Below are 115,343 nucleotides of genomic sequence, written 5' to 3'. Positions count from 1 at the left end.
TCCGGGCGCGGCGTGGGCCGTGCTGTCGGGTCATCAGGCGATGGCAGGGCGCTGGCGGGTGAGCCGGGCGAGGTGGGTCTCGCGGAGTTCCTCCCACGGCGTGCAGTTGTCCACCGGGGGCAGGCCGTTGGCGGCGATGTCTTCGAGGACGGCGGCGAGCTGGTCGGCGTTCTCGCGGGTCTTGGCCGCGTAGGCGCGGACCGCGTCGGCGGCCGCGGGCTCCAGCTGCTGCCGAGCCGTGTCCGTGGTGGCCGGCTGTTCGCTCATCGAGGACTCCAGGGCGCGTGACTGGCGTGTCTCACCACGGTATCGCCGGGCGCAAGGGGCAGGGGCCACTCCGCCCAAAGCCGTTTCCGGGTCCACCGCATGGCCTGCTGGCGGCGCTGGATCCTCGTACGGCTCACGCTGTTCCATGGCCTGAAGACCGACAAGCAGGGAAGTGACCCGATCCAGGAGTCGGGTCACTGTGTGCCCCAGTCCGCCGGCATTTTTGACGTCGTCGTCCCACCCAGCGGGGCTGGCGTAGAGCGTCGTCCTGACGTGCAGAGAGGCGCCGCCTGTGCTCGAACAGCACAGGCGGCGCCTCATCGAGGGCCGTTGAACGGTCAACTGGAGACGATCACCAGGGTGTAGCGGCTTGAGGACCGCTTCGGATGGGGAGACCGACTCCCCATCTCCCGCTCCCTCAGCGCGCCCGAAATCTTAGGATTCGTCACCCGAGGCCGCACACAGCCCGCAGTTCGGCCATACGGTCGAGGCCGAGTCGCACTTCGAACTCAACCAGACCTCCCGTTTCCGAGAATCCGAATACCGCTTCCTCGTCACCGACTGATCGTGACGTCCGCTCCTGCCTGAACCGGACGCGCAGCCCGTCCGAGTGAAGGTGGACTCCGCTCACCGAGTCGTCTTGAGTGGACTCATCGTACGACAGCAGTGGAATACCAGATTCCACGGTGCCGGTAACGAGCAGCGGGGTATCGCTGCTTTCCAAGCGGCCCATGTCGACCAGTACGAGTTCCACCACCTCACCGCTGTCGCGGTCCGTCTTGACTTCGACCAAGGACGCCCCCACGTCGAGGACGACGGTCTGCGGCGTCTGCCGAAGGCGTGCGTATCCTGGCCACTGAATGGTCAGAGGGACGTACTCGTCGATCTCAACGGTGTGTCCTCCATGCGGTCGAGCGCCGTGGATCGTGAACGACACCGGCCCTCACCCAAGCCTTCGTGCATGCTTCAGCACTGGGTTCTCCGTCAGATTTCTGGGTTTGGCGATGATCAGTTCCCAACCGTGACTCAACACCCTCTGACCGTACTGGACCCCCTGCAGGGTGGCTGCATCGACCGCTCGGGTGAGGCCGAACAGCATCTCCTCGGTCTTGAAGCTCTTGGAGAAGCCGTTGTGCATGATCTCCTCGGCAATGTGCTTCGTTGCGTTGGGGTGCACCCAGATCTGGCGGCCGCTTGAGGTGAGCAGATTGAAGGACTTGGGCAGCACGGTTCCGGCATAGACGGGCTGAGTCGCCACGATCCGCGTCCATACGGAAGCAGTGGCATGCTCGATCCCCTCCGCAGCCAGATGCCGGCTTCCCGAGGTGGGGAAGGGCGCCAACAGCAGGCTGCCGAACAGTCCGACGTTATATGCCGGCGGGCAGACTATTTGGGCTCCGGTGAGATGGCTGAAACTGCCGAGGGTGACGCCGTCGAGGAAGCCGAGGCTCGCCTGTCCAGTGACCTCGATGGCTTCGTTGGTGACCTTGTCGGAGAGTTCCTTGGCGGACTGGGCCGCGGGTGGGAGGGTTGCGGTTTCGCGGTCTTCCTTCTCACAGTCGCTGTCCCACCAGTTGCCTGAGAACAGGTCCTTCAGTTGCGTAGTGACACTGCACATGCCGCTAGGGTCGACGCGGCTGGTCGGCATGTTCTCCACGTAGGCGTAAGGCTGCGTGAAGGGCGTATCCGGGTCGGGTGTGTACGGGTCGGGGCGGGTGAAGCGACCGGTGATGGTGTCGTACTGGCGGGCGCGGAGGTCGAGGTACCCGGTTGTGGGGTCCTGGTAGGCGCCGGTGTAGGACGGTGCGATAGTGCTTCCGGTCCCGGTGCTCAGCTCCCGGTTGCCGAAGGGGTCATAGGCCATGCTGTGGTCGACTGTGCCGGTGCTGTCGGTGACGTCCAAGGGCGAGCCCAGGGTGTCGTGAGTGTAGGAGAGTACGTCTCCGTTGCTGGCCTTCACGGCGGCGACCTGACCGAGCGGGTCGTAACGGTGGGACTTTACCGTTGTCAGGCCGGTGGTCTCAGTGGCGAGAAGGGGCAGCGGGGCGTTGGGGTCCCACGTGAGGCTCTTGGGGAGACTGCCTCCGATGCCTACTAGGTTGCCTTCGGAGTCGTGGCGGAAGGTTTGGCGTAGGCCGTCGTCCTTGGTGACTTCTGAGATTTGGCCGGCCAGGTCGTAGGTGTAGGTGTTGGCTCCGGCCTTGGTCTGGTTGCCCTCGTCGTCGTAGTCGTAGTTGGTGGTGGTGGAGCCTGTGGTGGACGAGGTGAGTTGGTGGGCGTCGTCGTAGGTGTAGCTGGTGGCCGTCGTCCCCAGTGTCGACGTGAGGCGGTTGCCCGCCTTGTCGTAGGTGTAGCTGGTGGTGCGGGAGGCGGCGCAGCCGCTGACCTGCGGTTGCGGGGCGCAGCCGGCGGTGATACGCCCGGCCTTGTCGTAGGTCAGGTCGTAGCCGCCTGCGGCGACCCCTGCCCGGGTGGTGTCGATGCGGGTGGGCTGGCCGGCGGGGGAGAGGGCGAGCGCGGTCTTGGTGACCACCGCTCCCGCCTTCGTGGCGTTGACGGACGTCAGTCGCGCCGCGGCGTCGTAGGTCCGTTCCTCGACCAGAGTGTTGGGCAACGTGGTACGGGTGAGGTTCGCTTCGGCGTCGTAGGTGTATTTGGTGGTGGTGGAGTCGGCGGCCATGGTGGCGGTGCGGCCGTCGGCGTCGTAGGTGTAGGTGATGGTGGTGCCGTCGGCGTACTTGCGGGTCAGCATCTGGCCTGCGGCGTCGTAGGTGTAGGCGAAGCCGCGGGTCTTGGTGAGGCGTCCGGCCTTGTCGTAGACGAAGTCCTCGGAGAGGGCTGCGTTCTCACGCAGGGTCATCTGTCCGGCGGCGTCGTACTGGTAGGTGACGTCTGGCGTGGTGTCGGAGTAGTCCACCTTGGTCAGCAGGCCGCGTGCGTCCCAGTTCTGGGTGGTGGTGCCCCGGGGCGTGGTCTTGGTGGTGAGGTTGCCGTCCGCGTCGTAGGCGTAGGAGGTCTTGCGGTCGAGCGGGTCGGTGACGGAGGTAAGTCGCTGTGCTGGGTCGTATCCGTAGGTGGTGACGTGCCCTGTCGGGTCGGTGCGCCGGATGCGGTTGCCGGCCTTGTCGTAGGCGTAGGCCGTCTTGCCGGCGTCGGGTGCGGTGACCGAGGTCAGGCGGCCGAGGGCGTCGTATCCGTAGGCGGTGGTGCGCTGGGCTGGATCGGTGACGGACGTGACGTTCCCGGAAGCGTCGTAGCTTCTCTTTGCGACGTTGCCCAGCGGGTCGGTCAGGCTGACTGGTTTGCCTGCGGCGTCGTAGTCGGTGGTCCAGGTGTATTTCGCTGGGGTGGCGCCGGAGGCGTTTCCGCGGGCGCTGACCATCCGTATCTGACGGTCGTCATCGTCGTAGGCGTAGGTGGTCTTGTGGCCGAGCGGCGTGGTGACGGACGTGCGGTTGCCGGCGACGTCGTACCCGTAGGTGGTGACTTTGCCCAGCGGGTCGGTCACGGTCGCGAGGAGGTCGGCGGCCGTGTAGGTGTACTTGGTGACCTTGCCTAGCGGGTCGGTGACCTGGGTGACGTTGCCGTTGCCGTCGTAGGCTGTGGTCGTGGTGCGGCCCAGCGGGTCGGTGACCTTGGTGGGCCGGTTGAGGGCGTCGTAGACGGTGCTGGTCACCGCGCCCGTCGGGGCGACGGTCTTGGTGAGGTTGCCGGCGCGGTCGTAGGCGTACGTGGTCGTGTACTTCGTCCGGTCCGCGCCGGAGGCGTTGCCGTTGGGCGGGGTAACTGAGACGAGGCGGCCTGCCTTGTCGTAGCTGTACGTCGTCTTCCCGCCCGCCGCGTCGGTCTCGGCGGTGACGTTGCCGTTCGCGTCGTAGGCCGTGGTTTCGACGGAGCCGTCGGGAGCGGTTACCGAGGTGACGCGGTTGAACTTGTCGTAGCCGAAGGTGGTGACATTACCGGCCGCGTCGGTCGCCTTGGTTTGGTTGCCGTTCGCGTCGTAGTCGTAGGTGGTGGCGTTCCCGGCTGGGGCCGTGGTCTTCGCCAGCCGCCCGGCGGTGTCATAGGCGTACGTGGTGGTGTACTTAGCCGCGTCCGCGCCGGAGACGTTGCCGCGCGGGTCGGTGTTGGTGAGCAGGCGCCCTGCCGCGTCGTAGGTATAGGTGGTCTTGGCGCCGGACGGCGAGGTGCGCGAGGTCAGGTTGCCGTTGTCGTCGTAGCCGAGCGAGGTGACCTTGCCTCGGGGAGAGGTGGTCGTGGCCACCTGCCCCAGGGTGTTGTACGTGAAGGAGGTCTTGCCCACCGGGCCGACGATGGAGGTCAGCCGCCGCGTCGTGTCGTAGTTGTACGTCGTCTTGGCGCCTCGCCCGTCCGTGTGGGTCGAGACGTTGCGGGCGGAGTCGTACGTCCATGACTCGGTTACGCCTGCGCTGGTGCGGCTCAGCAGGCCACCGGCGGAGTCGTAGGTCATGGTCGTGCGCCGTCCCGCCGGGTCGGTTACGGCCGTCAGGCGCAGCTTCGTGTCGTACTGGTACGACGTGACGTTGCCGAGCGGGTCGATGCGGTTGCGCAGCACGCTGCCGTGGTAGACGTCGGTCCAGATGCCGCCGGCCGGATCCTGGTAGTCGGTCTCCAGCGTCGCTCGGGAGAACGTGGCCTTCTTGCCGTCGGCGTCGGTGTGCTCGGTGACGCGGCCGCTGCTGTCGTACTTGGCCTGCATCGTCGTGCGGCCGGCCGGGTCCGTGACGCGGGCGAGCAAGTCGTCGGCGTCATAGGCGTAGACAGTGGTTCCGCCGTCGGTTCCCTTCACGGAGGTGAGGAGTCCGTCGGTGTAGCCGTAGTCGACGCTCTGGCCGCCGGGGAGCTCGACTGCTTCCAGCAGGTGGGTGGCCGGATCGACGGTCAGTTTCACCACTCGGCCGCCGGCGTCCTTTACCGACGCCAGGTCTGTGCCCGAGTACGTGAAGGTCAGGCCGACTCCGCTGGCGTCCCGCCATCCGGTGAGCCGGCCGGTGCCGTTGAAGGTGAGCTTTTCCCGTGTGCCGCTGGTCAGTGTGAACCCGCTGCTCGCCGAGCCGGTCAGGGTTGCGGTGACGCCGAGCGAGGAGGCCGTGTAGGCACCAGAGGTGGCGTTCTTGGTGAAGGTGATGCGTGCACCGCTGTCGGCGGAGTAGACCACCTTGGTGTCCGACACCTGGAGGCGTACGTCGTAGGCGAAGGACCAGCCCTTGCCCAGGACGCCGGATGACGTGTTGTTGGACGAGTACGTTCGCCGCAGCGCGAACGGGACCCCAGGAGCGTACAGCTGGGCGTCGACGGCGGCTTCTGTCTGGGCGCCGGTGGCGGTGTTGACCGGGTCGCCGATGTAGCCCTGGAAGGGCAGTCGGCCGGTGGTGTCCAGGCAACCGCACCCGTACGTCTCCGCGAGGGGGACGGACACCGGCCGGCCCTGGGCCTCGATGTTCGGGCCCTTTGCTTCGGCGCTCCAGCCGGTGGCGCAGCCCTTGCCCAGGGGGTCGGAGTGCGTTCCCCGGTCGGCCGAGACGGCGATCTTGTAGTAGTACTCGACGCCCTGGGTCAGGATCGTCGGGTCGGAGACGCCCCAGTTGAACGTCTTTCCGGAGTAGTCGGTCGAGCCGTCCGGGTCCGAGTCGCACCACTGCTTGATCAGCTTGTTGTCCGACGCCCGGTAGAGGGCCTTGTAGATCGACTCGGTACCGACCGGGGTGTCGAACTTGGTGTTGCCCCACTCCACATCGAAGCCGAACCACTTATGCGGGGCGACCCGCAGATTCGTCGGAGGGCTCAAAGCCGCAGCTGCGGCGGGCGCTCGGTCCTGCTTGGCACCCTTGGCGTCGGGTGCTGCGGCGTCGCTTTCGAGCGTCCTGTTGCCCGGGAGGCTGATGCTCGCACCCGGCTCCTTAGGCTCGCGCAGGTCGGCGACTTGGGCGCGTCTTTCTTTGAGCGTCATGGGGCGCTCAGGTTTCAGCGGCTTCGCGGATCTACCCGCGGGCACCTCCTTCACCACGCCGGCCCGGCCTGCTGCGGCAGCCACGCCCCCCACTGTCACGACGCTCCCGCCCAGCAACGCCAGGAGCGTCGAGAAAATTGCCAACAATCGTGCGGTACGCACCGTTTCTCCTCCCCTGCCTTCACACCGAAGACACAAGATCCACAAAGAGGAGACACGTATCACGCGTATGCATGTGCACGCCAACGATCGTGTGACGGATGTCCGTAAATGAATAAGCAGAGGGGTGAGCACCCCGCACCGCAAGAGGACTCCGACCGACAGCAGCGCTCGACGCAATAATGCTGCTGATACGGCCAATGCCCATGAAGACCACAGCCCGAACAGAGGCGCGGCCACCCGAACTGTGGTCGCCTCTTCGCCCGCTGGGCAGTCCGGGGAGAACGGCTCAAACTCATCGCCGAGGCAAGCAGGGCAGAAGCCTGCCCGCCTGCGAAGCGTTGGGTGCGGTCTGACAGCGCGCAATGTTTGCGGTACCCCGTTGAGCTCCGATTTCGGCGGGCCCGTGCACTGCGAATCGCACCCACTACGACGGGAGACTGTGGAGGCGTTCTCGGAGGCCGAGAACATCGGCACCTGCCGTTTCCGGGCCGCTGGACGGCGTCCTGGAGACGGCAGGGGGAACCAGGGCGGGGGTCCGGGCCGTGCGCAGCGGGGGGGGGCATGCGGTCGCTGTCGTCTTGGCCGAGTTTCGGACGGCCGGCGGGTACCGGCGCGCGCGGCATCGCCGCACGGCTCGCGCGCGAGTACGGCGGCGTGGCAGCGAACACGCGCCTGGCCGCGCGCCATGGCAGAGGTTCGCACCCAGTACGAGCGCGAGGAGGCCGCTGCGGGTAGGTGACGGGGCCTTCGGGCGAGGAAGAGCGGGTTGGTGCTCACCGCAGCGGTCGTCGTCGCGGGTGTGTTCCAGTGCCGTGGTTGTGTGTCAGCGGCTGGAGACGGCGCGGGCGGTGACGTCCGCCAGCTCTGTGGCCGAGGCGGGTGTCAGACGGTAGAAGCCCTGGAGGCTGACCGAGTTCTCGAGACGGCCGTCCACTACATACTTCAGGTTGCGGGTCTGGCCCCGGCGGTTGCGCCAGGTGAGCTGGGCCAGCAGGTCGCCAGGGATCGGCGTATCGAAGCGTACGGGTGTGGCGTCCACGTGCACCGCGTCGGCGCCGCAGCCCTCGGCGCCGAGCATCGACCAGTCGTCGTGCCCGGGATAGGCGGGGTCCTCCCATGTTGCGGGGGCCGTGCCGCAGCAGCCGTGACGCTCGCGGTCGATGATCCGCATCCGGCTCACCACGAACACCTCACGCCGGTTGACATGCAGCGCGTACACCTCGTCCCCCGCCTGGGCGCCCGTCCACGCGGGCAGGGAAGAATGAACGCCGCTGAACGCGACCGGCGGCCGCTCCCCCACACGGCCGGCCCTGCGCAGCGCACGGCATGTGTCGTGGGTCCACAAGACGGTGAAGGCATCAGACATACCGTGATCCTATGAACGAGCACTGACATGCTCCCCCTCTCTCGACGTCTGGCCCTGACTCGTGAGCACGGCCCCGCGGCCACCAGGGTTCTTCGAGCGCCCGTGTCCTGCGGGAGCGGAGCGCGGAGGGTCGCCGACGCGCAACCCAGCCAGGAGTCGGCCCTGCCCCCGGCCGCACACCGCACCGCCGCCCACCCGTCCCCTTCCCCTTTCTCTCTTTTCGGTCCGGGACCGGGACTGTCAAACGAGCGGGTCTGTTCCGTAGTCGGTGGTGACGGAGGGTGTGGTCAACCCAGGAGGATGCGGTGGCGGAGGAGAGGGAAGCTCGCGCGGCCGTACATCTGGCGCTTGATCAGCTTGGTTTTGTTGTTGACGCCTTCGGTGCCGCCGTTGTGGTGCGGCAGGGTGATGGCGGCGTCGACTGCGGCGCGGTCCTTCTCGAGGCCCCGGGTGAAGGCATGCAGGTGGGGCAGGTCCTCGGCCTGGGCCGAGGTGATCCAGGTGCTCAGCAGGGCGGCATTGCCGTCGGCGGGATCCAGCAGCACGGCGAAGCGGTGGATGAGGTCGGCCAGAGCGGTCATTTCGTGGCAGGCAGTGCGGGCGGCCTCGATACGTTCCCGCTGGTGGTCCTTGAGGCGGTCGGGACGGGTGAGCAGGTAGCGGGCCAGGCGACGGGGCGAGAGGGCGGGCCGGTCGGCCTCGACACGGCCCTGGTTGACGCAGCGAACCAGCAGGTTCGAGCTGCCGGTGTAGCCCAGGTCCCTGATCTCCTGGAGGAGATGGGTGACGGGGACGGCCGGGTTCTCCAGTCGGCGCTTGCGCAGGTGATCGCGGTAGGGATCCACAAGGGTGGGCCGGTATTTGGGGGCGCGGATGAGGCGCTCGGGCTCGGTGACGCGGTCATAGCGCTTGACGGTGTTCATGGCGAGGTTCAGGCGCCGTGCGCACTCCAGAAGTCCGACTCCGCGCTCGCGCAGGGCGTGGACCTGTTGCCAGCGCTCGCGGGTGGTGGCGGCCTGTCTCCCCTCAGCCGGGGGCGGGCCCTCTTTCGCCCAGCAGGTGCTGTGCGTGGCGACTTCTTTGCGGACGGCCTCGGTGAGGTTGTGCCACAGGTGCCAGCGGTCGCTGATCTGGACCGCGTCGGGCAGGGCTCGGCGGACCGCCTCGGCGTAGGTGGCCGATCCGTCCCGGCACACGGCCTCGATGCCCGGATGTCCGCACAGCCAGGCTTCCAGAGTGGCGGCTTCGCGGCCGGGCAGTACCTCGATTCGCTCACCGGTCTCGGCGTTGATGATGATCGTGGCGTAGCTCTGCCGGCGCCGCAGGGCGAAGTCGTCGACCCCGATCACCCGCGGGATCCGCACCTCCGGCACGGGCACCCGCCGCAGCAGCCGCAGGGCAGAGGCGTACGACACGGGCACGGCCAGCGATCGGGCGAGTCGGGCGGACGCCCGGCCGCATAACTCCTTGACCAGCTCAGAGAGCTGGCCGGTCAGACGTGTGGTGCGGCGCTGATGGCGCTCCAGAAGCCCGGGGACCTGCTCTCGGAAGGTCTGCCGCCTGCAGCCCAGGACCGGACAGACCAGCCGTCGTATCCTCACCCGGACCACGACCTGTCGGCCGTCGACCGGCACATCCCGCACCGTCCGGCCGTGATACCCGTGGACCCTCCCCGTCTCGACACCGCCCATCGGACAGGGAACGGGAACATCCCGGGTCCGGGCCGCAACCCGGACTATCTCGCCACCGTTCGCCACATCCTCGATGACCAACGCCGACAACCCTGAAAACACCGTTGCTACAAGCGTGTTCACATCATGCACGCTCAATGATCACAGGCGGGCACTCACCGTTACCACCGACTACGGAACAGACCCGAACGATTTACAGTCCCGAACAGGACACCCGCAGCCGCTGGTGTGGCCTGGTCGTCGCCCGGCAGGCGCATTTGCGCGCCGGGCGTTAACCAAGAAGGGGGGCCGTTTCCCGCGGGAAACGGCCCTGAGACGGCGTGGGTCAGGTGGGGTTCAGCGGAGTGATGCCGGTACCCGCGTACAACTCGGGTTCCAGCGACAGGACCGTGAGCGGCTCGCCCGCCTTGACCGCGTGCCAGGCGATCGCAGCAGCGTGGGCCACCGGCCAGTCCACGTTTGTCCAGTCCATCGCGTCCACTGCGTGCGCTGCGGTGAACGGAACGTTCTCCGCGAACCGCAGGGATGCCGCGTGCTTGCCAGCGCCCGCAACCTGCCGTTCGGCAGCGAGCACGGAGAGGGAGGGGATGATGACACGGCCGGTGCCGCGCGATGCCTCGATGTAGAGGCCCGTGAAGAAGGAGTCCGCGCGGTACAGGGCTGCCAGAGCCGTGTGGTCCAGGACGGCCGTCAGGTTCATGCGGCGGCGCCGCCCTGATGGGCGCGGATCTTCGCCCAGGCGTCCTGGCCGACCTGCTGGACCTGCTCGGTGTACTCAATGCCGAGCTCTCGGGCCGCCTCGACCGCACGCTGCTCCCGCTCGGCTTCCGTGAGCTCACGCGTCGCGAGCTCCTCCAGCAGCTCCGTGATGGTGGTGCCGCGCTCCTCGGCGAGGACACGCAGCCGATCGCGCACTTCCTCGCTGGTCTTGATACTCGTCGGCTTGCTCATACCAGCGATTCTACCGCCGGTAGAGCTCTCGAGAGAAGGGTCATCCGACAATGGACTGGCATGCAATTTGGTCCCCCGTCCATGGGCGAACGACGCATCACGGCAGCGCGAAGCTGGCCAGGTTCTTATGTCGATCGACACGGAAGCTCAGCGCTCCAACCCGTCTGGCTGGGTATCCCCACTGCTCCCGCTCCGAGTCCGCGAGCGACACCCATCAGCAGTGTCCACCGCCTCCTGATCGTTCACGCGACGCAACTAACGCAATCCGACCGAGCGCCCGAAGGAAGCATCCTGGTGCTGTGACTCCCTGTTCTACCCCTTCTCGCCACCAATCAAGAAGACGACTACTGGTATTTCATTTCGTTAGCCTCTGCAAGAAGTCTAGCGGAACAGATGTATCGCCCTATACGACTGAATGGCAGCAGGCCACAGTTAAGATCACTAAGCAAGCGCGTCACAGCAACTGCGGCTCCCCTAGTCATGAAAATCCCCCGTTGTCACATCCCACCTGAATTCATACCAGAAAGATCCCTCGCGATACGCGCTCGGGTCGATCTCGCGAATGACATCTTCTACTCTTTGTGCGGCTTCTTCCCATTCGTCGGCATCGCTGTCTTCAGCATAGAACGGGAACATTTCACTCAACCGGAGGACGCACTGAGTAAAATGCGGGAATGAAGTGTTGACGATATTGACGTCTCCGGGGTTCAGTCCGTACAGAACCTCCTGCGAGTCTTGGTCGAGGTACACGGAGACACTCAGGCCAAACACGCCGAAACGAATCAGCGCCTTCCCGGAATCCGACTCAACCGCTTCGAGTGAATCAAGCGACCGATAGGAGAAAAATTCATGCGGAACGATCAACTCTGCCCCACCGTGCACGATACCAAGGTTGACGAGATCAATATTCATGGAATGTTCTCCGAATTTTCAGCAAAAAGGTACTGGTGGAGCTCGAGTCTGACCCAGCCCCACCAGTACAGCACACTCGGCTCGCTACCCCTTGAAGAGCTTTGAGATTGCAGCGTTGAGGTCCTTGTTCGTCTTCGCCCTGCCGGCGTCGCCGATCCCGTTCCACGGGAATGACCAACTCACGTTTTTCACCCCAGCGTTCTTCAACTGGGACTCGCAATTGTGTCCAGTGGCGCAGGGTTCACGTTCCGAGTATGCTGCCACGATTTTCCTCTTCCCGGCCCGCTGTAGCAGGTACTCCTCAGAGTGGAAGGACGAGTCGGAGTGGGCCACCAGCGTGGTTCCATCATCTAGCAGAGCGGAAGCGTAGTTTCCATTCCTCTTCTTGTCAATCAAGCGCTGCAATTGCACTGCTTTGCCGAGATGCCCTTCGCCATAGGGCACCTGGCCTACCAAATCAATGGCTTCCTCGATTATCTCGGCAGCCTTCTTGGCGTCTTGTCCCTCATCAAGAAGCTTCCCGAGCTTCTTCAGTTTCCCTGCCGGCAAGAAACCGGCGACGAGCATGCTACATGCGAGCTTGTCAAACTGGGAGCAGGCTTCGGCATCCTCTGTATCAGGCATGAGAACGGTTTTCCAGGCCTGATAATTTTCATTGAGTCCGCACTTGACGTCCCAGAATCCACACTCGCTGTGGAAGAACTGCTTCAATCCGCACTTGACGTCCCAGAAACCACATCCAGGATCTTGTGGCGCAGGGTACTCAACGCTGCCGCCGCTGCCGGTTGACGCTGTCCCGCCTGTTGATGGCGAACCGCTATCGCTGTTGCCGCTGTCGACAACTGGCCCGCTGTCGCTGATTCCGCCGTTTCCACCAGGTCCGCATTCGTTCCATCCACCGTCACAATCGGCAAGCCTGGTACCGGTGGGATCGGAAAAAGTCGTGGGGTTGTTTGCGGCGTAACTGTATCCGTTGAGGGTCTGAGGTTTTTCGGATTCGAGTAGTGGGTCGACGCTGATGAATTGACCAAGAGTGGGGTCGTATTCGCGCGCCCCGATGTGGGTGAGGCCGGTGGTTGTGTCTCGTGTCTTGCCAAGGAAGCCCCTGTCGTCGGGCCAGGGGCCGTACTGGGGTTTGCCCCGGTCTTCGCCGAAGGGGGTGGTGTAGCGCTTGGTGTATTTCTGGTCGAGGCGGTCGATGGCCAGGCTGGAGGTGCCGTGGTGGTCGCTGACGAGGAAGGTGACCTTGTTGGTGCCGGTCTGGTTGGAGCGCAGGGCGGCGGTGATGCCGTCTGCTGCGTAGTAGCGCTGGGCCCAGGTGGTGCCGTCGGCGCGGAGGTGTAGTTCGGTACTGCCGGCGTAGAGGACGCGTTCGCCGTTTTCGGTGGCGCGGATGAGGAGGGTTCCGTCGGCGCCGTATAGGTAGTCGGTGGACTGGTTGTCTTCGGTGAGGCGGGTGAGTTTGCCTTCCTCGGACCAGGCCAGGTTCTGCGTGGTGTTGTCGGCTACGCCGGGGCGCTTGGTGGTGTTGCCGGTGGTGTCGTAGGTGTAGGTATGTTCGGGGCTGGTGCAGTCGGTTTTGGTGGTGGTGCCGGTCAGGGTGTGGGGCTGGTCGGTGTTGGTGTAGCAGTAGGTGGTTTTGGTCGTGGCGGCGCTGGTGTGCTGGGTTTCGGTGGTGCGCTGGCCTGCGGTGTTGTAGGTGTAGCTGGTCCAGTAGGGGGCTGGGCCGGATAGCGAGGTGGCGCTGCGGGGGTCGGTGCACTTCTGGGAGGTGGGGGTCCAGGCTTCGGTGAGCCGCTGGTGGGCGTCGTAGGTGAAGCACTGGGTTTCGGCGCTGCTGGTGCCGCCGAGGGTGGTGGGGTCGCTGATGGAGGTGACGTTGCCAGCCTGGTCGTAACTGTAGTTCAGGTCCTGCAGGTGGTAGGGGTGGGTGAGGTCCTGGGTGAAGGTGCGGGTGAGGCGGCCGGTGCCTTCTTCGAAGCGGTTGGCGACGTAGACCTGGTCTTCGCCGGTGCCCATGGTGAGCATCTGCGGTTCGGTCAGGGCCGAGTAGTCGATCTCGGGCAGGTACGTGCCGATGGCGGTGAGGTTGCCCAGGTCGTCGTGCTCATAGCCGACGATTTCGGAGGGCAGGCCGCCCAGTGCTGGGTCCTTGGTCTGCTGCACCGCCCCGGGGGTGTTGTAGTGCGTCTCGAACGCCATCGTGGCCGGCTGGCCGGCCTTGACGAACGGGTCGCTGGCAGGCAGTTGCAGTTCGGTGTGGGTGGCCCGGCCCATGCTGTCGTAGGCGGTGACAGCCTGGGTGTAGGCAACGCCGCTCTTGCCGCCGAGGTAGCGGGTGGAGGAGGTCGGCTGGCCCTTGAGGAGGGTGTCGTAGGTGTAGCCGGTGAGCTGGTTCGCGTCTGTCTTCGATCCGGCCCAGGTGCCGGTGGGGCGGCCAAGCTCGTCGTAGGCGCTCAGGATGGACTTGCCGCGAGAGTCGGTGGTCTTGGTGATCTGGTCGAGGGCGTTGTACTGGGTGGTTGCCTTGCCCTTGTCGGGGTCGTCGGCGCTGGTCTGGCGGCCGAACAGGTCGTAGCCGTAGGACCAGGTGGCCCCGTCCGGGCCGGTGATCGTCTTCTGTTGGCCGTCGAGAGCGTAGGTGAATTTGGTCGACGTGTAGCTGGCGCCGGGGCCGGTGCCGAAGGCGGCATCGGCGGGGTTTTCGCCGGCGTAGGAGCGGGTTTCGGTGGTGCGGCCGCGGATGTCGGTGATGGTGCGCTGTGCGGAGCCGCCGTCGAGGGCGGTGGTGGCGGTGGAGTCGCCGGTGTAGCTGGTGGTGGTGGCCCACTTCTTGACGCCGCCGACGAGCAGGGTGCTGGTGGTGGGCCGGCCGGCGCCGTCGAAGACGGTCTCCGTCTGGGTGGGGGCGGCGCCGTATTCGGCTCGGGTGTAGGTGCCGTTGGGGGTGGTGGTGTTGTCGAAGATGTCGGCGAACGTTGCGTAGGCCAGGCCGCGGGTGTCGTAGTGGGTGTCGGTCAGCAGCCGGCCTCCCTGCGGGGTCGGTGCCTGGGTCTGCAGGGGCCGCAAGAGGGAGTCAAAGAGGGCGTAGTTGGTGATGTAGGTGTCTTTGTTGGTCAGGGTGGCGGTCGATACCGAGGACGGCTTGGTGTTGTCGAGGTGGTAGGTGAACTTGACGTTCGGGATCTGGCTGCCGCTGGAGCGGTTGGGCAGCCACACGTCGGTGACCCGGCCGAGCGCGTCGTAGTGCTGTTCGGTCTTCTTGGAGTTGATGTCGTAACTGCGCAGTGCCAAGCCGCGACGGGGGTCGAGATAGCTGGCCGAGGTGTAGCCCTTGGGGTCGGTCGAGAGCGTTCTCGTAAGGGGACCGGCGTCGGCGGGTGTGTAGGCGGTGGAGGTGGTGCGTCCTGCGGTGTCGGTGACGGCCAGCGGGCGGCCCAGGGTGTCGTAGGTGGTGGTGGCGGTGGTCTGCCAGCCGGACGGCAGCCGTTGCCCGTCGCTGCCGGCGGTAGCCGTGTAGCCGGTAGCCCGGCCGGTCCAAGAGGGCGGCTCCCGCGATCGCCGCGTTGCCGACGCCGCCGCAGCCGATGACGGCGACCGAGTCGCCGCGGCCCACGTTGCCCGTGTTGACGGCGGCGCCGTAACCGGCCATCACCCCGCAGCCGATCAGGCCGGCCGCCTCGGGGCGCGCGGCCGGGTCGACCCTCACCGCCTGGCCCGCCGCGACCAGCGTCTTCTCGGCGAAGGCACCGATACCGAGGGCGCTGGTCAGCGGCGTGCCGTCCAGCAGGGTCATCGGCTGGGCGGCGTTGCGGGAGTCGAAGCAGTACCAGGGGCGACCGCGTCGGCAGGAACGGCAGCCGCCGCAGGGCGCCCGCCAGGCCAGGACCACGTAGTCGCCCTGCTGAAGATCGGTGACCCCCTCGCCGACCGCCTCGACCGTGCCGGCCGCCTCATGGCCGAGCAGGAAGGGGAAGTCGTCCGTGATCGCGCCCTCCCGGTAGTGCAGGTCCGTGTGGCAGACCCCGCAGGCCTGTACCGCGACGAGAACCTCGCCGGGTCCCGGGTCCGGCACGACGACCGTCTGCACCTCGACCGGTGCGCCCTTCTTCACAGCGACTACGGCACGGACCTCGTGTGGCACGGCAAGCTCCTCTGCTGTTGCGCATGGCACGATGGGTTGCGCTATGGGGAACATAGTGGGAATGCGCCCAGCGGGCCGCCGACGACGCCCGACGCACCGCCCGCACACTGCGCGCCGAGCGCTCCGAGATCGCCGGCGCCCCCGACGACGTACCGCAGGACGCGCCGGACGACGGCACGAGCGCGCCGAAGACGTCCCTGCCCGCCCTCCGCGAGGCCTACCGTGCGGCCTCCCAGCTCTACGAGAAGGTCGGCGTCGGCGCCGACCTGCGGGCCGAACAGGCCCGCGCGGAGAGCGACGAGAGCGCGGCCCGCGCCGAACTGGACCGGCTCAGCAACAAGGTGCGCACCAGGGCCGGGCAACTGCTGGAGTCGCCCGACGGCTCCGACGGACCGTCCCGGCAGGCCGCCGCCGCCCGCGCCGAGGAACTGGTGCAGCTCCTGGAGACCCGCATGTCGAGCGCGAGCGAACAGCTCGGCCGGCTGCGCGGCGAGGCCGAACGGCTCGCGCCCGAGGACGGCGACGCCCACACCGAACTCCCCGAGGAGCTCCTCCCGCGCGACGCCGAACACGCCCAGACCCTGCTGCGCACGGCGACCGCCGAACTCGCCGCCCGCAACGAGGCACTGAGGCAGGCCCGCGAGGCCCACGCCGAACTGCTCGACGCGCACCGGGCCGCCGAGGACGCGGCCGGCGGGTTCGACGAGGTCGCCGCCATGCTCCGCGACCTGCTGCGCGAGCAAGCGCCCGACGAGGAGCGGGAGGAGTCCGAGCCCTATCCGGGCGGTCTGGAGGAGGCCCGGTCGGCCTCGTCACCCCGGCCGGCATCGGGGTGGAGTCGAGCTGGGCGACGGTTCGCTCAGGGCGCTCCACGGCCGCCTTCGACCCTGTGCTGGAGTCGAACCCGGTGAGGATCTCGTGCCGCGTTCCCGGGTTCGACGCCGATGCCCTGCTGGGGGCCAGGCGTGCCCTGCGCCTGGACCCGTTCGTACAGTTCGCCCTGGTCGCCGCTCGTGAGGCGCTGGCCGATGCCGGGCTGGACCGGGAGACCTGGGACGGCGCGCGCGTCGGCGTGGTCCTGGGCAACGGCGACGGAGGGCCCACCACGGTCGAGGCCCAGCACCGGGTGCTGCTGTCGGCGGGTGCGGGCAAGGTGTCCCCGCTGCTGCTGCCGATGCAGCTACCCAACATGCTGGCGGGCCAGACGGCCATCGAGTTCGGAGCGGCCGGCCCCAACCTGGTGGTGTCCACGGCGTGCGCCTCGGGCACGACCGCCGTGGGCGTCGCCCGGGACCTGCTGCTTCTCGACCGCTGCGACGTGGTCCTGACCGGGGGCAGCGAAGCCCTGATCACGCCGCTGGCGATGGCGGGCTTCGCGCAGATGGGCGCCCTGTCCCGGCGTGAGGACGACCCCGCCGCCGCCTCGCGGCCCTTCGACGCGGACCGGGACGGGTTCGTCGCCGGGGAGGGTGCCGGCATCCTCGTCCTCGAGCGGCCGGCGGACGCCCGCGCCCGCGGTGCCCGGGTCCGGGCCCGGGTCGCGGGTTACGGGGCGTCCGCCGACGCCCACCACATGACGTCTCCCCATCCGACGGGCGCCGGTATCGAGTCGGCCGTACGCGACGCCCTGCGCGACGCGGACGCCGGACCGGGCGACGTGAGACACGTCAACGCGCACGGCACGTCGACGCCCCTGAACGACCTGGCCGAGGCCACCATGCTGAAGCGGGTACTGACCGGCGACCCACTGGTCACCTCCACCAAGGGCGTGACCGGGCACCTGCTGGGCGCCGCGGGAGCCGTGGAAGCGGTCTTCACGGTGCTCTCGGTGGAACAGTCGATCGTGCCGCCCACCGCCAACCTCACCCACCCGGATCCCCGCATCGACATCAAGGTCGCCTCGACGCAGACGTCGCTCCCCGTCGACCTGGCGCTGAGCAACTCCTGCGGCTTCGGCGGGCAGAACGCGGTTCTCGCCGTGGCCGCGGCCTGAGCGTCACTGCCGTTCCGGGGCAGCCGATCCGACACCGGGTCGGCTGCCCCTGTTCGTACCCCCGCCGTGCGCCCGGGCCGGCACGTCCGCGCACCGTCCGGGCCGCACCGGAACGCAAGGAGACTGCCGTGCACGACGTACGCGAACTCATCGAGTCGGGACCCGAGGCCGTACGGCGACTGGCGCGACGCGACCACCCCCTCGATCTCGACGCCCTGGAGGCGGCCTCCCGCAGGCGGACCGCCGCCGAGGACCAGGTGAGCCGGCTGCGGGCACGGCTGAAGGCCGCGGCGCGCCGTGACACCCGCGACGCGGTCCCGGACGAGGAGGAGCGTGCGGCGGCACGCGCCTTGCGGGACCGTGTGCAGGAGGCCGAGACGCAGGCGCGCGCCGCGACCGCCGAGCTGACGCGGCGCCTGCGGACCATCCCCAACCTTCCGCTGGACCAGGTGCCGGACGGCCGGTCCGAGAAGGAGGCCGTGGAGATACGCCGGGGCGGGCCCCCGGTCGAGGCCGGCGAGGCAGGGGCGGCGCACCACGCCGATATCGGTGAGCGCCTGGGACTCTTCGACAGCGCCCGCGCCACCCGTCTGTCGGGGGCCCGGTTCCAGGTCGGCCGCGGGCCGGGAGCACGTCTGGAACGGGCGCTCGGCGACTTCCTGCTCGATCTGCACACCGCGCGGCACGGCTACACCGAGTACACGGTTCCCTTCCTCGTCAACCGGGAGACCATGATGGGCACCGGTCAGCTCCCGAAGTTCGAGGAGGACCTCTTCGCCACCCGGGTCGGCGACCGCGAGCTCTTCCTGATCCCCACCGCCGAGGTGCCCCTGACGAACCTGGTCGCCGGACGGACGCTCACCGACGCGGAACTGCCGCTCGCCTTCACCGCCCGCACCCCGTGCTTCCGCTCCGAGGCCGGTTCCTACGGGCGGGACACCCGGGGGCTGCTGCGGCTGCACCAGTTCGAGAAGGTGGAGCTGGTGCGGGTGTGCGCGCCGGCGGACGCCCCGTCGCAGTTCGAGCTGATGACAGGGCACGTCGAGGAGTGTCTGCGGCGGCTGGAACTGTCGTACCGCGTGGTCCTGCTTCCTGCCGGCGACATGGGCTTCTCCGCGCGGATGACCTACGACGTCGAGGTGTGGCTGCCGGGCAGCGGCGCCTTCCGGGAGATCTCCTCGGTCTCGGACTGCGGTACCTTCCAGGCCCGGCGGGCGGGAATCCGCCACCGCGACGCCACCGGTCGCAAGGGTTTCGCCGCGACGCTCAACGGGTCGGCGCTGCCGATCGGCCGCACGGTGGCGGCTCTCCTCGAACAGGGCTGCCGGCCCGACGGCAGCGTGGTCCTGCCGGAGGTCCTCGTCCCCTACACCGGATTCCGGAGGCTCCTGCCCGGGGGCCGTACCGCCTGAGCCACGAAAACCGGGCCCGTCCGCCGGTCCCCCGGCGGACGGGCCCGCTCACCTGTCCGAAGCCGCGGACGTCGCGGACGGTCCGCGTCCGAACGGTGTCACGGTGCGGGTTGCGTCACGCGGACCGGCAGAGCGTGGGGGCACTGGTCAGGGTGAGGGACGGATCGTGGGAGAGGATCGCGTGTTCCACGCTTCGCAGTGACGGGGAGGGGAGCACCCCGATCTCCTCGGAGAGGCGCTTCCACATGTGGCGATACGTGTCCAGCGCATCGGTCTGCCGGCCGGAGCGGTACAGGGCGATCATGAGCTGTTCGCAGAACCGCTCGCGCAGCGGGTTGCTGATGTGGGCGTCGCGGAGTTCGGCGAGGATGCTCGCGTGGCGGCCGGCGCTGAGCTCGGCGTCGAACAGCAACTCACTGGCGCGCAGGCGGTGTTCGTCGTACAGGGCGCTGGCCAGGCGGCACACCGACCCGCCGGGCAGGGGCCCGAAGACCGGGCCTCGCCACATGGACAGGGCGGAGCGCAGGAGACCGACGGCCTCGGCCGGGCGCGTGGCGACGATACCCTCGGCCCGGTGGACCTTCCCGAGGAACTGGGCGGCGTCGATCTCGGACTCGTCCACGGCCAGCCGGTAGCCGGACGGGTGGACGGTCAGGCGTGACGTATGCCGGTCGGGCTCCAGGGATTTCAGTCGTCGCCGCATTCGGCTGATGTGTGCCTGGAGAGCGTTCACCTGGTTGTCTGGCGTCGATTCCCCCCACATCTCTTCGACGAGCGTTTCCCCTGACACTGCCTGCCCCTCGCTGACCAGCAGTACCTGTAATAAAGTGCGTTGCAGATCGCCCGGTATGTCGACCTGCCCTGTTCTGGTGTGGACCTCTAGCGCCCCGAGAATCGAAAAGCTCAGCACATCGTCCTCCGTTGCCGTCTATTCGGTACACGTCAAGACGAACGCGATTCCGCCGTGCGGCTGACCGGTGCGGGAGTGCCGGACTGGCTGACGTCACCTGTCACGATGAATGGCCGGCGCACTCCCCTCCCCCGATCAGCCAGATGGCTCAATTTCGACGGTTAACGCGCGTTGCCATCTCAACGAACAGCCCAGTGCTTTAGTTCGATTCTGACACACGAGAAATGCATGATGAACGTTTTTTTATCAACGTTTACCATAGATCTCGGACACAGGGACGGCCGGGAAGCGGCTAACTGGTCCACCGGTGTGCCTACGGACCGGTCTGTGTGCCTTTTCGGGATCGCAGCGTGGCCGCATGTCCCGGAATGTGTTCCTTGGCGCGTACTCGAATCAGATCCCCCCACTTGAGGTCCTGGTCGAAGACCACGGCGCCCTCACGGTTGACGAGGCGGGCCCGGACGGTCGCGTCCGCCGCCTCGTCGGGGGTGAGGGCCAGCAGGTCGACGAGTTCCATCGCGTTCCGGCGGACCAGCTCCGCCCGCTCCGCGTGGGTGGTCGAGCGGAGGATCCGGCCGATCTCGGACTTCGACATGGCCTGGGTGTTGTCCAGGCGGGCCTCCCGGCCGGCGATGACGGCGCGTCCCGCGTCGGCCAGGGCCCGGTCGCTCAGGGCGATGTGCGCCAGGATCCAGTCGATCTGGGTACGGTCGGACTCGGCGAGAGGTGGGGCGTCGGTGATGAGCTCGGCCTCGGCCAGCAGTTCCTGGTAGGCGTGCAGGAGTTCCTTGGTGTCCACGGCGGCTCCGTAATGCTTGTGCGTGATGGTCGGGTCACACAGAGGCGGCACGGGAGGCGTCGGCGGGTCCCGGGGTCGGATCTGCGGCGGCGGCCCTGGCCTCGGCCATCTTCTTGCGGCTGGGCAGGATCACCAGCGCCAGCAGGCCCCCGATGATGGTGCCGACGGCGGCCGCCGTGAAGCCGATCTGGAGTCCGTCGGTGAAGATCGGAGCCACGGCGTCGCGCACCGGCTGCCGCGCCTGCTCCGGCAGCCCGGCGATGGCGCTCAGGTCGCCCGAGGACAGCAGACCGGTCGCCTCGCCGCGCGCCGCCGGATCCAACCGCACGTTCTTCATCGCGCCGGGGACCGCGTCGTGCAGGTGCTGGATCAGCAGGGTGCCCGTCAGGGCCACGCCGAACACGCTGCCGACCTGCCGGAACGTGTTGGAGACACCCGATGCGGTCCCGGCCTGCTCCGGGCGGACTGAGGCGAGCAGCGCGACGGTCGCCGGCGCTCCGACGAGGGAGACACCGGCGCCGAGCAGCGCCATCGCCCACCAGTAGGAGCCGAATCCGCTGCCCGGCTCCAACTGGGCCAGTGCGAAGAGGCCGACAGCGCTCGCCAGCGAGCCGATCAGGATCGGAACCTTCGGGCCGAACTTGGCGGCGGCCACACTCGCGACGTACGAGAACACCATGATCGACACGTTCAGGGCGAGGAACCGGACGCCGGCCTCGGTGGTCGACAGGCCGTTGACCTCCTGCAGATAGAAGGTCAGCAGGAAGATGCTGCCGTACAGGCCGAACAGGCCGAGGAAGTTGACGGCGCCGGCCACGACGAGGACGGGGCTGCGGAAGAGGTTCATCGGCAGCATCGGGTCCTCGCTGCGCAGCTCCCACGCGATGAAGGCGGCCAGGGCGACGGCGGCGACGACGAAGGAACCGAGGATGACCGGGTCGCTCCACCCCCGGGCGCTGGCTTCGATCAGCCCGTACACGAGGGTGGCCATGGCCACGACGAAGAGGACCTGCCCGGTGATGTCGGCGCGGCGGCGGTTCGGTGCCTTGCTTTCGGCGAGCTTGCCGGCCAGGACGGCCAGCGCGGCCAGGCCGAAGGGCAGATTGACCCAGAAGATCGACTGCCAGCCGAAGGCGTCCACGAGGACGCCGCCGAGCACCGGACCCGCGGCGAGGGCGAGTCCGCCGATGCCGGCCCAGATACCGATGGCACGGGCCCTCGCGGCGGGCTGCGGGTAGGTGGTGGAGACGAGGGCCAGTGAGACCGGGATCATGATGGATCCCGCGGCACCCTGCAGCACACGGGCGACCAGCAGGAACTCGTAGTTCGGCGCGAGCGCGCAGAGGGCCGACGCGGCGAGGAATCCCACCAGACCGCCGAGGAAGATGCGCTTGCGTCCGAAGATGTCGCCGAGCGTCCCCGCCGTGAGCAGGAGACAGGCGACGACGAGCGCGTAGGCGTTGATGACCCACTGGAGCTGGGTCAGGTCTGCCGACAGGTCCTGCTGGATCTCCGGCAGGGCCACGTTCACGATGGTGGAGTCGAGGTACACCATGAAGATGCCGACGCAGATGAAGGTCAGCAACAGACCTTTTCCGCGGGTGGCGTCCGGGGTCGCAGTTGTCATGCCTGCCTCACGTTCACACGAGTTCGAGGCCTTCTGCCTGCATGCGACAGGGGGCCATGGGAAGACCAAGCGTGAGAAACGCTAACTGACCGACGGTCGGTCCGACAAGGGACCGGCGGTCGGTCATGTAGCCTCGAACGCATACTCCCCGAGCAAGGAGGGCTGCAGTGATGGCTCAGACCGCGACCCCGAGGAAGCGCAAGCGCGTCGTCAAGACCCCCGAGGCGCGCAGGGCCGACATCCTGAGGGCCAGCCGTGAGGTGTTCGGCACGGAGGGCTTCGCCGACGCCACCATCGCGGACATCGCCACGGCCGCGGGCATGGGCAAGGGCAGCTTCTACATGTACTTCGAGACCAAGGACCACGTCCTGGCCGCCCTCTGGGAGCAGTACGTCAACGCGTTCTACGACACCACCCAGGAGATCCTGGGCAAGGGGCAGGCGTGGTGGCCCACCATGGACGAGCTGCTGTGCAGGCTCCTGGAGCACGCCATCGACAACGCCGAGCTGCACCGGCTGGTCTACGGATCGGCGAACGCGAAGGCGCTGGAGATGTGCAAGGAGTCCAACGCCCGCGTGGTGGACTCGATCTGTGACTTCGTCCGGCGCGGCGCGGTCGCCGGCGCCTTTCGCAGCGCCAACCCCGAATGGGCGTTCCGCATGGTCTACCACGCTGCCGACGGCCTGCTGGACGACCTGATCGCCGACGGGACGCCGATCGACGCCGAGGCGGTCCGCCGCAGCGTGCTGGAGATGGCCCACCGGACGCTCGGGGACCCGGACCTGACACCGGCCGGCCGGTGACGTGCCCCCCCGGCCCGCCGCGGGTCGGCACGTACGCGGCCCGCTCGGAAACCTGTCGGCAGGTCTTCCCGGGCGGGCCGCTTCTCCGAGGAGCGGGGGCTTTGGAGATCATGCGAGAAAACGGCGGAGAGGGCAGGATTCGAACCTGCGTGGGCCCGTAGGACCCGACCGTCGAGCCGAAGCTCAGGCCCCCGATAAACCACTCCGGGCACCTCTCCCAAACCCGCTCCGATAAACCGGCGGGACTGCGGAGAGGGCAGGATTCGAACCTGCGTGGGCCCATAGGACCCGACCGTCGAGCCGAAGCTCAGGCCCCCGATAAACCACTCCGGGCACCTCTCCAGGAGCTGACCGGCGTTTGCCGGGCCGTTCCTGTGAACAACACTGACAGACGTCGCTGATACGAGTCTGACATGTGGCTGACGTACCTCCGACGCCTCCGGGGAACACTCTTCCGGCGCCGAGCCGTTCGATGCTCTAATTCCCTCGGTTCAGTCCCACCGAGAGGGAGCGTGAGCGTGTCCGCGACGGAAATCGAGAGTCCGGCCTTCCTGGCCGTGCAGAAGTACAATCCCGCCGACAACTCCAGTTCATTTCTCGCGGTGAACGAGGGAAACGAAACGTTCGGCGTCCCCGGGCTGAACGGGGTGATCTCGTTCCGGAGGACGGGACGGTACGCCGTGCAGTTCGGCGGCCCCTTCGCCGACAGGGCATCGTACGACGCACTCCTCGAGCGCTTTGTCACCCACGTCCGTGACAGGGACCTCACCCTCGTCGCCGTGCAGCTCCAGCGCGAGGACACCGACGCCTACGTGCGTCAGGGCTTCACGGTCAATCAGATCGGGGCCTCCTGGGCGGTGCGCGTCCCGGACCTCACGCTGCGGGGCACCCGGTTCATGCAGCTACGCAATAAGGTGTCCCGAGCGCACCGCAACGGTCTGAAGATCCAGGAGGTCCAGGCGGCGGAGTGGCAGGACGGTCTGGCGGTCGTCGACCGCGCGTGGCTCGGTTCGAAGGGCGAGGGCGCCCGCCCCCTGGAGTTCCTGGTGGGCCAGATCGGCGGCCCGATGCAGGCGCACCGCCGGCTCTTCGTCGGCACCATAGACGACGCCCCGGTCGCGTACATCTCCTACTCCCCGGTCTACGGATCCCGCGCCGGCTGGATGCACGACCTGAGCCGGCGCATTCCGGACGGCTCGCCCGGGCTGATGGAGGCCATCAACGCCCACGCGCTGGAGGTGTTCCGTGGCGAGGGGGTGGAGTGGCTGCACTTCGGCTTCACGCCCTTCACGGGTCTGGACGCGAGCCACGAGGTCCCGGGCCACAGCCCCGCGTTCCAGTGGCTGATGCACTTCCTGTGGGACCAGGGCGCCGCTCTCTACCCCGCGCAGACGCAGCTTGCCTACAAGAAGAAGTGGGCCGCCGATGTCCTCATCCCCGAGTACGTCGCGTTCGAGAACCAGGCCTCGCTCGCCGGCTTCGCCCACATCTTCCGGGCAAGCAACGCCTTCTGAGGCTCCGTAGCAAGGAACCACTTCTCCGTTCCAGCCATGAAGGGAAGACCGTGTCCTACGCGTCTCTCAGTACCGACGAGCTCCGGCAGTCGATGGTCGAGCACCTCATGCGGATCATGGGGTGCCCCGACGACACGGCGCTGGCGCGCGACGCCGACGCCGTCCTGCTCACCCTGGACCGGCGTCTGGCCGAAGAGGCGTCAGCGGCCTGACCCGCGCCGCGCCGCGCCGCCCCGGTCAGTCCAGTGTCAGAACCGCATCAGCCCGGTAGGCGAGGCTGGGCAGCACGTCGGCTCGGAACCAGACGCGACGCACCGTAGTGCCGCGGCTCACGCGCGGGCGAGGCCACGATGCCACCCCGTGGCTCCCGCCTCTCCCCCGCACGCCCTCCTGATCCCGGCACGGCTGCCTTGCCACCGCCTCGCTACTGGACAGATCAACCCAAGGAGTGCACCGTATGTCATCACCGCACATCCCCTCCCAGAACAGCGTGGCCGAGTCCCTCGACGCACGCCGCGCGTCTCCGGCTCCGCAGCCCGTGGGCGCCTCCGCAACGTTCGCCGAGCTTTTGAAGCGGGTGAAGGCCGAGGGCCTGCTGGATTTCGACCCGCGCTACTACATAGGCCGCCTGGCGCTCAACACGCTTCTCTTGGCGGCCGGTTTCACGGCGTTCTTCCTGCTCGGCGACTCCTGGTGGCAGCTCGTCGTGGCCGTGTGGATGGGCCTGTGCGGGACACAGTGCGCTTACATGTTCCATGACGCCGGCCACAAGGCGATGTTCCGCGACAAGCGGCTCGCCACCGCCGTCGGCTACATTCACGCCAACCTGATCAACGGGTCGAGCTACGGCTGGTGGGTCAACCACCACAACCGGCACCACAGCAACCCCAACCACCTGGACATGGACCCGGACATCGGCCGTCGTACAGCGATCTTCGATCTCAAGCAGTACCCCAGCCGGCACGGGATCAAGCGGTTCATCGTCCGGTACCAGAGCGTCCTGTTCTTTGTCCTGCTGGTCCTCGAAGCCCTCAAGATGAGCAAGACCGCGATCAAGGTGATCGCCCGGGGCCAGACCAAGCGCCCGGTGCTCGAAGGCGCGCTGATCCTGCTGCGCGCGGCCATCTACCTGACGCTGACCTTCACCGTGCTCTCCCCGCTGCTCGCCGTGGCCTTCATCGTCGTGCAGCAGTTCGCCCAGGGCCTCTACTTCGGCATGATCTTCGCCCCGAACCACAAGGGCATGGAGGTCCGCGACGGTGACGAGGAGACCTTGGACTGGCTGGAGCGCCAGGTGCTCACCTCGCGCAACATCCGCCCTTCGCGTCTCGTCGACTTCTTGTACGGCGGCCTCAACTACCAGGTCGAGCATCACCTGTTCCCCTCCATGGCGCAGAAGAACCTGCCCCGTGCCCGGGAACTGACCCGCGAGTACTGCGCGGAGCGCGGCGTTCCTTACCACGAGGTCGGCTTCTGGGCCTCGTACCGGGAGGTGGCCGGTTTTCTCCACGAGGTGAGCGCACCCGTGCGACGGAACGAGGTCGAGCAGGCGCTCGCGCGGCGTGCCGCCTGAGGCACGCCACCGAGCACGCCGGCCCCGGACGGGCCCCCGACGGCGGACCGGCCGGCGAGCCCCAGACCGGTCGGCGATCACGGCCCGGACCGGGCGGGTCGCGGACCTGCCGACGTCGGGACACGGCACAAGAGGCGAGAAGAAGCGACAGGCGAGACGAGGAGCCGTACCACTGATGCCCAGGACCGCCGTACCCCGGGAGAGCGGCGCGGACGGAGCCGCCGCCGCGGCGTCGATCGGCGACCGGCTGGACAGGATGCCGATCACTTCCACCCACCGGCAGCTCACCGCGGTGGTGGGCATCGGCCTGCTCTTCGACACCTTCGAGAACAACCTCGCCGGCACCATCTCCAAAGTCCTCCAGGACGACTTCGCCTTCGACGGTACGACGCTGAAACTGGTCCTGGCCTCCGCCTTCGTCGGCCAGTTCATCGGCTCGCTGGCCCTGGGCAAGGTCGCGGACAGGTTCGGCCGACGCCGCGCCTTCCTCGTCAACCTGGCGCTCTACTCCGGCTTCTCGCTGCTCGCGGCCTTCTCTCCCAACGCGGTGTGGCTGATCGTGATGCGGTTTTTGGCGGGCATCGGCATCGGAGCCGAACAGGCCCTCTCCGACTGCTACCTCGCGGACATGCTCCCGGCGTCGAAGCGGGGACGGTACACGGCGTGGGCCTACACACTCGCCTTCTGCGGGGTTCCCGCCGTCGGCTTCGCCGCGATGTGGCTCGTGCCGCTGAGCCCGCTGGGCATCGACGGCTGGCGCTGGCTGTTCGTCATCGGCTCGCTCGGCTCCGTCGTCGTCTGGTTCCTGCGCCGCCGGCTGATCGAGTCACCGCGGTGGCTCGCCGCCAACGGGCGCGTGCAGGAGGCGGAGCACCTGGTCGCGAGCATGGAGTCCAAGATGCCCCTCGGCCGGCGCCCTCTCGCCGGCCCGGCACCGCGCCCGCACGGTCCCGCCTTAGCCCGCTCCGAGCGCGGGCCGCGGCTGCGGACCGTCTTCAGCAGGCACTACCGCCGACGTACGACGATGCTGTGGACCTTCAGCGTCCTCTCCGTCTTCGGCTACTACGGCTTCGGCGCGCTGGCACCACAGATCCTGGCGGCCAAGGGCTACGACGTGGTGTCCGGGCTCGGCTTCATCGCGCTGTCCTTCCTGGGCTACCCCATCGGCTCCGCGCTCTCGCTCCCCATCATCGACCGGTACGAGCGCAAGACGCTGGTGGGTGTCGTCGCCGCGGCCATGGTGGCGACGGGCACCGGATTCGCCTACGCGGACTCCGCGGCGCTCGTCGTCGCGTTCGGATTCTGCTACACCCTCTGCAGCAACATCTTCTCCAACGTGTCCCACGTGTACCTGGCCGAGCAGTACCCCACGGCCTTCCGGGCGACGGCCTCGGGCGCGGCGTACTCCTTGTCGAAGCTCAGCGCTGCCGCGCTCCCCTTCATCCTGCTCCCGGTCCTGGACGCCCACGGCCCCGGCATGCTCTTCCTGGTCATCGGCGCGGCCATGGCACTGCTCGCGGCGACGGTACTGCTGCTCGGGGACCGGACCACCGGCACCCCCGTGGACGGGGACCGTACGGGCACTGCGGACGCCGCGGACCGTGCGGACACCGCCCGTCTTCCGTGACGAAGCCGCCCGGCCGGGCGGCGGATTGGTAGGGCCATGAGCGGCATACTCGACGGCAAGCGCATCCTCGTCACCGGCATGCTGACAGAGCGGTCCATCGCCTTCCACGCGGCCAAGGTCGCCCAGGAGGAGGGCGCGGAGGTCGTTCTCACCGGGTTCGGACGGATCTCACTGGTGGAACGCACCGCCCAGCAGCTACCCAAGCCCGCCCCGGTCATCGAACTGGACGTGACGTCACCGGAGCAACTGGACGGTCTCGCCGCCAGGATCGGCGACCACGTCACCACCCTCGACGGCATCGTGCACTCGGTCGCCTTCGGCCCCAGAGACGTCTTCGACTTCCTCGCCGCGGACTGGGACGACGTGGCGACCGCCGTGCAGGTGTCGGCGTTCTCCTACAAGGCCCTCGTCATGGCCTGTCTGCCGCTCATGCCCCGGGGAGGCTCGGTGGTCGGCCTGACCTTCGACGCCAGTCTGACCTGGCCCCACTACGACTGGATGGGCGTCGCCAAGGCCGCGCTGGAATCCACCAACCGCTACCTCGCCCGCGACCTGGGTGACCGGGACATCCGCTGCAACCTCGTCGCCGCCGGCCCGATCCTGTCCATGGCGGCCAAGTCCATCCCGGGCTTCGGCGACCTCGCCGAGGCGTGGGAGAAGCGCTCCGCCCTGTCCTGGAACCTGAAGGACGCGGAACCGGCCGGCCGCGGCGTTGTCGGCCTGCTGTCCGACTTCTTCCCGAAGACCACCGGCGAGATCGTCCATGTCGACGGGGGCGTGCACATGGTCGGCGCCTGACATCCTCAGCCGGGCGGCAGACGACGCCGCGCTGATCACCTTCCACTCCGACAGGGACCAGGCCGCACCCGCCTACAAAGACGGCTTCGGCTTCCACCCCTGCTGTGATTCCCCGCCGATACCGGCGAGTGCCTGTCCGGACGCCTTCGTCCCGGGAGCGCCGGAGCCGATACCGCCCCGGATAGCCGACGTGAGTCTCATCCGTTGCCGGTCGCGACACCTGAGGTCCCGTAGAGCTCACGGTGCCGCCGAGGCGCCCCGCAGGTTCAGGGACTCCGCAGGAGGCTTCCGCTTGGGGGTACCTCTCTGTCTTGCGGCCCGATGCTCTTACTCGGAGTACGTCTGCGCGGAGGGGCCTGGCGTACCCAGAGCATCGGGGACGCCAGGCCATGTCAGCTCCGGACGGAATGGAGGCGACGTGGTGGAGGTCGGCCCGCGTCACGGTGGCGCGATGGATCTTGGCGTGCACTCAGGGTCCGTTGCACGGGCCACCCCGGTTTCGAAGTCCGCGGCGAGTCACTGTTCCATGGCGCGGATCAGGCTCTTGGGGCGCATGTCAGTCCAGTTCTCCTCGATGTAGTCGAGGCAGGACTGCCGGTCCGCCTCACCATGCACGACGTTCCACCCCTGCGGGACGTCGGCGAATGTCGGCCACAGGGAGTGCTGTCCCTCGTCATTGACCAGAACGTAGAAGGTGCCGTCCGGGTCGTCGAACGGATTCGTCATCATGGGCTCCTTGATCTCTTCTCAGTTGTCTTCTTGCTCGGTCGCCATTCGCACCGACAGGGCCGTCGAGCGCGGGTCGGTGGTCTGCAGGCAAACGTCCCGGTGCAGCGTCAGCCGCGGCGCGACCCGGAACAGGGCCGCCAGTGCGACTTCGGCCATGGTCCGGGCGAGGGCGGCGCCCAGGCAGTAGTGGATCCCGTGGCCGAAGGCCAGGTGCGCCTTGTCCGGCCGGGCCGGGTCGATGGCGTCGGGGTCCGTGAACCGGCGACGGTCGCGGTTGCCGCTCGCCAGAACCACCTGCACCAGGTCTCCGCGCTCGATGGTCGCCCCGGCCAACTCGACCGGTTCCCGGGCGAAGCGCAGGGTGCCGATCTCGGCGGGCCCGTGACGGCGCAGGGTCTCCTCCACCAGGTCCGGGATCCCCGCCGCACCGGGTCGCAGCGCTCCGGTGAGCACGAGGACGGCCATGGTCCTGACCAGAAGCGCGGTGGTGCGGTGTCCGGCGAGCAGGATGCCGAGCGCGGTCGAGACGAGTTCGTCCTCGGTGAGCCGGTCACCGGCGTCCCGGGCCCGTACCAATGCCGTCAGCAGGTCATCGGCCGCGTACTGCGGGTCGCGGCGCTCGGCGATCGCCTTGCGCATGTATGCGATGAGGTTCCGGGCGTCGGTGGTGACCCTGTCCGGATCACCGCTGGTGAGTCCCTCTGCGGAGGTACGCCACTGTTGCTGGTCCTCGGGCGGCAGTCCGAGCAGTTCACCGATGACCAGGACGGGCAACTGGTGGGCGAAGTGCTCCATCAGGTCCACGGTGCCGGCGGCGTCCGCGTGGGCGGGCAGGTCCGCGAGCAGGGCGTCCACGATGTGCTCGACGCGCGGCCGCAGCCGCTGCACCCGACGGGCGGTGAACGCGTGGGACACCAGTCGGCGCAGTCTGGTGTGGTCGGGCGGGTCGTACGCGGCGAGTGTCGAGGTCAACGCGGTGCGCAAGTCGTCCGGCAGCCCCGCGCCGGGCAGCGGAATCCGGTCCTGCCCGGTCAGATCGCTGCTGAAGCGGACGTCGTTGAGCACCGTGACGATCTCGTCGTGGCCGGTGATCAGCCAGACCTCGACATCGCCGGCGTACCTGCCGCGGGTCACGGGCGTTCGTGCCGCAAGCTCGCCGTACCGGGTGTCCCGGTCGGCGGAGGCGAGGATCTCTCCGAGTCGTGGCTCGGCGTCCGTGGGGGACGTGGGCATCTCGGCCTTTCCTGTCATGAGCGCGGTCCCGTGGGCGCGAGGACCTCGGCGGTGTGCTCGCCGAGTGCGGGTGCGGGTGCACGGTGGGAGTCCAGTCCCGCGTCGAACAGCACCGGAAAGCGGACCTGGTGCCACCGCTGTTCGTCGGGGCCGCCCGGCACGGTCGCGACGAGGTTCCTGGCCCGGACATGGGGGTCGTCGACGATGTCCTGCGGCGTCTCGTAGACGGGCGCCCAGGGCACGTCCAGCTCGCCTAGCACCTTGGCCCACCAGGTGAGGTCCCGGGCGGCGAAGACCTCGGCGAGCAGGGCGGACACCGCGTCCTTGTGCCGGGTGCGGTCGGCGCGGCGGTCATAGGCATCGGTGGTCAGCGCCGGGAACTCGTCCGCCAGTCGGTCGCGGAAGGCGCGCCAGAACTTGTCCTCGAACGTGGCGAAGGACAGTCGGCTGCCGTCGCGCGTGGTGAACACGTCGTTGTCGCCGGTCAGTACGGGGCTGTCGGCCGGGTCGTCGAGGTTGAGCGCCGGCAGCGCGAGCGGTCCGGCCCAGGCCGCGGCCGCCTCGTGCAGGGAGACGTCGACGTGCTGGCCGACTCCGGTGACGGACGCGTGCTGCGCGGCGACCACGACGCAGAGCGCGGCGTACATCGAGCCTGCCAGGTCGCCGACGCGCACGCCGGGCCGGTCGACGCGGCCTCCCGGCCGGTTGGGCACCGCGAAGAATCCGGACAGCGCGAGGAAGTTCACGTCGTGACCGGGACGCCCGGCGTAGGGGCCGGACTGGCCGAAGCCCGACAGCGAGCAGAGCACCGTTCGCGGGTTGGCACGGCGCAGCTCGGTGAAGCCCAGGCCGAGGCGGTCCAGCACACCGGGCCGGTAGCTCTCGACCACCACGTCGTACTCGGGCAGCAGGTCCAGCAGGGCGCTTCGTCCCTCGGGCCGGACGATGTCCAGCACCGCCGACCGCTTGTTGCGGTTCAGCGCCGCGAACGTCTCGGGCGCGGCCCCGCGCAGCGGATCCCCGCCGGAGGGCTCGATCTTGACCACGTCCGCGCCCAGATCGGCCAGGACCTGGGTGGCGAAGCCACCCGGCAGCAGCCGGGTCAGGTCCAGGACGCGCAGCCATCCCAACGGCGGCCATGAGCCATGTGCCCGGGCGGTCACTTCGCGCCCCCGCCCGGCAGACCGGTCGTCCCGGGCTCGGCGGCGTTGACCAGCACGGCCATGTTGCCCGGCGGATGGGCGTTGTCGTACATGAGCTGGTGCAGTTCGGCGATGTCCGTGAAGGGCGCGGTCCGGCTCAGACAGGGGTCGAGCCGGCCGGCCGCGACCAGTTCGGTGACCGCACGGAACTCCTGCGTGTTGGCGCAGTGCGAACCCTGCAGCCGTTTCTGGAACATCCACAGATAGCGCAGGTCCACATCGCCGTTGTAGCCGCTGGTTCCCGCGCAGGTGACCACCATCCCGCCGTTGTCGCAGAGGTACAGCGAGGTGGGGAGCGTGTCCTGGCCCGGGTGTTCCAGCACGATGCGGGGCGAGCGGCGCTCGCCGAGCGCGTCCCAGAAGCTGCGGCCGAAAGCGCGTACACCGTCGAGCCAGTCGTTGTATGCGGTGGTGTCGGTGCAGTCCGGCAGTCTGCCCCAGTGGTCGAACTCGCTGCGGTTGATCACGCCCCGGGCCCCCAGCCTCCGGCAGTGCTCGGCCTTCTCCTGGCTGGACACCACCGCGATCGGCACACCGCCGAACTGGTGGACGATCTGGATCGCCATCGATCCGAGGCTGCCGGAACCGCCCCACACCAGCACCGGGTCGCCGGGCTGCACGGTGTGCGGCGCCCAGCCGCGCAGCTGGCGGTAGGCGGTGCCGCCGCCGGCGAGGAAGCAGCCGGCCTCCTCCCAGGTGAGCCGTTCCGGCTTGGGGTGCAGTTGGTACTCGTCGACGACGGTGAACTGGGCGAAGGTGCCGAAGTTGAGTTCATAGCCCCAGGCGGCCTGGGACTTCGAGGTGGTCGGATCGGCGCCGAGCCGTATGTCGTCGGCCTGTTCGTCCCATTTCAGCCCGCCGAAGACGACGTGCTCGCCCACCTGGAACCGGGTGGCGCCCTCGCCGGTTGCCCAGACCACGCCCGACCCCTCCGAACCGGCGATGTGGAAGTCGTGGGGGTCGCCCTTGCGCTGTCGTGCGGCGATCACGTCCACCGGTGTGCCGAGGCCGGCCCAGATGCCGTTGTAGTTGATGCCGGCCGCCATCACCAGGACCAGGACCTGGCCGGGGCCGAGCGGGGGCACGTCCACGACTTCGACCTTGATCGCGTTCTGCGGCATCCCGTATCGCTCCTGACGGATCAGGGCGGCGTACATCTGGCGCGGCACCTCCCCCGGCGGGGGGAGCTCGCCTAGCTCGTAGAGGTCTCGTGTCATGGTGATCCATCTCCGGTAGTGACGAGGTGGCGCAGGGCGCGGCCGGCGGCCTCCGGGTGTTCCAGCAGGTAGAAGTGGCCTCCGGGGAAGCCCCTCAGGCGGGGTGGTCGGGGCAGGTCGGCGATCCACCGCCGGGCCTCGTGGACGGAGGCCTCCTCGTCGTCGGCTCCGTACCAGACGTGGTAGGCCGCGCCGGTGTCCGGCGCATGGTCGGCCGGGACGGACGTGGTCGCGCGGTAGGTGTCGACCAACTGCAGGTCCTGGCCGAGGGCGGTCACGGCCAGGTTCAGCATGTGCGGATCGACGAAGACCTCGGGCGGGCAGCCGCCGTAGCGGTCGAGATCCCGGATCAGCTCGGCCCGCGACCGGTTGGTGAACGGCGCCTGGGGGTGCGAGGCGATCCGGCTCGTCGTGACGGGCGAGCGGGACCCGGACAGGACGACGTCGCGCAGCAGGCTGCGGCGTTCCGCCGACAGCCCCATGACGAGCGCGTGGGCGAGCAGCGCCCCCAAGCTGTGGCCGAAGACGGTCGTCGGCCGGTCCACCAGCGCCTCGAAGTCCGGTCTGAGCCGGTTCACCGCCTCGGTGAAGGAGTTCGCCGGTGCCTCTCGGTCATTGGCCTCCAGCAGTGCGACGGCACAGCCGTCCGACAGGGGCCTGGCCAGCGGCAGCAACGACGCGGCCGACCCGCCCGCGTAGTGCAGGAACAGCACCCGGTGCGGTGCGTCGGCGGGCCCGAGCATCACATGCGCGGACAGTGCTCGGCTCGTCATGCGCTCGCTCCGGTGTCGTCGACGAACTCGCGCAGGACGCTGCCGATGTCGCGCAGCGGTGCCACGTCGAGCATCTGGTGGTGTTCGCAGTCGATCGGACGGGTGGTGATCGTGCCGGTGACATACGGGCGCCAGCGCTCCTCGGTCAGGGGGCCCTCGGCGCGGCCGCGGGCCGCGGGCAGGAAGACCATGTCGCCGTCGAAGGTGCCCGGTGTGTGGGTGGCCGAGAGTTCGGTGAAGTGCCGTGCGATCTCCACCAGGCGCGACGAGCGCTCGCCCAGCAGGGCGACCATGGGGTTGTCGTGCTCGCGCAGCAGCGCTTCGGCGCTCTGCGCTGTCAGCCCGTCAGGCAGCCGCTCGGGCGGGCCGTCGACCGATTCGAGCAGCGAGCGCAGGATCGTCGCACGGTCGGGGACACGGGTCACCACGCCGCCTGCCGGTGCGGTGTCGAGCAGGGCGAGGAACGTGACCTTGCCGCCCGTGTCACGCAGCATCCTCGCGACCTCGTGGGCGACCAGTCCGCCGAAGGACCAGCCGAGCAGCCGGTACGGGCCCGGCGACAGCTCTGCGATCCGCGCCGCGTAGTCCGCGGCGATCTCGGACACGGTGCCCGGCAGCGGTCCCCCGTCGACGTATCCGCGGGCCTGCAGGGCGTAGATCGGTACGCCGCGCGGGAGTTCCCGGATCAGTCCCGAGTACCGCCAGCCCAGCCCGCTCGCAGGGGGGAAACAGAACACCGGGGCCTCGGTGCCGTCGGCGCGCAGCGGCAGCACGGTGTCGAACGCCGTGTCACGCGCGATCGCGCCACCCGTGATGTGGCGCGCGGCGAGGCCGGCGACCGTGGGGCTTCGGAAGAGGTCCCTGATGGTGGTTTGCCCGCCCAGTCGGTGTCGGATCCGGCCGATCAGCCGCATCGCGAGCAGGGAGTCGCCGCCCAGGTCGAAGAAGTCGTCGTCGGTGCCGACCTCGGCCACGTCGAGCACCTCGCGGTACAGCGCGCAGAGGGCTTCCTCGACCTGGTTGGCCGGGGCGACGACACAACGGCGTCCGGAGGTCGCTGCGCCGAGGGCTGCCCGGTCGACCTTTCCGTTGGGCGTCACCGGCAGGGAGTCCCGGATCCAGACGACCGCCGGCACCTGGTAGGCGGGCAGCAGGCCCTCGGCGTACCGAATCAGCTCGGCCTCCTCGGGCAGTTGTCCCGCTGCCGGGACGACGTGCGCCGTCAGACGTGCGCGCGCCGGTTCGCCGGACGCCACCACGACGCAGTGCGCGACCCCCGGGTGGGTGGTCAACGCCGTCTCGGTCTCGCCCGGTTCGACCCGGAACCCCCGGATCTTGAGCTGCGCGTCCACCCGGCCGACGTAGTCGAGCCGGCCGTCCGGGCCGAGCCGTGCGAGATCGCCGGTGCGGTACATCCGCCGACCCGAACCGTTCGTCTCGGCGACGTACCGCGCCGCGGTGAGCCGGGGCTGTGCGATGTAGCCACGGCCGACCCCGTCGCCCGCGATGTAGACCTCGCCGACGGAGCCGTCGGGAACCGGGCGCAGCGAGTCGTCGAGCAGACGGACGCGGGTGCCGGGCAGCGGCTGCCCGATCGGGACGGTCCCGCCGACGGCGTCGGCGGCGGGTATCCGGTGGGCCGTGGCGAACACGGTGGTCTCGGTCGGGCCGTATCCGTTCATCAGGGTCAGTCCGGGGTGCCGGCGCAGGAGGTCCTTCGCGGTCGCGGGCGGCACGACGTCCCCGCCGGTCCACACCTCGCGCATGTCCGCGAAGCACGAGGGCTCGTCCTCGACGAGGATCCGGAACAGACCGGCGGTGAGCCAGGCCCGGGTGACCCGTTCTGCCCGGATGACGCGGGCGAGCTCGGCGGTGTCCGGGTCGCCGCCGGGCGCGAGCACCGCGCAGCCGCCGTTGAGCAGGGTGCACCAGATCTCCAGGGTGGAGGCGTCGAAGGCGAGCGGGCTGTGCACGAGGACCCGTCGCGGCGTGCGGAACGCGTCCTGTCCCGTGAGCCAGGCGATCTCGCGCCGGGACACCGCCACGCCCTTGGGGCGCCCGCTCGATCCGGAGGTGTACATGACGTAGGCCAGGGCCCGTGCCGGTACCGGCCGCAGCTCGACGTCGGCGCGGTCGCCGTCGCCGGGCGGTTCGGCCGGATCCGGGACGATGACCGGGATCGCGAGGTCCGCGGGAACATCGCCGTCGGCCAGCAGCACGGTGGCCGACGACTCGGTGATGATGTCGTGCATGCGCCGGGTGGGGAATCGCCGGTCGAGCGGCACGTATCCGGCGCCCGCCTTCAGCACCCCGAGCAGGGCGGCGATCATCGCAGGCGTGCGGTCGAGGAGCAGGGCGACCGTGCTCTCCGGCCCGGCCCCGGCCGCGGCGAGAGTGCGGGCCAGCCGATCGGACCAGGCGTCGAGTTCCGCGTAGGTCACGGTGTGGTCCTGGCCGACGACGGCCGGGTGGTCCGGTGTCTCGGCCACTCGATCGGCGAAGACCGCGATGGGGTCGCGGTCCGGCGTCGGACCGGCCGGACCGATGGCTGACGCCGTGCCGACCGGCCGGCCGGCGACCCGCTCGACGGGCTGGCCGGGGTCGGCCGCCAGCGACTCCAGTACGTCGCACAGCCAGGTCATGACCTGCTCGGCCCGGTCCGGTGGGATCAGGTCCGCTCGGTGGATCAGCCGCAGCCCGAGCCCGTCGGGAGCGGCGGCGGCCACCAGGCCCAGCGGATAGTGCATCCCGTCCCTGGCCTGCTCCAGGCGTACGGCCTCCTCGCCCGCTCCGGTCCGGACGGCGCCCCCGTCGACCGGATAGTTCTCGAAGGCCACCAGGGTGTCGAACAGTTCACCGACACCGGCCAGGCGGTGCGCGGCGGCGAGCGTGAGGTGATGCGCCTCGCCCAGGGCCGCTTGTTCGGTCTGGAGACGCCGCAGCAGCTTTGCGGCACTCTCCCCCGGCCGCGGTCGCAGCCGGACGGGAACCGTGTTGATGAGGCAGCCGATCATCGACTCGATGCCGGGTACGGCCGGGGGCCTGCCGGACACCACGCTGCCGAAGACCACGTCCCACCGTCCGGTGAGCCGTCCGAGTACCAGCCCCCACGCGGTGTGCACCATGGTGCTGGTGGTGACCCCGAGGGTCCGGCCGGTGTCCCGAAGACGTGCGGCAACCCGCTCGGGCAACCGTCGGTGCAGCTCCCGCCGAGGTCCCGTGGTGCGGCCCGCGCCCGGGACGACGAGGCAGCCGTCCACCCCCGACAGTGCTGCCTGCCAGATGCGTTCGGCGGCCTGAACGTCCTGCTGTGCCAGCCATGACGCGTACGCCCGGTAGGGAGTCGGCGCCGGCAGTCCGTCGCCGTCGCGACCCTCGTCGGCGCCGGGACGGCAGGCGGCGAAGATCTCGCGCAGCAGCAACGGCAGCGACCAGCCGTCCAGCAGCATGTGATGGTTGGTCACGACGAGCCGGTGCCCGGCGGATCGCTCGGACGCCGCGTGACCGTCGTCGGGCATCTGCACCAGCAGGAAGCGGGCCAGGGGCGGGTCGGACGGGTCGAATCCCTCGCGTCGTTCCGCCGCGGCGAGCGCGGCCAGTTCAGCCTGGTCTGCCGCGGTGCGCACCCGCCACGGCGCTCTGACCTTCTCTGGAATCACCTGCACCCAGGGGCCGTCCGGCGGCTGGACGAACGCCGCGCGCAGGGCGTCGTGCCGGTCGAGGACCGTCTGCACCGCACGCTCCAACGTGTTCGGACTCGGACTGCCGGGCACGGCGAGGATGGTCTGCACCACATAGGGATCGTCCCCATCGGGCTCGTCCCCGTAGGGGTCGCCGGAGTCCGAGCGTCCTCGCAGCAGTGCGTGGAAGAGCATGCCCTCCTGCAGCGGTGCGAGCGGCAGCACGTCGGCCGGTGCCGGCCAGGTCTGCTCGATCCAGTCCACCTGTTTCTGGTCCAGGTCGACGAGCGGAAAGTCGGAGGGCGTGCGGCCGCCGGCCGTACGGCGCGCGTGGTCGACGATGCCGGCCAACGCCTCGAACCACAGGTCGGCCAGCTCCGCCATGTCTCGTTCGGCCAGCAGATCGCTCGGCCATGTCCAGTTGGCGACCAGCCGCGGTCCCTGCGGGGTGTCTCTGACGAGGGTGTCGAGCGCCACCGCGTGTGCCAGCGCCCGGGTGGCGGTCTCCCGGGGCAGGGCGGCCGCGACGTCGGTTTCGGGTGAACCACTCAGCCGGCCGAGGTAGTTCACACAGATCTGCGGTGCGCCCGCCCGTGCCAGTGCGGACATCGTCTGCGGGTTGAGGTAGCGCAGCAGTCCGAATCCGATGCCGCTGTCAGGGACCGACCGCAACTGCTCCTTGACGCGCTTCACGGCCGCGCCGATGCCGTCGTCCCCGCGGCGGACCTCGGCCCAGTCCAGTGCCCCGGGGTCGAGCGCCACCGGGTGCAGCGTGGTGAACCAGCCGACGGTCCGGGTGAGATCCATGCCATCGTGCTCGACCCGGCCATGTCCCTCGACATCAACCAGGACCGCGCTCGTGGCCGGGATGTCCCGCCGCGTCCGCCACTCGTCCACGGCCAGGGCCAGCGCGGTGAGCAGGGCGTCGGTGACCCTGCCGTGGAACGCCGCGGGAACTTCGGTGAGCAGTGCGGCCGTCGTCCCGTTCGGCGCCGTCCGCCGGAGGGACCGGGCGGTGGCGACCGTGTCCGTTTCGGGATCGAGGGCGCGCTCGCCCAGCAGGGGGTCGGGGGTGCGCAGCACCGTCGCCCAGTAGCGGGTTTCGGCCAGCCGGGTGCGGTTTCCGCAGGAGGCGACCAGCTCTTGCGCCCAGCGCTTGAACGACGTGCCGACGGGCGCCAGTTCGATGGGCCGGCCCGCCGTCAGGTCGGCGAAGGCCGCCGCCAGATCGGCGGCCAGGATGCGCCAGGACACCGCGTCGATCACCAGGTGATGTGCGGTGAGGGCCAGCCGGCTGGTGGCGCCGGGGCCACTCGACAGCCACGCCGCTTCGAGCATGACGCCGTTGTCCGGGTCCAGGCGGGCCCGGGCCTCCGCCACTGACCGGGCCGTCAGCCGGCTCAGATCCTCGCCGGACAAAGTGGACGCGTCCACGCAGACCAGCAGGTCGTGGGCGGTGACGGCCCCCGGCTCGGGTATGTCCAGCGCCCACAGTTCCGTGTCGTGGTCGCGGGACAGCCGCATCCGCAGCGCGTCGTGGTGGTCCACAACGGACTGGAGCGCGAGGCTCACCTGCTCCTGACCGAGGCCCGGCGGAACGGGAACGACGACGGACTGCTGGAAGTCCGCCACGTCGTCGCCGAGTTCGCGAAGCCAGTGCATGATCGGCGTCAGCGGGACGGACCCCACCCCCCGCTCGGACACCACCGCCGATGTACGGCGACCGGACCGAGCTACGGCGGCGAGTTCCGCGATCACCGGGTGAGCGAATACGTCGCGTGTGGTCAGCGAGAGGCCTTCCCTGCCCGCCCGGCTGACCAGTTGGATGGCCAGGATGCTGTCGCCGCCGAGTTCGAAGAAGTGGCCGTCGACCGGGGGGGCCGGCTGCCCCAGCAGGTCTGCGATCAGGCGGCACAGAATGCGCTCGTCCTCGGTGCCTGAAGCGGCGTCCGACACTCGACCGGCACCCTTGTCCGTATGGGTGAGGGGAGCAGGCAGTCTTGTCCGGTCCACCTTGCCGTGGGCGGTGAACGGCAGGCTGTCCACCGGGACCAGCGCGGTCGGCACGAGGTGGTCGGGGACCCGCTCGGCAAGCCACCCGCGCAGCTCGGGGAGGTTGACGCCGCCGGGTTCGGCGACTACGTAACCAGCCAGCCGTTCCCCGGTCGGCGTGGTGAAAGCAGCCGCCGCGGCGGCGCGCACGCAGGGGTGGCCGAGAAGGTTCTGCTCGACCTCGCCCAGTTCCACGCGATGACCGCGAATCTTCACCTGCCCGTCTGCCCGACCGATGAACTCGAGGTTGCCGTCCCGGCGCCGCCGCACCAGGTCTCCCGTGCGGTACATGCGCGCACCCCGGGCGCCGTACGGATCAGCGACGAACCGGCCGGCGGTCGCGGCCGGTTCCCCTCGATAGCCCCGGGCCAGTCCGGGACCTGACAGGTAGAGTTCCCCGACCATTCCGGGCAGCACCGGGCGCAGAGCGTGGTCGAGCACGTACGCCCTGGTGTTGGCAAGCGGCCGGCCGAGGGGCGGGGTACCACCATCGGTCAACGCCCCCGTGATGGTCGACGCCACCGTGCATTCAGTCGGGCCGTAGACATTCAGGACTCGGCAGGTCGAAGCCCATCGGTTGACGAGCGAACCGGGCACCGTCTCGCTGCCCAGTGCGAGCACGAAGCCGTCCGGCAGGGCACCGGGCTGGATGGCTGCGGCAACGGTCGGGGTCAGCGTCGTGTGCGTGACGCCGTGACGCGCCATCAGTTCAGCCAGGTTCGCCGCAGCAGTGACCCGGTCGCTATCGGGCAGCACCACGGCTGCACCTGATGACAGCGTGAACAGAAGGTCCCCGGTCGCCACGTCGAAGCCGGGTGAGGCGAACTCCAGAACACGGCTGTCTGGTGTGACTTGGTAGGCATCCGCGAGGCTGCGGGCCAGGCCCGGAAGTCCGCGGTGGGTCACCAGGACGCCCCGGGGTGTGCCGGTCGACCCGGAGGTGTGGATCAGGTAGGCCGGGTGGTCAGGCGTCCAGGGGACCAGCCGATCGGCGTCGGTCGGGTCGTGCGTGGGCAGGTTCGGCAGGTGTTGCGCCGGGTCCAGGACGGGTGCGGTCGTCGGTCCTACGTCGCCCTTGGCGAGAACCAGTGTGGGAGCGGCGCGGTCGAACAGCAGGCGCACTCGCTCGGGCGGGTAGTCGGGGTCCACTGGCAGATACGCTGCGCCGGATTTCAGCACCGCCAGCAGAGCGACGACCAGATCGATGGATTGTGGCAGGTGGAGCGCGACGATCTGTTCGGCACCGATCCCCCGCGCGATGAGCCGGTGAGCCAGCCGGTTGGCCCTCTCGTTCAGCTCCTGATAGCTGATCCGGTCCTCGCCGCACACGACGGCGTCGCGGTCGCGGTGGTGTCGGACCTGCCGTTCGAAGGCCGCCAGCGCGTGCTCGACGGGGACGGTGCGGTCCGTGTCGTTCCATGGGAACTGGTCGGTGGCCGGCTCCAGGCGTGCCGCACCGATCCGTAGTGTGGGATCGGCCGCGACCTGATCCAGGAAGAGAACCAGGCGTTCGGCGAGCTCCTCTCCTGTCCGTCGGTCGAACAGCTCCGTGGCGATCTCCAAGGCCCCGGTGAGGCCCAGGAGTTCCCCGTCGGGTCCGCGGCGCTCGGCGACGTTGACCGCGAGGTCGTACTTGGCCGCGGCGTAGCCGGTGGGGTGGGATCGCACGCCGACCCCGTCGAGGTCCAGCGCGGCCTCACGGTGCTGGTCGAACGCCAGCATCACCTGCACCAAGGGGTTTCGGGCCAACGACCGTTCGACGCCGAGGACGTCGACGAGCCGTTCGAAGGGCACGTCCTGGTGGGAGTACGCGGCGAGGTCGGTGCGCCGGACCCGGTCCAGCAGGGTGACGAAGTCCGGATCGCCACTGGTGTCGGTGCGCAGTACCAGAGTGTTGGCGAAGAAGCCGATCAGCGGTTCCAGCACACTGTCGCCGCGGCCGGCCACCGGTGTGCCGATCGGCACATCGGTGCCGGCGCCGTGCCGGGTGAGCACGGCGGCCAGGGCCGCGTGCAGCACCATGAACAGCGTCACGCCGTGGCGTTCGGCGAGTTCGGCGAGCGACCGGTGGGTCTCGGGCGAGACGGCGTACTCGACCACCGCGCCCTCGTGCCCGGCGACCGCGGGGCGCGGGCGGTCGGCGGGCAGCGCAAGCTCGTCGGGCATCCCGTCCAGCGCGCCGGTCCAGTAACGGATCTGCTGGGCCAGCACACTGTCGGGATCGTCCTCGTCGCCGAGCGTGGCGCGCTGCCACAGCGTGTGGTCCGCGTACTGCACGGCCAGCGGTTCCCAGTCAGGTGCGGTGCCTCGCCTGCGGGCGGCGTAGGCGGTCGACAGGTCCGCGCCGAGCGGGCCCAGCGACGCGCCGTCGGCGGCGATGTGGTGCACCACGAGCGACAGCACGTGGTCCTCGGGCGCGAGCCGGAACAGCGTCGCCCGCAGCGGTGCTTCGGTGGCGAGGTCGAACGGGTGGGACGACGCCGCAGCCAGCTCGGCGGGAAGCTCCTCGGTCCGCACGTCGCGCACCGGCATGCCGGGTGGGACGTCCTCGACGGACCGGACCCGCTGGTGGGGGACGCCCGCCTCGCTGCCGAACGTGGTGCGCAGCACCTCGTGCCGGTCCACCACATCCCGCAGCGCGTCCCGCAGCGCCGCGTCGTCCAGCGGGCCGGTCAGCCGCAGCGCGAACGGGATGTTGTACGTGGCCGACGGCCCCTCCACCTGGTGGAGCACCCACAGCCGTAGCTGCGCGAAGGACAGCGGGATCCGTGCGGGCCGGGACATGGCCACCACCGCGGGACGGCCGGCGCCGTGTTCGTCGAGTACGGCGTCGAGCCCGTGCACCGTCGGCACCTCGAACAGCCGGCGGATGGGGAGTTCCACCCCGAGCGTCTCGCGGACCCGGCTGACCAGGCGCGTGGCCAGCAAGGAGTGTCCGCCGAGCGCGAAGAAGTCGTCGTGCACGCCCACCGCGGGCTTGCCGAGCACATCGGCGAAGAGCCCGCACAGGATCTCCTGCCGCGGCGTGGCCGGCGGCGTCCGCTCACCGACCCACGGCGTCGGGTCCGCACCGGCGGCGGTGACCTCGTCGGTGCCGGTGAGGACGGTGTACGAGGCCGGCACCAGGTGCTCGGGCAGCCACTGCAGGGCGAAGGCGCGCAACCGGTCGGCGTCGCAGGCGACGTCCTGCGAGGTCACCACGTGGACGGCGACCGAACGCTCCGACGGCTGTGCGGCGTCGCGCAGTACGGCGGCGACCTCCCGTACGCCGTCGAACTGGGCGAGCACCTCCTCGATCCGGGCCAGGTCAATCTCCCGGTCCGCCGGCACCGGCCGCAGCCGGTGGTCGAGTGCGTCTCCCCCGGACAGGTCCACAGCGCCGATCGGCAGTGCCGGGTCGGCCGCGACGGCCGTCAACAGCCGCCGCAACCGGTCGGTGATCCGCTCCACGGTGTCCCGGTCGAACAGGTCCGACCGGTACTCCACCATGCCGGCCACGCCGCCGGGGCGGCCTGCCACCGGTTCCCGTTCGGCGAGGTTGAAGCCCAGGTCGAAGTTGACCGCGCCGACGTCCAGTGGCTCGCCGGTGATGCGCACGCCGGGCAGCGTGACGTCCGTCCGCGGCGCGTTCTGCAGCACCAGCATCACCTGGAACAGCGGATGACGGGCGAGGGACCGCTGCGGGTTGAGTGCCTCGACGAGGTACTCGAACGGCAGCTCCTGGTTGTCGTACGCCGCCAGGTCGACCTGCCGGGCCCGGTCCAGCAGTTCGCCGAACGACGGGTCGCCGGAGGTGTCGAGGCGCAGCACCAACGTGTTGACGAAGAAGCCCACGAGGTTCTCGACCGCCGCCTCGGTCCGGCCGGCGATGGCGCCGCCGAGCACGACGTCCGTGCCCGCGCCGAGCCGGGTGAGGACGGCGGCCAGGGCGCTCTGCACCACCATGAACAGGCTGGCCCGGTGCTTCCGCGCGACGTCGAGCAGCTTGGCGTGCAGTGCGGCGTCGAGTTCGAAGGCGAGCCGCTCGCCCGCCGGTGCGGCGGCCGCGGACCGCGGCCGGTCGACCGGCAGGGGCATCTCAGGGGGTGCCGCAGCGAGCGTCCGCCGCCAGTACACGAGCTGCCGGGAGACGGCGCTGTCGGGGTCCGCGGTGCTGCCGAGCACCTCGCGTTGCCACAGGGCGTAGTCGGCGTAGCTCACGGCGAGTTCCGGCCAGGCCGGCTCCTCGTCGTGCAGGCGGGCCCGGTAGGCGGCGGTGAGGTCGCGGGCGAGCGGGCCGATGGACCAGCCGTCGCCGGCGATGTGGTGCAGGACCAGCAACAGCACGTGTTCCCGCGGAGCCACCGCGAAGAGCGTGGCGCGCAACGGGGGGTCCAGCGTGACGTCGAAGGGCGTCCGCGCCGCCGCGGCCAGGGCCTGTGGCAGAGCGGCGGGGTCGACGTCCACCACGGGGCATGCCGGACGCGCCTGCTCGGCCGGCGATACGAGCTGGAAGGGTTCGCCGTCCTGCTCGGGGAAGACCGTGCGGAGCGTCTCGTGCCGGTCCACCAGGTCGCCGAGCGCGGCCCGCAGCGCGGCTCGGTCGAGGCTGCCGTGCAACCGCAGCACCAGCGGAAGGTTGTAGCTGGGCGAGGACGTCTCGAAGCGGTTGAGGAACCACAGGCGCAACTGGGCGAACGACAGCGGCACCCGCTCCGGCCGGGGCCGCCGCATCAGCGCCGGCCGGGCCGGCTGCTCGGCTTCCAGCCGTTCGCTGAGCGCCGCGACGGTGGGGCCCTCGAAGATCCGGCGGATGGGGATCTCGGTCCCGGTGACCGTCCTGATCCTGCTGACCAGCCTGGTCGCCAGCAGCGAGTGGCCGCCGAGGGCGAAGAAGTCGTCGTCGATGGTCACCTTCGGCACTCCGAGCACTTCGGCGAACAGCTCGCAGAGCACGTTCTCGCGCGACGTGCGAGGCGGCCGGCCGGCCGACAGGGCGCCGAAGTCGGGCTTCGGCAGCGCCCGCCGGTCCAGCTTGCCGTTGACGGTGAGCGGCAGTTGATCGAGTGCCACGAAGGCAGCGGGAATCATGTAGTCCGGCAGCCACCGGCGCAGTCGGGTGCGCAGTTCGTCGTTGAACGCGCGCAGCCTGCGGGTGCGGGCCGGGCTGTTGGCGTGGACCAGCGGGTCGGCCCCGGCCCGAGGTCCTTCGTACGCCGGCACCACGGCGGCGGAAGCGTCGCGCGGCAGGAAGACCGCGTCGAAGCACTCGTCGCGGCCGTACGCGGACCAGGTGGTCACCACCTGGAAGCCGCAGCGCGCGCCGAGGTCGTGGAGATCCTCCGGATCGACCCCGGCGGCTTCGGCGTGCAGTTCGGAAAGGACCCGCGCGACGCCGCCGCCCCGGTTGAGTTCGCTCATCGCGTCGAACTCGGCCAGCAGCCTGCCGTTGGGCACCTCGGTCACCCGCAGGCCGGTCGGCGCGTCGCGCAGCGCGTCGGCCAGCGTGTCGATGGCGGCGTCGGTGGGCGCGTCGGCCGGGGCCAGGTCCGCCCAGGGCAGTCGGGGCAACCGGTCGACGGGCTGCGCGGCGGTGGGCGCTTTGGTGATCACCACTTCGTAGCGGTAGCGCGACAGCTCGTTGTCGAACCTGCCCCGCTTGAGCCTGACGTCCACCCCGCCGATACCCGGCAGCGAGCGGCCCAGGGCGACGAAGAAGTCGGGCGCCAGGAGCAGTTCCTCCTCGGTGGCGACCTTCTGCTCCACCACCGCGCGGACCGACGAGGTGTCGGATTCCTCCGTGAGTCGGTGGGCGGCGACGGCGCTCTGCAGGCAGCGCAGCAGGCGCAGATTCCGGATGTCGCCCAGGACGATCGCGCCGCCTGGCACCAGCAGCTCCAGGCATGCGCGCAGGACGTCCACGAGATAGCCGGCGTGGGGGAAGTACTGGACCACGGAGTTGAGGACGATGGTGTCGAAGAAGTCGCGGGGCAGCCCGTCCGTGTCGTCGGCGGCCTGTACGCGCAGCCGCACTCCCGGCAGGTCCTCGCCGCGCGCCCGGAGCTGCTCCTGCAGCGCGGCGATGACCGACGGGGAGAAGTCGGTTCCCCAGTACGCCTCGCAGTGCGGGGCGAGCCGGGACAGCAACAGCCCATTGCCGACGCCGATCTCCAGCACCCGGCGGGGGTCGAGGCGCAGTACCTGGTCGACGGCGGCCGACCGCCACCGCTCCATGTCCTCCAGCGGGATGTGCCGGCCGTCGTAACTGCTCTGCCAGACGGTGAAGTCGTCCCAGAAGCCGCCGTCCGCGACCTGCTCGGTGTAGAGCGAGTCGTACAGCTCGCGCCAGAACCGGACCTGCTCGTCCTCCTCCTGCTCGTCCCGGCCGGCTGCCCACTCGGCGCCGGGAACGACATAGCCGACGAGTCGGCGTTCGCCGTCGCTCGCCCGGCCGAGCAGGACCGTGGCCTCGGCGATGTGCTCCTGCCGCGACAACGCGGCCTCGATCTCGCCCAGTTCGATGCGGAAGCCGCGCACCTTGACCTGGTCGTCGGCCCGGCCGACGAAGGCGAGTCCGCCGCCCCGCCGCCAGCGCACGAGGTCGCCGGTGCGGTACATCCGGCCGCCCGGTTCGTCGAACGGATCGGCGACGAACCGCTCAGCGGTCAGCGGCCTGCGGTTGAGGTAACCCCGGCCGAGCCCCGTGCCGGCGATGTACAGCTCGCCGGTGACCCCGCACGGCACCGGGCGGAGGCTGGCGTCCAGCACGTACATCCGGACGTTCTGGGTCTGGCTGCCCACCGGGGGCGGGCCGTCGGTGGCCGTTGGGGACGGGTCGACCTCCGCCAGGGTGCTCCACACGGTGGTCTCGGTGGGCCCGTAGAGGTTGACCACCTGGCTGCCCACCGCGCCCATCTGTTCGGCGACGCTGCTGGTCAGCGCCTCACCGCCGACGAGCAGCCGCAGACCGCGCAGGCCTTCGGGGGCGTTGGCCAGCATCGTGCGGTACAGCGAGGGGGTGGCCTGGAGGACCGTGGCCCCGCTCGCCGCGGCGAGTCCCGACAGCGCGACCGGGTTGCGGATGGTCTCCGGCTCGGCGATGAGCACGCTTGCGCCGTGCAGCAGCGGCAGGTAGACGTCGACGGCGACGATGTCGAACGCGATCGTCGCCGTCGCCAGGACGCGGTCGTGCGGACCGACCGGGAACCGCTCGGCGAATCCGGTCAGGTTGTTGATGATGCTCCGGTACGAGATCAGCACGCCCTTGGGGCGGCCGGTGGAGCCGGAGGTGTAAATGATGTAGGCGGCGTTGTCCGGCCGGATCGGCGATACGCGGTCGGTGTCGACGGGATCGGTGCTCGCACGCGCGGACAGCCCGTCCTCTGCCGCGGGATCGCCGAGAACGATCGTCGGGGTGTCGGTCTCCGGCAGGGTGGGCGCGATCTCCGTACGGGTGATGAGCGCGACGGGGCGGGCGTCCGAGATCAGGAACGCCAGACGCTCCGCCGGATGGGCGGGGTCCATGGGGAGGTACACCGCGCCGGCCTTCTGCACGGCCAGCATCGCCACGACCATGTCCACCGAGCGCGGGACGGCCAGCGCCACGACGTGCTCCGGGCCGATGCCCCGGGCGATCAGCTCCCGGGCCAGCCGGTTGCTGCGCTCGTTGAGCTGTGCGTACGTCGCCTGCTCGGTGCCGCAGCGCACCGCCAGGGCGTCGGGGGCGGCGGCGACCTGCTGCTGGAACCGCTCGTGCAGGTAGTGGTCGGGCAGGGGCCGGGCGGTGTCGTTCCTGGCCGTCAGCAGGTCGCGTCGCTCGTCGGGGCCGAGGTAGTCGACGTGCTCGATGGGTGTCGCGGGATCGCGCAGCACGGCGCGCAGGAAGGCTTCGTACCAGGCGACGAGCCGCTCCACGGTCTCCCGGTCGAACAGGTCGGTGGCGTACTCGACCGTGCCGTACACCCCGTCGGGGCTCCCCGTCGCGGTGCGCCGCTCGGCCATGCTGACGAACAGGTCGAACTTGGCGTTGCGGGCGTGCACGGGGTACGGGGTAGCGGTCAACCCGGCCAGGTCGGCTGTCACGGCCGCCACGTTCTGGAGCGCGAACATCACCTGGAACAGCGCGTTGCCGGACAGCGAGCGTGCGGGGTTGAGTGTCTCGACCAGGTGCTCGAACGCCAGGTCCTGGTGGGCGTAGGCGTCGAGGTCGGTGGTGCGGACCCGGGCCAGCAGTTCCCGGAAGCCGGGGTTGTCCGACGTGTCCGTCCGCAGTACCAGCGTGTTGACGAAGAAGCCGACCAGCGGGTCGAGGATGTCGTCGGTGCGGCCTGCGACAGGCGTGCCGAGCGGGATGTCGGTGCCGGCCCCGAGCCGGGTCAGCAGAGCGGCGAAGGCGGCCTGCAGCACCATGAACAGGGTGGCCCCGTCGGTCCGCGCCAGGGTGGTGAGACCGGCGTGCAGGTCCGCGTCGAACGTGAAGTCGACGGTGTCGCCGCGATAGCTGGCCATCGGGGGGCGCGGCCGGTCGGTCGGCAATTCCAGCTCCGCTGCGACGCCGTCGAGCGCGGCGGTCCAGTACCGCGTCTGCTGCGCGAGGAGGCTGGTGCCGTCCTGTTGATCGCCGAGCAGCCGGGACTGCCAGAGGGTGTAGTCGGCGTACTGCACGGGCAGCGGCGTCCAGCCGGGCTCCGCGCCACGGCGCCGCGCGTCGTAGGCCGCACCGAGATCGTCGAGCAAGGGCTTGAGCGACCAGCCGTCACCGGCTATGTGGTGCAGCAGCAGGACCAGCACGTGCTCCTCGCCGCCCGCGGTGCCGGCTGCCTGGGTGAACAGCCAGGTGCGCAGTGGGGGTTCGGTCTCCAGGTCGAAGCCGTGCGCCACGGCCGCGCGGACCGCGCCGTCCAGTTCCGCGGGGTCCACCACGGCGATGTCCAGCCGGGGCGCGCCGGCCTCGGGCTCGAGCACGAGCTGGTGCGGCACGCCGTCGGTGGCCGGGAAGACGGTGCGCAGGCTCTCGTGCCGCCGCACCACGTCGGCGAGGGCGGCGTGCAGCGCGGCGGGGTCCAGATGTCCGGCCAGCCGCAGCACGACGGGGATGTTGTAGGTCGGGCTGCGGTCTTCGAGCCGGTTGAGGAACCACAGCCGGCGCTGGGCGAAGGAGAGCGGTATGCGATCGGGCCGCGGCAGCGGTCGAATCCGCGGTCTGGCTGCTCCGGTGTTGTTCAGCGCGGCCGTCAGACCGGCCACGGTCGAGGTCTCGAACAACTGCCGCAGGGCGACCTCGACACCGAGGGTGGACCGGATGCGATTGGCGAGGCGGGTGGCGAGCAGCGAGTGTCCGCCGAGGGCGAAGAAGTCGTCGTCCACACCGGCCTCGGGGAGCCCCAGCACCTCGGCGAAGAGTCCGCAGAGGATGGCCTCGCGCGGGTCACGGGCCTGCCGGCCGCCCGCGGTGCGGTGCGGTGCGGGAAGCGCGGCGCGGTCGACCTTGCCGCTCGGGCTCAGCGGCAGCTCGGCCAACGTGGTGAAGGTGGACGGCACCATGTAGTCCGGCAGCACGGCGGCGGCCGAGGCACGGACCTCGGCCCCGTCGACCGGAGCCTCGACGAGCAGGTAGGCGGCCAGCTCCTGGCCGCGTGCCACCACCACGGCCCGGCGGACGTCGGGATGCCGCGACAGCACCGTCTCGACTTCGCCGAGTTCGATCCGAAAGCCCCGGATCTTGACCTGGTCGTCGGTGCGGCCGAGGAATTCCAGTACGCCGTCGCCGTCCTGCCGGGCGAGGTCGCCGGTGCGGTACAGCCGCTCCCCCGGCGTCCACGGATCGGCGACGAACCGCTCCGCGGTCAGTGCGGCCCGGTCCAGATAGCCCCGGGCGAGCTGCGCGCCGCCCAGGTACAGCTCGCCCGGCACGCCGGGGGGCACCGGACGCAGCCAGGCGTCGAGGACGTACGCCTGGGTGTTCCAGCCGGGCCGGCCGATCGGTACGGCCTCGTCCCGTACATGCCAGCCCGTCACGTCCACGGCGGCCTCGGTCGGGCCGTAGTAGTTGAGCAGGTCGGCGTCGAGTGTCCGCCGGAACTCCTGCGCCAGCTCGGCGGGGAGCGCCTCGCCGCTGCACACCACGCGCCGCAGCGAGGTGCACGCGTGCGCCTCCGGCTCCTCGAGGAACGCCTGGAGCATCGAGGGGACGAAGTGGGCCGTGGTGATGTCCTGGCGCTGGATCAGCTCCGCGAGGTAGCGCGGATCCCGGTGGCCGTCCGGCCGCGCGAGCACCAGCGTGGCTCCGGTGACGAGCGGCAGGAAGAACTCCCACACCGACACGTCGAAGCTCGACGGCGTCTTCTGCAGCACCCGGTCGCCGGGGCCCAGCCGGAGGTCGTCCTGCATGCACCGCAGCCGGTTGACGATCGCGGCGTGGCTGACCATCACGCCCTTGGGCCTGCCGGTGGACCCCGAGGTGTAGATGACGTACGCCGGATGGAGGGGTGAGCCCTCGCACGGCATGAGCGTGCCGGTGTCGGCCTGCGGCACGTGGACCGACGCGGGGTCGTCCAGCACGGCCACCGGCCGGGCTTCGGCCAGCATCGCCGCGATCCGGTCCGGCGGATAGCCGGGATCGACCGGCAGATAGGCGGCCCCGGTACGGTGCACCGCACACAGGGCCACCACGAGTTCCAGCGAGCGGGGCAGCGCCACCGCCACGGTGCGCTCCGGCCCGGCTCCCTTCGCGACGAGGTGTGCGGCGAGCCGATTCGTCCGGTCGTCGAGCTGGGCGTAGGTCAGCGTGGCGTCCTCGTGGACGACCGCCACGGCGTCCGGGCTCTGGGCGGCCTGATCCTGGACCATGCGTGCCAGGTCGGTGGGGGGCAGCGGCACGTCGGCGCCTCGGCCGCGGGCCAGCGCGTCGGCCCGCTCGGCCGCGGAGAGCACATCGGTCCCGGCGACGGGCCGGCCGGGCCGGTGGGCCAGCTCGGTCAGGGCGGCGACCAGCCGGCCCACGACGCGCTGCGCCTCCTGGGCGCCGACGGTGTCGGTGCGGTACTGGAGCCGCAACTGCAACCGGTCGCCGCGCAACGCCGCCACCAGACCCAGCGGGTAGTGCATGGTGTCCTCGGCGTGTTCCACCGAGATCCGCAGCCCGTCCAGGGCTGCCTGGACGCCGCCCCGGTCCACCGGATAGTTCTCGAACACCACAGCGGTGTCGAACAGTTCGGTCACGCCCGCGAGGGACTGCAGCTCGGCCAGGCCCAGGTACTGGTGATCGGCGAGCGCGGACTGTTCACGCTGGATGCGGGCGGCGAGGTCGCCGAGCGATTCGGCCGGGTCGAGCCGGACGCGCACCGGCACGGTGTTGATCAGCAGGCCCACCATCGACTCGATCCCGGGCAGCACCGGGGGCCGGCCGGAGGTCACTCCGCCGAACACCACGTCGTGCTGCCCGGTCAGCCGGGCCAGCAGCAGGGCCCAGCAGGTCTGCACCGCTGTATTGACCGTGACGCGCAGCGACTTCGCGGTGTCCTGCAGGGTCGCGGTGAAGCGCTCCGGCAGCGTGACCTCGACATGCTCGTGACGGGCCGGCTCCGCGGCACGCTGCGGTCCGGGGCCGGTCGTGGGGACCAGCGTCCCCTCTGTCAGGCCTGTGAGGGCCTCGCGCCACACGCGCCGGGCCTCCTCGCGGTCCCGCTGGGACAGCCACGCAAGGTAGTCCCGGTAGGGCGGGGCCGGTGGGAGCTGCGAGCCGTCTCCGTCGGCGGCGTAGAGGGCGAACAGCTCGCGCAGCAGCAGCGGACCGGACCAGCCGTCGAGCAGGATGTGATGGTTGGTCACCACGAAACGGTGGGTGTCCGGTGCGAGACGCACCAGGATGAAACGGATCAGCGGTGGCTCGGTCAGGTCGAAGCCGGCGTCCCGGTCCGCCCGCAGCAGCCGGTCCAGTTCGGCGTCCCGGTCGGGCTCCGGCAGCCTTGACAGGTCGTGCTCCAGCCAGTCGACGGTGACGTGGCGCGGCACGACCTGGACGGGTGTGCCCTCGCGTCGGCTGACGAAGCCGGCCCGAAGATTCGGGTGGCGGGTCAGCACCTGCTCCGCGGCGCGGCGTAGCCGGTCGGGACGCACGGCCCCGTCGAGTCCGAGGACCAACTGCACGACGTAGGGGTCGGCCTGCCCGCCGTCCAGCAGTGAGTGGAACAGCAGCCCCTCTTGCAGCGGTGACAGCGGTAGGACGTCGGCCAGCCCGGAACGAGCCATCAGATACTCCAATCCTCTTCGAGCAGGTCCAGTTCGTCCTGGCTGAGCGAGACCAGGGGAAGGTCGGACGGGGTGCGGGCGGCGTTCCCGTCGATGCGGGCGCCGGCGCACAGCGCGGCCAGCGCCTGCTCCCACAGCTCGGCCAAGGCCGTCACCTCGGCCTCGGTGAGCAGCCCGCGTGCCCACCCCCACGTGACCGTGAACTCTGCCGCGCTGCCGCGGTCGCGGCAGACGACCGTCAGTTCCAGGGGGTGCGGCAGCGGCATGCGCGGATCGGCGGCGGGCACGGCCACAGGGTCGGGAACCGGCTGCCAGTCCGACTCGCCGGAGACGGTGAACCGGCCCAGGTAGTTGAAGCCGATCTCGGCCGTGGGCCACGCTGTCGGTTCGCCGTCACCGTCCGGCTGCGCGCAGTAGCGCAGCAGGCCGTACCCTGCGCCGCCGTCCGGGCACTCGCGGAGCTGTTGCTTCACCCGGCGCGCGGCGCGCGCCACGCTCGCGCCGCCGGTCCGGAAGTCCTGGGCGGGCACGTTGCCGGGTTCCAGCCGTACGGGGTGCATGCGCGTGAACCAGCCGACCGTACGGGACAGATCGGTATCGCCTCGTTCACCCACCAGGTCCCGGCCGTGGCTCTCGACGTCCACCAGCACGCCGTCGCCGGGGCCGTGCCGGGCGCTGCGCCAGCGTCCGGCCGCGAGCGCCAGCGCGGTCAGCAGGACGTCGTCCGCACGCAGCCCCAGCTCCACGCAGACCTCCCCCAGGATCCGGTCGGTCACCTGCTCGGGCACTGTGCGGCGCAACTGTCCGAGGTCGGCGAAGGTGTGCCGTCGCGGAGACCGCCCGGCATCGCCGAGGACCGCGGTGCTCTCGGTGCGGCGCCACCAAGGCGTCTGCCGGCGGAGCGCCGGGTCGGCCGCGGCGTCCGCCAGGCCCCGGGCCCAGCCGCGGAACGACGCCGGCACCGGTGCGAGCCGCGGTGCGTGCCCGGCTTCCAGGGCCCGGTAGGCCGAGGCCAGGTCGGGCAGCAGGATGCGCCAGGACACTCCGTCCACGACGAGGTGGTGGATCACCAGGAGCAGCCGTCCGGGGCGGTGCGCGCCCGCGTCGAGCCAGACCGCACGGAGCATCACACCTGCCCACGGGTCGAGTCGATGCGCGGCCTCGGCGCCGGCTTCGGCGCCGGCGGCGGCCGTTCCCCTCCCGTCCAGCCCTGCCACGTCCACCCGGTGCACCAGCCCGGCGGCCGGGCAGGTACCGGGCTCGGGCACCTCGAGGGACCAGTCCGGCCGGAGCCGGGCCCGCAGCATGTCGTGCGTGTCGAGCAGGGCCTGGAGGGCGTCGACCAGCCTCGCACGGTCGAGTCCGGCGGGCACCCGCAGGGTCACGGATTGATTGAACGCTGCGACGGGACCGCCGAGTTCACGTAGCCAGTGCATGATCGGGGTGGCCGGGAGGGTGCCGACTCCCGGCTCGGCCTGATGCTCGCCGTCCTCCGTGGCCCGTCTGGCGACCAGGGCCAGTTCGGCCACCGTCTGATGGGTGAAGACGTCCCGCACGCTGAGCAGCAGCCCGGCGGCCCGCACCTGGCTCACCAGTTGGATGAACAGGATGCTGTCCCCGCCGAGGTCGAAGAAGTTGTCGTCGACGCCGACTTCTTGAAGGCCGAGCAGCTCGGCGACCACCCGGCACAGCAGTTCCTCACGCTCGTCGTGCGGCGGACGCGAGCCACCGACGCCGGTGACCGGGGCGGGCGCGGGAAGCGCGCCGTGGTCGACCTTGCCGTTGCGGGTCAGGGGGAGATCCGCCAACTCCACGAACGCGGCGGGCACCATGTACGGCGGCAGCAGCTCGGCCAGTCGCGACCGAACCACGTCGAGGGACAGCGCCGGTCCCTCGGATTCCGGGACCAGGTAGCCGACGAGCACGGACTTTCCGGGTCTGGTCTCGCGTTGCGCCACCGCGGATCGCGCGACACCGGGGCAGCTCGCCAGCGCGGCCTCGATCTCGCCGGCCTCGACCCGGTGGCCGCGGACCTTCATCTGCTGGTCGGCGCGGCCGAGGAACTCCAGTGCGCCGTCCGGACGGTGTCTGACCAGGTCGCCCGTGCGGTACATCCGCTCGCCGGCCGGGCCGAAGGGGGACGCCACGAACTGCGCCGCCGACAGACCGGGGCTCCCCAGGTATCCGCGGGCGAGCCCGGTTCCGGCGACGTACAGCTCGCCGACCACGCCCACGGGGACCGGCCGCAGCCGTCCATCGAGCACGTAGCACCGGGTGTTGTCGAGCGGCCGGCCGATGGGGACGCGGCCGTCCGGCCCGGTTCCTGTCACGGCGTGCTGCGTCACGGCGAACGTCGTCTCCGTCGGACCGTAGCTGTTGGTCACGGCGGTACCGGGCGCGGCGGCCAGCACCCGGGCGGTCGGCTCGGGCGACATGCTCTCGCCGCCGGTCCACACCTCCTTCAGCCCCCGGAAGCAGTCCGGGTCGGCGGCGGCCAGGGCTTGGTAGACGGCGGCGGACAGCGCCACTCCGGTGACGGCGTGCCGGGCGACCGCCTCGGCCAGCAGGTGCGGCTGGGGATGGCGCGTCCACGGGGCGACCACGGTGGTTCCCCCGGTGAGCAACGGCGCCCACAGCTCGAAAGTGGAGGGGTCGAACGCGATGGAGGTGTGCAACAGCGTCCGTGCTGCCGTCCCGGTGGACCACCACCGGTCGCGGGCCAGCCCGACCACCGACGCGTCACTGATCGCCACGCCCTTCGGCGTGCCCGTGGAGCCGGAGGTGTGCATGACGTAGGCGAGTTGCGCCGGGTGGCGCGGCCGGCGCCGTCGCGGGGCGCCGGCCGGCTGGTGGTCGTCGGCGAACACCACCGGCAGCCCCAGTGCGTCCAGGGCGGCGTGGTCACGCAGCCGGGACCGGGTCAGCACCACGAGTGCTTCGGTCTGCCCGGCCACCGCACGCATCCGGGCGGGCGAGTCGCCGGGGTCGACCGGAACGTACGCGCCGCCCGCCTTCAGCACGGCCAGTGCCGAAACCGGCAGGTCCAGACAGTGGCCCAGCAGCAGCAGCACGCGGGATTCGGTGGTCACGCCCAGCTCGGCGAGGCGGTCCGCGAGCCGCTCGGCGCGCTCGTCCAGCTCGCGGTAGGTCAGCGTGATGTCGCCGTCGACCACGGCCGGTGCTTCGGGGGCACCGGCGAGCCGCGCCGCGAAGGCGTCGGTGACGGCTTCGGCCGGGAGATCGTGCCGGGTGTCGTTCCACCGGCGAAGGACCAGCTCCCGGTCGTCCGGGCCGAGCAGCTCGACGTCGGCCACGGAGGTCTCGGGCTCGGCGACCACGGCGCGCAGCAGCCGCCGCACCATGGCGACGAGCCGCTCGGCCGTGCCGCGGTCGAAGAGGTCGGTCGCGTACTGCAGGGCGCCCCGGCAGCCCGCGGCGTGCGCTTCGGCCACGAACCCGAACGCGAGGTCCACCTTGGCGGCGGTGGCGTCGGGAAGCGTCCGGGTCACGGCGAGGTCGCCGAGATCCGGCCGGCTGTCCGGCGTGTGCTCCACCGTCACCATCACCTGGAACAGCGGGTGGCGGGCCAACGACCGCGCCGGGTTGAGCGCCTCGACGACGTGCTCGAACGGCACGTCCTGGTGACTGAACGCGGCCAGGTCGGCCGCCCGGGTCCGCCGCAACAGTTCGGCGAACGAAGGGGCTCCCGCCGTGGACACCCGCAGTACCACGGTGTTGACGAAGAAGCCGACCAGGTCCTCCAGGGCCTCGTCGTCCCGGCCGGCGACGGGCGTACCGATCGGCACGTCGTCCCCGGCGCCCAGCCGGGTCAACAGGGCCGTCACCGCGGCCTGCACGACCATGAAGGTGCTGACCCCGCACCGGCGGGCCAGTGCCGTGACCCCGTCCCACACCTCGGCGTCCAGCTCGAACGGCACCACTGCGGCGACCATGCTCGGTACCGCCGGACGCGGCCGGTCCACCGGGAGCGCCACCTCGTCGGGCAGGCCGGCCAGCGCGGACGTCCAGAACTCCACGCCCCGGTCGGCGGCACCGGTGTCGAGCAGTTCCCGCTGCCACAGCGCGTAGTCGGCGTAGCGCACCGGCAGCGGTCGCCAGTGCGGGGCCTGCCCCCGGCACCGCGCTCGGTAGGCCAGATCCAGGTCGCGCAGCAGCGGGCCGAACGACAGACCGTCCACAGCGACGTGATGCAGCACCAGCAGCAGGTGCCAGCTTTGGGGCATGCCCCGCAGCAGCCACACCCGCAGCGGGGGTTGGGCCGTCAGGTCGAAGACGTGCCGCTGGGCCTGTTCGATCGCCGCGGCCAGCTCGTCGGCCCCCGCCCCGGTCTCGTCGACCACCGTCGGTGGCAGCCGCGGGGACGGCGGCAGCACGTGCAGCCACGGTTCGCCGTTGTCGCCGGGCAGGACGGTGCGCAGCGGCTCATGGCGCTCGACCAGGTCGGCCAGCGCCGCCCTCAGCGCCGGGACCTGCACGTCTCCCTCCAGACAGAGCAGCAGCGGGACGTTGTAGGTGTGGTCGTCGGGGTTCATCCGGCTGAGGAACCACAGTCGGCGCTGCGCCGGCGACAGCGGCACCCGGGCGGGGTGCTCGCTCGGGCGCAGCGCCGGGCGGGTGCCGCGGCCGTAGCCGTCCAGCAGTCGCGCCAGCCGTCGGGCCGTCGGGTGCTCGAAGACCGACCGGACCGGCACCTCCCGGCCGAGCGCCGACCGGATCGCGTTGACCAGCCGCATCACCGACAGTGAGTGGCCGCCGAGGTCGAAGAAGCCGTCGTCGGGCCCGACGTCCTCGGCGCCCAGCACCGCGCCGAACAGGCCGCAGATGATCTCCTCGACCGCACCGTGCGGGGCGCTGCCGCTGCCGCGCGCCTGCAGTTGCGGCAGGGCACGGCGGTCCGCCTTTCCGCTGGCGGTCATCGGCAGTTCGTCCAGTGTCACGAAGTGCGAGGGCACCAGGTAGCCCGGCAGCTTCCGCTCGGCCCAGGCGCGCAGCTCGGCCGCGGTCACCGGGGACGACGTGGTGAGAAAGGCCGCGAGCTCGTGCTCCCGGGCCACCACCACCACGTGTGAGACCGCCGGATGCCGGCCGATCACCGACTCGACCTCGCCCGGTTCCACCCGGAAGCCGCGAATCTTCACCTGGTCGTCCACCCGGCCGTGCAGCCGCAAGTGTCCCTCGGCCGTCCACTGGGCGATGTCGCCGGTGCGGTACATCCGTGCGCCCGGAGACCAGGGATCGGCCACGAAACGCTCCGCGGTCGCGCCCGGCGCCCTGAGGTATCCGCGGGCCAGCCCCGTCCCCGACACGTACAGTTCGCCCTTCACGCCCACGGGCACCGGGTTGAGCCGGGCGTCCAGAACGTAGGCGGCGGTGTTCCACGCGGGCCGCCCGATCGGGGTGTCGCCGTCCGGCAGTGGTGTCGCGGACGTCGCGGAGAACAGCACGCATCCGACGGTGGCCTCGGTCGGGCCGTACTCGTTGTGGACCGTCGTCCCCGGGATCCGGTCCAGCCAGGCGCCGGTCAGCTCGGCGGGCATCTGTTCGCCGCCGACCACCAGGTCGCAGCCGGGAGGGAACACCGACGGCTGGTCGCCGAGCGCGGCCAAGTGACTGGGTGTCATCTTCACCAGGCCGTATCCGCCTTCGGCGGCCCGGTCGGCCGTCAGCTCGCCGACCTCGATCCGGCCGCCGGACACGAGCGGCGCGAAGAGCACCGTGACGGGCATGTCGAAGGTGACGGGCGAGTGCAGCAGGGCACCGGTGCGCACTCCCGGGTACGCGTGCGCCGCCCAGGCGACGTAGTCGGCCAGGGCGCGGTGCTCGACGACGACGCCCTTGGGCCGCCCGGTGGAACCGGACGTGTAGATCACGTAGGCGGGGTACGCGCGGTGGACGGGCGGCAGTCCGCTCGGGGTCGTGGGCGCCGCGGGGATGTCCTCGTCGAGGAGGACGGCGGGCAGCGGCGTGCGACCGGCGAGCCCGGAATGGGTCACCGCCAGGAGAGGCGCCGCGTCCTCGATGACACGGGCGAGCCGATCGGCCGGGTCGTCGGGATCGAGTGGCAGGTAGGCGGCACCGGACTTCAGGACCGCCAGCACGGCCGCGACCTGGTCCACACCTCGCGGCAGGGCAATCGCCACCAGATGTTCGGGACCGGCGCCCCGGGCGAGCAGGGCGCCGGCGACGCGGTCGGACCGTGCGTCGAGTTCGCGATAGCTGAGCCGGGTACCGTCTCCGCTCACGGCGATGGCGTCGGGCGTCCGTGCCGCCTGCTGACGGAAGCCGTCGATCACGGTCGGGTACGGGACCTCGTGGCGGGTGTCGTTCCAGTGGTGCAGGAGCAGTTCACGATCGGCGGCGCCGAGCAGGTCGATGTCGGCGAGCCGGACCGCGGGATCGGCGACGACCGCGTCGAGCAGCCGTCGCAGCATCGTCACCACCCGCTCCACCGTGGCGCGTTCGAACAGACCCGCGGCGTACTCCACTGCGCCGGTCAGCCCGTCGGCGTGCTGGGTGAGGAGGAAGGACAGGTCGAACTTGGCCTGGCCCAGACCGACGAGGCGTCGGCTGACGCTGTGGCCGCCCAGGTCGTCCGGTATGTCCTGGGTGTGCTGCAGGGTCAGCATCACCTGGAACAACGGGTGCCGGGTCGGCGAGCGCTCCGGGTTGAGTGCCTCCACCACGTGCTCGAACGGCACGTCCTGGTGGGCGTAGGCCGCGAGGTCGACGGCCCGGGTCCGTTCCAGCAGGTCGGCGAACGAGGGATCATCCGCTGTCGAGACCCGCAGGACCAGCGTGTTGACGAAGAAGCCGACCAGATCGTCGAGCGCCTGCTCGTCACGGCCGGCGACCGCGGTGCCCACCGGCACGTCGTCCCCGGCACCGAGCCGGGAGAGCAGCGCGGTCACCGCGGCGTGCAGGACCATGAACACGCTCACCCCGTGGCGGCGTGCGAGATCGAGCAGCCCTTGCCACGCCTCGCCGGCCAGTGTGAAGGGCACCACGTCGCCGGAGCGGCTCGGCACGGCGACGCGCGGCCGGTCCACCGGCAGCGTCACCTCCTCCGGGACACCGGCCAGCGTCTCCTTCCAGAACTCCAGCTGCCGGGCGGACAGGCTGTCCCGGTCCTCGACGTCGCCCAGCAGCGCACGCTGCCACAGCGCGACATCGGCGTACTGCGCGGGCAGCGGTCGCCAGCCCGGGACCCGCCCCCCGAGACGGGCCCCGTAGGCGGCGTCCAGGTCGCGCAGCAGCACACCGAGGGACCAGCCGTCCACCGCGATGTGGTGCAGCACCAGCACGAGGGTGCGGGCGTCGCTGTCCGGCGCTGGCCACAAGGCTGCCCGCAGGGGCGGTTCGGCCGACAGGTCGAAGGGACGTGTGACGTACTCCCCGACCGGATCGGCCACCGGCCGACCGGGCGCGGCTTGCGATCCACCCGTCTCCACGCAGATCTCGATGTCGGCCAGAATCTGCTGGTAGGGGCCTTGTTCATCAACGGGGTAGTACGTGCGAAGCACCTCGTGCCGCCGGACCACGTCGTTCAGGGCGGCGCCCAGGGCATCGGCGTCGACCGGCCCGTGGACGTCGAGAACCACCGGCAAGTGGTAAGCGGCCGAACCGGGTTCGAGGGTCTGCAGGAACCACAGCCGCTGCTGCCCCGGCGAGAGCGGCACCCGTTGCGGGCGGGTGCCGGGCGCCAGTGCCGGCCGGGCCGGGCCGGTGTCCGCCAGTACCCCGGCCAATCCCGCCACCGTGGGATGCTCGAACACCGAGCGCACGGCCAGTTCACGTCCGAGGACCTGACGGACCCGGTTCACCAGCCGCATCACGAGCAGCGAATGGCCGCCCAGCTCGAAGAAGCCCTGGTCCGCACCGACTCCGACGACGCCCAGCACTTCGCCGAACAGGCCGCACAGCACTTCCTGCACGGCGCCCCTCGGCGCCTCGCCACCGCCTTCCCGGACGATCGCGGGCAGGGCGCGGCGATCCACCTTGCCGCTGGTCGTCAGCGCGAACTCGTCGACCACCAGCACATCCGACGGAACCATGTAGTCCGGCAGCAGTGCCGCGGCGAACTCGCGAACCTGCCGGGCATCCGGCGCTGCCCCCGGGACGGGTCTCACATAGACCGCGAGCCGCCCGTCCGCCACGGTGGCCACGGCACGGCCGACGCCCGGGCACCGGCCGACCACCGACTCGACCTCGCCCAGCTCGATCCGAAAGCCCCGGATCTTGACCTGGTCGTCCGCGCGGCCGACGAACTCCAGACCGCCGCCGACCCGCCGCTTGGCCAGGTCACCGGTCCGGTACATGCGCCCGCCGCTGCCGGACGGGTCCGCCACGAACCGCTCGGCCGTCAGGCCGGGGGCCCCCAGATAACCCCGCGCGAGTCCGGGACCGGAGACGTACATCTCGCCGACGACGCCGGGCGGCACCGGGCACAGCATGTCGTCGAGCAGCCGGACCGTGAGGTCCGGCAGCGGCACGCCGATGCCGCTCGCCCGTGCGTGCCGCACCAGCTCGGCGTCGAGCCGCTGGAAGGTGGTGTGCACGGTCGTCTCGGTGATCCCGTACATGTTGACCAGGACCGGACCTCGGTCGCCGTGCCGCTCGTACCACGGCCGGAGCAACGCGAAGTCCAGTCGCTCGCCTCCGAAGATGACCCATCGGAGGGCGGTCGGGGGCAGCGTGTCGCCCAGTGCGGCGGCGGCGCTTAGCTGGGCGAACGCGGAAGGGGTCTGGCAGAGCACGGTCGCGCCGGTCCGCGCGGCGGTGAGCAGCACGTCCCGCGGCGACCGGCTCTCCTCATGGGTGAGCACGACGAGCCTGCCGCCGTGCAGCAGCGCGCCCCAGATCTCCCAGACCGAGAAGTCGAAGGACGCCGAGTGGAACAGCAGCCAGGTGTCCTGCGGTCCGAAGTCGAACCACTTCTCGGTGGCCTGGAACAGTCGCAGGACGTTCGTGTGCGGCACCACCACCCCCTTGGGCCGACCGGTCGACCCCGAGGTGTGGATGACATAGGCGGCGCCCGCCGGATCGACCCGCGCCGCGCCCACCGGCGGACCCGGCGGCACGCTGTCCGCGGGGTCGTCGGCTGACGGGAGGTCCCGCAGGACATGGACGGGGCGGACGCCGGCGATGATCGAGTCGATCCGGCCCTTCGGATAGGCCGGATCGATCGGGACGTACGCCGCGCCGGTCTTGAGCACGGCGAGGATCGCGACGATCAGCTCGGGGGAACGGGGCAGCACGAGCGCCACGGACGTCTCGGGCCGCGCGCCGAGCCTCGCCAGCCGACGTGCCAACCGGTCGGCTCGGGCGTCGAGTTCCCCGTAGCTCAGTGTCGTGTCGCCGAAGACCACGGCGGGGCGGTCGGGGGTCCGCGCTGCGTGTTCCTGGAACACCTCGTGCAGACAGCGTGCTCGGTTTGGGGCGACCTGAGCCGACGGGCCGACCGGGGCGGGCACTTCCTCCGGCAGTCGTACGTCGATCCGGCCGACCGCGCGTTCCACGTCGGAGAGCCCCTGCTCCAGGACGGTACCGAGCCTGCGGACGAGCGCCTCGACGGTCTGCCGGTCGAAGAGATCGCTGCGGAACTCCACGACGCCGCCGACACCGGCCGGACCGGCGCCGTCGGCACGCCGCTCCCGGAAGTTGAAGGTGAGGTCGAACTTGGCGGTGTCCGGGCGGACGGTGTCCAGACCGGTGCGCAGACCGGGCAGGTCGAGCGTCGGCTCCGGCTCGGCGCTGTGCGCGATCATCACCTGGAACAGCGGGTGTCGAGCCGTCGACCGCTCCGGATTCAGCTCCTCCACCAACAGGTCGAACGGGACGTCCTGGTTGCCGAAGGCTTCGAGGTCACCGGCGCGTACCCGCGCCAGCACGTCGGCGAAGCCGTCCGTACCCGTCACCGTTGTGCGGAGCACAAGGGTGTTGACGAAGAAGCCGACCACGTCCTCCAGCGCGGGTGACCCGCGGCCCGCCACCGGAGTGCCCAGCACAATGTCGCGGCCGGCGCCGAGTCGGTGCAGCAGCACGGCCAGTGCCGCGTGCAGCACCATGAACGTGCTCGCGCCGTGCTCGCGGGCGACTCGCTCGATCGAGGCGTGCGTCTGCGCCGACAGTTCGATCGGCACCGCGCCGCCCGCCGAACCGTCCGCGGGAGACCGCGGCCGGTCGGTGGGGAGCGGGATCTCCTCGGGCGCCCCGGCGAGACGGTCCAGCCAGTACGCGAGCTGACCGTGCAGCACCCCGTCCTGATCGCCGAGTTCGCCGAGTGTCCGCCGCTGCCAGACCGCGTAGTCCGGGTAACCGACCTCCAGGACGGGCAAACCGGGTCGCGAGCCCGTCGTCCGTGCCCGGTAGGCCGTGGCGAGATCGCGGGAGAGCGGACGCAGCGAGAGCATGTCCGCAGCGATGTGGTGCAGGAGCAACAGGAGTACGTGCTCGTCGGCGGCCAGGGCATAGAGCCGCACCCGCAGCGGCGGTTCGGCGGCCAGGTCGAAGCCACGGTGGATCTCGGCTCGCAGCCGCGCGTCCAGTTCCCCCTCCGCGAGGGCCACCACCTCCATCTCGGGGGGCGATCCGGCGGGCACCGGCCATGGCTCGCCGTCGCGGTCCTCCACGGTCGTGCGCAGGGGAGCGTGCCGGGCCACCACGTCGGCGATCGCCTGCCCGAGGGCGTCCTGGTCCAGCCGTCCGGACAGCCGGACAACGAGCGGGATGTGGTAGCTGGCGTCGGCGCCGGTCAGCCGGTCGAGGAACCACAGCCGCCGTTGCGCGTACGACAGCGGAGCGTCCTCGGTGGTTGCGGTGATCCGCGGTGGTGCCGCGGGTTCGGCGGCGGTGGCGAGCAGCGCGGCGAGGCCGGCTGGGGTGGGAGCGTCGAAGACGGCGCGGACGCCGACGGCGATGCCGGTCTCCTCGCGGACGCGCGCCGCCAGTGTCGACGCGGACAGCGAATGCCCGCCGAGCGCGAAGAAGTCGTCGTCCATGCCGACCGCGGGTACGCCGAGCGCCTCGGAGAACAGAGCGCACACCTGCTTCTCGGCCCGGTCGCGCGGCGCCCGGCCACGGCCCACCGCGCGGTGCGGTGCGGGCAGCGCGTCGCGGTCCACCTTGCCGTGCGAGGTGACCGGCAGGCTCGGCAGCACGACGATCGCGTGCGGCCGCATGTGCTCAGGCAGCACGGCGCCCAACCGCTCGCGGAGCGCGTCGACGTCGACCGTGTCTCCGGCCGCGGGCACCACGTACGCCGCGATCTGCGCCGGCTGCCGGTCGCCGTCGTCGGAACGCGGCACGACGACGGCCTGCCGCACGCCGTCCGACGCCAGCAGCACGGACTCGATCTCGCCCGGTTCGACCCGGAAGCCGCGAATCTTCACCTGCTGGTCGCCGCGGCCGAGGAACTCCAGCCGGCCGTCGTCCCGCCAGCGTGCCAGGTCGCCGGTGCGGTACATGAGCCCGCCGTTGTCCGAGAACGGGTCGGCGACGAAGCGTCCGGCGGTCATGCCGGGACGGCCGAGATAGCCCCGGGCCAACCCCGGACCCGTCACGTACAACTCGCCGGTGACACCGGGCTGGACCGGTTGCAGGGCCGGGTCGAGCACCATGACGCCGGAGTCCGCGAAGGGTGTGCCGATGACCACCTGGTCGCCGAACGGGCCGGCCAGCGGATCGCTGGCGGTGCAGCACACCGTGGTCTCGGTGGGCCCGTAGGCGTTGACCATGGTGCGGCCGGGCGCCCATGCGGCCGCCAGTTGCGGCGGGCAGGACTCGCCGGCCACGACGAGCGTGGTCCGCTGCGGGATCGTGTCCTTGGGCACCGCCGCGAGGACCGCGGGCGGCACGGTGAGATGGGTGATGCCCTGCCGTGCGACGAAGTCGCCGAGGGCGGGCGGCATCAGCTCCTCGGGTATGGATGGAAGCACCAGGCTGCCGCCGGACAGCAGAGCCATGACCAGTTCCCAGAACGCGGCGTCGAAGGTGGCCGACGCGAACTGGAGCACCCGTGCCCGGTCGTCGACGTCCAGACGGCGCTGCTGGGCCCGGGCCAGCGCCGCCACGCCGCGGTGGCTCACCACCACGCCCTTGGGACGCCCGGTGGATCCGGAGGTGTAGATGATGTAGGCCGCGTTCGTCGTCTTCAGTCGCCCGGCGCGCTCGGCGTCCGTGACGTCGCCGCGGTCGGTGTCGGCCAACTGGTCGACGGTCACGGGCGCGTCCAGCAGGAGCACCGGGGCCTGCACCGTGTCGATCGCGCCCGTCAGCGAGCCGACGGTGAGCACGCACTGCGGCGCCGAGTCCGCGAGCTGGTAGGCGATCCGCTCCGGTGGATGAGCCGGATCGAGCGGCAGGTAGGCTCCGCCGGCCTGCAGCACCGCCAGCACCGCCACCACGAGATCGACGGATCGGGGCAGCGCGACGGCCACGACCGACTCCGGCCCCACGCCGCGGGCCATGAGCAGCCGGGCGAGCGCGTTGGCCCGGCCGTGCAGCTCCGCGTACCCCACACGCCGGTCGCCGACCAGGAGCGCGGGCGCCGTCCCGCGGCGCGACACGACCTCCCGGAAGAGTTCGGGGAAGGTGCTCGGCGTCGTCGGCGCGGCCGGAGTGCTTCCCCAGCCGAGCACCGTGCGCCGACGCCTCGGGCTCACGGCGGCCAGCGCGGCGACCGTCCGGCCCGGACGGTCCAGTCCCTCGGCGACCGCTACGAGCAGTTCGGTGAACGCCTCGTGGTGCCCGGCCGCCTCGTCCTCGGTGTACAGCCGCGGATCCGCCTCCAGGTCGATGTCGAACCCGCCGCCGGGCCGCCGGTAGGCGCTCACGTTCATGTCGTGGATGCGCCGTACCGACACGTTGCGGGAACTCACTACCCGCGCCGCGCCCAGTTGTCCGCCGTAGTGGAACGGGATGACGTTGACGGCCGGGCCGAGCACGGAGCGGCGCAGCCCGCGCGCCATGAGTTCCTGGCGCAGCAATTCGCCGGGGTACCGCTGGTGCGCCAGTGCGGCCTCGACCTCGGCGGCGACCTGGTCGGTCAGTTCGCGCACGGTAGTTCGCGGATGCACCGACAGGCGCAGCGGGAGCACGTTCACCATCGGGCCGGCCGCGCGCTTGGCCGTCTCGGTGACCCGGGCGGTCACCGGGAGGCTCAACACGGCGTCGGGGCGGGCGGAGTGACGGTGCACCAGCACGGCGGCAGCCGTGAACAGCAGCCGGGAGGTGCGCACCCCGTGTCGTTGGCCCGCCAGACGCAGCGCGCTCAGGGCGTGCTCGGGCAGTGACACCCGGCGTCGCAAGGGTGTGGCCCAGCCCGTCGGTGGCTCCCCCGCCAGCCGGCCGGGCTCCGGCAGGTCGGCGAACCGCTCACCCCAGTAGTGCCGGTCCTCGGCGAACCGCGCCGACTGCGTGTACCCGTGGTGGTCCTCGACGAGGGCGCGGACCGATCCGATGCGGGACTTGGGCACCGGCAGTCCGTCGGCCAGGGCGTTGTACACCTCGGTGAACCGCTCGTTGAGCAGAGCGAAACTGACGCCGTCGATGACGATGTGGTGGTAGCCCTGGTACCAGAGGTAACGCTGGTCGGCGATCCGGAAGACCGCGAAGGTGAACAGCGGGTCGTCGGCCAGGTCGACGGTCCGGGCGAGGTCTGCGTCGATCCACGCATCGGCGCCAGCCCGGGGGTCCGGGTGGTCCCGCAGGTCCGACCAGACCGGCCGGACCTGCGGGACGGCGCCGATCATCTGCCGCGGGCCCTGCGGCGTCTCGATGAACCTGGCCCGCAGCGCGTCGACGTCGGCGACCGTGCGGTGCAACGCCCGCTCGAACAGCTTACGGTCGAGCGGGCCCTCGATCTCCAGGCACTCCGCCGCTCGGTAGACCGGGGCGTCGCTGTCGATCCGGTACGACAGCCAGATGTCCTGCTGGGTCGGCGAGAGCGGCAGTCCGTCGGGCATGTGTGACGACTCCAGGGGTTTCACGAGTACCCTCCACCCACTCCGGTTCCCGGATGGTCCGCGACGGTCACGACAGGCGGGCCGGGTGCGCGCCGTCCCGTGGTACGCCGCGCACCGGCATGGACGTGACCCCGGCGACGAAGTTGGAGGCCAGGTGCCGCACCTCCCCGGCCGGTTCGATCCGCTCGACCAGCGCGCAGACGCGCTCCAGGAGCATGCGCAGCGACAGCCGTGCCAGCGCGGCCCCGACGCAGTAGTGGGGCCCGAATCCGAAGGCGATGTGCCGGTTGGGACGGCGTGTGATATCGAACGTGTAGGGGTCGGCGAAGACGTCCTCGTCCCGGTTGGCCGACCCCAGCCACACCGCAAGCGCTGAGCCGGCCTTGACCGTACTGTCGCTCAGCCGCACGTCCTGGGTGGCGTACCGCATGAAGTGGCTGGCCGGTGATGTCCAGCGCAGTCCCTCTTCGACGCAGCCGGCGACCAGGGAGGGGTCCGCGACGACCGCGCGGTAGGCGTCGGGGTGGTCCATCAGGGCCTGGACCAGTCCGGTGACGGTGTGCGGGGTGGTGACGTTCGCGCCCAGGATGAGGCTGTAGCAGTTGTAGACGATGCTTTCGTGGTCCAGCGGCTTCCCGTCGATCCGCGTTTGCATCAGGTGGCCGATCAAGTCGTCCGTCGGGGTCCCGTCCCGCGCGGCGAGCTGTTCCGAGAAGTACTCGAACAGCTCATGGTGCGCGGTGACGAGCGTGAGTGGGGCCGAGCCCTCCTGGAAGGCCGGGTCATGGGGCGCGACGGCCATGGTGGTCAGCTTCGTCAGACGCGGCCAGTCCGATTCCGGCAGACCCATGAAGGTGCCGATGAAGTCCATCGGGAAGTCGGCGGCGAGCACGGCGAGATCGGTGGACTCGCCGTTCAACAGCGGCTCGACCAGCCGGTCGACGGGCTTGAGCAAGGTGTTGCGCCGTGCGTTCACCGCCCGTGCCGACAGCACCCGGTTCAGCGATTCGCGCAGCATGGTGTGGTGAGGCGGGTCGCTCGCCGCCATCATCTTGCCGCCGGCCGGGTCCCCGACGTCCAGGGCGCTGAGGAGGGTGCCCCGCTCGGAGGTGAAGTCCTCATGGTCGCGCAGCACCCGGCAGGCGTCCGCGTAGCGCGTCACCGACCAGAACTGCCGCCCGTCGGGCAGTTGTTGCCGGTGCACCGGCGCCTCGGCGCGCAGGGCCCGCCAGACCGCGTGCGGGTGACCCTCGCTGTGCAGGAACGGATCGAACAGATCGACGCTGTCCAGATCGACCTGCCCGTCCGGAGCGTTTGGCGACATCCTCATCGGCGCCGCTCCTCGACCAGCGCCGCCAGCCCGGCCACGGTCGGCCGCAGATAGAAGTCGCGCGGGGCGATCGTCACGCCGAACTCCCTGGCAACGTCCTCGGCCATCCGCATACTGAGCAGCGAGTGGCCGCCCAGCGCGATGAAGTCGTCGTCGATCCCGATGCGGTCGACACCCAGCAGATCGGACCAGATCTCGGCGATGAGCGTCTCCACCCCGGTGGCCGGCGGCACGAAGTCGGAGAAGAGGTCCGGACGTTCACGCGACACGGTGCCGGCCAGCGCCGAGCGGTCGACCTTGCCGTTCGCGGTCAGCGGCAGCTCGTCGACGATGCGGTAGGTCGCCGGCCGCGCGTAGTCGGGCAGCGCCTGCGCCATCTGACGCCGCATGCCGAGGACCGACACCACCTGTCCGCGATGGGGTGCCACGAATGCGGCAAGCCTGAGCGCGCCGGTGGGGCCGGGCTGTGCCACGACCGCCGCCGAGCGAACGCCGGGCAGGTGCGCCAGGACTGTCTCCGCCTCGCCTGGTTCCACCCGGAAGCCGTTGATCTTGACCTGTCGGTCGGACCGCTCGAGGAACTCCAGCACACCGTCGGACCGCACGCGGACCAGATCGCCGGTGCGGTACATCCGTCCGCCGGGCGGAGAACTCCACGGGTCGGCGACGAACCGCGCACCGGTCTGCCCCGGCTCGCCCAGGTATCCCCTGGCGAGCCCGGAGCCCACGGCGTAGAGCTCGCCGACCTCGGCCGGCCGCAGTCGGGCATCGAGGACGCGCACCTCGGTGCCCGTGATCGGCCGCCCGACCGGTACCGGGTCGGTGTCGCCGGCTGTGATGTCGTGGCAGCACGTGAACGTCGTGTTCTCGGTCGGGCCGTAGCCGTTGACGAGCCGGATCCCCGGCAGCCGCGAGAGAACCAGCTCGGCATGGCGCGGGGACACCACGTCTCCGCCGACGACGAGGCGCCGCACGTTCGCCAGCAGGTCGAGGTGGTGGTCGACGACCTGCTGGAACAGGCCTGCGGTCAACCACAGCGTGGTGATCTTGTGGTCGCTGACGAAGCGCGCCAGCTCGGCCGGCGACGGCTCCCCCGGGGGATGGACCAGCAGCTCGGCGCCGTTGAGCAGGGGAGCCCAGATCTCGAAGGTGGAGGCGTCGAACGCGACGGGGGCGAACTGCAGGAAACGGTCGTCGGGTTCGACCGGTGCGTAGGCCTGGTCGCGCACCAGCCGAAGGACCGACTCGTGCGGTATGGCGACACCTTTCGGGGCGCCGGTCGACCCCGAAGTGAACGCGACATAGGCGAGGTTGCCGCCGCCCGCCCGGGTCGCCCGATCGCCGGCCGGAGCCGGGCCGGCGGGCGTCGAGGGCTCGATCACGGCCCCGGTCGCGTCGAGAAGGCAGCTCACACTCGCCGACCGCAGGGCCCTCGCACGCCAGTGGTCCGGCTGCCGGGGATCGACGGGCACATACGCGGCGCCGGCCTTGAGGATGCCGAGCAGCGTGACCACCAGGTCGAGGGACCGCTCGGCCAGCACGCCCACTCTCGCCTCCACGCCTATTCCCCGGGCGGCCAGTCGACGCGCTGTCTCGTCGGCCCGGGCATCCAACTGCGTGTAGGTCAGAGCGCCGTCATGCCCGTGGAGTGCCACCTTGTGCGGGGTCGCGGCGGCCTGGGCGCTGAACAGCTCATGGACCGTGTCCATCAAGCCACGCCCTCCATGTCCCGCGCCAGCTCTGCCACGAGTGCCAGGGGCGCGTTCAGGAAGGTGTGATGCGTGCCGCGCACGGTGATGAACCGGACGTCGTCGCCGTACGCCCGCCAGCCGGCCATCAACTCGGGCCGTACCTCGTCGTCGGAGTCCCATCCAATCGCGGTCACCCCGCCTGGCAGCGAGACCGGAGCGGGGAGCTGGTACGCCTTGTGGGCGCGAATGTCGGCCTTCATCACCGAGAGCCCTAGATCCAGCAGCTCCGGCGTCAGCCGACTGCCCATCGACTTGGCCAACGTGGTCACTTCCATAGCCAGCTCGTCGTCCCCCATGGAAAGGAACCGGCCGTAGGGCGGCTCGTGCGGAGCTACCTGGGAGGAGACGAACAACCGGCTTGGCGTCGGCAGACCAGCTCGCTCCAACTGACAAGCTGTCGCGAAGGCTGCCAGCGCCGAGCTGCAATGTCCGAAGAAGGCGAACGGGCGGTCCAGGTAGGGTTGAAGTTGCGATATTGCCTGCTCGGCATAATTCTCGAAGGTTCCGAAATGCGGTTCGCTCAGCCGGTTCTCCCGACCTGGCGGCTGTACCGGACAGACCTCCGCCGACCCCACGTTTGACGGCCAACGCGCATACATTGAGGCCCCGACGCCGGAGTACGGGAAACAGAAGATCCGGCAGGGCGCAGTCGCGCTGGGACGGTGAAGCAACCATTGTCCGCGGACGCGACCGGTCTCGAGCGACATGCAGTCTCCCCGTTAGTCCTATGGCCGATACCGGGGTGCGCCGATCGCCGCGCGCTCACGCCTGGGCAGAAGAAGCGGCGCCATGCGCTTTCGGGCCAGTGCGGCACGGGACAAACGCCCGGGCGTTCAACTTCGAACTCCTGTTCGCGATTTGGGTCGCTCTTCAAGATTCGCATGACGCCCTAGGCGACACAAGCGATCTTCTCTGCGCGTCCGGAACCATTCGCTCGACTTTTCTTACGCTGAGTGCTCGACGTCGGCGCTCAGGACAGAATTGGGGGGTTCCTCCCCTTGCAGCGACGTCGTACGTTAACAATCGATAACGTAAGTCCTGCTGTCAGCACCTTCGAACTCGCTTGAACTGGCCGGATTTGATCTGCGTTTCGGTGAGCGTCCCGCCGCCCGGCACCGCGAGCGGGGGTGAGTACTCAACGGTGATGTGGCGGTGCGCGACAGCGGTGGCACCCGTGTCCGGAAGGACCTCGCCCACTCGGCGGGCGGGGAGGCGGTTGCCGGCGGCGAGAACGCGCAGAGGTGAACTCTTCGACGGCGACGCCGGTCGTGGCCTCGGCGTGGTCGAGGGAACGGGAGCAGGCATCCCCCGATCGAGGAGAGCGTCTCTCCTCACGGGGGAGACGCAGGCCCCTGCCGCTCTGTCACGGTGGCGGCATGTCGAGCCTCCTGCTGGCGCTGACACGTGCGGTGACCTGCACCCGCCGGCTGCACATGCTGGTGCGATGGTGCCGTTCGCCTGCGCCATGGCCCGTTCGGCCCAGGCAGGCAGGTGTGGCGGGGGCCGCCGGAACGCGGGGGATGTCGTTCCGGCGGCCCGGTCCGGTCAGGGCGCGCTCAGGACGGCCGCCGAGTTGAAGCCGCCTCGGCCGCGGGCCAGGACGAGGGCGTGGCGGACCCCGGTCTCGCGGGGTGCGGTGACGAGGTCGACGGGGCAGTCGGGGGCGGGCTCGGTGGTGCCGGTGGTGGGCGGGATCACCTGGTCGCGCAGGGACAGCAGGGCGGCGGCCGCGTCGAGGGCGGCGCCGCCGGCCAGCAGCCGCCCGGTCATCGACTTGGGTGCGGTGACGGGCACGCCCCGCGGGCCGAACAGGGCGGCGAGCGCCTCCGCCTCGGCGCGGTCCGCGGCACGTGCGCCGGCCGCGTCGGCGAACACCACGTCGATCTCGTCGGGGCGTACCCCCGCGTCGATGAGGGCCAGGCGGGCGGCGTCGGCCAGGCGCGGGGTGCCGGGGCCGTCGAAGGTGGCCGCGTATCCGGTGAACGCGCCGTAGACGCGGGCGTCGCGTTCGCGGGCGGCCGGGGCGTTCTCCAGGACGAACAGGGCGCCGCCCTCGCCGACCACGTGGCCGCCGGCCTGCGTGTCGAACGGCAGGTAGGCGCGGGCGGGGTCGGTGGCGCGGCTCAGTTGGCCGGCGGCGAGGTGGGCGGCCCAGCCCCAGGGGCACAGTGCCGAGTCGACGCCGCCGGTCACCATCAGCCGGGCGCCCTTGCGGATCTGGCGCCGGGCGTGGGCGAGCGCGTCGAGGCCGCCGGCCTGCTCGGCGACGACGACGCCGCTGGAGCCGCGCAGGCCGTGCCGGATGGAGATCTGGCCGGTGTTGACGGCGTAGAACCAGGCGAAGGACTGGTAGGCGCTGACGTGCTGGCCGCCCTTGGACCACAGGGCCTGCAGCTCGCGCTGCCCGAACTCGAAACCGCCCGCGGAGGAGGCGGTGACCACGCCCGCGCCGTATTCGGGCAGTGCCGAGGGGTCGCTGCCGCAGTCGTCGAGGGCCTCCTTGGCCGCGGTCAGGGACAGCCGGGTGACGCGGTCGGTCTGCGCCAGCAGCCGGCCGGGCAGGTGCTCCTCGTCGACGAAGCCGGGGATCTCGCCGGCGATGCGCACGGGGTAGCGCGAGGCGTCGAAGCGGGTCACCGGCCGGATGCCGCTCTCGCCGCGCAGGGTCGCCGCCCACCAGGCCTCGGTGCCCAGCCCGTTGGGGGCGGTGACGCCGATGCCGGTGACGACGGAGCCGGTGGCGGCGGGGACGTTGTGCCGGACGGTGGGTCGGTCCAGTGTGGCTGTGGTCATGCCGCCTCCTGAAGTCGCGGCCGGGTCAGGACGATGGCGCTCTGGAAGCCGCCGAACCCGCTGCCGACGCTGAGTACGGTGTCCGTGCGCTGCTCGCGCGCGGTCAACGGGGTGTAGTCGAGGTCGCAGGCCGGGTCGGCCTCGTGCAGGTTGGCCGTCGGCGGCACGGTGTTGTGTTCGATGGCCAGGGCGCTGGCGGCCACTTCCAGCGAGCCGATCGCGCCGAGCGAGTGGCCGATCATGGACTTGATGGAGCTGACCGGCACCCGGTGCGCGTGTTCACCGAGGCTGCGCTTGAACGCGGCGGTCTCGTGCCGGTCGTTCTGCTTGGTGCCGGAGCCGTGGGCGTTGACGTAGTCGACGGCGGTGGGATCCAGGCGGGCCTCGTCGAGCGCCGCGCGGATCGCCTCGGCCATCTCCGCGCCGTCGGACTTGAGTCCGGTCATGTGGTAGGCGTTGCTGCGGCCGGCGAACCCCGCGATCTCCGCGTACACGTGGGCGCCGCGCCGGCGGGCGTGCTCGAACTCCTCCAGGACCAGTACGGCCGAGCCCTCGCCCAGGACGAAGCCGTTGCGGGAGCGGTCGAAGGGGCGTGAGGCGGTCTCCGGCTCGTCGTTGCGCGGGCTGGTCGCCTTGATGGCGTCGAAGCAGGCCACGGTGATCGGTGAGATCGGGGCCTCGGTCGCGCCGGTCACCATCACGTCGGCGCTGCCCTCGCGGATGAGGTCGACGGCGTGGCAGACGGAGTCGATGCCGGAGGTGCAGCCGGTGGAGACCAGCGAGACCGGGCCCTGGGCGCCGACCGCGCCGGCCACCTCGGCGGCCATGGAGCTGGGCACGAAGTAGTCGAAGAGATGGGCGACCGCCCGGGTGTGGTCGACCTCCCAGGCGCTGCCGTTCTCGCTGACCACGCCGTACTCGTTGTCGAGGCCGGTGGTGCAGCCGACGGCGCTGCCGAGGGTGACGCCGGTGCGCACCGGGTCCAGGGCGGCGGTCAGTCCGCTGTCCTCGACCGCCTCTTTGGCGCTGACCAGGGCGAACTGGGCGGCGCGGTCGAGGCGGGCGGCCTCGGCGGGGCCGAATCCGTGGGCGGCGGGGTCGAAGTCCGCCTCGGCGGCGATACGCGACCGGAACGTGCTCGCGTCGAAGAGTGTGATGCCGCGCGTGGCGGTGCGGCCCGCGGTCAGCGTGCTCCAGAAGGCGCGGGTGCCCACGCCGCCCGGGGCCACGACCCCGATGCCGGTGATGACGACCCGTCTCATCGGTTGTCCCTCACAGTTGTCCTCCAGATATGAGCCCAGGTACGCGCCGAGTGCGCCGCACCACGCGGCAGGCGCGCCCGATCAGGCGGGGTGCGTGCGGGCCGCGGACGAAGAAGTGGTCGCCGGGGACGGTGCGCCGGACGAACCGGCCGGTGGTCCAGCGCGCCCAGCCGTCCAGGGCGGCCGCGCCGACGACGGGGTCGTCCCGGCCGTCGACGGCCAGGACGGGCACGGGAAGGAGGCGGTGCGCCGCGTCGGCGAGCGCGGCGGTGCGCAGGGCGGCGGCGAGCAGGAGGTCGTCCCGCAGCACGGGCAGCACGGTGCGGTGCCAGAGGCTGCCGGGAGTGGCGAGGGGGCCGTCCGGCGCTGCGTCGAGGTCGCCGGCGAACCGCAGCAGCCGTTCGTCGCTGAGGTCGTCGTGGCGCAGTGCCGCGGCGTGCGGTGGGGGGCTCGCGCCGACGGCGAGGAGGGCGGGGGCGGGCAGCCCGAGGTCGATGAGCGCCCGGGCCAGGGTGTGGGCGACGATGCCGCCCAGGCTGTGTCCGTACAGTGCGTACGGGCGGCCGTCGGCGGCCTGGCCGGCCAGCGGGCCCAGGAGTGCGTCGAGCAGTTGGCCGTGTGAGGTCGCGCGGGCTTCGCGGCGCCGGGCGCCCCGTCCGGGCAGCAGTACCGGCGCGACGGTCACCCCGGGGCCGGCCGTGGTGCGCCAGTGCGCGAATCCGGACACGCCGGCGCCGGCGTGTGCGAAGCAGTAGAGCGTGAGCGGTGAGCCGTCCCGCATGGTGTCGCACCTCCTCGGTCGCCGTGTGGGAGCGCGTCGGTTGTCCCGAGCCTCGCTGACGTGCCTGGAGCACGGCTCGAATCGGCCACGTGCGGACGCGGTGCCGAAAGACCGCCGGTGCGCCGGCCGCGCCGCGCCGCCGCGCCGCGCCGCCGGGTTCACCCCGTGCGCGTCGACGCGGGGGTGGGGGGGGTGGTGTGTCTCCCGCCGGGACCTGGGCGAGCGCACGCGCGGTCAGGGCCGGTGCGCCGCCCACGTAGGCGGTGGGGTCGAGGAGTCGTTCGCGTTCTTTCGCGGTGTGGTGCGCGGTGACGTCCGGGAGGGTGCCCCGTACGTCCAGCAGGGGGCGCTGTTGCTGGTCGGCGGTGAGCGAGGCCCACGTCAGCAGGTCTTTCGCGCGGGTCCTGCCGAGCGGGGCCGCGCTGCGGATCACGGTGTGGTCGGGGCGCCCGGCGGGGCGAGGGGTGGGACCGTTCGTTGGCGCAGATCCGTTCCAGCACGGACAGGCCGCGCGGTCCGGCTCCCACGACGCCGATGCGGAGGTGCTCCGCGTCCATCACGCGTCCTTCGGTCCGGCGCGGGCGCAGCCGTTCGGTGGCCGGGCCCGTCGAGGGGGCCGGGCGGGGTGTCGCGACGGCGGTGGGTGGTCATGGCCGGGCTCTCCTCAGGTCGGTTCACTGGAAGCGGTCGCCGCGGGTGCCCGGGCCATCCGCACCCGCGGCTCGTCGGCGAGGGCGGCCAGCGCGTCGGCCACGGTCGCCGAGCCGCCCTTCAGGCGGGGCAGTTCGCGCAGCAGCCGGGCGCACTGACCGACGAGTCGGGTCGCGTCGTCGTCGGCGAGTCGGGCGCGGTCGTGGACGGCGGCCAGGACGAGGCCGTCGTCCACGTCCCGGTGGGCGAGCAGGGAGACGGGGAACAGGCCCTGGACGCCGGCCGCGCGGGGCGGTTCGACGCTGATGCCCTGCGCGGCGAGCGCGGAGTGCAGGCCGTCAGAGCGGCGCCGGGTGTTCTCGAAGACGATGAGGCTCTGCGCGAGGCTGTCCTGGGCGCGGCGCCCGCTCCACTGGTGGATCTGCCCGAGCGACACCCACTCGTAGGAGGCCAGGTCCAGGGCGCGGTCGCGCAGTTCGGCCAGCAGCCTGGTCACGGCCGCGGCGGGGTCGACCCGGACGGTCATGGGCAGCGCGTTCATCAGCAGGCCGGGCAGCCGCTCGACGGAGTCGAGGGCGATGCCGCGGCCGGGAACGGTGACGCCGAAGCCCACCAGGGCGGGCCCCGGGGTGCGGGCCGCCCGGTACAGCAGCAGCGCCCACGCGGCCTGCAGCGCGCCGGCCTCGGTGGCCGCGCAGGACGCCGCCCAGGCGCGCAGCCGGTCGGCGTGTGCGGCGCCGAGGCGGGCCTCGGCCCGGCCGGTCCCGTGCAGGCCGGTGTCCGGGCCGGGCGTCGCGGGCAGCACCAGGGCGGTGCCGGGCGGGATGGCCGAGGACCAGAAGTCGCGTGCGGGGGTGGTGTCCTGGGCGGCGAGCCAGTGCGCGTAGTCGCGGATGTCGGGGCGCCGGTCGCCGCCCGGCAGCCGGCCGCCGGCGAGGTAGGCGCGGTGGAACTCCTGGAGCAGGACCGACACGCTCCAGCCGTCCAGCATGACGTGGTGGAAGGTGAGCAGGACGCGGACGCACGCAGGGCCGCCGTCGGCCGGTTCGGGTTCGTCGACGAGGTTGAGCCGCAGCAGGCCCGGGCGGCGCAGGTCGAAGCCGCGCAGCCGGTCACGTTCCCTCAGCTCCTCGAAGTCCACGCCGGCGGCCGGGTGCCGGACGACTTCGATGCCGGCGTGCTCGTGCAGCACCAGGCGCGGTCCGCTCTCCCAGTCGAAGGCGGCGCGCAGGACGGTCTCCCGGTCGGACACCGACTGCCAGGCCGCGGTGAACCGGTCGGTGTCCAGCGGACCGCGCCAGCGCCAGTGCAGTTGCTCCACGTGGCGGCCGGTGCCGCGGTGGGCGAGCGCGTCCAGGAGCAGGGTGTGCTGCTGCGGGGTGACCGGCACGGTCTCCGGTGGTCCCTGGTCCGTGTCGGCGGCACGGCGCACGGCCTGCTCGTCCGCCTCCCGCACCGGTGCCGGGGCGGTGGTGTCCGGCTCCGGGGAGGTCAGCGCCGCCAACGCCGGCCGGTCGGTGCTGCCGTCGGGACGCAGGGGGATGTGCGGCACCCGGTGGAAGCGGGCCGGGACCAGGTGGGAGGGAAGCTGCGACTCCAGGGCGGCACGCAGTTCGGCGAGCGGGGCGCGCGTCACCATGTGTGCGACGATCCGCCGGCCGCCCGGGACGTTTTGGGCCACATGGACGGCCGCGTCCCGCACACCGGGCAGCGACATGAGCGCGGCGTGCACCCGGCCGAGTTCGACCCGGTCGCTCATGTCGGTCTCCCGGTGGTCGGCGGCAGGACGGAACGGGACGGGCCCGGACCACTGTCGCCGCCGGTGCTGCCACAAGACCGACGCGCCGCTGACGGCTGCCCCCGCGCCTCACTTCGTCCCCGCCATGACAGCACCCGCACATCGAGTCCGGCTGTGGCCCGGCTCGTGGGCGGCTCGGGCGGGCGGGCCGGGAGGGACGGCGGGGACGAGGCGGCAGCGGTCGCACGGCTTCGGCGGCCCAGCACGGCGCAGGGGACTCACGACCGGTCCTCGACCCGTGGTCCAGCGAAGCGATCGAGGATGCCGCCAGGCGGGGAGGTGAGAGCACCTCCGTTCGGCGTGAGGAGTACGTATGCGCAAGGTCGTTTCCCGGGACGGCACGACGATCGCTTACGAGAAGACGGGTGACGGCCCGCCGATCGTGCTCCTCAACGGCTCGTTCCGCGACCACACCATCTTCGACGCGCTCGTCCCGGAGCTGGCGCCGCACTGCACCACCTACGTCTACGACCGCCGCGGACGCGGCCAGAGCGGCGACCGCCCCGAGTACGCCGTCGAGCGCGAGATCGAGGATCTCGAGGCGGTGATCCGGGAGGCCGGCGGGCCGGCGGTGGTGTTCGCCGGCTCGTCGGGCGCGAACCTGGCGATCGAGGCGGCGCTCGCCGGTGCCCCGATCTCGAAACTGGCGCTGCACGAGCCGTTCTACCGGGTCGACGGGTTCCCGAAGCCGCCGTGGAACGTCGCCAAGACCCTCCGGGTCCTCATGGAGGAGGACCGTCGCCGGGAAGCGGTCGAGTACTACCTGGGCAGCTTCCTGGGCCTGACCCCGGATACGGTCGCACAGTGGCGCAAGGGCCCCGTCTGGACGGTGAACGAGGCGAACGCCCACACCCTCGCCTACGACCTGGCGATCTGCGGCGACTGCGACGTCCCGGCCGACCGGCTCGCCGGGTACGCCACGCAGACCCTCGTCCTCAACAGCACCGGCACCAGCGACTGGCTGCGGGCGGCGGCACGGGCGACCGCCGCGGCGCTGCCCAACGGGCGGTCGCTGGAGCTGCCCGGTTCCTGGCACCGGATCGACATGGACGTGCTCGGCCGGACCCTGGCCGGGTTCACCCTCGGCCGGGCCCCGGCCGAGTTCGCCACCGTCTGAGAGTCACCCGCCCTGTCACGTCACCTCACGCTCAGGAGGGCATCACCGTGACCACAGCTCACACCCTGGCCGCCGGGGCCACCGCCCGGCCCGTCGCAGCCGCCACCGGTGAGCGCGGCGCCACCGTGTGGCTGACCGGGTTGCCGAGCGCGGGCAAGACCACCCTCGCCCGGGCCGCCGCCGAGCGGCTGCACGCCACGGGCCGCAGGGCCGAGGTGCTCGACGGCGACGAGATCCGCCGGTTCCTGTCCCAGGGGCTGGGGTTCAGCCGCGCGGACCGGCACACCAACGTGCAGCGCATCGGATTCGTGGCCGAACTGCTCGCCCGCAACGGCGTCACGGCGCTGGTCCCGGTCATCGCGCCGTACGCGGACAGCCGGGACGCGGTGCGCGGGCGGCACGAGGCGAACGGCACACAGTACCTGGAGGTGCACGTGGCGACGCCGGTGGAGGTGTGCTCGGCGCGGGACGTGAAGGGCCTGTACGCCAAGCAGGCCGCGGGTGAGCTGACGGGGCTCACCGGGGTGGACGACCCGTACGAGGTGCCGAAGAGGCCGGAGCTGCGGATCAGGACACAGGGCAGGTCGGTGGCCGACACCGCCGCCGAACTGCACTCCTTCCTGAGCGAGAGGGGCCTGGCATGACGGCTCTGGCGCAGCGGCCTCTGGCACAGGTGCCCGTGACCGTCTCGCACCTCGAGGGCCTCGAGTCCGAGGCGGTGCACATCTTCCGTGAGGTGGCGGGTGAGTTCGAGCGGCCGGTGATCCTGTTCTCCGGCGGCAAGGACTCGATCCTGATGCTGCACCTGGCGCTGAAGGCGTTCGCGCCCGCGGCGGTGCCGTTCTCGCTGCTGCACGTGGACACCGGGCACAACTTCCCCGAGGTCCTCGACTACCGCGACCGCACGGTCGACAAGCACGGTCTGCGTCTGCATGTGGCCTCCGTGCAGGACTACATCGACCGCGGTGTGCTCAAGGAGCGTGCGGACGGTACCCGCAATCCGCTGCAGACGCTGCCGCTGACCGAGAAGATCCAGGCGGAGAGGTTCGACGCGGTCTTCGGCGGCGGGCGCCGCGACGAGGAGAAGGCGCGGGCCAAGGAGCGGGTGTTCTCGCTGCGGGACGAGTTCTCCCAGTGGGACCCGCGCCGCCAGCGCCCCGAGCTGTGGAACCTGTACAACGGCCGGCACGCCCCCGGCGAGCACGTGCGGGTCTTCCCGCTGTCCAACTGGACCGAGCTGGACGTGTGGCAGTACATCGCGCGTGAGGGCATCGAGCTGCCGGCGATCTACTACGCCCACGAGCGCGAGGTCTTCGCCCGTGCGGGGATGTGGCTGACCGCGGGTGAGTGGGGCGGGCCGAAGGACGGCGAGAGGGTCGTCAAGCGGCGGGTGCGCTACCGCACGGTCGGTGACATGTCCTGCACCGGCGCCGTCGACTCGGACGCCGACAGCATCGAGAAGGTGATCGCGGAGATCGCCGTCTCCCGGCTCACCGAGCGCGGCGCGACGCGTGCCGACGACAAGATGTCCGAGGCCGCGATGGAAGACCGCAAGCGCGAGGGGTACTTCTAACCATGACCAGCACCACCGAACCCACCGAGCCCATCGAGCCCACCGAACCCACCGAACCCGCCGAGCCCATCGAGCCCGCCGAGCCTGCCGAGGCCGCCGAGGCGTTTTCGGTCTGGCAGTTGTCGGAGACGACCCTGCTGCGGTTCGCCACCGCCGGCTCCGTCGACGACGGCAAGTCCACCCTGGTCGGGCGCCTGCTGCACGACTCCAAGTCGGTCCTCACCGACCAGTTGGAGGCCGTGGAGCGCGCCTCCGCCGGCCGCGGCCAGGACGCCCCGGACCTCGCGCTGCTCACCGACGGCCTGCGGGCCGAACGCGAGCAGGGCATCACCATCGACGTGGCCTACCGCTACTTCGCCACCCCCCGCCGGCGCTTCATCCTGGCCGACACCCCCGGGCACGTGCAGTACACCCGGAACATGGTCACCGGCGCCTCCACGGCCGAGCTGACGGTCATCCTGGTCGACGCCCGCAACGGCGTCGTCGAGCAGACCCGCCGGCACGCCGCGATCGCCGCCCTGCTGCGCGTGCCGCACGTCGTCCTCGCCGTCAACAAGATGGACCTGGTCGACTACCAAGAGCCCGTGTTCGCCGCCATCGCCGAGGAGTTCACGGCCTACGCCCTCGAGCTGGGCGTCCCGGAGGTCACCGCCATCCCGATCTCGGCCCTCGCCGGGGACAACGTGGTGGAGCCGTCCGCGGTCATGGACTGGTACGGCGGCCCGACCGTCCTGGAGCACCTGGAGACCGTCCCGGTCAGCCACGACCTGGCGCACTGCCACGCCCGGCTGCCCGTGCAGTACGTGATCCGCCCGCGCACCGCCGAGCACCCCGACTACCGCGGCTACGCCGGACAGATCGCCGCCGGCACCTTCCGCATCGGCGACGAGGTCACCGTCCTGCCCTCGGGCCGCACCTCGACGGTGTCCGGCATCGACCTGCTCGGCGAGCCCGTCGACGCCGCCTGGACACCGCAGTCGGTCACCCTGCTGCTCGCGGACGACATCGACATCTCGCGCGGCGACCTGATCGTGCCCAGCAAGGACGCCCCGGCCACCAGCCAGGACGTCGAGGCCACCGTCTGCCACGTCGCCGACGCCCCCCTCACCGTGGGCCACCGGGTGCTCCTCAAGCACGGCACCCGCACCGTCAAGGCGATCGTCAAGGACATCCCGGCCCGGCTCACGCTGGACGACCTGTCCCTGCACCCGCACCCCGGGCAGCTCGTCGCCAACGACATCGGCCGCGTCAAGATCCGCACCGCCGAACCGCTGCCCGCCGACTCCTACGCCGACTCCCGCCGCACCGGCTCGTTCATCCTGATCGACCCCAGCGACGGCACCACCCTCACCGCCGGCATGGCCGGCGAGTCGTTCGCCACCCCGGAGCCCGTCAAGCACGAGACCGACGACGGGTGGGACTTCTAAGCATGGGCCCCCTGGGCTCCCCCGGCTTGTCTGCGCGGACGGCCCGGCCACGGCGTGAGCGACGCATCCCACGACTCGGCCGACCGCGGCCGCCGGGCCGACGAGAGGAACACCTCCCGTGCCTGCCACCACCGCCCCGCGCCGCGCCCTGGCGCTCCTTGCCGCCCTGCCGCTGCTGGTCCTCGCCGGCTGCGGATACGGCTCGCAGGCCAAGGACGACGGAGGTGTCCGGATCGCCGCCGGGGCCGAGAAGACCGACGGTCTGGACTCCGTCCGGATCGGCTACTTGGGCAACGTCACGCACGCCACCGCGCTGGTCGGCAACCAGAAGGGCTTCTTCCAGAAGGAACTGGGCGCCACCGAGGCCAGGTACGCGGTCTTCAACGCGGGCCCGTCCGCGATCGAGGCGCTGAACTCCGGCTCGATCGACATCGGCTGGATCGGCCCCTCCCCCGCGGTCAACGGCTATGCCCGGTCCGAGGGCAGGAACCTGCGGATCATCGGCGGGTCGGCCTCCGGCGGGGTGAAGCTGGTGGTGAACCCGGACGAGATCAAGTCCCTGAAGGACGTCAAGGGCAAGCGCATCGCCACCCCTCAGCTCGGCAACACGCAGGACGTCGCGTTCCTCAACTGGATCGCCGAGCAGGGCTGGAAGGTCGACGCGCAGAGCGGCAAGGGCGACGTGACGGTCGTCCGCAGCGACAACAAGGTGACCCCGGGCGCATACGAGTCCGGGTCCGTCGACGGCGCCTGGGTACCGGAGCCGACCGCGTCCCGGCTGGTCGCCCAGGGCGGCACAGTGCTGCTGGACGAGTCGACGCTGTGGCCGGACGAGGAGTTCGTCACCACCAACATCGTCGTGCGCCAGGAGTTCCTCGAGGAGCACCCCAGGGCCGTCGAGGCGGTGCTGAGGGCGTCCGTGGAGTCCAACCGGTGGATCGCGGCCCATCCGGAAGAAGCCAAGGACGCCGCCAACGAGCAGATCCGGAGCGACGTCGGCAAGGCGCTGCCCGCCGACGTGCTCGGCCCGGCGTGGGAGTCGTTCCAGGTGACCGACGACCCGCTGGCCGCCACCCTCGCGGCCCAGGCGGACCACGCCGTGGAGGCGGGCCTGCTGGAGCAGCCCGGCCTCGACGGCATCTACGACCTCACGCTGCTCAACAAGGTCCTCAAGGCCGAGGACCTGCCCGCGGTCGACGACGCCGGGCTCGGCGGTCGGCAGTGAGCCCGGACCACGACCAGGGACCAGGAGGTGACGACCATGGCCACGACCGCGCCCCTCGCCACGGCCGCCGACGCCATCGAGGACGCCGAGACCGTCGACGCCGCCACGGCCACGACCACGACTCTCGCCAAGGCCGGCGAGGACACCGCGGCGGCCACGCACGCCGCCCGGATCGAGCACGTCTCCAAGTCGTTCCCGGGCCCGGCCGGACAACAGCTCGTCCTGGACGACATCACCCTCGACGTCGCACCCGGCGAGTTCGTCACCCTCCTGGGCGCCTCCGGCTGCGGCAAGTCCACCCTGCTGAACCTGGTGGCGGGCCTGGACAAGCCGAGCGCCGGCGCGATCACCACGGACGGGCGGCCGGCCCTGATGTTCCAGGAGCACGCCCTGTTCCCGTGGCTGACCGCGGGCAAGAACATCGAACTCGCCCTGAAGCTGCGCGGCGTGCCCAAGTCCGAGCGCCGCGACAAGGCGGAGGAGCTGCTCGAACTCGTCCGGCTGAAGGGCGCGCACGGCAAGCGGGTGCACGAGCTGTCGGGCGGCATGCGCCAGCGGGTCGCGATGGCCCGGGCACTCGCCCAGGAGAGCAGGGTGCTGCTGATGGACGAGCCGTTCGCGGCGCTGGACGCCATCACGCGAGACGTGCTGCACGACGAACTGACCCGGATCTGGCGCGAGACGAAGCTGTCCGTCCTGTTCGTCACGCACAACGTCCGCGAGGCCGTCCGGCTCGCGGAGCGCGTGGTGCTGCTCTCCTCACGTCCCGGACGCATCGCCCGCCAGTGGACCGTCGGCATCCCGCATCCGCGCCGCATCGAGGACACCGCCGTGGCGGAACTGTCCCTCGAGATCACCGAAGAACTGCGTGGGGAGATCCGCCGCCATGGCCAGCACTGACACGACGCGTCCCGCCAAGGGCCCGGGCGCCGGGGACGGCGGCGACCTCGCCGGCCTCGAGGCGGGCCTGGACGCACTGGAGACGGTGCAGCAGGGCCGCAAGCCCTTCCGGCAGACCCTCGTGGAGAAGATCCTGCCGCCCGCCGCGGCCGTACTCCTGGTCCTCGCGGTATGGCAGGGGCTCGTCACCTTCGAGATCGTCGACGACCCGACCAAACTGCCCGCCCCGTCCGACGTGTGGCACGTCCTGCACCAGGCATGGCTCGAGGGCGAACTGCTCGGCTACATCTGGACCAGCGTCTCGCGCGGCCTGTCCGGCTTCCTGCTGGCCCTCGTGATCGGCACACCACTGGGGCTGCTCGTGGCACGGGTCAGGTTCGTCCGCGCGGCGATCGGCCCGATCCTCTCCGGCCTCCAGTCACTGCCCTCCGTGGCCTGGGTTCCGCCCGCCGTGATCTGGCTCGGCCTGAACAACTCGATGATGTACGCCGTCATCCTCCTCGGCGCCGTACCCTCCATCGCCAACGGCCTGGTTTCCGGCGTCGACCAGATCTCCCCCGTCTTCCTGCGCGCGGGCCGCACACTGGGCGCCACGGGACTGAAGGGCACCTGGCACATCGTCCTGCCGGCCGCGCTGCCCGGCTACGTCGCCGGCCTCAAGCAGGGCTGGGCGTTCTCCTGGCGCTCCCTGATGGCCGCCGAGATCATCGCCTCCTTCCCCGACCTCGGCGTCGGACTCGGCCAGCTCCTCGAGAACGGCCGCAACGCCAGCGACATGGCCATGGTCTTCGAAGCCATCCTGCTGATCCTGACCGTCGGCATCGCCATCGACCTCCTCGTCTTCAGCCCCCTGGAGCGATGGGTCCTGCGCAGCCGCGGCCTGCTGGTGAGGAGCTGAACCGTCCCGTGCTGCACCGTCCGGTCCGCTCCGCCCTGCCCTGCCCGTCATCGCCCACGGCCGCAGGCGCTCGCCGGCTCGGCGCTGCCTCCAGCGGGACTCGACGGATCACCCGCTGATCCTTGAGAGGCGTCCACCAAGGTGGCGGTGAATGGTTGACCGGCGAAACGGAGACCGTCATGCGGGCACGGCGCGCATCCGCCACGAGGGCCATCGGCAGGAGCCTCGGCGTGGGCCTCACATGGATGGGGTTCGGGTGGTACGGCACGCACCCGCCGCACCCCTGGAGCGGGTACGCGATCCCGCCTGCCGAGCAGCCGTGCCTGCCGCCGCTGTCGGAGGAGGAGTTCGTCCGGTGGACGGCTCCGGTCAAGCACCTGTGAGACCGGTCAAGCACCTGTGAGAGGTGACCGCGGCCCGCGGCAACCGACCGTTCACCACCGAGGACAAGGAGAACAGGGTGACCACCACCGGGTCGGCCACTGCGCGTGTTCCCGTGCACAAGCGGCGCATCCTCAAGCTGTTCGTTCCGTACCGCAGGAGCCTGCTGTCCGTCGGGTTCCTGGTCGCGGCGTCCTCCCTGGTCTCCCTGGTCAACCCGTTCCTGATCCGCGAGATCATCGATGTGGCGCTGCCGCAGGGCAGGACCGGACTGCTGTCCCTGCTCGCCCTGGGCATGGTCGTCGTCGCGGTCTCGAACAGCGCGTTCAACGTGTGGCAGACGTATCTGTCCGCCAGGGTCGGCCAGCTCGTCATGCACGATCTGCGCACCGCCGTCTACTCCCATCTGCAGCGGATGTCGCTGGCCTTCTTCACCCGGACGCGTACCGGTGAGGTCCAGTCGCGGATCGCCAACGACATCGGCGGGATGCAGGTGACCGTGACGACCACCGCGACGGCGCTGGTGTCGGACGTGACCACCGTCATCACCACGGTCACCGCCATGGCCCTGCTCGACTGGCGGCTCACGCTGGCGTCGCTGGTCGTCCTGCCGGGCTTCGTCTGGGTGAGCCGCCACGTCGGGGACGAACTGCGCGTGCTCACCCGGGCGCGGCAGCGCCAGTTCGCCGACCTGTCGTCGAACGTGCAGGAGTCGCTGTCGGTCAGCGGCATCATGCTCGGTCACACCATGGGCCGTTCGCGTTCGCTGAGCGACGCGTTCGCCGGTCAGTCCCGCAAGCTCACCGACATCGAGGTGCGCGCGAGTACGGCGGGCCTGTGGTACCAGTCCACGATCTGGGTCGTCATGGCGGCCATGCCCGCGGTGATCTACTGGGTGGCGGGGCTGACCGGCAGCGGCGGCCGGATGTCCATCTCCATCGGCGCGCTGGTCGCCTTCGCCACCCTCCAGCAGATCCTGTTCCGGCCGGCGCAGCGGCTGCTGACCATCGGTCTGGACATCCAGAGTTCACTGGAGTTGTTCGGGCGTATCTTCGAGTACCTCGACCTGCCCGTCGACGTGGCCGAGCCGGAGCGGCCGGTGGTTCCGGCGAGTCTGCGGGGCGAGGTGCGGCTGCGCGGGGTCGGGTTCCGCTACGCGGGCGCCCAGCGGCCGACGCTGGACGGTGTCGAGGTGACCGTTCCCGCCGGGCACAGCCTCGCCGTCGTCGGGGAGACCGGGTCGGGCAAGACCACGCTGAGCTATCTCATACCGCGTCTGTACGACGCGACGTCCGGCACCGTGACGATCGACGGCGTCGACGTGCGCGACCTGTCGTTCGACACGCTCGCCGCCGCCGTCGGTGTCGTCTCCCAGGAGACCTACCTCTTCCACGCGTCGGTCGCCGACAACCTGAGGTTCGCCAAGCCCGACGCGAGTGACGAGGAGCTGGTCGCGGCGGCGCGGGTGGCGCACATCCACGACTACCTGATGTCGCTGCCCGACGGCTACGACACGGTGGTCGGCGAGCGCGGATACCGGTTCTCCGGCGGGGAGAAGCAGCGGCTGGCCATCGCCCGCGCCATCCTGCGCGACCCGCCCGTGCTGGTGCTCGACGAGGCCACCAGCGCGCTGGACACCCAGACCGAGCGGTCCGTCCAGAAGGCCATCGACGCGGCGAGCGCGGGCCGCACCACCATCACGGTCGCACACCGGCTGTCGACCGTCCGCAACGCCGACGAGATCCTCGTCCTGGAGCAGGGGCGCGTCGCCGAGCGGGGCACGCACGACGAGCTGCTCGCCCTCGGCGGCCACTACGCCACGCTGGTGCGCCGGGACACCGAGATGGCGGCCGTGTAGGCGGCGGGCCGCGCGGCCCGCCGGGGCGGCCGGGGCGGCCGGTGAACGGCCGTGCCGTGCAGCGGTCTTCGAGCGGATCTGGAGGGGTCATTGCCTACGATCCGGCGCATGGAGACTGCGTCTGCCGAAATACCCAGCTCGCCCGGGATCAACCGGCGCACCCTGCTGCGGGGCGGTGCCGTGGCCGGCCTGGGCGCGCTCGTGCCGTCGTCCTCCGTCTTCGCCGTCCCGGGCGGGGCGGCGTCCGAAGGTGCCGAGCCGTCGGCGGACGGGCTGCTGCTGACCAAGTTCAGGGATCCGCTGCGTACGCCGCCGGTGCTGCGTCCGCGTGGGCGCGGCGGGCACGACGAACTGACCGTGCGCCTGCGCACCGCCGACGTCACCGTGCACTCGGAGCTGGCGCCGGTGCGGATGTGGACGTACGAGGGCAGCTACCCCGGGCCGACGATCGAGACGGTCCGCGGCCGCCGGCTGCGGGTCGTCTGGGAGAACCACCTGACGGGGAACATGCCGGTCACCGCCGTCGAGTTCGGCCGGCCCGGCGGTCCCATGCCCGACCCGCTGTCCAACTATCCCGGCACCGAGGGCTGCCGGGAGGTGCCCGGGGTGGCGGACCTGGGGCCGTGGGCGGCGGTGCACCTGCACGGCATGCTGACCGGCGGCGGCAACGACGGCTGGATGGAGAACCTCGTCGGTCCGGGCGAGGAGCAACTGTCGGCGTACCCGAACGACCAGGCCGCGACCATGCTCTGGTACCACGACCACACCCACCACGTCAGCCGCTTCAGCGTGTACGCCGGTCTGGCGGGCCTGTTCGTCTGCCGCGACGCGCAGGAGCGTGCGCTGGGCCTGCCCCGGGGCGGCCACGAGGTGCCGCTGGTCCTCAGTGACCGCAACTTCGCGCTGGACGGATCGGGGGCCCTCACCGGACGCCTGGTCCACAAGGTGGAGATGGTCAACGCGAAGCTCATGCGTGCGCACGCGGCCCCCTACACCCTGGTCAACGGTGTGGTCTGGCCCTACCTGGAGGTCCAGCCGCGCTGGTACCGGTTCCGGATCGTCAACACGGCCAACTCCCGGATCTACCGGCTGATGCTGCTGGCCGACGGCCGGCCCGTCCCCGGGGCCTTCCAGGTGATCGGCAGCGACCAGGGGCTGATCGACAGGCCGCTGCCGGTCGAGGGGGCGCTCAACCTCTCCCCCGGTGAGCGCGCCGACGTGCTGGTCGACTTCAGTGCGTTCCGCGGCCGGTCCGTCAAGCTGGTCAACACGATGGAGGGCGTTGTGCCCGGCGGCTCCAGCACCCGGCACGACCTGCTGGAGCCCGACGTGATGCAGTTCCGCGTGGCCGGCCGCGGATCCGCCGGCCGGTTCACGCCGCCCGGGAGACTCTCGCCCGCCTTCAGACGGTCCACGCACCACGACCTGCCGCACGGCGGCCGGCCCCGGTGGGTGGTGCTGGTCGGGCCGGGCTCGGCCAACGTGCCCGAACTGTGGGAGATGGAGGAGGTGGAGCGGGCCGACGCGGAGGGGATCGCGTTCCCGTCCGCCGGGGTCGTCCAGGTCGAGGACGCCGAGGGCACGGTCACGACGCTGCGCCGGACGGCCATGCGCTACGACGACGGCAACGCGTTCACCGTGGCGCACCGGGGTGTGGAGATCTGGAAGTACCTCAACCTCGCCGCCGCTCCGCACCCCATGCACATCCACCTGGCCCACTTCCAGGTGCTGTCCCGCGAGAACTACGACGTGACCGGCTTCGACCGGGTCGTGCGCGGCTCCGCCAGGCCGGTCGCGTTCCTGGGGGCGGCGGAGCTGGAACCGCACGAGCTCGGGGAGAAGGACACCGTCAGGGTGGGTACGGCCGGCCAGATCATCCCCGGTCCGAACGGCACCCCGGGCGAGCTGGTCACCGTGGCGGTCCGTTTCCCCGTCGTCGGCAGGGGGGTCCACCACTGTCACATGCTGGAGCACGAGCAGCACATGGTGCGCCCGCTCGTGGTCGGCCCGGCCGCCCACCGGCCCGCGGGCGGCGGTCACCACTGACGCGGCGAGTGCCCGCGGCGGTGGTCGGCGCGGGCACTCGAGGGGGCGGCCCGGGGGTGTCCGGGCGGGGTCGTGCGCGGCGAAAGCCGGTGTGCGGGTACCGGCGGCGCGGTCAGGCGGCCTTGCGGACGATCTCGACGGCGCCGGAGTCCAGCAGGGTCCGGACGGCCGACTCCCCGCCGTCGACGTCCAGGTCCATGTCGTGGAGGCGGCCGATGACGTTCCGGACGACCTTTTCCGGCTGCGTCTTCTCGGTGCCCTCCCAGACCAGCTCCGGGAAAACGGTCAGGTAGACCTTGTCGTTTCCCTGGCTGTAGATGTTCACTTCCATGACGTCACGCAGGGCCATACGGGCTTTGTAGATCAGGTTGTTCATGCGTGCCACCGACTTTCGGGATCCGATTTTTCTGAGGCTTCCTGGCCACACGTACCGGTCTCATGATGGTCAGCGTCCGAGGGCTGCGCAACGAGATCGGGCGAATACCCTGTTCAACTGCGGGAAATCCGCGATTGAACAGGCTTGTCAATTGCTGGTGTTTGACAGAAAAAGGCGGCACTGAGGACCATCGGTACTGTCCGCTAATGCTGTAGGCCGCGTCCCACGAAAAGCATCCGGAGTGCCATGAAAATCCTGTTCATAACCACGGGCAGCCAGGCCACCTACTATGCCGCTGCCCCGCTGGCGACGGCCGCGCGCAACGCGGGCCACCACGTCGTGCTGGCCGCCCACGAACCGTGGGTGGAGACCGCGGAGGCCATCGGCCTTCCCACGTTCTGCTTCACCGTCGACCCGATCCGGCACTTCATGCGGATCACCAACCCGGGCAAGGGCCTGCGGTTCCCCCGGGAGCTGGGCGACGAGGAGATGCTCGGACAGGGCCGCGGCTTCGCGAGGATGGGCCTGGCCGGGGTCCGGTCCCTGCTGGAGCTGGCCAGGGACTGGACCCCGGACGTGGTCGTGGGCAGCTCGCAGAGTTACGCCGCGATGCTGCTCGCCGCCCACCTGAAGGTCCCGTACGTGCGCCACATCGAGTACCTGGGCATTCCGCTCACCGGCATCGACCCGGGCGCCGAGCAGGAGCTGCGCCCCGAGATGGAGCGGCTGGGCGTGGACGGGCTCCTCAAGCCCGACCTGCTCCTGGACTCGACGCCGCCGTCGCTGCGGCCGTCCCACGACCCGGCCGCGCAGCCGATGCGCTGGATCCCCAGCAACCCGCAGCGCCGGCTGGAGCGCTGGATGTACACCCGCCCCGAGGGGCGCCGGCGGGTGGTGATCACCTCCGGTTTCCGCAGCCTGATGTTCCGGGACCCGGGCTGGTCCATGCCGCTGCTGGTCAGGGAGCTGGACAAGCTGGGCGCCGAGACGCTGATCGCGTCGAACCCCGGCGCCGTCGAGCGGTTCGGCTCCGAGCTGGGCGACGCGCGCGTCGGCTGGATCCCGATCGACGTCACCGCCGCCACCTGTGACCTGGCGGTCCACCACGGCGGGGCGACCACCGCGACGACCCTCATGGCCAACGGCGTGCCGCAGTTGGTCATCCCGGAGAACCCGCCGGAGTTCCCGCCGAACTACCACCGGGAGGCCATCGCCAAGGCCATCACCGGCTTCGGTGCCGGCAAGACGCTGTGGCCGCAGGCGCAGGAGCCCGACAGGGCTCCGGGCGAAGTGATCGCCGAGGCCTGCCGGGAACTGCTGGAGAACCCGAGCTACACCGAGCGGACGCAGTTCCTCGCCAAGGAGATCGCGACGCTTCCCGCCCCCGCCGAGATCGTGCCCAAGCTGGAGGCGCTGGCCTGACGGCCGGCGCGGCGCCCTCTCCCCCTCTCCCCCGGGGGGCAGCGCGAGTCGCCCTGGGACCACGGAGCACCTCTCCGCCGGTCTCAGGGCGACTCGCGCTGCCGCCGGGCCGGGTCCGGCGCGGCCGGTCAGCGGGCGGCGAGGGCCTCGATCTCGCGCAGCACCTGGTCCGGGGTCGGCAGCGCGGCGGTCTCGGCGGCGAGGGCGCGGGTGCGCTCGGCGTACCGCGGGTCGGCGAGGATCTCCCGGCAGGCCGCGACGATCACCTCGTCCGGGTCCTGTCCCTCCTGCGGCCGGTGCCGGTCCACCGTCACGGCGGCGCCGAAGCCGCTGACGGCCTCCGCGACGGCCTTGCCGTAGCCGTTGTCGGGGAGGATCAACTGGGGCACGCCCGCGTTGACCAGGGTCATGGCCGTGGTGGCACCGCCGTGGTGGACCGCCAGGTCACAGGTAGGGGCGACGACGTCCAGGGGGATCCAGCCGATGCGTACGTCGCCCAGGTCCGCGCCGTAGCGCTCGGCGGCCTCGGGCAGCGCCGCGATCAGCACCTCGGCTCCCGCCCCGGTCAGCCCGTCCACCAGCCTGCGCAGCGAACTGCCGGGGGTCTCGAGCATCAGGTTGCGGGTGCCCGCGGTGATCAGTACCCGGCGGCGGCCCTCGGGGCGGGTGTACATCCACGGCTCGATCCGGCGCTGGCTCACCCGGGGGACCCAGCGCATCGCCCGTCCGGCGGGGGTGCCGGGCGGGCGCAGGGACGGCGGGCACAGGTCGATGAAGAGGTCGGGCGCCGGCAGTTCGGTCAGCCCGAGGCGCTCGAGCTGCGGCCGGAGTTCCGCCACCGCCGTGCGGTCGCGGCGTGCCATCGGGGCGATGTGCCAGATGTGGCGGACGTAGGGGACCTTGAGCCGGGCGGCGAGCACCCGGGGGACGTGGGACAGGCCGCCGACGACCAGGTCGGGGCTCCACTGCCGGGTCAGGTCCAGCAGGGCGTCGATCCGGACGGCGGCCGTCGTGGCGTCCTGGCCGTGGCGCATGCGCTCGGGGGTGATGCAGACCGCGGGAAGCCCGACGGACTGCGCGGCCCGCATCAGCGGTTCGTCGGCGGCCAGCAGGATCTCGTGGCCGGCGTTGCGGGCGGCGGCGGCGAGGGGGGCGACGCCGAAGACGGCCGCCTGGCTGCCGCCGACGGTGAACAGTATTTTCATGGCTGTCGCACTTCTTCCGTTGGGGGATGCGGGGACCGCGCGGATGCGGCGCGGGATCAGCCGGCCTGGGCCATTTCCATGACGTAGCGGCCGTAGGAGGAGTTCGCGAGGCGGCTGCCGAGCCGGTAGCAGGACTCCTGGTCGATGTAGCCCATGCGCCAGGCGATCTCCTCGAGGCAGGCGATGCGCACGCCCTGGCGGTGTTCCAGGACCTGGACGTAGTCCCCGGCCTCCATGAGCGCGTCGTGGGTTCCGGTGTCCAGCCAGACGAATCCGCGGCCGAGCGGGACCAGCCTGGCCTCGCCGCGTTCCAGGTAGACGCGGTTGAGGTCGGTGATCTCCAGCTCGCCGCGTTCCGAGGGCCGCAGTTTCCGGGCGATGTCCACGACCTGGTTGTCGTAGAGGTACAGCCCGGTGATCGCCATGTTGGTCTGCGGGTTGGCGGGCTTCTCCTCGAGGGCGACGAGCCTGCCCTGCTCGTCGAGGGTGCCGACGCCGTAGCGCTCCGGGTCGCGCACCGGGTAGCCGAACAGGACGCAGCCCTCGATGTCCTGCGCGGCCCTTTGGATCATGGGCCCGAACTCGTACCCGTGGAAGATGTTGTCGCCCAGCACCAGGGCGACGGAGTCGTCCCCGATGTGGTCCGCGCAGACCAGGAACGCGTCGGCGAGCCCGCGGGGCTTGTCCTGCTCCGCGTAGGTCAGGGTGATGCCCAGCCAGGAGCCGTCGCCCAGCAGTCGCCGGAACATCTCCGAGTCCTCGGGCGTGGTGATGATCTCTATTTCGGTGACCCCCGCCAGCATCAGGGCCGACAGCGGGTAGTAAATCATCGGCTTGTCGTAGACCGGGAGCATTTGCTTCGAGACTCCGAGAGTGATCGGATGGAGCCTCGTGCCATTGCCGCCGGCCAGGATGATGCCCTTCACCGTGGCGCCTCCTCAGTAACTTCGTGCCAATTGGGCGTGCCCGCACTTTATCGGTGGCCGGCTCCCGCCCGAAAGTTTTCCCGCGGCCACCTGAATTGCGTTCCTGTTGACAGGAGCGGGTCTGCTTACTCAGGCTGGCGGCATACCGGTTCAGGCATGCGCATTTACTGTCGTCGTTTAGGTGGACCTGTGGAAATCGAAGATCTGACGCCCGTTCTCGAATCCGAGCAGAGGGCCGGTATCGGCATCATCGGGTGCGCCGACATCGCCGTGCGGCGGGCCCTGCCCGCGGTCCACCGGTCACCGTTTCGGCTGGTGGCGGTCGCGAGCCGGTCCCGAAAGAAGGCCGAGGACGTCGCGGCCACCGCCGGCTGCGCGGCCGTCGAGGGTTACGAGCGGCTGCTGGAACTGCCCGGCGTCGACGCGGTCTACATCCCGCTGCCGAACAGCGAGCACGCCACGTGGGCGCGGCGGGCGCTGGAGGCGGGCAAGCACGTCCTGCTGGAGAAGCCCGCGGTGCCCGCCGAGGACAGTGCCCGGGATCTCGTCGCGCTCGCCGAGGAGCGCGCACTGGTCGTCATGGAGAACTTCGCGTTCCTCCGGCACCCCCAGCACGAGCAGGCGCAGTCCCTGGTGGCCGACGGGGCGATCGGGGAACTGCGGGCCTACAACGGCGCGTTCGGCATTCCGCCGACCGACCCGCGCGGGATCAAGTACCAGGCGGACCTCGGCGGCGGGGCGCTGTGGGAGGTCGGCTGCTATCCGGTGCGCGCCGCCCAGGAGTACCTCGGGCCGTCGGCGCGGGTCCTGGGGGCCGGCCTGAAGTTCGACCCGGACCTCGGCGTGGACGTCTCCGGGGTGGCGCTGCTGGGCGACGACGGCGGCGTCACCGCCCACTGCTCCTTCGGTCTGTCCCACGGCTACCGGTCGACGTACGACCTGTGGGGAAGCGAGGGGCGGCTGGTTCTGGAATGGGCGTTCACGCCCTCGCACAGCGCCCGTCCGGTGCTGCGCCTGCAGCAGAAGGACCGTGAGACGCGGATCGTCGCTCCGGCGTCGGACCAGTTCCTCGGCGTGTTCACCGCGTTCCACGACGCCGTGCGCGATCCGGCGGCGCGGGCGGGGCACCACCGCGACCTGGTGCGGCAGGCGGGGCTGATGGCCCGCATCCGCGCGCACGCCCTCGGTGAGGAGCCCCGGTGAGCGGGGGTCGAGGCCTCGCGGGCCGCCGGGACAGTGAGCGGCGGCGGCCGGCGCCCGTGGGCGCGGGCCGCCGCAGCTCACGGGCTATCGTCCGGTCCGTGCCGTGAGCCGACGCGGGGGGCACTGGTCGTAGGTGGGCAGCAGGCCCGCGGCCGCCGCCTCGGCGAGGGTGGGCGCCGCGGCGTCCTTGTCCGAGCGGATCGGCGGCTCCTTCAGGTCCCAGGGCAGGGCGAGAGCCGGGTCGAGGGCGTCGACGTCGATCATCGTCCCCGGCACGTACTCCTGCGAGCACAGGTAGCTCATGCACGTGTCGTCGGTGAGGGCGAGAAAGGCGTGCCCGACGCCGTCGGGCAGGTACACGGCCGTCCCCGTCCGCGGGCTCTGGTGGGTGACGTCGTAGTGGCCGAACGTCGGCGACCCCACCCGCAGGTCGACGGCGATGTCGAGGGCGGCGCCCCGCACGCAGGTGACGAACTTCGCCTGGCCGGGCGGGAGGGTCGTGCCGTGGACACCGCGCAGGGTGTTGCGCCGGGACACCGAGTAGTTGACCTGGCGGACGGTGAACTCCCAGCCGCTGTGGGCCAGCAGGGAGCCGGCCCGCACGGATTCGAAGAAGTGGCCGCGCCGGTCGCTCAGCGGCTCGGGTTCGACGCGGTACGCGCCGGGGACCGTCATTTCCGTTATCAGCACCGAAGGCTCCTCGCCGGCTCAGCCGGTGGCCGCCGCGGCGGCTTGGGCCGCCCTGGCGACCCGCTGCCGCATGGACGCGGTGTCGTTGGTCCGCGGGAACTCCTCCCGCGGGGCGTCGGCCCCCAGGAAGTCGCACAGCGGCTCCCAGCCCTGCCGCACGTCGTAGACGAGGACGTTGTCCGCGCCCAGGGTGCGCACCACCTCCTCGTTGTGCCGGTGGTAGACCTCGATGGCGTGGTCCTTGTCGCGGAACCGGCCGCCGAACAGGCCGTCCCAGATCATGGTGTTGGTGATCCGGAACAGCCTGGCCTGCGGGCTGCCGGGCTCGGGCGGGTGCGCCATGCTGCGCAGGGCGAACTGGTACAGCGTGTCGTGCGTACTGCGGTACCAGCTCTCGGCGTCACGCACCGTCAGGATCACCTTGGCGTCGGGGAACGCCTCGCCGATCTGCCGGTAGTACACGGCGCAGGGGCCGTCCACGGCGCAGTGGTAGCCGTCGAAGACGGCCCCCCAGTCGGGGCTGTGGCCGTCGCAGACGATCCCCTCCCACCGCTTCAGCCGTGCCGTGTCGCCGACGATATCGAACATGTGGAAGCAGGGGCCGAGACCGAGCCGGTCCAGGGCCGCCTTCAGTGAGGTCGTGCCGGTCCTGCCCAGTCCGGCGTTGATGAGCTTCAGCACAGTGCCGTCTCCCTTCCTCAGCGCCAGGCCGCGGCTTCCTGGCGGGTGGCGACGTTCACCCGGTTCCAGAAGTTGACCAGGCCGATGTGCATGACCAGCGCGCCGAGCTGCTCGGCGGTGTAGTACTCGGCGGACTTCTCCCAGATCTCGTCCGACGCCATGTCCTGCGGGTCGGTCATCAGCGTGACGGCCTCGGCCATCTCCAGCGCGGCGCGCTCGGCGTCGTCGAAGCAGCTCTCGCCGCGCCAGCCGGCCACCCGCGGCAGGCGGGCGTCCGCCTTGGCCGCCTCCCCGGGGTCGTCCGGGAAGGTGTACGCGCGGCCGTTGATCTCGCTGACGCGCAGCCGGACGAGGTCGAGGGTGGTCTGCGGTACGCCCACCTTGCCGATGACCTCGGTCAGGTCGAGCAGGGGCTGCAGGGCGCCGGGAACGACCAGGGAGGGGTTGTCCATCCGTGGAGTCATCGGGTCTTCTCCTGTGCGGTATGCGTGGATGAGTCGGTTGCGTGGGGCGGCCTCAGACCGGGATGCCCTCGATGACCGAGACCGGCGCGCTGGTGGCAACGACCCCGGTCAGTTCGAAGCCGGCCTTGGCGAACAGTTCGGCGTACTCGGCGCGGGTGCGCTCCCGGGCACCGAGCATCAGCATCAGCCAGAGGTCGATGGTGTGGCCGAGGTGCTTCTCGTTGTTCTCCGGGAGCACGTACTCGACGACGAGCAGCCTGCCGCCCGGGGCGATCGCCTCGCGCGCGTTGCGCAGGGCCGTGACGGCGTCGGCCTCGTGGAAGTCGTGGATGATGTGCTTGAACACGTAGGCGTCGGCGCCCGCGGGCAGTTGGCCGAGGTAGCCGCCGTGGGCGATGGTGAGCCGGTCCGCGACTCCGGCCGCCTCGAAGAGCGCCGGCGAGTCCACGGTGGCGACCTCGGAGTCGTACAGCACGCCCTTGACGTCCGGCGCCTGCTTGAGGATGCCCGCCAGGAGGTTGCCGCGGCCGGCGATGACGTCCACGACGGTGCCGAACCGGGAGAAGTCGTAGGCGGCCAGGATCGGGTCGGTCTCCGAGGCCGAGAGTTCGCCGAACGCCTGGAAGAACACCCGCGCGTAGCCGGGGTTGGCGTGGAAGAAGTCCAGCGCGCCGGTGCCGCGCAGCTTGGGCAGGTTGGCCTCGCCGGTCTCCACGGTGGCGGACAGGTGGCCCCATTCCTCCCACAGTGTGGGGTGGTTCATCAGCAGGGCGAAGCCGCGCATCGAGTCCGGTGCGTCCTCGCGGAGCTTGTCGGACAGCGGGGTGTGCTCGTAGCGGCCGTCCGCACGGACGGCGAACACCTTGTGGCCGGCGAGCGCGCGCAGGACGCGGTGGGTCGCGCCGGGGTCGGAGCCGACCCGTGCCGCGATGTCCCCGGCGGACAGCGGGCCGTCGGCCAGCACGTCCGCGATGCCGAGCCTGGCCGCGACGGAGATCGCCTGGGTGATCACCGCGCCCTGGATGAGATGGAGCAGTGAGTACGAGTCGGACTGGTCACGAACCTCGGGCAGCACGGACATGCCTTTCCTTTCGGAGCGCCTCTTCTCGCGGATTCCAGACGATAGGTCGGCGCTTTGGAAAACCGCAACCTCGGCATTCACGCAATTGCCTGCAGGGCGTTCAACCGGGGAATTTGAGCGGTTGAACAGGCGGTGTCCAGCGTCGCTCCAGTGAAATTCCGGCCCGGCTTGCCAAATTATTGCGGCCCGGCTATTCGAGGAGGCCCCGTTGCGGCACGACACCCCGACCACGGTGGATTTCTGGTTCGACCCGACCTGTCCCTGGGCGTGGCTGACCTCCCGCTGGGTCCTGGAGGTCGCCCGGCAGCGGCCCCTGGAACTGCGCTGGCACCTGATGAGCCTGACGGTGCTCAACGAGGGGCGCGCCGACCTGCCCGAGCGCTGGCACCGGGACCTGGCCGTGCGGCTGGAGCCGGTGCGGGTGTGCGCCGCGGCCGAGCGGAGGTACGGCCCCGGGGCGCTGGGGCCGCTCTACACCGAACTCGGTACCCGGTTCCACCTGGAGGGGGCGCCCAGGGAGCGGGCCACCTACGCGGCGGCCCTGGCCGGGGCGGGTCTGGATCCCGGGCTCGCCGGCACGGCCGTCTGCGGCGCCTACGACGACGCGGTGCGCGCCTCGCACCACGACGCCGTGGGCCGGGTCGGGACCGATGTGGGCACGCCCGTCGTCGCGGTGGGGGGCGTCGCGTTCTTCGGCCCGGTGGTGTCCCCGGCCCCGCGCGGTGAAGCGGCGACGCGGCTGTGGGACGGCGTGCTCGCCGTGGCGGCGACCGACGGGTTCTTCGAGCTCAAGCGCACCCGCACCGGGAAGCCGGTCTTCACCTGAGGCCTGTCAGCGGCCCGCCGCGGCCACGGGGGCCGTCCAGTTGCCGGCCAGCCAGGTCTCCAGGGAGACGAGGCCGGGCCGGTTGCGGCGGAGTCCGTCGAGGTCGGCGCGGTAGCCGTCCCGCTCGAACCAGTCGAACATGTTGGCGAGGTCGGGGCGGGCCGAGCGCAGCGGCTCGATCGGCAGCCGCCGGTAGCGGGTCGGGACGCCGGCGACCGCCTCGAACGCCGCGGCCATCTGCGGTCCGGTCAGGCAGTCGCCGGCGATCTCGACCACCCGGCCCAGCCAGGCGTCCGGGTCCTCGAAGGCGTCCGCCGCGAACACGCCGATGTCGCTGGTCGCGATGAGCTGTACCGGGGTCCGGGGGTCCAGCCACATGGCGAGCACGAGTCCGCCCTCGGCCGGGCGCGGGGCGATGTCGAGCAGGATGTCGTGGAACATGACCGGCCGCAGCACCGTCGTCGGCAGGTCGAGCGTCCGCAGGTACTGCTCGACCCGGTGCTTGCTCTCGAAGTGCGGGACCCGGGTGTCGCGGTCCGCGCCGCCGACCGAGCTGTAGACGAAGTGCCGCACCCCGGCCCGTACCGCGGCGTCGGCCACCGCCCTGCCCTGCCGCTCCTCGGCCTCGACGCCGCCGGGGCCGCGGAAGGTCTGGACGCTGAACACCCCGTGGACGTCCCGCATCGCCGCCGTCAGCGACGCCTCGTCGTCCATGTCGCCGCGGACCAGGACCGCGCCCGCCTCCCGTAGCTGCCTGGCCTGTTCCTTGGCCGGGTCGCGGACCAGGGCGCGCACGGTGTGCCCGCGCCGCAGCAGTTCGCGGGCCACGGCCCCGCCCTGCCGGCCGGTCCCGCCCAGCACCAGGATCGTTGCGTCAAGCGCCACTGTCTTCTCCAAGTCTCGTGCCCGCCGGGTCTGGCCCGGCGGTGCGGTCGGGTGCGGCGGCCGCGGGGCGGCAGCCGTGCGTGGGGGCCGCGCGTCACCAGGGGACGGGTCCCTCGTCCGCCAGGCACGTGCCCGACGGGCCGTTGTCGTCCAGCAGGGCGAGCCGGACCACGATCGCGGCCCCTTCGGCGGGCGTGCGGCGGCCGCGGTGGTGGTTGATGTCCGTGGCCACCACTCCGGGCAGGGCGGCGTTGACCTTGACCGGGGTCTCCCGCAGCTCTTTCGCGTACGCGAGCGTGACCGCGTTCAGCGCGGTCTTCGAGGACTGGTAGGCGATCATGTTGACGTTCGCGAGCGGGGAGCCGGGGTCCGCGTTCAGGGTCAGCGACCCCACGTGGCTGGAGAGGTTGACGACGCGGCCGGCCGGTGAGCGGCGCAGCAGCGGCAGCATCGCGTGGGTCACGGTGACCACGCCCAGGACGTTGGTCTCGTAGACCTCCCGCAGGTCGGCCGCGGTCGCCTCGCTCGGTGCGCCGGTGAAGGAGCCGGCGGTGCCGGCGTTGTTCACCAGGATGTCCAGGCGTCCGTGGCGCCGTTCGATCTCGCGGGCGGCGTCGGCCACGCAGGCCGGGTCCCTCACGTCGAGCCGGAGCGGCGCCGCGGTGATGCCGTCGGCGGCCAGCGCGTCGGCGGCCTGCTTGCCGAGCACCTCGTCCCGCGCGCCGACGAGGACGGCGATCCCCCGCTCACCGAGTTGCCGCGCGGCGGCGAAACCGATGCCCTTGTTGGCACCCGTGACGAGGGCGATCTTCTCGACCGTCACGTCAGTTTCCTTTCTGTGGCCGGTAATGCGCGCATGCACCGTGGGAAGAAACAAAATCCGGAGGCACCCGACGATATTGCTGCGGTGCACTCTCCACGTTCAAGCGTTCACCGCCGCGTTCAATAGCGCCGGCTGCGCGGCCGAACGCCCTCGCCGGCGCCCGCTGAATTAGGAATCGTTGCGGCCGGACACCGCCCTGAGTAGCTTCACAACGGCCAACTATTGCCACAGCGCAAAGGGCCTCACGAAATGAAGAAGACTGACGTCATAGTGGTCGGCGCGGGGCCGGCCGGCCTGCTGCTGGCCGGAGAGCTGCGCCTGGGCGGAGCGGACGTGGCCGTCTACGACAGGCTGCCCGTCCCGGCCGGACAGTCCCGGGCCCTCGGCTTCAACCGGCGGGCCGCCGAGTCGCTGGGGCAGCGCGGGCTGCTGAGCCGGCTGGGCGAGTTCCGGTGGGGCCCGATGGGGCACTTCGGCGGGGTCCGTTTCGACCTCGGCATGCTCGACGAGGACCACAGCGGCGTGCTGGGCCTGTCCCAGGCCACGACCGAGAGGGCGCTGGGCGGCTGGCTGGCCGACCTCGGCGTGCCGGTGCGCCGCGGCTGCGAGGTGAGCGGTCTGCGGGAGACGCCCGAGGGTGTGGTGGTGTCCTTCACCGGTCCCGACGGGCCCGGCCAGGAGCAGGCCGGGTACGTGGCCGGCTGCGACGGGGCGGGCAGTACCGTGCGCGCGCTGGCCGGCATCCCGGTGCGGGACTGGGAGCCCACCCGGGGCATGTACACCGCGGAGATCAGCGGTGCCGCCCCGCGCCCCCGGCCGATCGGCGAGCGCCTTCCCGGCGGCCGCATGGTGGTGTGCACTCCGCTGGGCGGGGGCCGCTGCCGTGTGGTCGTCCACGACCCGGATCTGCCCGCCCGTCCGGAGCCGGGCGCGCTGAGGTTCGCCGAGGTCGCCGACGCGTGGCGGCGGCTGACCGGCGAGTCGATCGACGACGCGGACTGCCACTGGCTGTGGGCGTGCGGCAACTCGGCCGCGCTGGCCGGGCAGTACCGGCGCGGGCGGGTGTTCCTGGCGGGCGACGCGGCGCACGAGATCCCGCCGCTGGCCGCGTGGGGACTGAGCGCCGGGCTGCAGGACGCGGCGAACCTCGGCTGGAAGCTGGCGGCGGCGGTCGGCGGGTGGGCGCCCGAGGGTCTGCTGGACACCTATCACGCCGAACGCCACCCGGTCGGCGAGCAGTTGATCCGCGACGCCCGCGCGGCGTCGAAGCTCTACCTCGGTGACGAGACCATGGACCCGGTCCGCGAGGTCGTGGGCGAGCTGCTGGCCCACCGGGACGCCGCCGAGCGGGTCGCCGGCATCGTGAGCGGTCTCGGCATCCGCTACGACCTGGCCAAGGGCGACCATCCGCTGCTGGGCCGGCGCATGCCGCCCGACCGGGCGCTGACCCTGCCCGACGGCACCCGCACCCGCGTCGGCGAACTCCTGCGCACCGGACGCGGCCTGCTGGTGACCCGTGACGGCGCCGCCGCACGCGCCGCCCGGCACCACACCGGCCGCGTCGACACCGTCACCGGAACCTGGACCACCACCCCCGGCACCGCACCCGACGCCGTCCTGGTCCGCCCCGACGGCTACGTCGCCTGGACCTCACCGGGCACCACCGACGACCTCGGCCAGGCCCTCGAGCGCTGGTTCGGCGGCGGCGTCCCGCAGTACGCCGGCCGGTGAGCGCCCGGCGCCACCCATCGAAGAGGAGCGAACACATGGCCAGGGATGTCATCGTCGTCGGGGCCGGCCCGGTCGGGCTGATGACGGCGGGCGAACTCAGGCTCGGCGGCGCGGACGTCGTCGTCTACGAGCGGCTGACCGCCCCGACGCGCCAGTCGCGCGGGGCGAGCTTCACCAAGCGCACCGCCGAGTGCTTCGACCAGCGGGGCCTGCTCGGCCGTCTCGGCGGCACCGAGCCCGCCGACAGCCACTTCGGCGGGATCCCGATCGACCTCGGCGTGCTGGCGCAGGACCACTACGGGCACCGGGGGGTCTCCCAGTTCCGCACCGAGCGGATGCTGGAGGACTGGGTGGGCGAACTCGGCGTACCGGTCCTGCGCGGCCGGGAGGTGACCGGTGTGCGGCAGAGCGACGACGGTGTCGTGGTGGCCGTGGACGGGCCCGACGGGCCGGCCGGGGAGAGCGCCGCCTACCTGGTGGGCTGCGACGGCGGACGCAGCACCGTCCGCAAACTGGCCGGGATCGGCTTCCCCGGCACCGACGGCCGGCGCGGCTTCCTCACGGCCGACGTCACCGGTGTGGACACCCGCAAGCGGCGCATCGGCGAGAACCTGCCGGGCGGCAGCATGGTGATGGCGATGGACCTGGAGGACGGCGTCACCCGGGTCGTCGTCCACGAGGCCGGTACGCCGCCGCCGCACGACCGCGACTCGCTGTCCTTCTCCGACCTCGCCGACGCCTGGCAGCGGCTCACCGGCGAGTCCCTCCACCACGGCCGGTGCCGCTGGATGAGCTGCTTCACCGACGCCTCGCGGGCCGCCGCCGAGTACCGGCGCGGGCGGGTGTTCCTGGCGGGCGACGCGGCGCACGTGCAGCCCCCGGCCATGGCGCAGGGGCTGAGCGTGGGCGTCCAGGACGCGGTGAACCTGGGCTGGAAGCTGGCGGCGGCGGTCGGCGGGTGGGCGCCCGAGGGCCTGCTGGACACCTATCACGCCGAACGCCACCCGGTCGGCGAGCAGTTGGCGCGCAACGCCCGCGCGGCGATCGAGCTGCGGCTCACCGGCCAGGACATGGACCCGGTCCGTGAGGTCGTGGGCGAGCTGCTGGCCCACCGGGACGCCGCCGAGTACGCGGCCGGCATGCTGAGCAACCTCGGTATCCGCTACGACCTGGCCAAGGGCGACCATCCGCTGCTGGGCCGGCGCATGCCGCCCGACCGGGCGCTGACCCTGCCCGACGGCACCCGCACCCGCGTCGGCGAACTCCTGCGCACCGGACGCGGCCTGCTGGTGACCTGTGACGGCGCCGCCGCACGCGCCGCCCGGCACCACACCGGCCGCGTCGACACCGTCACCGGAACCTGGACCACCACCCCCGGCACCACCCCCGGCACCGCACCCGACGCCGTCCTGGTCCGCCCCGACGGCTACGTCGCCTGGACCTCACCGGGCACCACCGACGACCTCGGCCAGGCCCTCGAGCGCTGGTTCGGCTCCGCCCGCAGGGCCCTCTAGGCGCTCTCGACCGGGGGGCCGGTCCCTCCGGTCAGACTGCCAGGCACCCGTCCCGGCGCCGGGACGGCCTCTACGACACTAACCGCGAAGGATCTGGTGGAATGGCTGGCACCGAACAGGATCAGGTGAGTGGAAAGCCCCATGTCGTCGTCATCGGGGGTGGTATCGCGGGACTGGCGGCGGCGTTCCGGCTCCGTAACGAGCCGGTCCGGGTGACGGTCCTGGAGGCGTCGTCCCGGCTCGGGGGGAAACTCTCGGTCTCCGAGGTGGCGGGCGTCGCGGTCGACGAGGGCGCCGAGTCCCTGTACGCCAACCGGCGCCGGACCACCGGGCTGATCCAGGACGCCGGGCTCGGCGAGACCATCATGCCGGCGGGCGAGACCGCGTCGGCGATCTGGACCCGGGGCGAGATCCGGCGGCAGCCGGACCGTCAGTTCATGGGCGTGCCCTGCGACATGGACGACCTCGCCAGGTCCGGCGTCGTCTCCGCGCAGGGCGTCGACCGGGCCCGGCAGGACCTCGTGCTGCCGTCCTTCGACCGGGACGGCGACGTCTCGGTCGCGGACTACGTCGGCGGGCGCTTCGGCCAGGAGGTCGTGGACCGCCTCGTCGAACCGTTCCTCGCCGGTGTGTTCTCCGGCCGCGCCGCGGACCTGTCGTTCGAGGCCACGCTGACGCCGCTGGCCAAGGCGGCCCGCGCGCACGTCTCGCTCGCGGACGCGGCGGGCTCGCTGACGCCCGTGCTCGCCCAGGGGCAGAAGCCGCCGCCGGTGCGGGTGGCGACCCTGGACGGCGGGTTCGGCTCGCTGCCCCCCGTGCTCGTGCGCCAGGTGCTGGCGGCCGCGCCGGACGCGTCCGTGCGCACCGACTCCCCCGTGCGGGAACTCACCCGCCGCGCGGACGGCTGGCGGGTGACCGTGGACTCGGACACCGGCCCGGAGCACCTCGACGCCGACGCCGTCGTCGTCGCCGTTCCGGCCGGCCCCGCGGGCAGGCTGCTCGCCACCGTCCCCGGCACCTCCGCGGCCGTCTCGGCGTTCGGACAGGTGCCGTACTCGAGCGTGGCGGTGGTCACGCTCGCCTACCCCCGCACGGCGTTCCCCGGCGGGCTGCCGGGCCGCGGTTACGCCGGCTACCGGGTGCCCGCGGTGGAGGGCAGGGCGGTCAAGGAGGTCACGTTCACCACCGTGAAGTGGCCGCACCTGGCCGGCGAGGTGGAGATCGTCCGCTGCTCGATCGGGCGGTTCGGCGAGGAGGGCCTGCTGCAGCGCGACGACACCGGCCTGGTGGCGCTGGCGACGGCCGAGCTGGCCGAGGCCACCGGCGTGCGGGGCGCCCCGGTGGCGGCCCGGGTCAGCCGCTGGCAGGACGCCCTGCCGCAGTACACCGTCGGCCACTTCGAGCGGGTGCGGCGCATCCGGGAGACGGTGGCCGCCCAGCCCGGCCTCGCGGTGTGCGGCGCCCTGTACGACGGTGTGGGCGTCGGGGTGTGCATGGCCTCCGCGCGCCAGGCCGCCGAGCAGGTCATGACCTGGGTGAAGCAGAACGCGGCCGGCCCGGTCGCGGTCGGGGCCTGAGCCGCCCGGCCGACGCGGAAGCGGCCGTGCCCGAAGTCTCGGGGCACGGCCGCTTCCGTGTGCCGTCGTGGTCTCAGCGCTCCAGGACCGCGGCGAACGCCTGCGCCAGGGCCTGCTCGGGGTCCTCGCTGCCGCCCGTGCTGCGCCAGGCGACGTGCTGGTCGGGGCGGACCAGGAGGGCGCCGGCGTCGGTGATCTCCCGGACGGCCTGCCAGCCGCCGTCCACGTCGGCGTACTCGCCGCCGGCGCCGATGCACACCGTGTGGAGCCGCACCGAGTACTTCTGCGCCACCCGCGCGGCCGCCTCGCGCCACGGCGTCCCCCGCGCGCCCGTGATCAGCGTGAAGTCGGTGCTGCCGGTGGTGTCCAGCGTGGACAGGCGCCGGCCCTCGCGGGTGATCCAGGCGTGCGGCAGCCGGTGCCCGGGGCGGGACGTCGGCCGGTGCTCGTCGCGCATGGGGACGCGGGCCGGCGCCTGGCTGCCGTCCGGGACCAGCGCACCGTCCTCGTAGTGGAAGCCGACCTCCATGTCGAGGGACTGGCAGCCCCCGCGGTGGGTGTGGAAGATCTCCAGGGCGCGCGCCCGCACGGTGTCGCCGAGCGGTGAGGGGTCGAAGTACGCCTCGAGACGCTGCCCGCGGCGCCCGGCGGGGATGTGGTGACCGACGCCGACGGCGTCGATGACCGCCTGGTGGTGGACGGCGGCGGACACCGCCCAGTCCACGTTCTCCCGGCCCACGGGCCGGCGTTCGCTCTCGTAGGTGTCGATCAGGTTGTCGGTGGCCCGGCCGCCGAGTACCGCGGCCAGCTTCCAGGCGAGGTTGTGCGCGTCCTGGATGCCGGTGTTGAGGCCGAGACCGACGGCGGGGGGCTGGCGGTGGGCGGCGTCGCCGGCGATCAGCACGCGGCCGACCCGGTAGCGGTCGGCGAGGTGGGCGTGCACGATCCAGTCCGTCACCTTGTGCACCGTCACCTCCAGGTCCGGGATGCGCAGCAGCTCACGGATCCTGGGGACGACCGTCTCGGTGTCCCAGCGTCCGGGCGGGCCGGGGGCGAAGTGCAGGCCCCACTGCTCGCACTCCTTGCCCCAGCTCGGTCCCATCTCGATGAGGTTGCTGGACAGGTCGGGGTCCTGCGGGCTGAGGAAGTGCGTGATGAGCGTGCCCTCCTCCCACCACGGGGACAGATCGGCGGAGAAGTACGCGGTGGTGGTGTTGACCAGCCCGGGCGGGCCCTGCATCTCGATGCCGACCGCGGCTCCGACCGTGCGGCCGCCGTCCGCCCCGATGAGGTACTGCGACGTGACCGTGGTGATCTCTCCGGTGTCGAGGTCGCGTACCTCGGCGACGACGTGGTCGCCCTCGTCGGAGAAGGAGGTGACCTCGTGGTGGAAGAGGATCCGTCCGGGATTGCGGTCCTGCGCGTGCCGGCGCAGGATCGGCTCCAGCCACATCTGCGGCAGTTTGGCGGGCAGGACGGGCCCGGCCGCCGCGTAGGTCTCGCGCAGTTCACCGCCGCCGAAGGCGTCCATCTCGTGGATCAGGCGCCGGTCCAGCGGCCCGTCGCCGGCGAGCGTGGTCTGCCAGCGCACCTTGCCGAACTTCTCCAGCGGCGCCGCCTCGGCGAGCACGTCGTCGGCGACCGAGTGCTGGCGGAAGATCTCCATCGTGCGCTGGTTGAGGTAGTGCGCCTTGGGGACCCTCGACGTGTCCGGGTGCCGTTCCACCAGCAGGTGGTCGACGCCCTGGTCGGACAGGAAGACGGAGGCGGACAGACCGCATCCGCCACCGCCCACGATCAGAACCGGAACCTCGACTGATCCCATGTTCGTCCTTTCGGAAGGTGGCAGACAGACCCGCGCCCAGGTCGCGTACCGGGATGACGGGGACTGCCGTGTGTGCCGGGCTGGGTAGTGCTGGCAGCATGGCAAGGACGTCTCCAACCCCGGTCAAGGACGGGTGGAACCGGCCACAGGCCGGTCACCGGGGGCGCCGCCGCAACCGCTCGTGCCACGGCCGCGGCCGGTCCGTTTGCGCGGGGCGGTCGCTGAACGCCCAGCCGAGCCAGTCCTTGATGTCCACCGCCAGCACCGGTCCGCCGTCCCTGAGGTAGCGGGGGCCGTCGAACTGCCCGTACTTCCGGTCCAGCAGGCCCAGCGCACGCGTGCGCTCCGGGCTCTCGCCGACCACCCGGCCGGTGCCGCGCAGCCGTACCCACCACGCCTTCAGCCAGTCGTCGTCGTAGAGGTCGGCCAGGACCGTGACCCGCTGGTCGTGGTCCAGGTTGCGCAGCCGCTTGGGCCGCGGCGCGCCGTTCTTCGGCCTGTCGGTCGGTGAGTAGAGGATGTCGCCGTCGACCACGAAGATGACGGGCACCACATGGGCGCCGCCGCGTTCGTCGACCGTGGCCAGCCGGACGGACCGCTCCCGCTCGAACCGGCTTCGCATCTCGTCCTGTCCGAGTTTCATCACCGCTCCTTGTCCCTGGCGCCGGGCAGGTCCGCGGCGCCGAGCATGACGGCGTCGGGGTCCCGGCGCCGGTGCGCTGCCCGCGCGGGGCCGGGCGGCCCGTCGCGGGCTGCTCAGGTCCGATCGGCGTGCCGCCTGCCGGAGACCGGCTGCGGCTTCCCGCGGTCCGGGCGCGGCCGTACCAGCCAGATCAGCAGTGCGCCCAGGACGGCGAGGCCGACGGTGGTCAGGCCGGACAGCCGGATCGTGCCCGCCGCCCCGAACGCGCCGACCAGGGGCCCGCCGAGTGCCGCGCCCAGGGGCGTCGCGATCACCAGGATCGCGCTGCGGAAGGCGCTGAGGCTCACCAACTCCTCCAGGGGGGCCTTCTGTTGCAGCAGGGTGATCGTCACAGGTCCGTAGGGCGCGTAGATCAGCCCGCCGAGGCCGAAGCCCACGATGCCCGCGGTGAGGGTGCCGAACTGCGCGAAGGGGAGGATGGCCAGTCCCCAGCCGGCCACGATGGCCAGCGCGGTCGGCCACAGCGGGAGCCGCCGCAGCGTTCCCGCGACCAGGGCCCCGATGACCGCGCCGACGCCGAAGGCGCCCCAGATCCACCCCAGCGCGGTGGGGTCCGCGCCCATCTCCTCGGCCACGAAGACCGGGAGCGCCACCTCGATCGGCCCGTACAGGAGGTAGAACACGAACGTGAGCGCGAGCAGGCCCATCAGCTCCGGGTGGCGGGCGAGGGTCTGGCCGCTGCGCCGCAACGGGACCGCTGGACGGCGGCCGACCTTGCTGTCGCCGCGTACCCGGGCCGCCACGACGGCCAGGTACAGGTAGCTGGCCGCGTCGCCGGCGAGCACCGCGGCCGGCCCGAGCGCGGCCGCCACCAGGCCGGCCAGCGGCGGTCCGATGATGAAGGACAACTGCTCCTGGCTGCCCACCAGCGAGTGGCCGGCCAGCCGGTCCTCGTCGGGCAGGGTCTCGGCGACGAAGGTCTGCCGGCCGGCGATCCCCCAGGCGTGCAGGACCGAGGAGAGGGCGAGCAGGGCGATGTAGGTCGTGACGTCCAGCAGGTCCAGCCAGGACAACGCCGGCAGCAGGGTGAACACGGCCGCGCGCAGGAGCGAGTTCAGCAGGATCAGGCTTTTGGCGTTGCGCCCGCTCAGCCAGCGTCCCAGCGTCAGGGAGCCGATCGCGGCGGGCAGGCTGTAGGCGGCGACGGCCAGCCCCACCACGAGGGCCCGGTCGGCCGGGCCGGCCAGTTCGACGGCCAGCCACGCCACTGCGACGAAGCTCATGCCGTCGCCCAGGAAGGAGACCAGGAAGCCGGGCTGGAGCCGGCGGAAGTCGGGGTTGGCGAGGCAGCGGCTGTAGCCCTCGGGCAGCACCCGCCGCACTCGCCGTGTTCCGGTGGTCACCGTGGCGCCTCGGATTCGCTCACCGCGCAGCGGAACCCGATCTCCGGGCTCCTGGTCACCAGGGGCTTTCCCGCCCGGCTCACCGCGGTGAGCAGCGCGGGGGGTGAGCTCCACGCCCCGCCGCGCACGCTGACCTCGGCCGACCACTCGCCCCACAGGTCGCCCGGGTCCATCGTGCCGAAGCGCGGCCGGAGCGGGAGGCCGTCCAGGAAGCGGGTGGACGTCCACTCCCACACGTTGCCGCACATGTCCCGGATTCCGAAGGGAGACTCGTTGCCCGGCAGGTCGTTCACCGGGCCGGTCAGCGCGGACGGTTCGGTGATGCGGAGGTCCGCGAGCCGGCGCAGCCACGTCTGGCGGTCCGGGCCGGTGGCAGCGTCCCCCGCGAGTACCGTGTGCAGGCCCCGTACCAGGTCGGGCCGGAAGGTGGCGCCCCACGGGTGGCGGCGGTGGTCGTCGCCCCGCGCGGCCCGCTCCCATTCGTCCTCGGTGGGCAGCCGCTTGCCGCACCAGTCGGCGTAGGCCGCCGCGTCGTACCAACTGACCCCGGTCACGGGGTGGTCGCCGGCGAAGCGGGGATCGTCGGCGGTGGAGCGGGTGTGATCGGTGTCGCGCGGCTCGTCCGGATGGCACCACAGGTGGCCGTGGCCGGCGACGTCGGCGACGAACGCGTCGTACGCGTCGTTGGTGACCGGCACGGTGTCCAGGTGGAACCCCGCCACCTCGACCTCGTCCACCGCCGCCTCGGCCGGGTCGCCCCAGGAGCGTTCCTGTCCGGGGCGCGTCCCGCGGCGCAGCCGTCCGGCCGGGACGTGCCGCATTCCGTCCAGGGAGAGCCGGCTGGGCAGCCGGTCGGCCGACAGCGGGACGGGCAGCTCGGCCAGGACCGTGTCGGCCAGGTCCGGGTCGGCCAGCAGCGTCCGGGCCGAGGCGAGTGCGTGCGCGTCCGCCGCCGTCACGTAGTTGCCGACGCCCGCGGTGATCTGTTCGGGGGATCGGCCCAGGACGGCCAGCAGGGCGTGGAGCGCCGACGGGCCGCCCGCCAACCGCAGGGCGGATGTCGAGGCCAGGGAGGCGAGCGCGGGTCCCCGCACGGTCTCGTCCGGGTCGGCCAGCGCCCACCCGACGGCCTCGGCCGCCAGTTCCGGGGCGAGCCGTACGGCGGCTGCCAGGGCGAGCCGGCGGATCCGGGGCGTGTCGTGCAGCAGGCCGACCGCCAGGCATTCCCCGAGCAGTCGCGGGTCGGTGAGCCGTTCCAGTGTGCGCAGGTAGCCGCCGAGCAGGGCGTCGTGTTCCGCCGCCGTCCCGTCGGTCGAGGCGGCGATCCGCAGGACCTCGGCGGGGACTTCGGGCAGGCAAGGCTCGGGGGAGAACTGCTCGGTGGTGGTCATCGCGTGCCGGCCTCCGCTCCGGTGATCATTTTGGCGAAGTCCTCGCCCGCCCGGTGGCTGTACTCCGTGCCCGCCGAGGGCTTCTCGCCCGCGGAGTAGTACACGTACAGCGTCGCCCGGCTGGTGTCGTCCAGCACCGGCCCGGAATGGTGGAGGATGTTGTAGGTGTGGCAGATGACGTCGCCCGCCTCGGCTTCGAGGGGAAGTCCCACGGCCTCCAGCCGCCGCGGCGGATACCGGTGGGATCCGGGCACGAGGACCAGGCAGCCGTTGCGGATGGTGGCGGAGTCCAGGTAGATGCCCACGTTCACCAGCGGGGTCACCGGGAGATCGTGCGGGAAGTCGAGGTGCCAGTCCAGCGCGCTGTACGAGCTTCGCCTGCCGCGTTTCATCTGCCACACGGCTCCGTCGATGGCGTCCTCGAACCGCCATGTCGGCCGTCCCAGCAGGCCGGGGCCGAGCGCGTCCAGGTGCCGTCGCTCGATGAGTTCTCGGGTGTTCGCGCAGTGCAGGGTGAAATAGGGCAGCCGGTGCAGGGTCGCCCGGCCGTCCTCGTCGTACGACGGTTTGATCACCCGGTCGCGGTGCTCGGCCGGTACTTTCCCCTCGAGGGTGTCGCGTTCCAGGCGTTCGGCATCGCGTTGGATGACCTCCACGTCCTGTGCGTCGAACACGCCGCGGTAGATCACGAATCCGTACTGCTCGTAGAAGGCGCGTTGGTCCGCCGTCACCGTGCCGTCGTACCGAAACCGCGGGATGCGCTGCGGCGGGCTCACCGGATCACTCCTCGGAATCCGATCTCGTTGTGCCGGTCCGTGAAGAGGTCCTTGCCGCGGAAGTACGTCGTGACCTGCTCCCGCATGGAGGTCCACGCGCCGCCCCGGATGACCACCGAGGTCTCCTCGGCCGTCGCCCATTCGGTGCGGGGCCTGCCGGAGATCATCGGTTTCATCCGGTCGCGGGTGAAGAAGTTGGTGTCCGTCCATTCCCAGCAGTTCCCGACCAGGTCCGCGACCCCGTAGCCGCTGACGTTCTTGGGGTGGGAGCCGACCGGGACGGTGGTGACCTCGGGGCTCTTCTCGTCGAAGGTGCTCAGGGCGTCGCGCCACTGCTCCAGGTTCTGCACCGCTGCGTAGGACGCGCCGAACCAGCGCAGGGCGTCCGGGTCGAAGTCGTCGCCCCACGGATAGCGGGCTCCGCTGTCGCCGCGTGCGGCCTTCTCCCACTCCAGCTCGGTCGGCAGCCGCTTTCCGAGGTGTGCGAGGTAGGCGTAGGCGTCGAACCAGTCGACGCCGGTCGCGGGGTGGTCGGGGCCGAACCGGGTGTCGCCGGCGATCCCGCGGCGGTGGTCCTTGCCCTCGGGCTCGTCGGGGTGGCAGAGCGCGTGCTCGGCGGCCAGCGGGCCCTGCGCCCACTGGTCGTACTGCCGGTTGGTCACCGGGTAGCGGTCGATGAGGAAGTCGGGCAGGTGGCGGGTCTGCCTGGGGACCGCGTCGTCCACGTCGTACAGCGGATGGACGACGTCGTCCATGCCGATTCCGACGACGAAGTCCGACGCCGGGATGAGCACCATGCCGTCGGGGGCGGGGCGTGGCAGGTGGTGCGGGTCGTAGTCCCAGTGTTCGTCCAGTGCGGTGCCCGGCGGCAACTGCCCGGTGCGGGCGTGCTCCCGCTCGAGCCCCAGCCGGGCCGCCCGGTCCTCGGCCCCCAGTATCCGGTCCATCGCCTTGGCCACGACGGCGGCGCCGATGCCCACCGGTTTGGTGCTGCGCAACAGGCCGGCCTCGGCCGGTCCGGTGATGTGCACCAGCTCCTCGTAGGCCTCGCCGACGCGGTGCCGGCCGGCGATCCGCGCGGCGGAGAACACGATGAAGTCCTCGTCGTCGCCGAGCAGCCAGACCAGGAACTCCCGCGCCGCGGGATGGGTGGCCAGGAACGGCTCGACACCCTCGAGCACCGACAGGCGGACATCCGCACGCGGGTGGGTCGCCGCCAGCGCGCAGAGTTCTTCGACGACCCTGGGATGCCGGAGTCCCGCGATCGTCTCACGCAGTTCCGCGCGTTCCGCCTCGGTCAGCGGATCGCGCGATTTCTGCCATGGCTCGTGGGCCAGGAAACGGTCCACCAGCCCGTCCAAGGTTTTCCGTTCGACGGCAAAAAGCTCGTAACTCCATCGGTGCACTGGTCCCACCTCGATTGCCAGGGTCAGAGATTTCCGAGGTCCGAAAGCCAGTCTGTGGAGGGTCGTACGACCCTCCACAGACTCAGAGATCGACCTGATCAGGCCGCCCACTTGAAGTGCGTACCGGCCGGGCGGACACCGCCCTTGCGCTGCGAACGCAGAGCATTCCACTGACGAAGCGTCTTCATCTGTTTCACCTCCTTCGGCTGTATCGGCAACCGAGTACGCCGACGGTCCCGTTGAGTACTCGGCTCTGTCAAGTTCACGAGTTTTCCGTGTTGCCGACCGTGCCGGCCCGTTTGTTCAACCGCGGCGTTTCAGCGGTTGAACGGCGGGTTCAGATGGCACTTTCCTGGGTGCATTCCACCTCCCACGTTCCAAAAGGAGTACGTCGTGCGAGTTCTCGTCGTGCCGTTTCCCTGGAAGACTCATCTGTACAACCTGGTGCCGCTGGCGTGGTCGCTGCGGACGGCCGGGCACGAGGTGCGGGTGGCCGGCTGGCCCGACCTGCTGGACGCCGTCGCCGGGGCGGGGCTGACGGGCCTGGGCGTCGGGCCCGGCGAGACACCGACGGTCCGCAGGCAGCGCGACCGGCGTCAGACGTCGGACCGTGCCGCCGCCGCGAGAAGGGCCCCGCGGCAGGGGCTGGAGCCGCTGTTCGACCTACGGCCCGACCGTGCGCGGCTGAGCTGGGAGCAGGCCTGCGGGGTCTTCGACGACCTGGTGCTGCCGCAGGCACGGCGGTCCAACGACCCGATGATGGAGGACCTGGTCGCCGTCGCCCGCGCCTGGCGGCCGGACCTGGTGCTCTGGGGCGCGAAGGCGTTCGCGGGCGCGGTGGCCGCCGCCGCGGTGGGCGCGGCCCACGCCCGGGTGCTGTACTCCGTCGACGTCTACACGCGCCTGCGGGAGGACTTCCTGCACGCCAAAGCCCGGCAGCCGCCGCATCGGCGCGCCGACGCCATGCGCGACTGGCTGGCGGGCTGGGCCGCGAGGTACGGCGTGGAGTTCTGCGAGGACCTGGTCAACGGGCAGTTCACCATCGCCCCGTTCCCCGAGGCGTTCCGGCCCGACGCGCGGCCGACGACGCTTCCCGTGCAGTTCGTCCCCTACAACGGCCCGGCCGTCGTGCCCGGATGGCTCGCCGGACCGCCGCGGGTGCCGCGGGTCCTGATGACCTTCGGCGACGTCGCCGACGACGGGCCGGTACGGCTGCCGCTGCCCCTCGAGCGGGTCCGGGAGATCCTGGGCTCGGTGGCCGGCCTGGAGATGGAGCTGGTCCTGGCCCTGCCGCCGGACGCGCGGCGGGCCCTGGGCGAGGTGCCGGGCAACACCCGCCTGGTGGAGTCCGTTCCGCTGTCCGAGGTGCTGCCGACCTGCTCGGCCGTGGTGCACCACGGCGGCACCTGGTCGTTCGGGTGCGCTCTGCGCCACGGCGTTCCCCAGTTGCTGATCGGCCGGGCGTTCGACGCTCCGCTGAAGTCCGGCTGCCTCGACCGTGCGGGCGCGGGGATGGCCATGACACCCGCCCAGGCGGACGGGCCCGCGGTCCGTGCCGCACTGGTCCGTCTGCTCGGGGACGCGGCCCTGCGCGCGAACGCCCGGCGCCTGGGCGAGGAGGTGCTGGCCATGCCCGCGCCCAACGACCTGGCGCACACGCTGCGGGAGGTGGTCGCCGCCCACCGGGGCGGTGCGGCACTCGCCCCGCGCTGAGTTGGCCGTCCGGCCGGACGGGCCCCGCACGACGCTCGTGCGGGGCCCGTCCGGTGACGGATCAGGACGCCGGGACCGGGTCCGGTGACGCCTTGCAGGTGGCGTCGGCCCCCCGCCGGGAGGCCGGACGGGTGCCGTCCCTGAGGAAGTCGCCGACGTACTCGTTGAGGCAGACGTTGTTGTTCGCCGACAGCGCGGCGCCGACGTTGTGACCGCCCCTCTCCAGGACCAGCCGGGAGTTCGGGAACAGCCTGTGCGTCTCGGCGGCGCCGGCCACACCGTGCGCGGTGTCGAACTGGGGCTGCACCAGCAGGACGTCCACCGTGCGGTCGCCGACCTCGAGCGGCTCGCTCCTGGCGGGCTCCGGCCAGAAGGCGCACGGCGCGTTGTACCAGGCGTTGGTCCAGGTCAAGAACCGGTTGCCGGCGTCGTACTGGCGGGTGTGGTCGCGGTGCCACCGGCTCCAGTCGCGCGGCCAGGGGCCGTCGAGGCAGTTGACCGCGTTGGTCATCGCGTGCCGGTTCTGGTGCGGGAAGCCCGGCGGTGAGTAGCCGGCCCGCAGCGACGCCGGGTCCTTGCGCACCACCCAGTCGGAGAGCATCTGCGCGCGGGAGAGCCAGGTCCAGCTCCGGTAGACGACCGGTTCGAAGACGTCGGCCCACTCGGAGGGGCCGATCCTGCCGTCGACGGGCGCCGTGCGGAGCGCGTCCTGTCCCTCGTAGTAGTTCGCCTCGACCTCGGCCGCGGTGGTGCCCAGGTGGTAGACGTCGTCGTACCGGGCGACCCAGGCGAAGAAGATCTCGGCGTTGCGCTGGGACGTCACGTTCTTGCGGAGGCTGTCGCGGTACCCCACGCCGCTGGGACGCACCACGCTGTCCAGGACCATGCGCTGCACCCGGTGCGGGAACATCGAGGCGTAGACCGAGCCGAGGTAGGTGCCCCAGTCGGTGCCGAAGTAGGTGATCTTCTGCTGGCCGAGCGCGGCGCGCATCCGGTCCAGGTCGCGCGCCGCCTCCTGGGTGCTCAGGTGCCTGAGCACGTCGCCGTACTTGTCGCCGCAGCTCTCGGCGTACGCGCGGGCCCGCTGCGTCCACTCCCGCTCGGCGGCGGGCGTGGGCGGCACCGGGTCCGGCTGGGCGTGCCCGGGGTCGAGGTAGTCGCTGTCGCAGACGACGGCCGGCTCGCTGGCGCCCACGCCGCGCGGGTCGAAGCCGATCCAGTCGTAGGCGTCGCCGACGTCCTTCGCCAGCCCGGTCGTGCCCTGGGCGTAGCGGGTGGGCAGGTCGCGGCCGATGCCGCCGGGCCACTGGCCGCGGTTGAGCACGACGACGCCCTGGTACTCGCTGTCGGGGACGGTGTGCTTGGCCCGGGTCAGCGCCAGGCTGATCTTCCTGCCGTCGGGTTCGTCGTAGTCGAGCGGCACCTGTAGCGAGCCGCACTCCAGGCCCTCGAGCATGTCGCCGAGGACCGGGTCGCCGCCCGGACACGGTATCCAGTCGACGCTGCCGGCGGCCGGCGCCGCCGCCTCCTCCGCCGCCGTGACCGGGACGACGGCCGAGCCCAGCAGACCGACCGCCATCGCTGTTGTGACCAACGCAAGCCTTCTCACGTGATTCCCCTCCTGAATTCAGCGCGCTGGCAGCGTGGCATCGCCCTGTCGGCTTTTGCTCGAGGACGTCTGGAAACCCGCTCGAGGCGGCATGCGTGAAGATGCGTCGGCTTCGCGGATTTCCCTAGCATGTAGCGACGCAATTCCAACCCCCGGGAGTGAGAATGGCTGACTCGGCCATTAAGGGAATCAAGACCGTGCTGCATCCCGTGGCGGACGTGGCAGCGGCCAAGAAGCTGTACGCCGTCCTGTTCGGCATCGAGCCGCAGACCGACTCGGAGTACTACGTCGGTTTCGACGTCGCGGGGCAGCACGTCGGGCTGGTGCCGGCGGGGGCGCAGGACTCGCAGGTCGCCTACTGGCACGTGGCGGACATCGAGGCGAAGCTCGCCGAGGTGACCGCCGCGGGCGCCACGGTGCGCGACCCCGCCAAGGACGTCGGCGGCGGTCGTCGCGTGGCCACCGTCACCGACCTGGACGGCAACGTTCTGGGGCTGCTGCAGGACGGCTGACGACGACGCCCCCCGGCCGGCCGCCCTCGAAGGCCTTCGAGTCCGTCTCGAGACGCCTTCGAGGGCGGCCGTTCAGCCTCACCGGACAGGGGGCGGGCGAGGGCGTCGCCTCCCCGGGGACGCCGAGAGCCCGCCGCGGGCGGGCTCTCGGCGTCCGCGCCCGCCGCCCGCGCCGTCCGGCACCCCGCCCGCATCGGCCGGCAGGACCGCGGAACACCGTCCGTCTGTTCACCGGAAAGGGAGAAGGTCATGCTTCGAGCGTGGAATTCCGACTGCGATGTGGTCTCATGAGAATCCTCGTCACCGGCGGTGCCGGATTCATCGGTTCGCACTACGTACGGACGATGCTCGACGGTGGTTTTCCGGATTTCGAGGACGCGCACGTCACGGTCCTGGACGAACTGACCTACGCGGGAAACCGTGACAACCTCCCCGCCACGCACCCGCGGCTGACCTTCGTGCGCGGGAGCATCCTCGACCGCGACCTGCTGCCTGCCGTGCTCGACGGTCAGGACGCGGTGGTGCACTTCGCGGCCGAGAGCCATGTCGACCGTTCGATCGCCGGCGGCGCGGTCTTCGTGCGCACCAACGTGGAGGGGACCCAGGCGCTGCTCGAGGCCTGCCTGGCGGCCGGTGTCGAGCGCGTGGTGCACATCTCGACGGACGAGGTGTACGGCTCCATCGAGGAGGGGGTGTGGACCGAGGAGTCCCCCCTGCTTCCCAACTCGCCCTACGCCGCGTCCAAGGCGGCCTCCGACCTGGTGGCCCTGGCGTACGTGCGCACGCACCGGCTGAACCTCTCGGTCACCCGCTGCTCGAACAACTACGGCCCCTACCAGCACCCGGAGAAGTTCATCCCGCTCGCCGTCACCAACCTGCTCGAGGGACGCCCCGTTCCGGTCTACGGGGACGGCGGGCAGGTCCGCGAGTGGCTGCACGTGGACGACCACTGCCGGGCGGTGCACCGGGTGCTGACCGGGGGCAGGGCGGGCGAGGTCTACAACATCGGTGCCGGCACGGCGGTGGCGAACCTCACGCTGGCCCACCGGATCGCCGAACTGTGCGGAGCGGAGCCGGACATGGTCCGGCACGTCACCGACCGCAAGGGCCACGACCGGCGCTACGCCCTGGACCAGGGCAAGATCGAGCGGTCGCTCGGCCACCGGCCGCTGACCGCGTTCGGCACGGGGCTGGCCGAGACCGTGGCGTGGTACCGGGACAACCCCCGGTGGTGGAAGCCGGTCAAGGAGAGCG

At 71.3% G+C, this 115,343-nt stretch carries 70 protein-coding genes, 2 tRNA genes and 2 pseudogenes (2 of these 74 cut by a window edge); 28 read left to right on the top strand and 46 right to left on the bottom strand.

Annotated elements, in window-relative coordinates; all coding sequences use genetic code 11:
* The 11 genes and pseudogenes from B1H29_RS36635 to B1H29_RS36585 form a co-directional block, all read right to left on the bottom strand.
* A protein-coding gene (locus B1H29_RS36635; protein WP_055422279.1) for a hypothetical protein crosses the window boundary here: on the bottom strand, positions 1 to 34 show its 5' end (the start). It extends 239 nt beyond the left edge of the window; 34 of the gene's 273 nt are visible here — the first part of the coding sequence; it begins with the start codon at positions 32 to 34; the stop codon falls past the left edge of the window.
* A complete protein-coding gene (locus tag B1H29_RS36630) occupies positions 34 to 267 on the bottom strand; it encodes a hypothetical protein (protein WP_055422278.1) in 234 nt (77 codons plus the stop codon). The genes B1H29_RS36635 and B1H29_RS36630 overlap by 1 nt, the downstream gene beginning before the upstream one ends.
* Before the next feature lie 445 nt (positions 268 to 712).
* Positions 713 to 1,204 carry a hypothetical protein gene (locus B1H29_RS36625; RefSeq protein WP_055422277.1) on the bottom strand — a complete coding sequence of 164 codons (492 nt, stop codon included), beginning with the start codon at positions 1,202 to 1,204 and terminating at the stop codon, positions 713 to 715.
* 6 nt (positions 1,205 to 1,210) lie between these two features.
* Positions 1,211 to 6,238 (bottom strand): DUF6531 domain-containing protein, encoded by a 5,028-nt coding sequence (locus tag B1H29_RS36620; RefSeq protein ID WP_159027747.1) that lies wholly within the window; start codon positions 6,236 to 6,238, stop codon positions 1,211 to 1,213.
* A 985-nt stretch (positions 6,239 to 7,223) separates the two neighbouring features.
* Positions 7,224 to 7,766 carry a hypothetical protein gene (locus B1H29_RS36615; RefSeq protein WP_055422275.1) on the bottom strand — a complete coding sequence of 181 codons (543 nt, stop codon included), beginning with the start codon at positions 7,764 to 7,766 and terminating at the stop codon, positions 7,224 to 7,226.
* 287 nt (positions 7,767 to 8,053) lie between these two features.
* The gene (locus B1H29_RS36610) at positions 8,054 to 9,589 is read right to left on the bottom strand and encodes an ISL3 family transposase (protein WP_079159910.1); all 1,536 of its coding nucleotides are present in this window, start codon (positions 9,587 to 9,589) and stop codon (positions 8,054 to 8,056) included.
* A 193-nt stretch (positions 9,590 to 9,782) separates the two neighbouring features.
* Entirely contained in the window at positions 9,783 to 10,157 is a 375-nt protein-coding gene (locus B1H29_RS36605; protein WP_055422273.1) for a PIN domain-containing protein, read from the bottom strand.
* Positions 10,154 to 10,408: a hypothetical protein gene (locus B1H29_RS36600; protein ID WP_055422272.1), complete on the bottom strand. Its 255-nt coding sequence runs from the start codon at positions 10,406 to 10,408 to the stop codon at positions 10,154 to 10,156. Before B1H29_RS36600 ends, B1H29_RS36605 begins: the two co-directional genes overlap by 4 nt.
* Positions 10,409 to 10,882: 474 nt before the next feature.
* Positions 10,883 to 11,320 (bottom strand): SUKH-4 family immunity protein, encoded by a 438-nt coding sequence (locus B1H29_RS36595; protein ID WP_055422271.1) that lies wholly within the window; start codon positions 11,318 to 11,320, stop codon positions 10,883 to 10,885.
* Between the two features lie 84 nt (positions 11,321 to 11,404).
* Entirely contained in the window at positions 11,405 to 14,614 is a 3,210-nt protein-coding gene (locus tag B1H29_RS36590) for an RHS repeat-associated core domain-containing protein (RefSeq protein ID WP_079159911.1), read from the bottom strand.
* Between the two features lie 247 nt (positions 14,615 to 14,861).
* Positions 14,862 to 15,464: pseudogene (locus B1H29_RS36585) on the bottom strand (alcohol dehydrogenase catalytic domain-containing protein); the annotation flags it as partial.
* A gap of 65 nt (positions 15,465 to 15,529) precedes the next feature.
* Here B1H29_RS36585 and B1H29_RS39745 point away from each other — a divergent pair.
* From B1H29_RS39745 to serS, 3 genes and pseudogenes are all read left to right on the top strand, one after another.
* Positions 15,530 to 16,280 (top strand): annotated as a pseudogene (locus B1H29_RS39745) (hypothetical protein); the annotation flags it as partial.
* Positions 16,281 to 16,290: 10 nt separating this feature from the next.
* Positions 16,291 to 17,457: a beta-ketoacyl-[acyl-carrier-protein] synthase family protein gene (locus B1H29_RS39740; protein WP_055422350.1), complete on the top strand. Its 1,167-nt coding sequence runs from the start codon at positions 16,291 to 16,293 to the stop codon at positions 17,455 to 17,457.
* Between the two features lie 128 nt (positions 17,458 to 17,585).
* Positions 17,586 to 18,869: a serine--tRNA ligase gene (gene serS, locus B1H29_RS36575; RefSeq protein WP_055422269.1), complete on the top strand. Its 1,284-nt coding sequence runs from the start codon at positions 17,586 to 17,588 to the stop codon at positions 18,867 to 18,869.
* 115 nt (positions 18,870 to 18,984) lie between these two features.
* Here serS and B1H29_RS36570 read toward each other — a convergent pair whose 3' ends face one another.
* From B1H29_RS36570 to B1H29_RS36560, 3 genes are all read right to left on the bottom strand, one after another.
* Positions 18,985 to 19,779 carry an AfsR/SARP family transcriptional regulator gene (locus B1H29_RS36570; RefSeq protein WP_055422268.1) on the bottom strand — a complete coding sequence of 265 codons (795 nt, stop codon included), beginning with the start codon at positions 19,777 to 19,779 and terminating at the stop codon, positions 18,985 to 18,987.
* A 313-nt stretch (positions 19,780 to 20,092) separates the two neighbouring features.
* Positions 20,093 to 20,578 (bottom strand): hypothetical protein, encoded by a 486-nt coding sequence (locus tag B1H29_RS36565; protein ID WP_055422267.1) that lies wholly within the window; start codon positions 20,576 to 20,578, stop codon positions 20,093 to 20,095.
* A gap of 34 nt (positions 20,579 to 20,612) precedes the next feature.
* On the bottom strand, positions 20,613 to 22,205 hold the full coding sequence (locus B1H29_RS36560; RefSeq protein ID WP_079159912.1) for a DHA2 family efflux MFS transporter permease subunit: 1,593 nt from the start codon (positions 22,203 to 22,205) through the stop codon (positions 20,613 to 20,615).
* Between the two features lie 170 nt (positions 22,206 to 22,375).
* On the opposite strand from B1H29_RS36560, the gene B1H29_RS36555 reads away from it, so the two are divergent.
* Entirely contained in the window at positions 22,376 to 23,008 is a 633-nt protein-coding gene (locus B1H29_RS36555) for a TetR/AcrR family transcriptional regulator (RefSeq protein WP_055422265.1), read from the top strand.
* Between the two features lie 124 nt (positions 23,009 to 23,132).
* On the opposite strand, the gene B1H29_RS38325 is transcribed toward B1H29_RS36555, so the two are convergent.
* Both B1H29_RS38325 and B1H29_RS38320 read right to left on the bottom strand, forming a co-directional pair.
* A tRNA-OTHER gene (locus B1H29_RS38325) sits at positions 23,133 to 23,226 on the bottom strand.
* A 30-nt stretch (positions 23,227 to 23,256) separates the two neighbouring features.
* Positions 23,257 to 23,350, bottom strand: a tRNA-OTHER gene (locus B1H29_RS38320).
* Between the two features lie 176 nt (positions 23,351 to 23,526).
* Between B1H29_RS38320 and B1H29_RS36550 the strand changes: the two genes are divergently transcribed.
* The 5 genes from B1H29_RS36550 to fabI all read left to right on the top strand — a co-directional run bounded on the left by B1H29_RS36550 (position 23,527) and on the right by fabI (position 28,520).
* Positions 23,527 to 24,522 (top strand): DUF2156 domain-containing protein, encoded by a 996-nt coding sequence (locus B1H29_RS36550; protein WP_055422264.1) that lies wholly within the window; start codon positions 23,527 to 23,529, stop codon positions 24,520 to 24,522.
* A gap of 50 nt (positions 24,523 to 24,572) precedes the next feature.
* Positions 24,573 to 24,734, top strand: coding sequence for a hypothetical protein (locus B1H29_RS38315; RefSeq protein WP_159027748.1), 162 nt, complete (start codon positions 24,573 to 24,575; stop codon positions 24,732 to 24,734).
* Between the two features lie 245 nt (positions 24,735 to 24,979).
* On the top strand, positions 24,980 to 26,095 hold the full coding sequence (locus tag B1H29_RS36545; protein WP_079159913.1) for an acyl-CoA desaturase: 1,116 nt from the start codon (positions 24,980 to 24,982) through the stop codon (positions 26,093 to 26,095).
* Between the two features lie 175 nt (positions 26,096 to 26,270).
* Complete coding sequence (locus B1H29_RS36540; protein WP_055422263.1) at positions 26,271 to 27,722, top strand: MFS transporter; 1,452 nt, start codon at positions 26,271 to 26,273, stop codon at positions 27,720 to 27,722.
* A gap of 36 nt (positions 27,723 to 27,758) precedes the next feature.
* Positions 27,759 to 28,520 (top strand): enoyl-ACP reductase FabI, encoded by a 762-nt coding sequence (gene fabI / locus B1H29_RS36535; protein ID WP_055422262.1) that lies wholly within the window; start codon positions 27,759 to 27,761, stop codon positions 28,518 to 28,520.
* Between the two features lie 516 nt (positions 28,521 to 29,036).
* Here the strand turns inward: fabI and B1H29_RS36530 are convergent.
* The 14 genes from B1H29_RS36530 to B1H29_RS36465 all read right to left on the bottom strand — a co-directional run bounded on the left by B1H29_RS36530 (position 29,037) and on the right by B1H29_RS36465 (position 75,943).
* Entirely contained in the window at positions 29,037 to 29,246 is a 210-nt protein-coding gene (locus B1H29_RS36530; protein WP_279636571.1) for an MbtH family protein, read from the bottom strand.
* A gap of 21 nt (positions 29,247 to 29,267) precedes the next feature.
* Entirely contained in the window at positions 29,268 to 30,482 is a 1,215-nt protein-coding gene (locus B1H29_RS36525; RefSeq protein ID WP_055422260.1) for a cytochrome P450, read from the bottom strand.
* Positions 30,483 to 30,496: 14 nt separating this feature from the next.
* A complete protein-coding gene (locus B1H29_RS36520) occupies positions 30,497 to 31,612 on the bottom strand; it encodes a CaiB/BaiF CoA transferase family protein (RefSeq protein ID WP_055422259.1) in 1,116 nt (371 codons plus the stop codon).
* A gap of 29 nt (positions 31,613 to 31,641) precedes the next feature.
* Positions 31,642 to 32,901 carry a crotonyl-CoA carboxylase/reductase gene (ccrA, locus tag B1H29_RS36515; RefSeq protein ID WP_199832470.1) on the bottom strand — a complete coding sequence of 420 codons (1,260 nt, stop codon included), beginning with the start codon at positions 32,899 to 32,901 and terminating at the stop codon, positions 31,642 to 31,644.
* Complete coding sequence (locus tag B1H29_RS36510) at positions 32,898 to 33,674, bottom strand: thioesterase II family protein (protein WP_079159914.1); 777 nt, start codon at positions 33,672 to 33,674, stop codon at positions 32,898 to 32,900. The genes ccrA and B1H29_RS36510 overlap by 4 nt, the downstream gene beginning before the upstream one ends.
* The gene (locus B1H29_RS36505; RefSeq protein WP_079159915.1) at positions 33,671 to 51,634 is read right to left on the bottom strand and encodes a non-ribosomal peptide synthetase; all 17,964 of its coding nucleotides are present in this window, start codon (positions 51,632 to 51,634) and stop codon (positions 33,671 to 33,673) included. Before B1H29_RS36505 ends, B1H29_RS36510 begins: the two co-directional genes overlap by 4 nt.
* On the bottom strand, positions 51,634 to 65,616 hold the full coding sequence (locus B1H29_RS36500; RefSeq protein ID WP_055422256.1) for a non-ribosomal peptide synthetase: 13,983 nt from the start codon (positions 65,614 to 65,616) through the stop codon (positions 51,634 to 51,636). Before B1H29_RS36500 ends, B1H29_RS36505 begins: the two co-directional genes overlap by 1 nt.
* A 67-nt stretch (positions 65,617 to 65,683) precedes the next feature.
* Positions 65,684 to 66,946, bottom strand: coding sequence for a cytochrome P450 (locus tag B1H29_RS36495; protein WP_055422255.1), 1,263 nt, complete (start codon positions 66,944 to 66,946; stop codon positions 65,684 to 65,686).
* On the bottom strand, positions 66,943 to 68,655 hold the full coding sequence (locus tag B1H29_RS36490; protein ID WP_055422254.1) for a non-ribosomal peptide synthetase: 1,713 nt from the start codon (positions 68,653 to 68,655) through the stop codon (positions 66,943 to 66,945). The genes B1H29_RS36495 and B1H29_RS36490 overlap by 4 nt, the downstream gene beginning before the upstream one ends.
* Positions 68,655 to 69,404: a thioesterase II family protein gene (locus B1H29_RS36485; RefSeq protein WP_055422253.1), complete on the bottom strand. Its 750-nt coding sequence runs from the start codon at positions 69,402 to 69,404 to the stop codon at positions 68,655 to 68,657. Before B1H29_RS36485 ends, B1H29_RS36490 begins: the two co-directional genes overlap by 1 nt.
* Before the next feature lie 838 nt (positions 69,405 to 70,242).
* Positions 70,243 to 71,490, bottom strand: a complete 1,248-nt coding sequence (locus B1H29_RS36480) for a ketosynthase chain-length factor (RefSeq protein ID WP_055422252.1) — start codon at positions 71,488 to 71,490, stop codon at positions 70,243 to 70,245.
* Complete coding sequence (locus B1H29_RS36475; RefSeq protein ID WP_055422251.1) at positions 71,487 to 72,752, bottom strand: beta-ketoacyl-[acyl-carrier-protein] synthase family protein; 1,266 nt, start codon at positions 72,750 to 72,752, stop codon at positions 71,487 to 71,489. Before B1H29_RS36475 ends, B1H29_RS36480 begins: the two co-directional genes overlap by 4 nt.
* Before the next feature lie 10 nt (positions 72,753 to 72,762).
* On the bottom strand, positions 72,763 to 73,533 hold the full coding sequence (locus B1H29_RS36470; protein ID WP_055422250.1) for a thioesterase II family protein: 771 nt from the start codon (positions 73,531 to 73,533) through the stop codon (positions 72,763 to 72,765).
* A 664-nt stretch (positions 73,534 to 74,197) separates the two neighbouring features.
* Positions 74,198 to 75,943, bottom strand: a complete 1,746-nt coding sequence (locus B1H29_RS36465; RefSeq protein ID WP_055422249.1) for a condensation domain-containing protein — start codon at positions 75,941 to 75,943, stop codon at positions 74,198 to 74,200.
* Between the two features lie 352 nt (positions 75,944 to 76,295).
* Here B1H29_RS36465 and B1H29_RS36460 point away from each other — a divergent pair, with 352 nt between their 5' ends.
* The 10 genes from B1H29_RS36460 (at position 76,296) to B1H29_RS36415 (ending at position 87,407) form a co-directional block, all read left to right on the top strand.
* Positions 76,296 to 77,099 (top strand): alpha/beta fold hydrolase, encoded by an 804-nt coding sequence (locus tag B1H29_RS36460; protein WP_055422248.1) that lies wholly within the window; start codon positions 76,296 to 76,298, stop codon positions 77,097 to 77,099.
* Positions 77,100 to 77,164: 65 nt separating this feature from the next.
* On the top strand, positions 77,165 to 77,743 hold the full coding sequence (gene cysC / locus B1H29_RS36455) for an adenylyl-sulfate kinase (RefSeq protein WP_055422347.1): 579 nt from the start codon (positions 77,165 to 77,167) through the stop codon (positions 77,741 to 77,743).
* On the top strand, positions 77,740 to 78,672 hold the full coding sequence (gene cysD / locus B1H29_RS36450) for a sulfate adenylyltransferase subunit CysD (RefSeq protein ID WP_055422247.1): 933 nt from the start codon (positions 77,740 to 77,742) through the stop codon (positions 78,670 to 78,672). Before cysC ends, cysD begins: the two co-directional genes overlap by 4 nt.
* Positions 78,673 to 78,674: 2 nt before the next feature.
* Entirely contained in the window at positions 78,675 to 80,099 is a 1,425-nt protein-coding gene (locus B1H29_RS36445) for a sulfate adenylyltransferase subunit 1 (protein WP_079159916.1), read from the top strand.
* Positions 80,100 to 80,217: 118 nt separating this feature from the next.
* Positions 80,218 to 81,324, top strand: coding sequence for an aliphatic sulfonate ABC transporter substrate-binding protein (locus tag B1H29_RS36440; RefSeq protein WP_055422245.1), 1,107 nt, complete (start codon positions 80,218 to 80,220; stop codon positions 81,322 to 81,324).
* 36 nt (positions 81,325 to 81,360) lie between these two features.
* The gene (locus tag B1H29_RS36435; protein ID WP_234393214.1) at positions 81,361 to 82,224 is read left to right on the top strand and encodes an ABC transporter ATP-binding protein; all 864 of its coding nucleotides are present in this window, start codon (positions 81,361 to 81,363) and stop codon (positions 82,222 to 82,224) included.
* A complete protein-coding gene (locus B1H29_RS36430) occupies positions 82,211 to 83,122 on the top strand; it encodes an ABC transporter permease (protein ID WP_055422244.1) in 912 nt (303 codons plus the stop codon). Before B1H29_RS36435 ends, B1H29_RS36430 begins: the two co-directional genes overlap by 14 nt.
* 230 nt (positions 83,123 to 83,352) lie before the next feature.
* A complete protein-coding gene (locus B1H29_RS36425) occupies positions 83,353 to 83,505 on the top strand; it encodes a hypothetical protein (protein ID WP_234393213.1) in 153 nt (50 codons plus the stop codon).
* A 77-nt stretch (positions 83,506 to 83,582) separates the two neighbouring features.
* The gene (locus B1H29_RS36420; RefSeq protein WP_055422343.1) at positions 83,583 to 85,361 is read left to right on the top strand and encodes an ABC transporter ATP-binding protein; all 1,779 of its coding nucleotides are present in this window, start codon (positions 83,583 to 83,585) and stop codon (positions 85,359 to 85,361) included.
* A 108-nt stretch (positions 85,362 to 85,469) separates the two neighbouring features.
* Positions 85,470 to 87,407, top strand: coding sequence for a multicopper oxidase family protein (locus B1H29_RS36415; protein WP_055422243.1), 1,938 nt, complete (start codon positions 85,470 to 85,472; stop codon positions 87,405 to 87,407).
* Between the two features lie 112 nt (positions 87,408 to 87,519).
* Here B1H29_RS36415 and B1H29_RS36410 read toward each other — a convergent pair whose 3' ends face one another.
* On the bottom strand, positions 87,520 to 87,783 hold the full coding sequence (locus B1H29_RS36410) for a hypothetical protein (protein ID WP_055422342.1): 264 nt from the start codon (positions 87,781 to 87,783) through the stop codon (positions 87,520 to 87,522).
* 246 nt (positions 87,784 to 88,029) lie between these two features.
* On the opposite strand from B1H29_RS36410, the gene B1H29_RS36405 reads away from it, so the two are divergent.
* Positions 88,030 to 89,205: a glycosyltransferase gene (locus B1H29_RS36405; RefSeq protein WP_055422242.1), complete on the top strand. Its 1,176-nt coding sequence runs from the start codon at positions 88,030 to 88,032 to the stop codon at positions 89,203 to 89,205.
* 128 nt (positions 89,206 to 89,333) lie between these two features.
* Here the strand turns inward: B1H29_RS36405 and B1H29_RS36400 are convergent, their stop codons facing one another.
* Positions 89,334 to 90,410 (bottom strand): glycosyltransferase, encoded by a 1,077-nt coding sequence (locus tag B1H29_RS36400; RefSeq protein ID WP_063787572.1) that lies wholly within the window; start codon positions 90,408 to 90,410, stop codon positions 89,334 to 89,336.
* A gap of 56 nt (positions 90,411 to 90,466) precedes the next feature.
* On the bottom strand, positions 90,467 to 91,336 hold the full coding sequence (gene rfbA / locus B1H29_RS36395; RefSeq protein WP_055422241.1) for a glucose-1-phosphate thymidylyltransferase RfbA: 870 nt from the start codon (positions 91,334 to 91,336) through the stop codon (positions 90,467 to 90,469).
* Positions 91,337 to 91,525: 189 nt separating this feature from the next.
* On the opposite strand from rfbA, the gene B1H29_RS36390 reads away from it, so the two are divergent.
* Positions 91,526 to 92,539 carry a Gfo/Idh/MocA family protein gene (locus B1H29_RS36390; protein ID WP_107095404.1) on the top strand — a complete coding sequence of 338 codons (1,014 nt, stop codon included), beginning with the start codon at positions 91,526 to 91,528 and terminating at the stop codon, positions 92,537 to 92,539.
* Positions 92,540 to 92,623: 84 nt separating this feature from the next.
* Here B1H29_RS36390 and B1H29_RS36385 read toward each other — a convergent pair whose 3' ends face one another.
* Genes B1H29_RS36385 through B1H29_RS36370 form a run of 4 tightly spaced genes read right to left on the bottom strand, consistent with a single transcriptional unit; the run spans position 92,624 to position 95,455 of the window.
* The gene (locus B1H29_RS36385) at positions 92,624 to 93,229 is read right to left on the bottom strand and encodes a dTDP-4-dehydrorhamnose 3,5-epimerase family protein (RefSeq protein WP_055422240.1); all 606 of its coding nucleotides are present in this window, start codon (positions 93,227 to 93,229) and stop codon (positions 92,624 to 92,626) included.
* Positions 93,230 to 93,247: 18 nt separating this feature from the next.
* The gene (locus B1H29_RS36380; protein WP_055422239.1) at positions 93,248 to 93,910 is read right to left on the bottom strand and encodes a sulfotransferase family protein; all 663 of its coding nucleotides are present in this window, start codon (positions 93,908 to 93,910) and stop codon (positions 93,248 to 93,250) included.
* 17 nt (positions 93,911 to 93,927) lie between these two features.
* Positions 93,928 to 94,374: a carboxymuconolactone decarboxylase family protein gene (locus tag B1H29_RS36375; RefSeq protein ID WP_055422238.1), complete on the bottom strand. Its 447-nt coding sequence runs from the start codon at positions 94,372 to 94,374 to the stop codon at positions 93,928 to 93,930.
* Positions 94,375 to 94,426: 52 nt separating this feature from the next.
* Positions 94,427 to 95,455: a methyltransferase gene (locus B1H29_RS36370; RefSeq protein WP_055422237.1), complete on the bottom strand. Its 1,029-nt coding sequence runs from the start codon at positions 95,453 to 95,455 to the stop codon at positions 94,427 to 94,429.
* A 208-nt stretch (positions 95,456 to 95,663) separates the two neighbouring features.
* On the opposite strand from B1H29_RS36370, the gene B1H29_RS36365 reads away from it, so the two are divergent.
* The gene (locus B1H29_RS36365) at positions 95,664 to 96,281 is read left to right on the top strand and encodes a hypothetical protein (protein WP_055422236.1); all 618 of its coding nucleotides are present in this window, start codon (positions 95,664 to 95,666) and stop codon (positions 96,279 to 96,281) included.
* 6 nt (positions 96,282 to 96,287) lie between these two features.
* On the opposite strand, the gene B1H29_RS36360 is transcribed toward B1H29_RS36365, so the two are convergent.
* A complete protein-coding gene (locus tag B1H29_RS36360; RefSeq protein ID WP_159027749.1) occupies positions 96,288 to 97,166 on the bottom strand; it encodes an NmrA/HSCARG family protein in 879 nt (292 codons plus the stop codon).
* A gap of 94 nt (positions 97,167 to 97,260) precedes the next feature.
* Positions 97,261 to 97,989 carry an SDR family oxidoreductase gene (locus B1H29_RS36355; protein WP_079159918.1) on the bottom strand — a complete coding sequence of 243 codons (729 nt, stop codon included), beginning with the start codon at positions 97,987 to 97,989 and terminating at the stop codon, positions 97,261 to 97,263.
* A gap of 249 nt (positions 97,990 to 98,238) precedes the next feature.
* Between B1H29_RS36355 and B1H29_RS36350 the strand changes: the two genes are divergently transcribed.
* The 3 genes from B1H29_RS36350 to hemG all read left to right on the top strand — a co-directional run bounded on the left by B1H29_RS36350 (position 98,239) and on the right by hemG (position 102,811).
* Positions 98,239 to 99,720, top strand: coding sequence for an FAD-dependent monooxygenase (locus B1H29_RS36350; protein ID WP_055422233.1), 1,482 nt, complete (start codon positions 98,239 to 98,241; stop codon positions 99,718 to 99,720).
* Between the two features lie 35 nt (positions 99,721 to 99,755).
* On the top strand, positions 99,756 to 101,234 hold the full coding sequence (locus B1H29_RS36345; protein ID WP_079159919.1) for an FAD-dependent monooxygenase: 1,479 nt from the start codon (positions 99,756 to 99,758) through the stop codon (positions 101,232 to 101,234).
* Positions 101,235 to 101,335: 101 nt separating this feature from the next.
* The gene (hemG, locus tag B1H29_RS36340) at positions 101,336 to 102,811 is read left to right on the top strand and encodes a protoporphyrinogen oxidase (RefSeq protein WP_055422231.1); all 1,476 of its coding nucleotides are present in this window, start codon (positions 101,336 to 101,338) and stop codon (positions 102,809 to 102,811) included.
* Between the two features lie 73 nt (positions 102,812 to 102,884).
* Here the strand turns inward: hemG and B1H29_RS36335 are convergent, their stop codons facing one another.
* The 6 genes from B1H29_RS36335 to B1H29_RS36310 all read right to left on the bottom strand — a co-directional run bounded on the left by B1H29_RS36335 (position 102,885) and on the right by B1H29_RS36310 (position 110,210).
* Positions 102,885 to 104,636 (bottom strand): FAD-dependent monooxygenase, encoded by a 1,752-nt coding sequence (locus B1H29_RS36335; RefSeq protein WP_055422230.1) that lies wholly within the window; start codon positions 104,634 to 104,636, stop codon positions 102,885 to 102,887.
* Between the two features lie 154 nt (positions 104,637 to 104,790).
* Positions 104,791 to 105,279 (bottom strand): pyridoxamine 5'-phosphate oxidase family protein, encoded by a 489-nt coding sequence (locus B1H29_RS36330; protein WP_055422229.1) that lies wholly within the window; start codon positions 105,277 to 105,279, stop codon positions 104,791 to 104,793.
* A gap of 113 nt (positions 105,280 to 105,392) precedes the next feature.
* Entirely contained in the window at positions 105,393 to 106,682 is a 1,290-nt protein-coding gene (locus B1H29_RS36325; protein WP_063787571.1) for an MFS transporter, read from the bottom strand.
* Positions 106,679 to 108,073, bottom strand: a complete 1,395-nt coding sequence (locus B1H29_RS36320) for a formylglycine-generating enzyme family protein (RefSeq protein WP_055422227.1) — start codon at positions 108,071 to 108,073, stop codon at positions 106,679 to 106,681. Before B1H29_RS36320 ends, B1H29_RS36325 begins: the two co-directional genes overlap by 4 nt.
* The gene (locus B1H29_RS36315; RefSeq protein ID WP_055422226.1) at positions 108,070 to 108,849 is read right to left on the bottom strand and encodes a phytanoyl-CoA dioxygenase family protein; all 780 of its coding nucleotides are present in this window, start codon (positions 108,847 to 108,849) and stop codon (positions 108,070 to 108,072) included. Before B1H29_RS36315 ends, B1H29_RS36320 begins: the two co-directional genes overlap by 4 nt.
* Positions 108,846 to 110,210, bottom strand: a complete 1,365-nt coding sequence (locus tag B1H29_RS36310) for a formylglycine-generating enzyme family protein (protein ID WP_055422225.1) — start codon at positions 110,208 to 110,210, stop codon at positions 108,846 to 108,848. Before B1H29_RS36310 ends, B1H29_RS36315 begins: the two co-directional genes overlap by 4 nt.
* A 438-nt stretch (positions 110,211 to 110,648) precedes the next feature.
* Between B1H29_RS36310 and B1H29_RS36305 the strand changes: the two genes are divergently transcribed.
* Entirely contained in the window at positions 110,649 to 111,968 is a 1,320-nt protein-coding gene (locus B1H29_RS36305; RefSeq protein WP_063787570.1) for a nucleotide disphospho-sugar-binding domain-containing protein, read from the top strand.
* A 61-nt stretch (positions 111,969 to 112,029) separates the two neighbouring features.
* Here the strand turns inward: B1H29_RS36305 and B1H29_RS36300 are convergent, their stop codons facing one another.
* Positions 112,030 to 113,562 carry an alpha/beta fold hydrolase gene (locus B1H29_RS36300; RefSeq protein ID WP_234393212.1) on the bottom strand — a complete coding sequence of 511 codons (1,533 nt, stop codon included), beginning with the start codon at positions 113,560 to 113,562 and terminating at the stop codon, positions 112,030 to 112,032.
* A 179-nt stretch (positions 113,563 to 113,741) separates the two neighbouring features.
* Here B1H29_RS36300 and B1H29_RS36295 point away from each other — a divergent pair, with 179 nt between their 5' ends.
* Positions 113,742 to 114,089, top strand: a complete 348-nt coding sequence (locus B1H29_RS36295; RefSeq protein ID WP_055422222.1) for a VOC family protein — start codon at positions 113,742 to 113,744, stop codon at positions 114,087 to 114,089.
* 287 nt (positions 114,090 to 114,376) lie between these two features.
* Positions 114,377 to 115,343, top strand: the 5' portion of a protein-coding gene (gene rfbB / locus B1H29_RS36290; RefSeq protein WP_055422221.1) for a dTDP-glucose 4,6-dehydratase. 14 nt of this gene lie beyond the right edge of the window; only the first 967 of its 981 coding nucleotides appear in the window; its start codon is at positions 114,377 to 114,379; the stop codon falls past the right edge of the window.

It is taken from the genome of Streptomyces pactum (genome assembly GCF_002005225.1).
Taxonomy (GTDB): Bacteria; Actinomycetota; Actinomycetes; order Streptomycetales; family Streptomycetaceae; genus Streptomyces; species Streptomyces pactum_A.
Note: the sequence above shows the minus strand (reverse complement) of the source record. Positions and strands in the feature narration are given on the sequence as shown.

Bases quoted from the DNA above. Each gene is read 5' to 3' on its own strand.
- B1H29_RS36605 (WP_055422273.1), bottom strand. From the start codon at position 10,157: ATGAACCTGACGGCCGTCCTGGACCACACGGCTCTGGCAGCCCTGTAC.
- B1H29_RS36430 (WP_055422244.1), top strand. From the start codon at position 82,211: ATGGCCAGCACTGACACGACGCGTCCCGCCAAGGGCCCGGGCGCCGGG.
- ccrA (WP_199832470.1), bottom strand. From the start codon at position 32,901: ATGACACGAGACCTCTACGAGCTAGGCGAGCTCCCCCCGCCGGGGGAG.
- B1H29_RS36490 (WP_055422254.1), bottom strand. From the start codon at position 68,655: ATGGACACGGTCCATGAGCTGTTCAGCGCCCAGGCCGCCGCGACCCCG.
- B1H29_RS36470 (WP_055422250.1), bottom strand. From the start codon at position 73,533: ATGCGGGACGGCTCACCGCTCACGCTCTACTGCTTCGCACACGCCGGC.
- B1H29_RS36600 (WP_055422272.1), bottom strand. From the start codon at position 10,408: ATGAGCAAGCCGACGAGTATCAAGACCAGCGAGGAAGTGCGCGATCGG.
- B1H29_RS36330 (WP_055422229.1), bottom strand. From the start codon at position 105,279: ATGAAACTCGGACAGGACGAGATGCGAAGCCGGTTCGAGCGGGAGCGG.
- B1H29_RS36405 (WP_055422242.1), top strand. From the start codon at position 88,030: ATGAAAATCCTGTTCATAACCACGGGCAGCCAGGCCACCTACTATGCC.
- B1H29_RS36495 (WP_055422255.1), bottom strand. From the start codon at position 66,946: ATGAGGATGTCGCCAAACGCTCCGGACGGGCAGGTCGATCTGGACAGC.
- B1H29_RS36335 (WP_055422230.1), bottom strand. From the start codon at position 104,636: ATGGGATCAGTCGAGGTTCCGGTTCTGATCGTGGGCGGTGGCGGATGC.
- B1H29_RS36620 (WP_159027747.1), bottom strand. From the start codon at position 6,238: ATGACGCTCAAAGAAAGACGCGCCCAAGTCGCCGACCTGCGCGAGCCT.
- B1H29_RS36510 (WP_079159914.1), bottom strand. From the start codon at position 33,674: ATGACGAGCCGAGCACTGTCCGCGCATGTGATGCTCGGGCCCGCCGAC.
- B1H29_RS36415 (WP_055422243.1), top strand. From the start codon at position 85,470: ATGGAGACTGCGTCTGCCGAAATACCCAGCTCGCCCGGGATCAACCGG.
- B1H29_RS36540 (WP_055422263.1), top strand. From the start codon at position 26,271: ATGCCCAGGACCGCCGTACCCCGGGAGAGCGGCGCGGACGGAGCCGCC.
- B1H29_RS36375 (WP_055422238.1), bottom strand. From the start codon at position 94,374: ATGACTCCACGGATGGACAACCCCTCCCTGGTCGTTCCCGGCGCCCTG.
- B1H29_RS36435 (WP_234393214.1), top strand. From the start codon at position 81,361: ATGGCCACGACCGCGCCCCTCGCCACGGCCGCCGACGCCATCGAGGAC.
- B1H29_RS36560 (WP_079159912.1), bottom strand. From the start codon at position 22,205: ATGACAACTGCGACCCCGGACGCCACCCGCGGAAAAGGTCTGTTGCTG.
- B1H29_RS36445 (WP_079159916.1), top strand. From the start codon at position 78,675: ATGACCAGCACCACCGAACCCACCGAGCCCATCGAGCCCACCGAACCC.
- cysD (WP_055422247.1), top strand. From the start codon at position 77,740: ATGACGGCTCTGGCGCAGCGGCCTCTGGCACAGGTGCCCGTGACCGTC.
- B1H29_RS36505 (WP_079159915.1), bottom strand. From the start codon at position 51,634: ATGGCTCGTTCCGGGCTGGCCGACGTCCTACCGCTGTCACCGCTGCAA.
- B1H29_RS36295 (WP_055422222.1), top strand. From the start codon at position 113,742: ATGGCTGACTCGGCCATTAAGGGAATCAAGACCGTGCTGCATCCCGTG.
- B1H29_RS36530 (WP_279636571.1), bottom strand. From the start codon at position 29,246: ATGACGAATCCGTTCGACGACCCGGACGGCACCTTCTACGTTCTGGTC.
- B1H29_RS36465 (WP_055422249.1), bottom strand. From the start codon at position 75,943: ATGAGCGACCGGGTCGAACTCGGCCGGGTGCACGCCGCGCTCATGTCG.
- B1H29_RS36555 (WP_055422265.1), top strand. From the start codon at position 22,376: ATGGCTCAGACCGCGACCCCGAGGAAGCGCAAGCGCGTCGTCAAGACC.
- B1H29_RS36475 (WP_055422251.1), bottom strand. From the start codon at position 72,752: ATGAGACGGGTCGTCATCACCGGCATCGGGGTCGTGGCCCCGGGCGGC.
- B1H29_RS36630 (WP_055422278.1), bottom strand. From the start codon at position 267: ATGAGCGAACAGCCGGCCACCACGGACACGGCTCGGCAGCAGCTGGAG.
- B1H29_RS36370 (WP_055422237.1), bottom strand. From the start codon at position 95,455: ATGTCCGTGCTGCCCGAGGTTCGTGACCAGTCCGACTCGTACTCACTG.
- B1H29_RS36460 (WP_055422248.1), top strand. From the start codon at position 76,296: ATGCGCAAGGTCGTTTCCCGGGACGGCACGACGATCGCTTACGAGAAG.
- B1H29_RS36615 (WP_055422275.1), bottom strand. From the start codon at position 7,766: ATGTCTGATGCCTTCACCGTCTTGTGGACCCACGACACATGCCGTGCG.
- hemG (WP_055422231.1), top strand. From the start codon at position 101,336: ATGGCTGGCACCGAACAGGATCAGGTGAGTGGAAAGCCCCATGTCGTC.
- B1H29_RS36350 (WP_055422233.1), top strand. From the start codon at position 98,239: ATGAAGAAGACTGACGTCATAGTGGTCGGCGCGGGGCCGGCCGGCCTG.
- B1H29_RS36410 (WP_055422342.1), bottom strand. From the start codon at position 87,783: ATGAACAACCTGATCTACAAAGCCCGTATGGCCCTGCGTGACGTCATG.
- B1H29_RS36500 (WP_055422256.1), bottom strand. From the start codon at position 65,616: ATGCCCGACGGACTGCCGCTCTCGCCGACCCAGCAGGACATCTGGCTG.
- B1H29_RS36480 (WP_055422252.1), bottom strand. From the start codon at position 71,490: ATGACCACAGCCACACTGGACCGACCCACCGTCCGGCACAACGTCCCC.
- B1H29_RS36345 (WP_079159919.1), top strand. From the start codon at position 99,756: ATGGCCAGGGATGTCATCGTCGTCGGGGCCGGCCCGGTCGGGCTGATG.
- B1H29_RS36400 (WP_063787572.1), bottom strand. From the start codon at position 90,410: ATGAAAATACTGTTCACCGTCGGCGGCAGCCAGGCGGCCGTCTTCGGC.
- B1H29_RS36485 (WP_055422253.1), bottom strand. From the start codon at position 69,404: ATGTCGCTCGAGACCGGTCGCGTCCGCGGACAATGGTTGCTTCACCGT.
- B1H29_RS36545 (WP_079159913.1), top strand. From the start codon at position 24,980: ATGTCATCACCGCACATCCCCTCCCAGAACAGCGTGGCCGAGTCCCTC.
- B1H29_RS36320 (WP_055422227.1), bottom strand. From the start codon at position 108,073: ATGACCACCACCGAGCAGTTCTCCCCCGAGCCTTGCCTGCCCGAAGTC.
- B1H29_RS36525 (WP_055422260.1), bottom strand. From the start codon at position 30,482: ATGCCCACGTCCCCCACGGACGCCGAGCCACGACTCGGAGAGATCCTC.
- fabI (WP_055422262.1), top strand. From the start codon at position 27,759: ATGAGCGGCATACTCGACGGCAAGCGCATCCTCGTCACCGGCATGCTG.
- B1H29_RS36595 (WP_055422271.1), bottom strand. From the start codon at position 11,320: ATGAATATTGATCTCGTCAACCTTGGTATCGTGCACGGTGGGGCAGAG.